Below are 112,047 nucleotides of genomic sequence, written 5' to 3' on the forward strand. Positions count from 1 at the left end.
CCAGTAGAAGGGGTTACGTTCGGCGATGGCCCGTTCGGTGTTCTCGCCGGGGGCGATCGTGAACATCCAGGCGTTCAGGCAAGGCTTCTTCGAGGAATTCAGGAAGAAGGCGTTGTCGTCCTGGAAGCCGGAGGCGGACTGGAAGGCGGCGATCCAGCTTTCGAAGCCGCGTTGTTTGGCGAGTTCGTCGGCCTTCGGATTATAGTCGATGTGGAACTGCTCGAGATAATGCTTGGGGCAGCGCGTCGTGTGGTCACTATTGGCCCAGGCGATCTGTAACGGGAACATACCGTTAGGTTTCGAGAAGATAACTTTAAACGTCTGTTCGTCGACGATTTCGAGCTTCGCGGGCTTGCCGGCGGTCTTCCAGTGGCCCTGGCCGGTGACGGCAACGCGCTTGTCGGTCAGGATAGTGTCGTACCAGAATTTTACGTCAGCTGTGGTATAGGGGTGGCCGTCCGACCACTTCATGCCCTTGCGCAGGCGGATGGTATATTCCGTGGAATCCGCATTGCCATCGAAGGCTTCGGCGACGTTCAGAGTCACGCCGGACCAGTCGGGCGTATAGCGCAGCAGCGGTTCATAGGCCTGGTAGCGGAACAGCATGGACAGCGAACCGCCGCCGACGAGCGCCATATTCCAGTCGCCGCCGTATTTGCCGACGCTTTCCACCGGTTTGATGACGAGCGGGTTTTCTGGCAGCCGGTCCTTCAGGGCCGGCAGCGCGCCGCTTGAAACTTTGTCTTTCAGGATGTCCGCTTCCTTGAAGTCGGCGGCGAAAACCGGCAGAGCCGGCAGGATCAGAACGGCCGAGGTTCCGGCCAGAAACGCGCGACGTTTCAGCTTGATCATAGGGTTCTCCTCCAAAAATCCAAAGCCCTTATCGTTTTTTTTGCTTTCAGGCTGGGATAACGAAGAGAATACATTTGGATATTGTTAGGTAAAGCGTTATGTTTTGTTAGTGCAAGAATTTGCAGTTCCGGTCGGAAAGGTGTAGCGAAGCGCACCGAATGCCGGACAAGATATTGAGGTGGAGAGTGGGAAGCAGGGGGCGAGTTACCTTACAGACGATCGCGCGAGAGGTCGGACTCTCGAAATATGCGGTTTCACGCTCGCTGGCAGGCAAGAGCGGCGTCAGTGAGGAGACGCGGGCGCTGATCCGCGCGACGGCCGAGCGGTTAGGCTATACGCGTCCCACCGGCCAATCGCAGACGAACGATATCGCCGTGGTCTTCCACGATCTCGACGCCGTCAATAGTGAGCTCTACATGCAGATCCAGAACGGCGTGCAGCGTGAGGCGCACAGGCTCGGCATGGCGCTGCGTATCCGCTGGACCCATAGTTCCGATCAGCTTGAGGAACTGGCGCGTTCCTGCGCCGGGCTGTTGTTGGTCGGCCCGCATGACCGGGAGGCGATCGTCGCGGCAACGGCGACCGGCGTGCCTATCGTTCGTTTCGGCTGGGTAGATCCTCTGGAACAGGCAGATCAGATTACCGGCACGGACCATGAGGCAGGCCAGGCGGTGCTTCAATATCTCATCGGGCTCGGCCACCGGTCGATCTGCTATGTCAACGGCACCCCAGGTTTCCGTGGCAGGCGTGAGCGCTTTTACGGGGCGCGGGAGATCGCCGAGCGCTGCGAGGACGTCTCGCTGCATGTGCTGCGGTTCGACGAGCAGATCGGATTCGGCGAGGCGTTTCGGGAGCTGAAGGAAAAGGGTATTCATCCGACGGCCTTCTTCTGCGCCCATGACGGACTGGCGCTCACGGTTGTTTCTGAATTGCTGGGGCAGGGCTATCGCATTCCCGATGATGTATCTGTCGTCGGCTTCGGCGACTTCTCGCCAGCTACGCAGATTTCGCCGCCGCTGACGACGGTGAAGATGGAAGGGCAGGAGGGCGGGGCCGTCGGCCTCCGGCTGCTGCTGGAGCGGATCGAAAATCCGCGTCTGCCTGGCATGCCCGCCCGGCGCGTGATGATCGCTTCGCGCATTGTCGAGCGTCGGTCGGCAGGCCCCTGCAAAGCGCCTGCGGCGATCGATCCAAGACAGGTCGAGGCGGAGCGCATTCAGCGCGGCACAGTGCCTGCCCGATAAGTGAGCCGGTCTCATCAGCGACCGGCTACGCTGATGTCAAGCCATCGTCGCTATTGCGGCCTTGACTGCGTCCGCACCCGGTCTGGTCGGCCTGTATTCCAGTCCGACGGCGCCGGCATAACCGTTGGTAAAAATCCAGTTCAGGCGGTGGGCGAGATCGATCGTTCCGGTGCCTGGCTCGTTGCGGCCCGGATGATCGGCGACGTGGACGTGGAAAACGCTATTGATGCGGCCGGCCAGAACATCTTCCGTGCGCTCGCCCATGACGGCAGAATGGTAGATATCATAGACAATGCCAATTTCCGGCCGGGCGACATCATCGACGATATCCAACCCCTCGCGGGTGGAATCCAAGAAATAGCCGATATGGTCGATGCGGATATTGAGCGGTTCGACGCCAAGGCGCACTCCGCTACCTTTGAGGATGTCGGCGCCAGCCCCTAGCGTTTCAGTCAGTGCCTTACGCTGTTCATCCCGCGTGAAGCCTGCGAGATCGTCGCCAGCCTGCGCGATCAGGATCGGTGCGCCGAGACGTTTCGCAACGGCGACGGAATCGGCAAGGCCCTTCAGCCAGGTCTCGCAATTGGCGGCGTTGGTCAGCGCGATCATCGGCTCGGCGACGAGGCTCGTCACCTTGAGGCCGGTTTCCTTCAATGCGGCTTCGATCGCGCCGAGGTCCTTATCCGTCCAGCGCCAGAATTCGATGGCCTTGAGGCCGGCGGCATGGGCGCGGTGGATGCGGTCGGCAAAGATGTCGCCTTCCTCGGCGAACAGCCATTCGATGCAAGCTGAATAAAGTCGCATGTAAAGCTCCCCACAATCTGCCTGCAGGCATGCGACAGAACGCAGCCTGCGGCAAGAGGGATCGGTTTCGATGCCGATGATTTTCTGTCACGACTTGACGGGCAGAACCAATGCCGGAAGAGTCGCGCATCGGCTGGGTCTGCCAGCCGCATTGGGAGGATTTCATGGATCTTGGATTGAAGGGAAAGACTGCCGTCATCACCGGTGGTTCCGTCGGCATTGGGCTTGCCATCGCCGAAGGGCTGGCGGCGGAGGGCGCTAATCTTGTGCTATCGGCACGCGGACGCGAGCGGTTGGACGCCGAGGCTGCGCGCATCGCCGGCAAATATGGCGTTAGCGCGGTTGCGGTCGAAAGTGATGTCGCGACCGTGGAGGGTACGGAGGCGATCATCGCGGCCGCCGCCGAACGCGGCGGAGCGGATATTCTCATCAACAATGCCGGCACCGGTTCCAATGAGACGGTCATGGAAGCGCCGGACGAGAAATGGCAGGCCTATTGGGATCTGCACGTCATGGCGGCCGTGCGTCTCGCTCGCGGAATCGCGCCACAGATGAAGAAACGCGGTGGCGGCGTCATCCTCCACAATGCCTCGATTTGCGCGGTGCAGCCACTCTGGTACGAGCCGATCTACAACGTTACCAAAGCGGCGCTGATGATGTTTTCCAAGGCGCTCTCCACCGAGCTGGTGAAGGACAAGATTCGCGTCAACTGCGTCAATGCCGGCCTCATTCTGACACCCGACTGGATCAAGACTGCCAAGCAGCTGACGGCTGAAACCGGCGGCGACTGGGAGGGTTACCTGCAAAGTGTGGCGGATGAGCATGCCTCTTCCAAGCGCTTCGGCACGCCCGAGGAACTCGCGAACTTCTTCGTTTTCCTCTGCTCCGACCGGTCGAGCTACAGCATCGGTTCGACCTATTTCGTCGACGGCGGCATGCTGAAGACGGTTTAGCTGCCGCGGTATCCGGTCTCGCATCGATCTGTCGGTGTGGGACCGGCATGCCGAAATTGCAAAACATAGGGAGACTTCAAAAGAGTGGTTAACGGCAACATAAATCGCCAAATAACCTATAAAAACGAGTTATTTTGTTGTCTCTTCATGGTTTTGACTCTATTTCCCTGTTATTACAGAAGCATAATGCCGCGAAGGGCAGGGCGACCGAGATGTTGACGAAAAAGGGAAAATACGGATTGAAGGCGCTGGTTGATCTGGCGCGGCTGGCGCCGGGCGAGACTGCCTTCATCAACGATATTGCTTCGCGCAACAACATCCCGAAGAAGTTCCTCGATACGATCCTGCTCGAACTGCGCAATGTCGGCATCCTGCGATCGAAGAAGGGGCCGGGCGGCGGTTATTCGCTCTCGCGGCCTGCATCGGAAATCCGTATCGGCCATGTTATCCGCACGCTGGACGGGCCGCTCGCGCCGATCCGCTGTGCCAGCCGTACGGCTTACGAGGCTTGCGACGATTGCGCCGATCCCGAGACCTGTCAGGTGCGGCGCTCGATGACCGAAGTCCGGGACGCGATCGCCGCCATTCTCGACAATATGTCGCTCGAACAGTTTGTTGCCGGCGGCGGCATCGAAACGGTCGAAGAGAAGCTGCCGGCTTCCGTTGCGAGCTGATCCGCACTCCCTTTGCTTCCCCAATTCCGGACGCAAGCCACTGCGCAGTTCTGCTGGAATTGCTTCAGCTTTCGCGGATTCTCAGAATATGCGCGCCAGCTGCCTTCAATAGCGGCTCGCGCTCTATCGTCATGTCGTGGATACGGGCATTGCGCCAGTGACGGTCGAGGTTGAGCGCTATGCTGCCCGTCGCGCCGCGTGCCAGTTCGAAAAGAGCATTTGCCGTGGCCAGTGCCACATCGGTTGCCGAAAGGCAGACGGATGCGGTGGAGAAATACGCTTCCGCCAAGGCTGCTTCGGCGGGGCTTACCTGGGCGATATCAAGCTTACGGCCTGCCTGTTCCAGCGCTCCGGTCGCGGTTTCGATGCTGACGGCGCGCCAGCCGATCTTGTCAAAGAGGGCCGCAGGGTCTTTCACCATCATGAGCAGGTCGGCAAAGGCGGCGCGGGCGATACCGAGGCCGACAGCCGCCTGTAACAGGAGGCCGAGGGATTTTTCCGTAGCATGATCGCTGGATAAGGCGGTGGTGACGGTATCGGCATTCACATGCAGCTTGCCTGCAATCAATGTTGCCGTGCCGTTGGTGCGCAGGCCAAAGGCATCCCAATCATCTACCGTCTGCAGTTCGTCGCTGTCACGCTGGAGATGGAGCGTCACCCTGCGGCCGCCGGGGTCGATCGCCGCTGCGGCGATCCAGTCGGAGAAAAGAATGGCTGCGGCTTGTTCCGACCGGCCCGTCAGGCGAAAGCCGGAGCCTTCGGTAACGAGGCTTGCCTGATCGGCAAAACGGGTCGCGGCGAAACGGTCGCCATCCAGGGCTCGAGTGAAGAGGTCGGTCTTCAGCTCTTCCGAAGACTGATTGCGCAGTCCCTCCAGGACGCGGAAATGGGCCGCCAGTACATTGCCGATGGAAGCATCGCTTTCGGTGATAATGGCGACGATCTCGGCGAGCAGGGCGTTGGAAATGTCGAGCCCCTGATATTCCGCGGGCACGGTGATCCCCGTCAGGCCGGATTGCGACAGCGTATCGAGTTCGGCGCTGGGCATAAGGCGGTTGATATCGCGCTCGCTTGCCTGTCGGCGAAAGGCGACCGCAAGCTCACGAGCCGTGGAAACCGCTTCTTCTTCGGTCTCGATGCGGTGCGCCGGAGGGCGTACATTGTCGTGCAACTGCGATACGGTGCCCATCTGCCACTCTTTCCCGATGTTAAAAAGTGCGTGATTGCATCGGCTTATGTAAGGCCGGTTTTTCCTCAAAAGCCCGACCGGCTGAATTTTCTTACCAGCTTGATCGCCTTGCCGTATGCTCTACGTATGGTTAAGGGACGCCCAATTGATCAGGAATGATGATGAGCGATTCGCTTGCACGAAGCCGCGAGGGTTCGAAGGCTGGACGTCAAACGCGTCCGCGCCTGAGCATGGATATAGCCGAAATCCCGACCTATGCCATCGGCGACGTACATGGGCGCCTCGATCTGCTGCAGAAAGCCGAAGAGGCGATTGTGCGCGATGCGGAGCGTCTGCCGGGTAGGAAGCTGATCGTCATGCTCGGTGACTATATCGACCGCGGCCCGCAATCGGCGCATGTCATCAGCCATCTCATGGACCCGACGCCGGAGGGCTTCGAGCGCATCTGCCTTGCGGGAAACCATGAGATCGTCATGCTGGACTATATCGACGGCTGGGCATCTTATGATGACTGGATGACCATGGGTGCCGCCGAGCTTTTGAGATCCTACGGTCTCGATCCCGATCATCTGCCGCTACTCTTCCGCTCCGGTGCGCAGCTCGACGCGTTCATCCGCCAGTCGCTGCCGCACACGCACATCGATTTCATCCGCGCCATGCCGATCATGCTCGATACGCCCGACATCGTCTTCGTGCATGCGGGCATCGACCCGCGCGTGCCACTTGAAGAGCAAGCGGATGATGACCTAGCCTTCATCCGCCAGCGTTTCCTGGAGAGCTCGCTGCCGTTGCCAAAACTCGTCGTGCACGGACACACACCGGGTGACCAGCCGGATGTGCAGCCGATGCGGCTGAATCTCGATACCCGCGCCTTCCGCAGTGGGAAGCTCTCCGTTGCCCGTTTCTGGCAGGGGCAGGTTCACCTCTTCTCCACCTGAGCCCAGAGCACTTCCGCCTTCTTCGAAACACGAAATACTCTATCTCTTTATTTTCACCCAATTCCGAACGCAGAACTATAACGCCGTTTGGCCGGGTTTGCCTCAGGCGGCATTTTCTTCAGCATCTGCTTGAGCTGGCGCCTCCGCCGGCTTTTTGCGCCAGCCGCGCAGCACGACGTAGAAGACCGGCGTCAGGAACAGGCCGAAGAATGTCACACCCAGCATGCCTGAGAAGACGGCTGTGCCGAGCGACTGGCGCATTTCAGCACCGGGACCGGTGGCGATGGCAAGCGGCAGAACGCCGAAGATGAAGGCGAAGGCCGTCATCAGGATCGGGCGCAGGCGAAGGTGACTTGCCTCGATTGCGGCATCCACGGCGCTCTTGCCCTCTTCTTCCGCCTGTCTTGCAAATTCGACGATCAGAATGGCGTTCTTGGCCGCAAGGCCGATGAGGACGATCAGACCGATCTGCGTCAGGACGTTGTTGTCCATTCCCCTCAGCGACACGCCGATCAGTGCGGCGAGCACTGCAAGCGGAACGATGAGGATGATGGCCAAAGGCAGGATCCAGCTTTCATATTGCGCTGCGAGCGCAAGGAAGACGAAGATCACCGACAGAGCGAAGATATAGACCGCCGTGTTGCCCGTGTGGGTTTCCTGATAGGCAAGTTCCGTCCATTCGAAGCTCGTGCCCGGCGGCAGGATCTGAGCCGCCAGCGTTTCCATCTTCTTGATGGCATCGCCGGTCGATGTGCCGGGTGTCGGATTGCCCTGAAGCGGTACCGAGACATACATGTTGTAGCGCTGGACGAGTGCCGGACCACTGGAGTCCTGGATATCCATCAGGGTGCCAAGCGGAACCAGCGCGCCCGTCGCCGATCGAACCTTCAGCGCGAGAATGTCGTCCCTGTCCATGCGATATTGCCGGTCAGCCTGGGCGCGAACCTGGTAGACGCGTCCGAATGCATTGAAATCGTTCACGTAGGCGACGCCGAGGTTGATGGACAATGCGTTGAAGATGTTGGGGATTGGCACGTTCAGGAAGCGTGCCTTGTCGCGGTCGATCGCAAGGAAATATTGCGGGCTCGCATCCGAGAATGTCGTAAAGACGCCTGTCAGCCCCGGGGTCGTTGCGGCAGCGCCCATCATCTGGCGGGCGAGACCGAGGACGCGCGTCATGTCGGAGTTCTCAAGGTCCAAAATCTGCATCTTGAAGCCGCCCGAATTGCCGACGCCGCGCACGGATGGCGGCGGGATGGCAATGATGAAGGCTTCCTGGATGCTTTGAAGCTTGCCGTAAAGCTCACCGATGATCTTGTTTGCAGTCTCTCCGCCTTCTTCGCGTTCGGCAAAGGATTTGAACGGGACAAAAACGACGCCGGCATTCGAGGCATTGGTGAAGGTCGCGCCGCTAAAGCCGGCAAATTGCACGGCATTGCCGACACCGGGCACCGTGCGGGCGATCTCGCCTACCTGTTTGACGACAGCGTCGGTACGCGCAAGGGAAGCTCCATCAGGAAGCTGGATGACGACGATTGCGTACCCCTGATCCATTGTCGGGATGAAGCCGGAGGGGACTCTCTGGCCCATATACCAGGTCGCCCCGAGCAGGCAGGCGAAGGCAATCAAAGAGCAGGTCAATCCCACCCAGCTGCTGACCAGGTGCCGGACGATCCAGGAATAGCCCGAGCTCAGCCGATCGAATCCGCGGTTGAAGCCGTTTGCGAGGCCGCTTCCGATCTGGGAGAAGATATTCTTGGGCCTGCTCTCATGATCATGAGTTTTCAGCAATATGCCCGCCAGCGCAGGTGACAGTGTGAGCGAATTCAAAGCCGAAATGGCTGTCGTGACCGAAATCGTGACCGCGAACTGTCTGTAGAACTGTCCGGAAATGCCTGGAATGAAGGCCGTCGGCACGAATACTGCGATCAGCACCAGTGAGATGGCGACGACGGCGGTGCCGACTTCGTCCATCGTGACATGCGCAGCCTCTTTCGGCGTCATGCCCTGCGCCAGGTTTCGTTCGACATTTTCCACCACCACGATCGCGTCGTCGACGACAATACCAATCGCCAACACAAGGCCGAACAAGGTCAGCATGTTGAGCGAGAAGCCGAAGGCGAGCAGAATTGCGAAGGTGCCGATCAGCGATACAGGGATGGCGATGATCGGGATGAGGGCTGTGCGCCAGGATTGCAGGAAGACGAGGACGACGATCGCCACGAGGATCGCAGCTTCAGCGATGGTCCTATAGACCTCATAGATCGAATCCGAGATGAATTCGGTCGTATCGTAAACGATACGGTACTCCAGACCCGGCGGGAAATTCTGTGAAAGATCCTTCATGATGCCCTGGATCTGATGGGCAGTATCCAGCGCGTTGGTTCCCGGGCGGGCGAAGATGCCGAGGGCAACTGCGGGGTCGTTGTTGAGATAGCTGTTGGTAACGTAGTCCTGAGCACCAAGTTCGATACGGGCGACATCCTGCAACGCCACAAGCCGACCAGTGGCTGTCGATTTTACAATGACATAGCGAAACTGCCGCACGTCCGAAAAGCGCCCGTCCGTTCGCACCGTATATTCGAAGGCATTCTTGCCGGTGACAGGCGGAGCGCCGATCTTGCCGCCTGACACCTGAACGTTCTGATCCCTCAACGCGGCGACGACATCATCGGATGTCATTCCGTAGGCGGAGAGCTTTTCAGGGTCGAGCCAGATACGCATCGAATACTGGCGCTCGCCGAACAGTTGCACGTCGCCGACGCCATCGAGACGCACGAGAACGTCGCGGATGCGGTTGCGGGCGTAATTTGAGACATAGAGCTGATCATAACGGTGCGACGGCGACAGCAGATGCACCACCATCATCAGGTCGGGCGAACTTTTGTCGGTCGTCACACCAAGGCGCTGGACTTCATCGGGAAGGCGGGGCAGGGCGATGGAGACGCGGTTCTGAACCAGAACCTGAACCTTGTCGAGATCGGTTCCGAGCTTGAAAGTGATCGTCAGCGACATGGCGCCGTCGGCGCTGGAATAGGAAGACATATAAAGCATGTCTTCGACGCCATTGATCTGCTGTTCGAGCGGCGTCGAAACCGTGTCGGCGATCGTCTGTGGATCGGCGCCCGGATAGGAGGTGCGCACGACAATGGTCGGCGGCGCGATCTCGGGATACTGGGAGACCGGCAATTGCGTATAGGCGATGCTGCCGACGACGAGAAGGACAATGGAGATGACGGCCGCAAAGATCGGCCGGTCTACGAAGAAGTGAGCAAACCTCATTGGCTGTTCTCCGCACCGGCGGTTTCCGGTGGAGCGTCCGTCCGCTCCTTCGGCAGTTCGGTCATCTGAGGCGTGACCTTTGCGCCAGGCCGGGCGCGGATCAGGCCGTTGACGATGATAGTCTCGGTGCCGTCGAGCCCCTCGCGAATGACGCGATAGCCATAGAGTCGCGGACCGGGCCGCACCGGCTTGGTAGAAACCGTGCCGTCTGCGGCGACGACATAAACGACGCGCTCATTCTGGTCAGAGCCGATAGCCTCATCGGGGACGAGAACGGCCTGATAGGTGTTGGAAGCCTCGACTTGAATGCGGCCGAAGAGGCCAGGCTGTAGGACGAGATCGGGGTTGGGGAAGCGGGCACGCAGACGAATCGTGCCGCTCTCATTGTCGATCCGGTTCTCGGCGAAATCGAGTTTTCCCTTGAATGGCTTGGCATTGGGATCCGAGATCGTGACCGTGACATCCAGTCCGCCGCCGCCCTGCTGGAGATCCTTGCCGAGTTTGCGCGCCGTGTCGGCGAAATTCAGCAGCCGGCGCTCGTCGACGTCGAAATAGAAATCGATGGGGTCGAGGGACACGATCGTTGTCAGTACGGTCTGATCGGTCTGCACGAGGTTACCGGCGGAGATCAGGCGGCGGTCGATGCGGCCGCCCAGCGGCGCAACGATCTCCGTATATTCCAAGTCGAGAGCTGCGCGATCGGCGGCAGCTTGCGCACCGCGGACATTGGCCTGGGCCGAATCGAATTCGCGGCGGCGGTCGTCCAGTGTCTGCGCCGACTGGCTGCCGCTCGAAGCAAGCGACTGCGCACGCTTATACTGCGCGTCGGCAAAGACTAGTGTCGATTTCGACGCTTCGAGTGCTGCATTGGCCTGATTGAGCGCGGTGACAAACGGTCGCTGATCGATGACGAATAGCCGGTCTCCTTTCTTCACCAGAGCACCGTCAGTGAAGTCGATTTCCTGCAAATAGCCGCCGACCCGCGATCGGACGGAGACTTCGTCGACCGGTTCGAAGCGACCGATGAATTCGTCATTATCGACCACGTCGCGCACGACGGGCTTGGCGACGGTAACGGGCGGGGGAGCAGGCGCCTGCTGCGCCTCGGCGATGAGCGGTAAAAAGGCCGCAAAGCAGCCGAGCACCAGTGTCTGTCGAAGCGAATAAGCCATTCCGGTCCCCCTTGCGGGCGGCCGAACGCAGCCGCCTGAACCTATGCCTGAGATAAGCTGTCCATGCCTGCTGGAACGAAAGCATGAGCCTTCGTCCTAAGTCCGAATTTACTCATGCGTGGCTGCCGGGAAGATGACAGATGCAATCCTGCATCTCGAAATCAACCGGAGGAGGAAAACCACGATCTCCGTAAGCCTCTGAAGACAGACTATAAACGGGAGAATCCAAAAATTGCAAATGCCAATTGAGTGCGCGGAATTGGAGTCCGGCAACCCCCAGCATTTTCGGCGGTATATCGGTTTATCACGTTGTCGAGAGGGCTTTTATCCGCCGCTTCAACTTATCAAAGGGCTGCATCTGGAGCTCCGCTTAACCGTGGGCTGCGGCATTTTAGCCGCAAGTGCGGAATCTTATGGTTGCATCCTTGTGCATTGCAGATGCTCAATATATCTATCAACATCATAAGGATGCTTATTACTAGCCGGCGAAGGTATATGACCAACAATCCAACACTCGGTTTTCTTCTGCACGACGTTGCCCGTCTGCTGCGCAAGCGGTTCGAGCAGCGCGCAAAAGACCTTGGGCTGACGCGGTCTCAGTGGCAGACGCTTGCCTATCTCGCCAATAACGAGGGCATTCATCAGAGCGGTCTTGCCGAAATCCTCGAAATCGAGCCGATCACGCTCGTCCGCATCCTCGACAAGCTCGCCGAACGTGGCCTGATCGAGCGCCGTCAGCATCCGACCGACCGGCGTATCTGGCTGCTTTACATGCGCGAGCAAGCCCATCCGATTCTTGCCGAAATGCGCAAGATCGGGGACGTGACCCGCGGCGAAGCGCTTGATGGTGTCACCCCCGAACAGCGCGACCAGCTTTTCCAAATCCTATTCATAATGAAGACGAACCTGGTTCAGGCGTGCCGGACTCCGGTCGCCGATAATGAGACGAAACATGGCTGATCAATCCTCCCTGCGTGTCGTGTCTGACGCGAATGCCAAAAATCCTGTCGAAGAGAAAGAAATTAGCCAACAACCGGAAACGGTGGCTGAGGCGCCTTCATCCAATTCAGCGCCTGCGGCTGCCGCGGTGGCTGCGCCTGGCGGCAACAAGGTCCGCCGCCGGCGCAGCTTCACCCGTCCTGTCCTGTTTGCCCTGTTACCCGTGGCGCTCGTCGTCGGCGGTTATTATTACGTCAATGGCGGTCAGATCATGTCGACCGACAATGCCTATATTCAGGCCGATATGGTGGGCATCACGACCGACGTTTCGGGCATCGTCGACAAGATCAACGTGCATGAGAACGAGCAGGTCAAGGCAGGGCAGGTGCTTTTCAGCCTGCAGTCGGATCCCTTCAAGATCGCGCTGGATGGCGCCAAGGCGCAGCTCGGCGCCCAGCGCAATCAGATCATGAACCTCAAGGCCAGCTACCAGCAGTCGCTTGCCGAGATCACGCAGGCCGAAGCCGATCTGCCCTATTATCAGGACCAGTTCGACCGTCAGCAGAATCTCGTCAACAACGGCAGCGCGACGCAGTCGGCCTATGACGAAGCCAAGCATAATCTCGAAGCGGCGCGGCAGAAGGTTTCCGTTGCCAAGGCGGAAGCCGCAACGACGCTTGCTCAACTCGGCGGCAGTGCCGACCAGCCGGTCGAAGAAAACCCACTCTACCTGCAGGCCAAGTCGCAGGTAGACAATGCTCAACGCGAGCTCGACCATAGCGTCGTCAAGGCGCCCTTCGACGGTATCGTCACCAACGTCAATGCGTTGCAGGTCGGCTCCTATCTGCAGGCATCACAACAGGCCTTCTCGCTGGTTTCGACCTCGCATCTGTGGATCGCAGCCAGCCCGAAGGAAACCGAGCTCACCTATGTGAAGCCCGGCCAGCCGGTCGATATCTATGTCGACACCTATCCGGGCGTCATGTGGAAGGGCAAGGTCGAGAGCATCAGCCCGGCTTCCGGTTCTTCCTTCTCGCTGCTGCCGGCACAGAACACCACCGGCAACTGGGTAAAGGTCGTGCAGCGTATTCCGATGCGCGTCAGCATCGATGCGACCGAAGGCAAGCCGCCGCTTCGCGTCGGCATGAGCACGGTTGTCGAGATCGACACCGGCCATGCGCGTGGCCTGCCTGACTTCGTCAACAACCTTCTGGGCCAGGCCAAGGGCCACGAGTAACGGCCATGAGCAATGCTCCTGCATCACCGGCAACCCCGGTTGCCAATCGCGGCGCGATCACGGCCTGCGTTATTCTGGCCGTCATCATGCAGGCACTGGATACGACGATCGCGAACGTGGCGCTGCCCTATATCCAGGGCAGCGTTTCGGCTTCCGCCGACCAGATCAACTGGGTCTTGACCTCCTACATCGTCGCAGCCGCGATTATGACGCCGCCATCGGGTTTCCTTGCTGCCAAATTTGGCCGCAAGCGGGTGCTTTTGACGGCGATCGTCGGCTTCGTCGTTGCCTCTGTGCTCTGCGGTCTGGCACAGTCGCTGCCGCAGATCGTCGCTTTTCGCCTGCTGCAGGGCCTCTTTGGCGCCTCGCTGGTTCCGCTTTCCCAAGGCATTCTCCTCGACATCTATACGGTTGAGGAGCGCGGCTCGGCCATGGCCCTATTCGGCGTCTCGGTCATGGTCGGGCCGGTTCTGGGTCCCGTTATCGGTGGCTGGCTGACGGACAATATCAGCTGGCGCTGGGTCTTCTATATCAACGTGCCGATCGGCGCGCTCGCCTTTGCCGGCATCGTCATCTTCGTTTCGGAGACGAAGCGGGATGCGCTTGCCAAACTGGACTGGTTCGGCTTCGGGATGATGAGCCTGTTCATCGCCTCGCTGCAGCTTTTCCTCGACCGCGGCGAGCAGCTCGACTGGTTTTCGTCCGGCGAAATCGTCATCGAAGCAATCGTCTGCGCCGCAGCCTTCTATCTGCTTCTGGTGCACACGCTGACGGCGGAGAAATCCTTCGTCAATCCGCGGCTGTTCCTCGACCAGAATTTCACAGTCAGCATGATCTTCATCTTCGTGATCGGCATCACCTATCTCGCCTCGCTGGCGCTGATGACACCGTATCTGCAGACATTGATGGGTTATCCGGTCATTACCGCGGGTATCGTCATGGGTCCGCGTGGTCTCGGAACCATGCTCTGCATGTTCATCGTCGGTCGGCTGATCGGTAAGGTGGATACGCGCTGGCTGCTGCTGCTCGGTCTCGGCCTGACCGCTTGGGCGATGTATGACATGACCGGCTGGACGCCTGACGTTTCGCAGTGGACGATCGTTTCGGTCGGCTTCATCCAAGGGGCAGGTCTCGGTTTCCTTTTTGTGCCGCTGACGACGATCGCCTTCGCGACGCTGCCGGCCCACATGCGCGGTGACGGGACCGGCCTTTACAACCTGTCCCGTAACATCGGCTCTTCGGTCGGCATTTCGATCGTCTCGGCGCTGATCGTCGAGAACACCCAGAGCAATCATGAGTCGATCGCGGCCTATGTGACGCCGTTCAACCACGCCTTCAATGCACCGGCGGCGCAGGGTCTCAGCCCGCTGACGGCGGTCGGCCGCGCGGCGTTGAACGAGGTCATCACACTGCAGTCGACCATCATCGCCTATATGGACGACTTCAAACTGCTGATGCTGATGTCGCTTGCCGTGATGCCGCTCGTTCTGATGCTTCGCAAGCCAAAGGTCGCGCCGGCCATGGACCACAGTGCCGTCGTGGAGTGAGGTTGCACATCCCGTTTTTCTGGAATTGCCCTAGCGAAACGGCTTGCTCAGATATCGCGATCCCTGAATGCCGAAGCGCCACGGTGCTTCGGCATTTTTCGTGATGCCTATGCGCTTGCCTGAGACGATTGGTACGGGCGCAGACGGCGAGATTGCATAGGGCCGCTGGTCGAGCCTCCGGTCATTGATGGAGATATCGATGCCGAGCGCCTGGCAGAGCTTGCCGGGGCCGCTGCAGAGCTGCGTCAGCGCATCAGTGCCGCGTCGTTCCATCATGCCCAGCAGACCGATTTCTGGCTCCAAGGCACGAATCAGCACCGCCGAACCCGGTGTGCAAACGAAATTCAGGCACCAGTACATGCCGTAGATGCGGTAGATATAGACATTGCCAGGGAGGCCATACATGGCGCCGTTGCGTTTTGTCGGGCCGCGGAAGCTGTGGGAGGCTTCGTCGTCAGGATAATAGGCTTCCGTCTCGGTGATCCGTCCGCCTGAACCGTTCACTGTGAGATGGCAGCCGAGCAGATCGCGGGCAACTTCAATTGCATCGCGTTCGAAGAAATGGCGCAGGCTTTCCCCGGCAAGCGGGCCGGCGCCGATCGCGCCGCTCATCATATCGGTCGTCATGGTGCGTGCCGATAACATCCTCTTTGCCCATCCGCCACCCGGAACAACGATTTGCCGGCCGGCGTTTGGAATGCAAGCACCGACACTATCATTTCAGCGCAGATTTAGTGGCCGGCATTCGGGTCGCGCATCGGAATGGAGGACACGGTGACGGAGACAGGATCGCTTGCGGGGAAGGAGTCTTCGAGACCTTCGTCCAGTTCCTCCTCCAGAAGAGCGGCATCCTTATTGCGCGCGCTGTCTCCATGAACGGGCTCTAGTGCGGTGGCCAGCAGCGCTCTGGCCTTGGCAATGGCATTGTCCTGGGTGAGGTCTGCAGCTTTGCGCAGCATGACTGCGATCCGGTCTTCCCCTTCGCCGCCGAATTCCACGACGAAGCCCTCATCGGTCTGGTAGACGATGATGTCGCTGAGTGCCATATCCGTTCCTCCGAAAGCGCTAATATGAGTGAACCGCGTTTTCGGCATTTTGTCGAGCAAAGACCTTCACCAGCCAGTCGATGAAGACACGCACGCGCGGCGAAAGCTGGCGGTTTCGCGGATAGAGCAGCGAGACCGGCGTCTGCGTAGGCGGGAAGTCGGCGAGCACCTTCAGGAGAGTACCGGCGACCAAATCCTGTTCGGCGTGGTAACGCGGGATCTGGATCATTCCGAGGCCCATGCGAGCAACGGAAATATAACTTTCGGCGGCATTAACGGTCACGGTCGCAGGGATGGTGATGTAGCGGACGCTGCCATCAACGATGAATTCCAACGGCAGCGGACCGGCGCCGCCGGTGGCGCGAAAGCCGACCATGCGGTGCGTGTCGAGCTTGTCAGGATGTTCGGGGTAGCCGAAAGCGGCGATATAGGAGGGCGAGGCGAGGGTGACTTCGTCCAGCATGGCGACGCGACGGGCAACCATGTCGCTGTCCTGCGGCACACCGACCCGCAACACGCAATCGATGCCTTCACGCACGAGATCCACCAGCCGGTCGCCCTCGCTCATATAGAATTCGATATCGGGATAGGTCTCCAGAAATGATGGCAGGCTCGGCAGCACGAAATGCCGGGCAAGCGTGCCGTGTACGTCGACCCGCAGCAGCCCCTTTGGCTTGGCGCCGGCAAAGGCGCCTTCGGCATCTTCGATGTCGGCAAGGATCGACAGGCAGCGCTGGTAGTAGGCTTCACCGTCGAGCGTCGGGCTGACATGGCGCGTCGTGCGCTGGAGCAGGCGCACGCCGAGGCGTGCCTCCAGCTGTTTGACCGCGTCCGTCACGGTCGAGCGCGGCAGGCCGGTATCTTCGGCGGCAAGTGTGAAGCTGCGGCGCTCCACGACGCGGGAAAAGACCCGCATGGCGTCAAATCTGTCCATTCTATTTGTTCGTGTTTACCGGATAGTGATGCCGAATAATGGTCGATTATCCGCAAAGTGAAAAGGGGCATCTTCTTCTCATCGAAAGGGCGCTGCGGCGCCGAACCAAAGGAGAAGAAAATGTCTGCCAATCAAAACAAGGTCGCTCTCGTTACCGGCGCTTCCCGCGGCATCGGTGCCTCGATCGCTGAACGTCTGGCAAAGGACGGCTTCACCGTCGTTATCAACTATGCCGGCAATGCCGCTCTTGCCGAAGAACTGGCGCAGAAAATCGAGAAAGCCGGCGGCAAGGCACTGACGGCACAGGCTGACGTCGCCGATGCTGACGCCGTGCGCCGCATGTTCGATGCTGCGGAAGCAGCATTCGGCGGCGTCGACGTCCTCGTCAACAATGCCGGCATCATGCTGCTCTCCCGTCTTGCCGATGTCGACGACGCAACCTTCGACCGCCAGATCAGCATCAACCTCAAGGGCACATTCAACACGCTGCGCGAAGCTGCCAAGCGTCTGCGCGACGGTGGCCGGGTCATCAACTTCTCGAGCTCGGTCGTCGGCCTGAAGCCCGAAACCTACAGCGTCTATGCCGCCACCAAGGCTGCCGTCGAGACGATGGGTGCTATCCTGTCCAAGGAAATGCGTGGCCGCCAGATCACCGTCAATACGGTCGCCCCCGGCCCGACAGGCACCGACCTATTCCTCAACGGAAAGTCGGATGAGCTGATCGACCGTCTTGCCAAAGCAAATCCGCTCGAACGCCTCGGCAGGCCCGAAGATATCGCAGGCGTCGTTGCCTTCCTCGCCGGCCCGGATGGCGCCTGGATCAACGGTCAGGTGCTGCGCGCCAATGGCGGCATGGTTTGACACAAAATTCGTGGCGGCGTGACGCGCCGTCACGCTCTTCCTTCGCATTCTTTCAACCAATTCACTCTGAAAGGAATAGGATCATGAGCAAGCAAGTTATCGTCATCACCGGCGCTTCCAGCGGCTTCGGCGCTCTTACTGCCCGCGCGCTCGCCAGGGCCGGCCACACCGTCTATGCCTCGATGCGAGAAACGGAAGGCCGCAACCACCCGCAGGTCGAGGCCGTCGAAGCCTTCTCCAAAGAAAACGGCGTCGAATTGAAGGCCGTCGAACTGGATGTCGCCTCCGATGCCTCCGTCGAAGCCGGCATTGCCAAGGTGATTGCCGCCGAGGGCCATATCGACACGATCGTCCACAATGCCGGTCATATGTCCTTCGGCCCGGCCGAGGCCTTTACGCCAGAGCAATATGCCGAGCTTTTCGATATCAACGTGCTTTCAACCCAGCGCGTGAACCGCGCGGTGCTTCCGCATCTGCGTAAGCAGGGCAGCGGCTTGGTCGTCTGGGTCTCCTCCTCGAGCACTCGTGGCGGCACGCCTCCCTTCCTCGCTCCCTATTTCGCCGCCAAAGCCGCGATGGACTCGGTTGCGGTCTCCTATGCCAGCGAACTGACGCGCTGGGGTATCGAAACGGCAATCATCGTTCCCGGCGCCTTCACCAAGGGTACAAACCACTTCGCTCATTCCGGTTCGCCTGCCGACACAGCCCGCGCCGCCGAATATAACGAAGGTCCCTACAAGGGCGTGCCGGAACAGGCGCTGAAGGGTCTCGCCGCGCTCGAGCCTGCTGATGCGGATGCCGCTACTGTTGCGACCGCCATCGTCGATGTGGTGAATATGCCTTTCGGCAAACGGCCGTTCCGCACCCATATTGATCCGTCGGAAGACGGCGCAGAAATCGTCAACGGTGTTGCCGATCGTGTCCGTGCCGAACTCTTCCGCCGCATCGGCATCGAGGATCTGCTGAAGCCCGTTGTCAGGAAATAACCGCCTGTCGCAAACTTGTGAACGGTCTCTTCGGTGCGACCCCTTATCATCCGGCTGAGCGCACCTATATCAGCATGGACGGGGCGGACGGCATACACCGCCGGCCCCTGACCTCCACTCCAGGGCCTGCCGCGCCTTTCCTGCGGTGCGACAGGCCTTCAAGTTTCAGACATCAGATCAAGGCTCGTGACGGTTATCCCTCCCATCACGGGCCGCTTTCTTTTGTAAGGGCGCTTGTCAGCGAGCGTTGAGTTTTGCGTCCGCCAGCAGCTTCACCAGCCAGTCGACGAAGACGCGGACCTTGTTACTGAGGTGCCGGTTCGGCGGATAGACGACGTAGAGCGGCAGTGACTCGCGCCTCCATTCCGTCAAGGTCTCCACCAGTTCACCCCTGGCCAGTGGCTCACGCGCCATGAAGATCGGAATCTGGGCGATGCCGAGGCCAGCCAGCGTCGCGGTCATATAGGTGCGGCTGTCGTTGACGGAGACGATATAGCGCGGATTGACCTCGATGATCTCATTGCCCTTGCGGAATTCGAACGGCACCGTGCGATTGTTCTGGGCACGAAAATAGTTGACGGAATAATGTTCCGTTTCCAGCTCTTCGGGCCGCTGGGGCAGGCCGAATTTTTCCACATAAAGCGGCGCGGCGCAGGTGATCATCTCGACCTCAGAGACGCGTCTGGCGATCAGCGACTGATCAGCCGGGGTGCCGGCGCGCAGCGCGCAGTCGACATTTTCGGCAAGGTAATCGACGGTGCGATCGCCGACGCCGAGGTCTATGCGGATATCGGGATAACGCTGGTAGAAATCGCAGAGCGCCGGCACGAGGATGGAGTCGGCGAAGGCGCCGGCCATCTCGACGCGCAGTCGTCCCGTTGGCAGGCTCTGGGAATTCGAAAGGCTGCCGTCCAGCTCTTCCAGTTCTGAAATGATCTGTGCCGCACGTTCGTAATAAAGGGCGCCGTCCGTCGTCACCATCACCCGGCGCGTCGTGCGGTTGAGAAGCTTGGTGCGCAGGTGCGCTTCCAGCCCCTGAATGAGATTGGTCACCGTTGCCTTGGGCATGGCGAGCATGTCGGCGGCGCGGGTGAAATTGCCCGTCTCCACCACGCGGATGAAGACTCGCATTGCCGAGAGCTGATCCATCGGTTCAATTCCGCAGTTTGCGTTGCAACATTGTTCGGGATTTGGAATAGTGTTATCGCGATATCGCTTCTTATTCCCCGATTTGAATAACAATATCTTTTTGGTGCAAAATGCAAGAGGCGGGCGTTGTCCCCTCATGTGCAAAGCAGCGAAGAGATAGAGATGATGGTGCCCGAAATCAAAGACATGGTGCTGGAAAAGGTGGCCGCCGGCCCCGTTTCCGCGCGTGTCTATATGGGCGCCGATTTCGGCAAAGGCCCGCCGATCGTGCTTTATCTGCACGGCGGGGCATTTCTTGATAGCGATCCCAACGGCCATCGCCCGATCGCAGAGAGCCTGGCAAAGGCGGGTGCGATCGTTGTTTCGGCTGACTACAGCACCCTTTCGGGCAATGTCTTTCCGAAGGCGCTCGAAGTTTCCTTCTCGATCCTGTCCTATTTAGCTCTCAAAAAAGCCGGCCTTGGTGACCGCAAGTCGCTGCTTTTCGTCGCCGGTGAAGAGGCGGGTGGCAATATCGCTGCCGGTGTGGCGCTGAAGGCGCGCGATCAGATTCCGGATGCGCTTGACGGCCAGATCCTGATTTCTCCGCTCCTCGATCCTTTCATGGGTACGTCCTCTATCCGCAAGGCGGACAAGATCGGCATGCGCCAGCGCTGGACGGAAGGCTGGAGCCATTATCTGAGCGGCGGCGGCTGCCATCCCTATGCGGCGCCTTGCCTCTGTTCGCGTATATCCGGCGTTGCGCCGGCCCTGATTTTTACGGCGGAGGACGATCCGCTGCATGACGAAACACTCGGTTACGCCGCGCGCCTGAAGAAGGCAGGCGTTGGCGTGCGCCAGCATGTTCTCCCCGCCGGGACAGGCTGGCCTTCCATTTATGGCGGAAAATCTGAGGGAACTTCGACCTGGCAGGACAACGTCAGCCGCCATTTCGGAGATTTCCTTCAGGACGTGAGCGTTCAGCCACAATTGCATTGACGACGAACTGATTTTTACGGCCGTTTGGGCCGCAAGGAGAGTACCAATGACGTCCAAAAATAAGCGCTGGGCCCTTGTGGGCGCCGGCCTCGGTCTTGCTGCGTCTGTTTCCGCCGCAGCCATCTTTTTCGAACTGCCGATGAGCGCAACCGCCACGGCTGCCTCCGAACCTGCGCAGCCGCCGGCCGTGCCGGTGACGGTTGCTGTCGTCGCCAGTCGCGACGTGACGAACTGGGAGAACTTCTCCGGGCGTCTCGAAGCCATAGATCGCGTGCAGATCCGTCCCCGCGTCGGGGGCGCCATCCAGTCCGTGCATTTTCGTGAAGGCGCTTTGGTGAAGCAGGGCGACCTGCTGTTCACCATCGATCCGGCTCCCTATCAGGCGGCTGTCTCGCAGGCGCAGGGTCAGGTCGCTTCGGCCGAAGCCAAGGTCAGCCTGGCACAGACCGAACTCGACCGCGGTCGCCGTCTCTCGGATAATAGAACGATCTCACAGAGCGATCTCGACCAGCGCCAGAGCACGCTGGCTGAAGCCCAGGCAAGCCTGCGTTCGGCGCAGGCAGCCCTCCAGTCGGCGCAGCTCGATCTCGACTACACGCAGGTGCGCGCTCCGGTTTCCGGCCGTATCGGCAAGATCGAGGTTACGGTCGGCAATATTGTCGCGGCTGGTTCGGCTTCGCCCGAGCTGACGACGCTCGTCTCCGTCGATCCGATCTATGCAAGCTTCAATGCGAGCGAAGAGATGGTCACAAAGGCGCTGTCGGAGCTTCCGGCGACGGACGCAGCACTGCCGGCTGTCGAGCAGATCCCGGTTGAAATCGGTACGCTTGCCGATGACGGCACGCCGATCAAGGGCAAGCTGCAGCTCGTCGACAACGAGGTCGATGCGGCCAGCGGCACCATTGCGGTGCGGGCCGTCTTCGACAATCCCGGTGGAAGGCTGATCCCCGGCCAGTTCGTGCGGGTGCGCATGGGCCAGCCGAAGGCCGAGAACAAGATTGTCATCAATGATCGCGCCGTTGGCACCGATCAGGACAAGAAGTTCGTCTTTGTGGTCGACGATCAGAACAAGGTCAATTACCGACAGGTCCGGCTCGGCTCGCTTTTCGATGGTCAGCGCGTGGTCGAAGGCGGCCTCGTGGCCGGCGACAAGATCGTCGTTAATGGGCTGCAGCGCATTCGTCCGGGCGCAGTCGTTGCGCCCCAGATGGAAGAGAAGGTCGCGACCGCTCAGTAAATATGCAGCCTCCTTCCTCTGGGGAGGAGGCAGCTAACCCAACATGAAATGACCTGCCGGCGAGCCCTTAAGCCACCGGAGAGGGACTTTGCATCCATGTTCACCCCGGAGAGGGCTCTAAAATGAACATATCCAGATTCTTTGTCGACCGCCCGGTGTTTGCCGGTGTTCTTTCGGTCCTCATTGTGGTCGCCGGCCTCATCGGCCTCCGGGCGCTGCCGATTTCGGAATATCCCGAGGTCGTGCCGCCGTCGATCGTCGTGCGCGCCACTTATCCCGGCGCAAACCCGTCCGTCATTGCCGAGACGGTGGCGACACCGCTCGAAGAGCAGATCAACGGCGTCGAAGGCATGCTTTACATGGCGAGCCAGGCGACATCGGACGGCGTTTTGAACGTCACAGTCACTTTCAAGCTCGGAACCGACCCGGATAAGGCGCAGCAACTCGTGCAGAACCGCGTGTCGCAGGCAGAACCCCGCCTGCCAGCGGAAGTGCGCGCGCTCGGCATTACCACGGTCAAGAGCTCGCCGGACTTCATCATGGTTGTCAACCTCGTCTCCGACGGAGACAGCCATGACATCACCTATCTGCGCAATTACGCGACGCTGAACGTCAAGGACAGGCTCGCCCGCATTGCCGGTGTCGGCCAGGTGCAGGTCTTCGGCGCCGGCGACTATTCGATGCGCGTGTGGATCGATCCGCAGAAGGCTGCCGAGCATAACCTTGCCGCAAGCGACATCAGCAACGCGATCAGTTCGCAGAACGTTCAGGCGGCGGCCGGCATTATCGGTGCCTCGCCAAGCCAACCGGGCGTCGATCTGCAGCTCAACGTGAACGCCCAGGGCCGTCTGCGTACGCCTGAGGAATTCGGCAACATCATCGTCAAGACGGGCGCCAATGGCGAGATCACCCGTCTGCGCGACGTTGCGCGGATCGAACTCGGTGCGGCCGACTATACGCTGCGCTCGCTGCTCGACGGCAAGCCGGCGGTCGCTGTCGCCGTTCTACAGGCGCCGGGCTCCAACGCCATCGAGATTGCCGACAATGTGCGCGCGACCATGGACGAGCTGCAGCAGGCCATGCCGACAGGCGTGAAATACGAGATCGTCTACGATACGACGAAGTTCGTTCGCGCCTCGATCGAGAAGGTCATCGACACGCTGCTCGAAGCCATCGCTCTCGTCGTTCTCGTCGTCATCCTGTTCCTGCAGACATGGCGTGCCTCGATCATTCCGCTGATCGCCGTTCCGGTATCGATCATCGGTACGTTCGCGGTCATGTATATGTTCGGCTTCTCGATCAACGCGCTCAGCCTGTTCGGCCTGGTGCTGGCGATCGGTATCGTCGTGGACGACGCGATCGTCGTCGTCGAAAACGTCGAACGCAACATCGAGGCGGGACTCAATCCGCGTCAGGCGACCTACAAGGCCATGAAGGAAGTGTCAGGTCCGATCATCGCGATCGCGCTGGTGCTTGTCGCGGTCTTCGTGCCGCTCGCCTTCATCTCCGGCCTGTCGGGTCAGTTCTATCGGCAGTTCGCGCTGACGATCGCGATCTCGACCGTCATCTCGGCCTTCAACTCGCTGACGCTGTCTCCGGCACTTGCCGCCCTTCTTCTAAAGGGCCATCACGCTCCGAAGGACTGGCTGACGCGGTTCATGGATGCGATCTTCGGTTGGTTCTTCCGTGGTTTCAACCGCGCCTTCGGTGCCGGTTCGAACGCCTACGGAAAGGGCGTCGGCGGTCTCGTCTCGCGCAAGAGCATCGTCATGGTGATCTATCTTGCGCTTGTCGGTGCGACCTACAGCATCTTCAATACGGTTCCCGGCGGTTTCGTGCCGTCGCAGGACAAGCAGTATCTGATCGGCTTCGCCCAGCTGCCGGATGCCGCAAGTCTCGACCGTACGGAAGACGTCATCAAGCGCATGACCGATATCGCCCTAAAGCAGCCGGGCGTTGCCAACGCGATTGCCTTCCCGGGCCTGTCGATCAACGGCTTCACCAACTCGTCGAATGCCGGCATCGTCTTTGTGACGCTGAAGGATTTCGAGGAGCGCAAGACGCCTGATCTTTCGGGCGGGGCGATTGCCATGGCCCTGAACCAGAAGTTCGGTGCCATTCAGGATGCCTTCATCGCCATGTTCCCGCCGCCGCCGGTCAATGGTCTCGGCACGACGGGTGGTTTCAAGCTGCAGATCGAGGACCGTGCGGGCCTCGGTAACCAGGCGCTCGACGAAGCCACCAAGGCGGTGCTTGCCAAGGCCTATCAGACGCCTGAACTTGCCGGGCTGTTCTCCAGCTTCCAGATCAACGTGCCGCAGCTTTATGCCGACCTCGACCGTGCCAAGGCCGAGCAGCTTGGAGTCTCCGTCACCGACGTCTTCCAGACGCTGCAGATCTACCTCGGTTCGCTTTATGTGAACGACTTCAACGCCTTCGGCCGCACGTACAGCGTCCGTGTGCAAGCCGATGCCAAGTTCCGTGCCCAGCCGGAAGATATCGGCCAGTTGAAGGTTCGCTCGGCATCGGGCCAGATGATCCCGCTTGCGGCTCTCCTGAAGGTGGATGCCAGCACCGGTCCGGAACGTGCTAACCGTTATAACGGCTTCCTCGCTGCCGATATCAACGGCGGTCCAGCACCGGGTTTCTCGTCCGGCCAGGCTCAGGCTGCGATCGAGAAGATCCTGCACGAGACGCTGCCAGCTGGTATCGACTTCGAGTGGACGGACCTGACCTACCAGCAGATCCTTGCCGGTAACTCCAGCGTCGTCGTCTTCCCGCTGGCGCTGTTGCTGGTCTTCCTGGTGCTCGCTGCGCAGTACGAAAGTCTGACGTTGCCGCTGGCGATCATCATGATCGTGCCAATGGGTGTTCTGGCCGCCTTGACCGGCGTCTGGCTCACCGGTGGCGACAATAACATCTTCACGCAGATCGGCCTCGTCGTCCTTGTCGGTCTATCGGCCAAGAACGCGATCCTGATCGTGGAATTTGCCCGCGAACTGGAGTTCGAAGGCAGGACGCCGCGTGAAGCCGCGATCGAGGCCAGCCGCCTGCGTCTGCGTCCGATCCTGATGACGTCGATGGCCTTCATCATGGGCGTCGTGCCGCTCGTCACCTCGACTGGTGCCGGTTCGGAAATGCGTGCGGCGATGGGTGTCGCAGTGTTCTCGGGCATGATTGGCGTCACCTTCTTCGGTATCTTCATGACGCCGGTATTCTACGTGCTCCTGCGCCGGATGACGGGCAATCGTCCGCTCATCCAGCACAACGACAATCATCCGCAGGACGAAGACGACCATATGAAGGTCGCTGCGGAGTAACCTCTCCTTTGTCGGGTAAATCGGGCGGGAACCTCGGTTCTCGCCCGTTTCGTTTTGGGCATGCCACAAAATTGCGTTACGTCCATCAAAATAGTTGCATGCTGAGGTGAGGGGGGTATCAAGGGCAGGCAACACAGTTCGGGAGGGCTGGGTGACACACGCATCAAAAGATAACGGGAAGCGCAGGATCGCTTTCCTCGGCACCGGCCTCATGGGAGCGCCGATGGTGCGGCGTCTGCTTACCGCAGGCTTTTCCGTCACCGTCTGGAACCGTGATCGCACCAAGGCCGAAGCTCTTTCGGGTGAGGGCGCCAAGGTCGCTTCTTCGCCCGCCGAAGCCGCTGCTGCAGCCGACATTGTCATCTCCATGCTGACCAATGCTCAGGCCGTAGGTCAGGTGCTGTTCGACATGGGCACCGTCGAGGCCATGAGACCGGGCGCTGTCGTCATAGACATGAGCTCTATCGCGCCGCCTTTTGCGCGCGAGCATGCCGAGAAACTGGCTGAGCGCGACATACGTCATATCGATGCGCCGGTTTCCGGTGGCGTGGTCGGTGCTTCGGCCGGGACGCTTGCCATCATGGCAGGCGGGGACGCTGGCGCTATCGCCGAACTGGCCGATGTCTTCGCGCCTATGGGGCGTGTTACCCATGTCGGACCGAGCGGGTCGGGGCAGCTTGCCAAGCTCGCCAACCAGCAGATCGTTGCCGTGACGATCGGTGCCGTCGCCGAAGCGATGATGTTGATCGAGGCGGGCGGCGGTTCCCCTGCCGCCTTCCGGGATGCCGTGCGTGGCGGCTTTGCCGATAGCCGCATTCTGGAGATTCACGGCAAGCGCATGATCGACCGGCAGTTCGCACCGGGTGGTTCCTCTGCTAACCAACTGAAGGACCTCGACGCCGTCATGGCGACGGCGAAGGCTTTGTCCCTCACGCTGCCGCTGACGGAAGCGGTGCACGCGGAGTTCACGGAATTTGTTGCCAAAGGCAATGGCGAGACGGATCACAGCGCCTTACTGCTCCATCTCGAAGACAGGAATGCCCGACCGGGAGGAAAGAAATGACTGACAGCAAGACCGCCAAGCGCCGCCTGCGTTCGCAGGACTGGTTCGATAACCCCGACCATATCGACATGACGGCGCTCTATCTGGAGCGCTTCATGAACTATGGGGTGACGCCGGAGGAGTTGCGGTCCGGTAAGCCGATCATCGGCATCGCCCAGAGCGGCAGCGACCTGACGCCCTGCAACCGTGTCCACCTCGAGCTGGCCAAGCGTGTTCGTGACGGCATCCGCGATGCGGGCGGCATTGCGATCGAATTTCCGACCCATCCGATCTTCGAAAATTGCAAACGTCCGACGGCTGCACTCGACCGCAATCTTGCCTATCTCGGCCTCGTCGAAATCCTCTACGGCTATCCGCTCGACGGCGTCGTGCTGACGACGGGCTGCGACAAGACCACGCCTTCGGCGATCATGGCAGCGTCGACGGTTGATATTCCCGCGATTGTTCTCTCGGGCGGGCCTATGCTCGACGGCTGGCACGAGGGCAAGCTCGCCGGCTCCGGCATGGCGATCTGGCAGTCGCGCCGCAAGCTGGCGGCTGGCGAGATAGATGAAGAGGAGTTCCTACAGACGGCGATGGATTCGGCACCTTCCGTCGGCCATTGCAACACGATGGGTACGGCCTCGACCATGAATGCTCTCGCCGAGGCGCTGGGTCTGTCGCTGACGGGCTGCGGCAATATCCCGGCTGCCTATCGCGAGCGCGGCCAGATGGCTTATCGGACAGGTCGCCGCGCCGTCGAGATCGTATTCGAAGACCTCAAGCCGTCTGATATCCTGACGCGCGAAGCCTTCCTCAATGCCATCAAGACCAATTCTGCCATCGGCGGATCGACCAACGCCCAGCCGCACCTCGCCGCCATGGCGAAACATGCGGGTGTCGAGCTCTATCCTGAAGACTGGCAGGTGCATGGGTTCGACATTCCGCTGCTGGCAAACGTACAGCCGGCGGGTGCCTATCTCGGCGAGAAGTTTCATCGTGCCGGGGGCACGCCTGCTGTCATGTGGGAATTGCTGCAGGCCGGCAAGCTCGACGGTGACTGTCGCACCGTCACGGGCAAGAGCATGGCCGAGAATCTCAAAGGACGCGAGGCGCGCGATCGCGATGTCATCAAGCCCTATAACGAGCCTTTGAAGGAACGCGCCGGCTTCCTCGTTCTCAAGGGCAATCTCTTCGATTTCGCCATTATGAAGATGAGCGTCGTATCTGAAGATTTCCGCAAGCGTTACCTGCAGGAGCCCGGCCGCGAGGGCGTGTTCGAAGGCAAGGCTGTCGTCTTCGATGGCTCCGAAGATTACCATAGGCGCATCAACGATCCGGAGCTTGGTATCGACGAAAACACGATCCTCGCCATCCGCGGCGCCGGTCCGCTTGGCTGGCCGGGCTCGGCGGAAGTCGTCAACATGCAGCCGCCGGATCATATTCTGAAGCGCGGCATCAAGAGCTTGCCGACGATCGGTGACGGGCGGCAGTCCGGCACTTCCGACAGTCCCTCGATCCTCAACGCCTCGCCGGAAAGTGCAGCAGGCGGTGGCTTGGCCTGGCTCAGGACCGGTGACATCATTCGCATCGATTTCAACGAGGGTCGTTGCGATATGCTGGTCGATGAGGCCGAAATCGCCCGGCGCAAGAGCGACGGAATCCCGCCGGTGCCAGCCGATGCGACGCCGTGGCAGCGCATCTACCGCAATACGGTGACGCAGCTTTCGGACGGGGCGGTCATTGAGGGCGCGATTGACTTCCGGCAGATTGCTAAGAATCCGCCACGACACAATCACTGATTGAAATAATTCTCCGGCTAAAACGATGCTGGTCAAAAAGGAGGCGGTCGTAACGAACAGTTCACCTAGTAACTAGTTCGATACTTACGAAAAGGCTTCATTAATGAGGGCTTGCGACTATATTGTCAATTTCTGCAGGTTTCGAAGGCTGAGACCAATTGCCCGAGAATAAACCAACGCGATCAGAGCGAGAGTTCCAGGATCTTCTACGGCGACTGGAATTGGCGCTTGATGCTTCGCAAATTGGTGTGTGGGAGCACAGCATCAACAAAGATGCTATTCTCTGGGATGCGCAAATGCACCGCCTCTATTGTACAGGCCTGGTAGACAGAGCTGTGCCGACGTGGGTCTGGACGAATGCCTTACATCCCGAGGACAGGGAACGGGCCGAGCAGGACTTCGAGCGAGCGGTCGCCACCCGCGGTGCCTATAATTCCCAGTTTCGCATCATCCTGCCGAGTGGAGAGATCCGGCATTTAAGGTCGCGAGCGCATTTCTATGTCAATGAGGAGGGCGCTCCGTCCTTCATTGGTGCCGAATGGGACGTGACGTCCGATGTGCTGCTCAATGCCGAGCTCGGCAAGCAGAAGATGATGGCCGAGGCCCGGGCGCTGGCGCTCGAGGAAAGCAATGCCCGGATCGAGCATGTAGCCGACCATGACTATCTGACCGGCATGCCGAACCGACGTTTGCTGGATAAGCGGCTTGTCGAGCTGTCAATGGACAAAAGCGTGTCCACGCTTGCTGTACTGCATCTCGATCTCGACCAGTTCAAACAGATCAATGACCGCCATGGTCACGCGGCTGGTGATGCCGTGTTGCGCGTGGCATCACTGAGAATTGCTGCCGCCGTTCCTGCAAATGGCATGGCTGCGCGTGTCGGCGGCGACGAATTCGTCATCGTGCTGATCAACTTCGCCGGCCTCGGCGAGCTGCAGGCGATCGTCGAGGATGTTCAGCGTCGATTGCGGAAGAAAATCCGTTTCGGACAGGAGATGCTGCAGTCTGGTGCGTCGATCGGCGTATCCTGGAGCAGCGACAGGCGGGCGCGCAATCTGCTCGCCGAATCCGATTTGGCGCTCTATCAGGCGAAAAAGCTCGGCCGTAACCGCATCGAATTCTTCAGCCGGCAGCTGCAGGAAGACCTGCGCGGCAAGCGCCGCCTCGCCGAGGAACTCGCCCAAGCCTTGGAGCAGGGTCAGGTTGTTCCCTACTATCAGGTTCAGCTCGATGCGCGCACCCGAGAGATTACGGGACTGGAAGCGCTGGCACGCTGGAACCATCCGGAAAAGGGTGTACTTACGCCGGGTGTCTTCCTACGCATTGCCGACGAGTACGGGCTTTCTGCGGAGATCGATGCCGTGGTTCTGCAGCGCGCGCTCGAAGATCGCCTCGCCTGGCAGGCGATGGGGTGCAGCGTGCCGCGTATCGCTGTTAATATCTCGCCTGCGCGTCTTGCCGATCCAGCTTTGCTGGACAAACTTCGTCGGCTTGCCATTCCGCCGAGAGCCATCGTCTTCGAGCTGGTGGAAACGATCTTTCTCGACGACTGCGATGAGAAGTTCCTCGCCAATATCGACCTTATCAAGCAGATGGGCATCGATATCGAGATCGATGATTTCGGTTCCGGTCATGCCTCGCTCATTGGTCTCGTGCGACTGAAACCGAAGCGGTTGAAGATCGACCGTCAGCTCGTCACCGATGTTGTGGAATCGGCAGAGCAGAGACGTGTGGTCGGATCGATCGTTGAGATCGCCAAGGCTCTTGGTGTGGAAGTGATTGCCGAAGGAGTGGAGACCGAAGCCCACGCCGTAACGCTCACATGGCTGGGCTGCGACAGTTTGCAGGGCTTTGCGCTTGGCTATCCTTCTAGCGCTGCCGATATTGGACGCCTTCTTGCATCAACTGGCCACGGCAAATCGCGAAGTGTGGCCGGCTGATGTTGAGCCGATGCGGGGATTTCGATCAGTCCAATGAGTAATTATTTTGGGCTAGCATTGGCGCACTGAGACGGCACGCCTTGGGTGCGTGCCGTATTTTTCAGGCAGTGCGGAAGCGGCCCCGAATCTGGCTCATGTAGAAGTCACCAGGAGACGCTGCTGCGGTTAATCCGACGACGATGCCCTCAGGGACATCTTCGTAATGACGGCGTTGGCCGTTGGTCAAATAGAGCGTGAGGTGTCGAGTCTCGCGCTTGTAATCAATCGCCTCGATAAGTTTGGACTGCAGTCTAGTTTCCATGCGGTGCTCCCCGATGTGTTTCGCGCGAGAGAGGTGGCTGCTGGATCCGACGAGCGGCTCAAGACAGCGTCAAAGCTAATCCCTGGCCGATTCAAGTCAAGGATCGAAAGAGCTTGGCCGTAGCTATTTTGAGTTAAATGCGTCTGAAGTTTGACGCGCTAAATTAGGCCGGGCCTATCGTGAAGATGAGGTGCCTCAACTCGTTGCCGGCGACAGATCATAAGGCGCGGCGCCAGAAGATGAGTTCAGGCACTTGCCAGGAGGGGTCTGGCGCGGGCAGCCAGGTCTTTGGCGAAAAATAATCCTTCGTGCGACGCTGCTGGGCAGACGTTTCTTGCAGCAGCAATGTGAAGTTGAAGCTGCCGCGACGCGAGTATTCCTGGCTGAAATTGATGAGGGCCCCGAAACCTTCTTCCTTCATGTCCTTGAGATTGCGGATTGCCGAGAGCGCTTCATGGAAATCCAGCCACGCCGGTTGTGTCAGCATGGTCTCGAAAATGCGCAACACACTGGGATCAAGCTGCCCGTTGCTGTCGGTCGCAGGATCGACCAGCTTCACGCGCATGCTTGTAATTGCGCCTCTGCCATTGCCGCGCACGACGAGGAAGAGCGAGCTGACGATATGCTCTTTCTCCTTCTTGTAGATATGTTCGAAGGAGCACTCGAACGTGTCGGAATTGAAGGCAGTTTCTGCCCATTCGCTCATTTCGACGCCGGCAGAGCGCAGCGCTTCGCACATGGCTGGGCCGGAAATGCGCCAGGTGCGCAAGAAGACGCTCGCGAGAGCCGGTTGCGGCTGCGCGAACATGCGCGGCGGGATCCTGATACTCAAGGGCTCGGTGCGCCGGAAGATTTTAGGCGGTGGCGGCGGTGGCGGCGCCGGTGCTGGAAAAAGCTCTACGCCAAAGTAATGGGCCAGCGATTTCAGGTGGCGCATATCATTCGACAGCAGCACTGTAGCGGCGACGATCGAAAAGGACAGAATGATCAGCAACCACATGACGGCGCGGCCCTTTCGCGGCTGCGGCGCCAGTTTCATGTTCTGATCGGACGATTGCATCGTCAGTTCGCGAGACCTCCGACAGTAGAAGTCATCATTTATAAGGCTCGCACCGATGTGGCAATCGATCTCGGCCGAAGCATGGCATGATCGATTTAGGGTCGCTTCGACGAGGATATCGCGGCGCGTTTAAGCCGCGATACGGCGATACTGTTTTCTTATCCGGTCGATATAGTACTGGCCTGGTGAAGGTGCGGTCACCATGGTCTCGACATCGGCGGCCGGCACGCCTTCGAACAGCCGCTCTTCGCCGTTGCGGAAGCAGATGCGCAACCGCCCGTCTTCCTGGCTGAAATAAACGTTCTGGATGATCCGGGATTTGACTGGAACTTCGTGCATTATTTTCTGGCCCTGTTTTGTTTTGGGGCACCTTAGAAGTAAGGATGCGAAGATACCGTCAAGACGTATGGTAAAGATTGTTTTCTACCCGAATAGCGACAGTCTAAAATATCGGCTTTCAATAAAATTGTACGGATCGGCTTAAAAGGCCTGCAAATAACCGGCGTGTAGAGTGCCCTCATGAAAGCGGCCGGGCATGGACAGATGCGACCGGCGCTGCGGCCAGGCAGAAATCGCCGGCCGACTGGAAAATGGGGACTTCAGGATGAGCAGACTTCTTCTCGCCGCCACGCTCGCAATCACTGTATCGGCTGCAAGCCAGCCGGCTTTTGCCTTCGGTCCGGGCGGCTTTGGCCGTGACCTCATGTACACGTCGGCCATCGGCCATCTGCCCGAGGAGCCGCTGACGACGAGCGCCGGCTTCGTCCGCCCGAACGTGCCCTTTGCCTTGCGCGCTCCGGCACAGGTCGGAAGCGATGGATATGCGCTGAAGGCCTATTCGCACCAGCTGACCATCGCCGTCGGGTTCGTTTTTGGCAGCGTTCTCAACCAAGCTGTCCAGACCTTCGGGACTGCCGAAGCGTTGGGTCCGTTTCTGCGCTAACGGCCAGATATTATGCTGCCGTCTTTCCACCTGCGCTCGCCGGAAGCATCTTGCGGGCGCAGTAATTTTCTTGAGATTGCAATTACATTGTTTCATGGTAGTGCGAGGTCGAAGTTCTTTTGCATTGCATTTCAAAACGACGACACACATCGTTCAAGCCGTGAACGCGAGTTCATCATGACCGGTCTGAGCGCACGAGCAATCGACTTGACGATTGCTTTGCGCATCGCGGAATGGACTTGCGGATTTCAATCTGGGAAGGTTGTATGAATTCGGAATTTGCCGTTCGTTCCATGCGGCCCGGTGAACTGGAGCTTGCACTGGAATGGGCACGTCAAGAGGGCTGGAACCCCGGCCTCGACGATGCGATCGCATTCCACGAAGCCGATCCTTCCGGATTTTTCGTTGGCGTCATCGGTGAGGTGCCGGTCGGCTCGATTTCGGTCGTCAAATATGGCGACACCTTTGCGTTCCTCGGTCTTTACATCGTGCACCCCGATTTCCGTGGCCAGGGTTTTGGCAAGGCGATCTGGAACGCCGGCATCGCGTCGGCGGGAGACCGTACGATCGGTCTCGATGGTGTTGCCGCTCAGCAGGAAGCCTATCGCAAAGCCGGCTTCGAGGTGGCTTATAAGACGATCCGTTATGGTGGTGTGCCGACATCGGTGCCGCAATCGTCGCTCGTCGCGCAGCCGGTTCTGGATACGCGTCTCGAAGGCCTGCTCCGATACGATAGCGGAATTTTCCCAGAGCCCCGTGCGGCTTTCCTTGCCGCCTGGTGTACCGGCCGCAAGGGGCGCAGTTCGGTCGTCGTGCGCAAGAGCGGCAAGATTCGCGGTTACGGCACGATCCGCCGCTGTTACGAGGGCTACAAGATCGGCCCGCTTTTCGCTGGGGACGCGGACAGCGCTGCCGCCCTTCTGGCTGGCCTCATTCCTCAGGCACACGGCGCGTCGATCTATATCGATATCCCCGCCGCCAATGCCGAGGCGATTGCGCTGGCAGAAAGTGTGGGGCTCGAGCCGGTCATGGAGACCGCGCGCATGTATCGCGGTCCGGCGCCGGAAATCCCGCTGAAGAGCGTCTATGGCGTGACGACGCTGGAGCTTGGTTAGTCGACAGGTGACGCCGGCACGGTGAGCGCGGCAGTCTTCGGGCGTCCCCTTTCTGCGATGGCGATGCCACCGAGCGCGAGCACCAGCGCAATCATATGGAAAAGCTGCAGCCTTTCACCGAGCAGTGCGACGGAAAGCAGCGTGCCGAAAACCGGTACGAGGTTGATGAACAGGCCGGCGCGATTGGCACCGATTTCTTCGACGCCTTTGATATAGAGTATCTGCGCCAACAGCGAGGCGAAGATAGCCGTGTAGAAGGCAATCAGCCAGCCTTCTTGATCAGGCCATCGGGCCGCGCCGCTAGAGGCTTCCCACAACAAAAGGGGCAGGGCGGTGAGGGCAGCGCCGAGGGCGGGGATCGCCATTAAAGTGCGCCAGTCGACGACGGGCTTCCAACGTAGGAAGATCGTATAGACGGCATAGGCTGCGACAGCGATCAGCATCAGCGCATCGCCGCGGTTGAGGCTCAGTTGCAGCAGGGTGGCGAGATCGCCATGGGCCGCCGTCAGTGCAACACCGACAAGCGTCATGCCAAAACCGACGACCTGGGCCAGCGAAACGCCGGTTCGGAAAAAGAGGAAATTCAGCAGGAAGATCAGCATGGGGATGCCGGCTTGCTCGATCGCGACATTGATCGCTGTCGTGTACTGCACGGCTGAATAGAGCATGGCGTTGAAGGTGGTGTAGCCGATCACGCCATAGAAGAGGAGAAGGGGCAGGTTCTTGCGCGCCACCGGCCAGTCTTTCTTCAGTTGCGGCAGCGAGACGGCGGCGATCAGCACGATGGCCAGGAACCAGCGCAGGAAGGTCAGCATCATCGGGCTGACATGGCCAAGCGCAAGCTTGCCCGCGACGGCATTGCCGCCCCAGCAGAGAGTAGCAATGACAAGGCAGATATAGGCTGTGGCTTGCAAGGGCGATCTTCCCGTCTTTGTCATCTCTGGCAGGCTTTATGGTCGGGCTTAGCCTGCCGGCGGCTGATTTGTCACGTAAAAAGCCGAATCTGCTGTGACAACAGGGTCGCTTTCCCGAAAACAAAGCTTTATAGATGCGCGGGTTTGAGCAGGTGTGCGGTTCTCCGCCGGTAACAGGAAGAGTTTGATGACGAACGTAGTCGTGGTCGGTTCGCAATGGGGTGACGAAGGCAAGGGCAAGATTGTCGATTGGCTTTCGGAGCGTGCGGATATCGTCGTGCGCTATCAGGGCGGACACAATGCCGGCCATACGCTCGTCATCGACGGTACGAGCTATAAGCTCTCGCTGCTGCCATCAGGCGTGGTCCGCCCCGGCAAGATGGCCGTCATCGGCAATGGTGTCGTCGTCGATCCGCATGCGCTGATCGCCGAGATCGGCCGGCTGGAAGCACAAGGCGTGAAGGTCACACCTGAGAACCTGCGCATCGCCGACAATGCCACCCTCATCCTCTCCCTGCACCGCGAGCTCGATGCCTATCGCGAGGACGCAGCCTCCAACAGCGGCACCAAGATCGGCACGACGCGGCGCGGCATCGGCCCGGCCTATGAAGACAAGGTCGGCCGCCGCGCCATCCGCGTCATGGACCTCGCAGACCTCGAAGCCCTGCCGGGCAAGGTCGATCGTATCCTGACCCATCACAACGCACTTCGCCGCGGTCTCGGCGTTGCCGAAGTCAGCCATCAGACGATCATGGACGAACTGACCTCGATCGCTGACCGCGTGCTGCCCTTCCGCGATACCGTGTGGCTTTTCCTCGACAAGCAGCGCCGCAAGGGCGCCCGCATCCTTTTCGAAGGGGCGCAGGGCAGCCTCCTCGATATCGATCACGGCACCTATCCCTTCGTGACTTCCTCCAACACGGTGGCCGGTCAGGCCGCCGCGGGTTCGGGCATGGGTCCGGGTTCGCTCGGCTATATTCTCGGCATCACCAAGGCCTATACGACGCGCGTCGGCGAAGGTCCGTTCCCGACCGAACTGACGGATGAGATCGGCCAGTTCCTCGGTGAAAAGGGACACGAATTCGGTACCGTCACGGGCCGTAAGCGCCGCTGCGGCTGGTTTGACGCTGCACTCGTGCGCCAGTCGGTCGCCACCAATGGCATCAGCGGCATTGCGCTCACCAAGCTCGACGTGCTCGACGGTCTCGATGAACTGAAAATCTGCGTCGGCTACATGCTCGACGGCGAGCAGATCGACCATCTTCCGGCAAGCCAGGCGGCGCAGGCTCGTGTCGAGCCGCTCTACGTCACGCTGGAAGGTTGGAAGGAATCGACGGTTGGCGCCCGCAGCTGGGCAGATCTGCCGGCCCAGGCGATTAAATATGTTCGTCAGGTCGAAGAGCTGATCGGCGCGCCTGTCGCGCTTCTCTCGACGAGCCCTGAGCGTGACGACACCATACTTGTGACTGATCCGTTTGAGGATTAATGTCGCGGGTCACCTAGCGTGAGTGTTCGGGAGTGAGCCGGACTTCTTGAGAAAGTACTGATGGCGGATTTTATTGCAGTTATTCGGCGGGCAGTCGACGGCCTGTCTGAAAATACCCCTGAGATGCGGGTGAAGGTCTACGAGCGTGCGCGAGGCGCTGTGCAGCGGCAGCTCGAGAACATGAAACCGCGTCCGCCGGAAGCTATGCTGCAACGCCAGCTTGATAAGCTTGAAGCCGCAATCCGTGAAGTCGAGGGCGAACATGCCGAGGCCATCGTTGTCGAGGAGTCGGCCGCAGCCGCCCCGGAGTCCGAGGTCCATCAAGAGGCCCCTCTAGAGCACGAGCCGATAGCCGAGGCAACGCCTGTCGCAGAGGCTCCCATCTACGAGAGCCGCGAGCAGCAAGAAACGGAACAGCCAGCCCGCGAGGAGCCTGCCGAGCCGGAAGAGGTCGCTCATGCGGCCGCTTCAGCCGAAGAGGTGGTGCCCGAGCATGCCGAGTGGCATCCGCCTCATGAGGAAGAGGCGCCTGCAGAGGAGTGGCATGCGCCGGAGCAGGCAGACGTTCATGCCGAGCCCGGGCGTTTTGCTGAGCCTCTGGAAGAGCATTATCCGGAAGAACGGCAGCCTGAAGAGGTTGCAGCCGAGCCGGTAGCCGAAACCATTCATGAAGTGGAAGAAGTGCTTCAGCACGAAGAGGCTCACCAGCCGGTTTCGCGCGGCATGGAGCATGCGTCGAACCGACTCGTGGAGCCGATGGCTGATTTCGCGCCGCAGCCGCAAGTCGAAGAATTCGTCGAGCACGCACGCGAAGAACCGCTTGCTGCGGATGCGGCGGCGCACTTCGATCGCATGTGGTCCGAGCCAGCGACCGAAACGCCGGCCCCTGCACCGCAGGAAGCCGAGACCGAATGGGCACGCGAAGAGCTTCACTCGTACGCCGAGGCTACGCCAGTCGTTCCCGCCGATGCTTCGGCGCGCGCATTCGAAGAGGTCATCTCGACACTCGGAAACAGCGCTTCGCCGGTCGTCATGCCGACTGCCAAGGAGAATTTCTCGTGGGAAGCGGCAGCTTTCGATGACCTGCCGCCGATCGAAGCGGGCACCGGCAAGAAGACGCCTGCTTCCGCACATTTCGACGACGTCGATATCTTTGCGGAAGTGCACGGCGGCAATGGTTCCGGCTCTGCGACCCCCGCACCGGCCGCTCCAAGCGAAGGCTGGCGCGAGGCGCGTGCGCTGCGCGGCTATGACCGCCGTAATGCCGTCACCGCTGACGATGACGACGGCAACCCGCCGATGGATCTGGACCAGATCGTCGCTTCCAAGCTGCATGGCAAGAGCTTCCGCATGGAACCGAAGCGCCGCCGCTTCGGCATCGGCACGATTCTGGCGATCCTCGTCACGCTGGGCATTATCACCGGCGGCGCCTACGCCGGCTGGATGAACCGCGAGGCGGTGAAGGAGATGGTCGACGGCCTCGTCAGTTCCGCACCGTCACAGGCTGCGCGCAGTGAGACAGCGGTCACACCGGCGACAACCCCGTCGACGCAGCAGAGCAGTACGCCGGCCACGACACCGCCGGCAAATCAGAATGCTGGAGCGCAGCCGGCGCGACCCAACCAGGAGGTTGCGTCACTAGACGGCTCGGCCGCCAATACCAAGTTCACCCAGCGGTTGCTCGCCGATGGGACAGAAGTCGATAACGGCGCGGCGCCAGTGCCGGGCACGCCCACGGCGGAAGGCAAGTCGGTTGCCGAGCAGAATGTCGCTGCAGCCGATACAAGCGCGCCGACTGTCCAGTCCGATGCCGCGCCTGCCGAAAATCTGACGCCGAACGGTCCGGCGGCCGCACCGGCGCAGGTTCCGCCCGTCGGCGCCACGGAAAAGATGTTCCTCTACGAAGAGCGGATCGGCGAAAGCTCGCCAACGGCAATCGAGGGATCGGTCGTCTGGACCGTACAGCATGAGGCCGGACAGGGCGGTCGCCAGGAAGCCACCGTGCAGGGTAACGTTACTGTACCGGAGCGCAATCTTTCGGCTCTCCTGACCTTCAAGCGCAATTCTGATCCATCGCTGCCGGCAAGCCATCTGGTCGAAATCGTCTTCTCCGTTCCGCCGAATTTCGAGGGCGGCAGCATCGACAGCGTTCAGCGCATCTCGATGAAGCGTACGGAGCAGGATCGCGGTGATCCGCTGATTGCGGTACCGGCCAAGATTACCGACGATTTCCACATGATCGCGCTCAACGATTATCCGGATGCGCGCAAGGCCAATCTGGACCTGCTTGGCAATCGCGATTGGATCGACATTCCGATCACCTACCGCAACGGGCGACGGGCGCTCCTGACCCTGCAGAAGGGCGCCACGGGAAGCAATGCCTTCAATACGGCGATCAAGGAATGGACTGCGCTCGGGGACCTTTCGACCAGCCAGTAATGCCGGTGCTTCCGGAAACGTATAAAACAAAAAGGCGGGCCACAAGAACCCGCCTTTTTCATATCATCTAGACATAACCGTCTTACGCGGTCGCTTCGACCACGCGCACGGCCTTGGCACGCTCCAGCGCCTCCTTGCGGACCGCATCCTGCACCTTTTCAAAGGCGCGGACTTCGATCTGGCGGACACGCTCACGGCTGATGTCGAACTCGGCCGAAAGGTCTTCAAGCGTTACCGGATCTTCAGCAAGGCGGCGAGCCTCGAAGATGCGGCGTTCGCGATCATTCAGCACACTCATGGCCTTGGCCAACATACGGCGGCGGGTATCGAGCTCGTCCTGCTCGATCAGCACATCTTCCTGGCTGTCGTGGTCGTCCACCAGCCAATCCTGCCACTGGCCGCTGTCGCCCTCGGAAGCCTTGATAGGAGCGTTCAGCGAAGCGTCGCCAGAGAGGCGGCGGTTCATCGAAACGACTTCTTCCTCTGAGACGTTTAACTTGGTGGCGATCTCGGTCACATGCTCGGGCTTCAGATCGCCGTCATCAATGGCCTGGATGCGGCCCTTCAGGCGACGCAGGTTGAAGAACAGGCGCTTCTGGTTGGCGGTCGTACCCATCTTCACGAGAGACCACGAGCGCAGGATGTATTCCTGGATCGAGGCCTTGATCCACCACATTGCATAGGTGGCGAGGCGGAAACCACGTTCCGGATCGAACTTCTTGACAGCCTGCATGAGGCCGACATTGCCTTCAGACACGACTTCGCCGATCGGCAGGCCGTAGCCGCGATAGCCCATTGCGATCTTCGCAACGAGGCGAAGATGGCTGGTGACGAGCCTGTGTGCGGCATCGCGGTCGCCGTGCTCGGAGTAACGCTTGGCGAGCATGTACTCTTCCTGCGGCTCCAGCATCGGGAATTTACGAATTTCGTCGAGGTAACGATTGAGACCGGCTTCGCCGGCGGTTATGGACGGCAAGGTATTTCGGGCCATAATGCACCCTCCTTATCTGGATTCCGGTTCCCGATGGAACGCGCCCTCGCGTTAAAGGCAAACCGGGACATGCGGCTCTCTCCAAGCCCGCACTAAGTCCATATACAGATAAGTGTGGCGAAACAGGGATTCAAGGTCATCAGGGCTATCACGAGGGCGTTATCCCGCCGCCATCGGAGCCGACCTGAGCCATTGATTTTATAGGCGGCTGCCGCATTTTTCCAGTGGTGGGCATTCTTGCCTAGCCGCGCTTTTATGGGGAACCAGATGATCAGACCAGTCCTTGCCGCCATCCTGCTGCTCACGCTTTCGGCCGCTCTTTCATCTTGCGGAAATACCGCAAGGGGACTGGCGCAGGACGGGCGCGACACGAGCCACGCTCTCGACAATGCCACGCATCGGGTTCTGAGTGCCGGCTCGAAGAAATAGCAGCCGGCATGTCTCATCCGCGCAGTGCGTCAGTGAGTTCCACCATGTCATCGGGCAGCGGCACCTCGAAATGCATCACCTCGCCCGTGCGCGGATGCTCGAATTGCAGCATGAAGGCGTGCAGTGCCTGGCGGTCGAACGCCTTGACGACCCTGCGGGCCTCGTCAGGCAGAAGATTGGCCTTTGTCTTGAAGCCCGCGCCATAGACGGCATCACCCAGCAGCGGATGGCCGATATGGGCCATGTGGACCCGGATCTGGTGCGTGCGGCCCGTTTCCAGATGGCATTCGACGAGCGAGGCAAGCGCAGTCGCGTCCGGGCTCTCATGGAAGCGCTCGAGCACTTCGTAATGGGTGATCGCTTCGTCGGCACTTTCGCTGTCCGCGCGCTTGACGGCGCGGCGGGTGCGGTCGCCGGTCGCGCGGCCGAGCGGCGCGTCGATCGTTCCTGAAAGCGCGCGCGGACGACCCCAGACGATTGCTCGGTAGGCGCGTTCCAGCGGCATGGTGCGGCCGTGGTCGGCGAACTGCAGCGAAAGGTGGCGATGGGCCATATCGTTCTTGGCGACGACCATGACGCCTGTCGTATCCTTGTCGAGGCGGTGAACGATGCCGGGGCGGCGTACGCCGCCAATGCCGGAAAGGGTGTTGCCGCAATGGTGGATCAGCGCGTTGACGAGCGTACCTGTCCAATTGCCGGGACCGGGATGCACGACGAGGCCGGCAGGCTTGGAGATGACGACAACGTCTTCATCCTCGTAGAGGATATCGAGCGGAATGTTCTCGCCCTTCGGGGCCGGATCTTCCGGCTCAGGCAAAGTGATCTCGTAGCCATCACCGGCTCGCACCTTGCGTTGCGGATCGGTAACCGGTTCACCCTTCAAAAGGACTTGCCCGTCCTTGATCAGTGCCTTGATGCGGCTGCGGGAAAACTCCTCGCCGAGCTGCGCGGTCAGCCATGCGTCAAGGCGACCTTCAGCCGTCTCATCGGCAGTCAGGACTTTTCTATTGTCATCTGCTTGTTTAAAGGGGTCGCTCAAGACGCTTCTTCTCCGACGTATTTTTAGAATGGAACGCCATAGATGACGAAATTCGAGCTGGCCGATGACGAGCTGGAAGAAAAGCCCCTCGACCCGGCTATGGAAAATGTCCGGCGCAAAATGATCCGCCTGCAGATCGTCTCGGGCGCCATCATGTTCGTGAGCCTTATGGCGGTCTTCGGCGCGGTTGTCTACAAGGTGACGCGCCCCGAGCCTTCGCAGGCCACAACATCAGCTGGTTCTTTCGGCGTTCCCTCTGACGCGCCGGTGAGCTCGACGGCATCGCTGCCGCTCGGCTTCAAGATCGAGCAGACGTCGCTTTCGGGCGGGCAAATCCTGTTTTACGGCACAGCTGTGGACGGCAAGCGCAAGGCGCTGGTTCTCGACATCAAGGCCAGCCGTATCGTGGCCGACATCACGCTGTCGGGAAATTGAGGCCGACATGGCCGGACAGATCCTGACGATCGAACGTGCCGACGATCCACGGATTGCCGAGTTTCGGGATATTCGCGAGCGTGATCTGACGGGCCGGCAAAACCGCTTTATTGCCGAAGGCACGGTCGTATTGCGCATGCTTGCCGAAGCGCATGCAGCGGGCAGGGGATTTTCTGCCCAGAAGATCCTGCTGCTTCGCAATCGGCTGGGCGGCGTAACCGAAATCCTCAGCCGCTTTCCCGAAGACGTGCCCGTCTATGTGGCCGACGCAGATGTTCTTGATGGTATCGTCGGCTTCAATATGCATCGCGGCGTGCTGGCGCTCGGCCGGAGAGAGCAAGTGGCGGAAGCCGCGCTTCTCGACGCATTGCCCGAGCAGGCGCTGGTCCTCGTCGGCTGCGGCATTTCCAATCACGACAATGCCGGGTCGATGTTTCGCAATGCCGCGGCGTTCAAGGCGGATGCCATCCTCCTCGACGAGACCTGCTGTGACCCGCTCTATCGCAAGGCGCTGCGCGTTTCCGTCGGCTCTGTCTTGAGCATGCCGTATCACCGCGGCGGCGACGCACTCGCTCTTCTCCTGAGCCTTGCCGAGCGCGGTTTTACGATCTGGACGCTTTCACCACGTGGCGAGACGGATATCCGGCAGATACCGGCTTCCGATCGCATGGCGCTCGTTGTCGGCACGGAGGGGGAGGGCCTGCCAGAGAAGGTGCTTTCCCGTTTCCGCAGTGCGCGCATTCCGCAATCTGAAGGGCTCGACAGTCTCAACGTGGCGACGGCTACGGGAATTGCGCTCTTTGTGATATCTTCGACGATGACCCGAATCTGAGCAAGTTCAGCGCTGCGGATCGGCAATAATAGCCGCTGCGCGGTCGGCGAGATTTACGCGGTCGTTCGATCCCGTTTTCGGCTTATCGGGCATCAGGGATAGGATGGGAGAGGAGGGGCCTTCCTTGAGCGCGGTGAGCGCCACCACACTCGCGGCAATCGAGGTAATTTCCTCGCGAAGGGCGCTGTCACGACCGGTATTGTTTCTTGCCTTTTGCAAATGCTCGGCAAGTGCTGCGCTGCGCCTGCGCACGTTGTCGCCCATTTGCGCGGTGACGGCTGCGACATCGAGTGCAGAAGGCTCGGGTTCGCCGTCAGCGACTTCGGCCGGCAGATCGCCAACTGCTTTGGAAAGGCCGGCATCGCGCAATATTTTGGCGGCCTTGCGGATTTCGGCATTGGCCGCCTTCAACTGCTCCTTCAGCTTGGTGATCTCCTGTTGGCGGCGGCCGAGCAGCGCTTCCTTGTCTGCGGCAGAGGCGGCCTCACGGGCAGCCTTGTCTTCCAGGCGGATGACCATGTGCTGTTGTTGGCTGAGCTTCTGCTCGGCCTCTTTGGCGCGCTTCTGCAGGATCGTGAAGTCCTGGCGCATCCGATCACGTTCTTCTCGCATCGCATTCGTGCGGAACTTGAGGCTCTCGGCTTCGGTATCGCGCGCGGCCAGGTCGATCTTCAGATTATCAGTCTGTTCCTGCAGCTTGGAAAGTCGGGCGCGCAGCGTTTCCAGTTCGCTGTCCTTGTTGGAATTGGCCTGTTCGGCAATATGCAGGCTTGTCTTCAACTGGCTGATATAGTTCTCGTCCTTGCGCAAGTGCGAGCGCTGTTCGGCGGCTTCCACCTGCATTTCGCCGATCTGCGCGCGCGCCTCGTTGAGTTCCGAGGCAAGCCTGCCGGCATCGACAGCGAGTGAATCATGGCGAAGTTGGAGAGAAAGCGATTTTTCGCGTTCGCGGTGCAGATCCTGCGCGGTGCGGGCGTTTTCGGCAGCGTAAAGCGCGCGCACCATGTCCTTCTGCGCCCGTACTTCCTGTGGACTCAGGGGCATCGTCGCCTTGAGGCGGTTTTCGGTATACCAGACAATTCGGCGGTGGACGGCAGGCGAGACCAAAAAGACGAGAAAGGCCGCGGTCAGGAAGCCCAATCCGAACAAAAGAGCGTATTCGATCACGGCGCGGCCATCGATTCGAAGGTTGATACGGGTCAGCTCAGATGATTAAGCACGCAGTGCGCATATCGGCAAGGCTGCAGACACCGGCAAGACCACATTCCCTATGACAATACCGCAGGTTTGCGCTTTTCAGAAGGGATTCCAGGTCGGGTTCGGAGTGACCTTCAAATATCCGACATTGATACCGAGGCGGGCGCCGACGCCGGTGCGGATCGGCACGACCAGAACATTGTTGTTCTTAAGAAGCGTCATGCCGAAGCCGGCTATGACATAGGCCGAGCCGCTGACGCCACCGAAGCGCGCGTAGATGGAGTCGATTGATGGCAGGTCGTAGACCAGCATCATGACGCGGGAGCCCTGGCCACCGTAATCAAGACCGAGAGACGGACCTTGCCAGTAAAGCGGATGCTCGCCGGCATTCTTGGTATTGAGCTGACCTTCGCCGTAGGTGAGACCGGCGATGAAGGCGCCGCCGCCCTCTTGGCCGAGAATATAGCCGTTCGGCAGGCCGTATTTCTGGAAGGCATTTTCGACAACCTTGGCCAGACCGCCGCTTGTGGAGCCGAAGAAGGAGTGGCCGGCATCGACGATCTCCTGCATCGTGTACTGGCCATTCTCCTGAGCCGCAGCCTGCTCTGTCAGAACAAGCGACGATACTGTAAGCACCGTCAGCAGCCTGCAGAAGCCGATGAATCTTCCGAGAATTTGGAGCCGCATGATGTCATCCATTCGTCATTGTCGGGGACAGTGGCATTTGATGCATTTTGCGCCGATCGTCTTAACAATCGGTTTACCAAATATGGTGTCATTATGGCGGCGAGTACGGTCGCAAACTTCGCGCAATTTTGATCAAGCACACTACCGGGTGGAATGACACTGCCGCCCTCAGGAGACGATGATGTCCAAGAACCCGAATCTCACTTTGTCCGGCCCGGACCTCGCTGCGCTCCTGTGCAGCCGCGTATGCCATGACGTGATCTCGCCCGTTGGCGCGATCAACAACGGTCTGGAGCTTTTAGACGAAGGCGGGGCAGATTCGGACGCGATGGATCTCATCCGCACCAGCGCGCTCAATGCTTCAGTCCGTCTCAAATTCGCACGCCTTGCCTTCGGTGCGTCCGGCTCCGTCGGCGCTTCGATCGATACGGGTGAGGCAGAGCGCGCAGCCAAGGATTTTGCCGCGGCGGAGAAGAAGACCGAAGTGAGCTGGAACGGCCCGCGCGCGATTGTCGCCAAGAACAGAGTCAAGCTGCTCCTCAACCTCTTCCTAGTCGCCTATTCTTCCATTCCGCGCGGCGGCAATCTGGAGATCACGCTGGAAAATCCGGAATTCGACGCCACCTTCAAGCTCGTTGCCAAGGGCAAGCTGATGCGCATGCCGCCGAAATTCGTCGAGATCGCCACGGGCACCGTCGAGGAAGCGATCGACGCGCATTCGATCCAGCCTTATTACACTGTGCTGTTGGCTGAGGAATGCAGCATGGTTCTGGATCACGCGGTCAGTGCCGAAGAGATCGTCTTTACCGCCAGGACCGCTGCAGCCTAGTTCATCGATCGCTGGTCGAAGCGGGTACGGTAACGATTCGTTAGCCTGATGAACCTATCTTCGAAGGTTAGGAAGGCCTCGACGGAGACAGCGCGAGGGGTAAGGAACCGTCATGCAGAGATTCATGATCACCGACAGTTCGGACATCGTTCGCAAAGTCGGCAAGCGAATCCTTTCCGAACTCGATTTTCTGGTCAGCGAAGCTTCGAATGCCGAAGAGGCGCTGCAGCGCTGCCAAGCCGAGCTTCCCGAATATCTCATCGTCGATTCGGGCATGGAAGGCGCGCTCGATCTCATTGCAAGCATTCGCGCCATGGACGGCGGCAAAGAGGTGAAAATCTATTATTGCGTCATCGAGGCCGACCTGAAGAAGCTCATGGCCGGCAAACGGGCAGGGGCGACCGATTTCCTGCTCAAGCCTTTTGACCGCAAGATCCTGACCGCCGTGTTCGGAAATCGTGCAATCGCGGCTTAATCAGCGCGCACGTCGTTAACAAGAGCCGCCCGAAAGTGCGGCTTTTCCATTTCAGGACATTGATGACCAATAAAAAATCCCGCCAGATGAGGCGGGATTTTCATTCGATAAAGGGATTCGGCGGATCAGGCGGTTTCGGCGTATTCGGCACCATCGGGCTCGCGCAGCACATAGCCGCGGCCCCAGACAGTTTCGATGTAATTGGCGCCGCCTGCAGCATTTGCGAGCTTCTTGCGCAGCTTGCAGATGAAGACGTCGATGATCTTCAGTTCCGGCTCGTCCATACCGCCATAGAGGTGGTTCAGGAACATTTCCTTGGTGAGCGTGGTGCCCTTGCGGAGCGAAAGAAGCTCCAGCATCTGGTATTCCTTACCCGTCAGGTGAACGCGCTGGCCGCCGACTTCGACGGTCTTGGCGTCGAGGTTGACGATGAGTTCGCCCGTGACGATGACCGACTGGGCATGGCCCTTGGAGCGGCGAACGATTGCGTGGATACGGGCGACCAGCTCGTCCTTGTGGAACGGCTTGGTCATGTAATCGTCGGCGCCGAAACCGAGACCGCGAACCTTGTCTTCGATGCCGGCCATGCCCGAAAGGATCAGGATCGGCGTCTTGACCTTCGACAGGCGGAGAGTGCGAAGCACTTCATATCCGGACATGTCGGGAAGGTTCAGATCGAGAAGGATGATGTCATAATCATACAACTTGCCCAGATCCACGCCTTCTTCGCCGAGATCTGTCGTATAAACATTGAAACTCTCAGATTTGAGCATCAGTTCGATGCTCTGCGCTGTAGCGCTGTCATCCTCGATGAGAAGTACCCGCATAATTATCCCCTTTACCGCCGCCGAAAGGTGGCATGGCCCCCTACGCGATACCGAATAAGCTACGTGATTTGGAAGCTGCCACGAAATGGTTAACAAATTCTAATTCACTCTGGCAAGGAGTATCGAATTTATTAAATAATTTTTCCATTTCTCTGTTTTCCAATGGAAATCTCATAACGCAGTTCTCAACTTCGACATTAAGAAATCGCGCTAAGTGATTCATCCGACTCGCTAATGAAAAGGTTCGGCTTTCCTGTCCTGGTGTTTACCGAGCCTTAAATCATCGGGCCTATCATTAACGATGCCCGTAAACGAAAGGTTACCAGCGGTAGGTTTTTGTTAATATCGCAGGAATTTTTTCGGCAAACCGTGTCAAAGCGGCGCGCAAGGGCGGTTTCAAGTTGAGCCGGGGTCTCGCATCACGGGAGTAATGCGTATGAAGTCGCGAGAGAGCCTCGTTCGTCTGAAAGAGTTTCAGGTGAACGAAAAACGTCGTCAGCTGCAGCAGTTGCAGATGATGATGTCCGAATTTGAACGGATGACGAAGGATCTGGAAAGCCAGATCGTCGTCGAAGAAAAGAAGTCCGGTATTTCCGACCCGAATCACTTCGCATATCCGACCTTTGCAAAGGCCGCACGTCAGCGCGCCGACAATCTTCAGGTTTCGATCAAGGAACTGAAGGTTCAGGAGGAGGCACTGGAACTGGTGCTCGAGGAAATGCAGGCGGAATATGCCAGGGCAACGGCGCTCGAAGAGCGCGACGGCGCAGTTCGCGCCCGGGCCTGACGAATATTGCAGGCGCCGGTCCCGGCGCCTTGGGGGGTAAGCACAGAAGCCATGCATGACGGATACTGCGCCCGTCATGCATGGCTTTTGGTGTTTCTATCCTATGGCAGATGCGTTCTCAACTGACCACGTCGTTCCATTCAGGGTGACGCTGGGCCTGTGATTTGAAGAAGGGACAGAGCGGGATAATCTTCCAGCCACCCTTTCGGGCTGCCTCGACCGCATGAAGTGCCAGTGCCTGGCCGACACCCTTGCCGCGCAAAGCGTCCGGCACGCCGGTATGATCGATGATTATGAGTTTCGGCGATGTGCGGGAATAGGTCATTTCCGCATCATGACCTTCCACAGTCGCGACGTAGCGACCGCCCGACGTGTTTTCCTCAATCCTGATATCCATTTCTGTCTCCTGATGAATTATGTGATCGGGAACGTGACATGGCGATCTCGGCATGCCAAGCCGGCGGCAGGAAACAGTGTGTTCAAAGGGGGGCGGAAAATTGAACAGGCTTTCGGTAGTCCGGCCCGTATTGCTGGTTGCAGCACCGTTTCTTCTGGCGCTTGGCCTTGTCCTGCCGCTTGTCCGCTTCGAGAAGCTCTGGTTCTTCGATGAGACGCCGTCGCTGCTGGAAATCGTGGCTTCACTCTGGAGTGGTGGTGATGTGGCGCTCGCAGCACTCGTTGCGTTCGTCTCGATCGTGCTGCCGGTTCTGAAGATGATCGGGATTGCTGCGGAATCCATGGCTGCCGGCGGCGCCGGCAGCCTGTTTTATCGCAACGTCGTGCCGCATCTGTCCAAGTGGTCCATGATGGACGTGCTGCTCGTTGCGATCGTGATTGCGGCTGCGAAGACGACGGGGCTTGCGAATGCGTTTACGCAGCCCGGTCTCTGGTGTTACGCGGCCTCGGCAATGATTTCGGGCCTTCTTCATTCCCTCGACGGAAATGTGCCCGGCCCGAAATAATCAACTCGAATGGAACGTAATCAGTGGCGATACTGCTGGATGCGTGTGGTACGCAGGCCGGCGAGGCCATGGCTGTTGATGGAGGACTGCCAGGAAAGGAATTCTTCGACAGTGAGCGTGTAACGCTCGCAGGCTTCTTCCAAGCTCAACAGGCCACCGCGAACAGCCGCGACAACCTCTGCCTTCCGGCGGATAACCCAGCGCCGCGTATTTGGCGGCGGAAGATCCGCAATCGTCAGGGGGCTGCCATCGGGGCCGATGACATATTTTACTCGGGGACGTATCATTTCGGTCATTGGACTCTCTACACAACGCAAGACCACGGACGCCACTCTAACTTGCCACATTTAAAAATTGCCTAAACCCATCGTAAGACTTTGATAATAATTTTAGACGCTGGGTTGCAGGGTGATTTGCTGGCCGTCTGCCGCTACGTCAATTTGAGGCGGCTGCATGGGAGCCATGCGGAATAAATGTTACATATTTTTCTCGGACGCTTTTATAAGCGCTGCAACATAAGCATGAGCGCAAAGACTTCGTCTCCGTTCTCCTCGTAGTATCAATAAAGATTGCCATTTTGAATGCTTCGTATCTTTCTGATGCGGGGCAAATGCCGTCTTTCCTGATCGTCCGGCGCGTTTAATCCGCAGTCGGTTGCGAGCCGAGCCGAAGCCAGGTCCGTGAAGGAACAAGAGAATGAAGAGACGTGAACGCGCCGTCCGCGACTGCGCCGATGATACTGCATTTTCGCCTTTCGGAGCCCGTCCTGCGGGCATTTCGGCCATCAACGGTGCAAGCCGCCTGGACGAGCTGACGAAGGCTGCCGGGTTCGAATTCTACCTGTTTTCCGTGTTCCCGCGCGGGGACCGGACGGCCTTTCTCGAAAACAAGCTGATCAGCAACTGGCCGCAGAGCCTCGTCAATTTTTACGAGGAGGCGGACCTCTTCCATTGCAGCAAGCTGGTCGCTGTCATGAAGCGCACCATCATGCCTGTCTTCTGCGACGAAGGGCCTTTTGGGGGCAATGCAGCAAATCAGGAAAACCGTCGCTTGAACACGATGTTTCAGATGCACGGGCTGAAACATACCTTCGGATTCGCGTTGCACGATGCTGACCTGAAACAATACATATTCGCTTTTTCGGGCGCGCGCGCCATGCCTTCCCGCGAAGAAGCGACGGCGCTGCTTTTTGGCTGTATGGAACTTCTGGACTCGCTCTCGAGCGACGAGAAGCCGAAAGATCGGCCATCGGAGAGTCTCACCCCGCGGGAAATCGAATGCCTGCGCTGGTCGGCTGCTGGCAAAAGCAGCGACGAGATTGCGATCATTCTCGATCTCTCATCGCATACTGTGGTGGGATATCTGAAGAGTGCTATGCGTAAGCTGGATTCGGTCAACCGCATGCAGGCCGTGGCTCGAGCCTTCCGGTATCGGCTGCTGTAGCAGCCGATACGCTTTCTTTTCCAATCGGATCAGAAGCCTTTGCCGCCGTTCAGCTCGGAAATCAGCGTTCCGAAGATGATGCGAATGTCCATCAGCAGCGAGAAATTCTCGACATAGTAGAGATCGCTGGCGATACGGGCGCGCGCCTTGGCGGGGCGGTCCGTCGGGCCACGAAGGCCGCGCATCTGCGCCAGACCGGTGATACCCGGACGCATGGCGTGGCGATGATGGTATTGCGGAACCAGCTCTTCGTACAGCATACCGCCGGCACGCATGCCGATTGCATGGCAGCGCGGCCCGACAACCGACATGTCACCCTTCAGAACGTTGAGCAATTGTGGCAGTTCGTCAATGTTCGAGCGACGCAGGAAAGCGCCGACACGGGTGACGCGCGGATCGTTCTTGACGGTTTGGGCAACGCCAGTGACGTCTTGCATATCCGTGCGCATGGAGCGGAACTTGTAGACCTTGATGGCGCGGCAATTCTTGCCCCACCGGGTCTGCTTGAAAAGCACCGGGCCGGGGCTGTCCACCTTAATCAGGGCGGCGACGACCAAAAGAAGCGGAGCGAGCACGATGAGTGCGCTGATCGACGCAAAAATATCGAATGCTCGCTTCAGCGCGAACTGCACGGAGGCAGGTGGCGGAACGATGGTGTCGAGTGCGGCAACTGGGAACCTCGCATTTACCTGGCGAACAGGCGCAACGCGAAAGCTCTCTTCAGAAATACTTTTGTTAAGGTCCATGACGCTCAAGGATCTACCCTTTGTATTTTGAAGCTTTCGGTGATGTCGTTCAATGGCTTGGTAGCGCCAGAATAAGGCGCCACAATGTTAGGCGACGTTTAACCCTACTACATCCTAAATTTGCGACATTTGTTTAACCGAGTCCAGAGAAATTTCGCATCGCAACAAATTTCGCACCTGCGTTAAGTTAATGCAAAATCAGGGGTTTTATTTTTCAACCAGCGTTTTATTAGGAATTTTAGGAGCTTGGCAGATTCGGGACGATAAACGGAGGGTTGTGGTGGTTGCGGTCTACACCGTGCCGAAACGGGCCATCCGCTGCAAGATCAGCGCGATCCCGGTCCTGTCGCGATCGAATTCAGGTTGTATTGTCCCATAACGAGAATGGCCGACAGAGGGCAGGGCGAGACCGCCTGAGCTGCGGCTAAGCTGCCATAATTATAGAAGTGTCTTCCTGCCGTGTTGCCGAAATAACATGGCGAAACCGACGGTAATTGTGGCTAGATTGTGTCCTCAACTGGGTAAAGCCGAGGAGCAATTGCCACCTCCGAATCAACAACGATGGAGGTGGCGAATCGCCCGTCCCTGGCAGCCATAGAGGCACAACTTTCCGGCAGCGGTATCGCTCCGGCCGAAGGACGCATGCCGAACTTCGTGGGCTATGCCCGCTCAAGTGAAGGCCTGATGCTGCCCCAGGAGACGAAGTTCGGGTTTGCGAAGTCGACATCACCAGCCACGCCGGTTTTGCCGTAAATGAGCGGCTGGCCGTCCATCGTGACGGTCGATCCACCGGCTGCGCGCAAAACGGCGTCACCGGCGGCCGTATCCCACTCCATGGTTCGGGTGAAGCGCGGGTAGACATCCGCCTTGCCTTCGGCCAGCAGGCAGAATTTCAGGGACGAGCCCATATTGGTGCATTTTGAGATCGCATGGCGCGCGAGAAAGAGACCAGTCTCGGGGCTGTCGTGGCGAAAGCTTGCGAGCGCAACACTCTCGGTCGGCTGCTTGCGGACTCTGATCGGTTTTCTCTCGACGACTGCGAAATTCTCGTTGATCATCAGTTTCTCCGCGCTTCCGCGTTCGCCGGAAAAAGCCGTACAGAGCGCCGGGGCATAGACGATTCCGGCAATGGGGATACCGTTTTCCACATAAGCGATATTGACGGTGAACTCATTGCGCTTGTCGAGGAATTCACGGGTGCCGTCGAGCGGATCGACGAGGAAGAAGGACTTTCCGGCGATATCAGGAATCTTGCCGGCGGCCACGGATTCCTCGGCAATAACCGGAATATCAGGGAAGTCGCGCTCCAGATAGGCGAGTATTATGCGCTCGGCCTCCTGATCAGCGATCGTGACCGGGCTTGCATCAGCCTTCATTTCTACCGGACAACCGTTGCAGAAGACCTTTATGATGGCCTTGCCGGCTTCGAGCGCTGCCCGTTCAAATGTCTTCAGCATTTTCCTGCCGTTCGTCTGCGAATTCGCCCGTGATCGTCATTTGATATAGTGTTGGAAGAGTGCCGCCGCATCCCTTGCCGCGCTGGATAAATACTATCAATCTTATGCGCGTCCACAAAGTACGTTATGAGCATTTGCCTGTGAAATGGCGTTCCGCAAATAATGAGATCTTCGAGTTTGAAATTTCGTTATCTTCCTTACTTGTGGAACAGTTTACGCGCAAAGTGACGGTTCCAGTCCCATTTGAGGGCTAGAAGATCAATTACCGAATCTCGTTCTGGCTAAAAAAATGCCAGCCAGTGCCGTTTTTGTGTGGATTTTGGTCTGAATTGCGCCATTTACAGCTGTTTGCCCAAGATTCTGGCGAAGTAACCCCTTTTTGTCTTCACATTTTCGACGAAACCGCTATGCAATGCGAGCCAGTGGCTCATGTGAAAGCATGAGCGATAAAACCAATAAGAGATGCAACTTAAATTTGGTTCGCATCCAGGGGAAATGACATATGGAGTATTTCGTCCAGCAGCTCTTCAACGGGCTGACTCTCGGATCCATCTATGGTCTTGTGGCTATTGGCTATACGATGGTTTACGGCATTATCGGCATGATCAACTTCGCCCATGGCGACATTTTCATGCTTGGTGGTTTCGCTGCTCTTATCGTCTTTCTCGTTCTCACATCCATCTTTGCAGGTCTTCCGGTAGCGGTGTTGCTGCTGGCGATGCTTGTGATCGCGATGCTGATGACGAGTTTGTGGAATTGGACGATCGAGCGCGTCGCCTACCGCCCGCTGCGCGGTTCATTCCGCCTGGCGCCGCTGATTACCGCGATCGGCATGTCTATTACGCTGTCGAACTTCATCCAGGTCACGCAGGGCCCGCGCAACAAGCCTATCCCGCCGCTCGTCGGCACGGTTTATAATATTGGCGGCCTGTCGATCTCGCTGAAGCAGATCATCATCATCGTCGTCACCGTCGTCCTGCTTGCGGCTTTCTGGTTCATCGTCAACAAGACGGCTCTCGGGCGCGCCCAGCGCGCGACGGAACAGGACCGCAAGATGGCGGCTCTGCTCGGCGTCAATGTCGACCAGACGATCTCCATCACTTTCATCATGGGTGCGGCACTCGCTGCCGTCGCCGGGACCATGTACCTGATGTACTATGGTGTTGCTTCCTTCACGGACGGCTTCATTCCGGGGGTCAAGGCTTTTACCGCGGCCGTTCTCGGGGGCATCGGTTCATTGCCCGGCGCCGTTCTCGGCGGGCTGATGATTGGTCTGATCGAATCTCTTTGGTCGGCCTATTTCACTATTGCGTACAAGGATGTCGCCACCTTCGCCATCCTCGCTTTCGTGCTGATCTTCAAGCCGACAGGTATTCTCGGGCGACCGGAAGTCGAGAAGGTATAAGTCATGGCAAACATCGACACTTCCTCTGGCAAGCTCGACGCCGCGCTTGTCCAGAAGGGGCTTAAGGAAGCCTTCTTTACCGGCCTCATCGCGCTCGGCATGTTCGTTCTCTACGTCGGCCTCGGCACGCAGCAGAACATCAACAACGAGCTGATCATCGTTCAGCGCTGGGGTCTGCTTGCAGTTTTCGTGCTGATCGCTGCCATCGGCCGATTCATCATGGTCGTTTTCGTCAGGCCGCATCTTGATCAGCGCAAGCTCTCGAAGGCTCGTCACGGCGAACTCGAGATTTCGACGGAAAAGGGCTTCTTGCGGACCCATTTCCTGAAGATCGCCCTCGCATTCCTTCTGGTCTATCCGCTTGCGACGGCCTATTTCCTTGGCCCACAGGGTGCGCTGAAATGGGTGGACAATTTCGGCATCCAGATCCTGATTTACGTCATGCTCGCATGGGGCCTGAACATCGTCGTGGGTCTCGCCGGCCTGCTCGACCTCGGCTATGTCGCCTTCTATGCGGTCGGCGCCTATTCATACGCGCTGTTGTCGGCCCATTTCGGCCTGTCCTTCTGGGTGCTGCTGCCGCTCGCCGGCATCTTCGCAGCTCTCTGGGGTGTCATCCTCGGCTTTCCGGTGCTGCGCCTGCGCGGCGACTATCTGGCGATCGTGACGCTTGCCTTCGGTGAAATCATCCGTCTCGTCATCGTCAACTGGACTGAGGTAACCAAGGGCACCTTCGGCATCTCCGGCATCGCCAAGGCTTCGATCTTCGGCATCTGGACTTTTGATGTCGGCAAGGCGAACAATTTCACCAAGGCCTTCGGCCTGCCGTCGTCATCGGCCTATTACAAGATCTTCCTGTTCTACGTTATTCTGGCGCTCTGCATGCTGACCGCCTATGTGACGATCCGGCTGCGCCGCATGCCGATCGGCCGTGCGTGGGAAGCGCTTCGCGAAGATGAAATCGCTTGCCGTTCGCTTGGCATCAATACGGTGACGACGAAGCTGACGGCTTTCGCCACTGGCGCGATGTTCGGCGGCTTCGCCGGCTCCTTCTTCGCTGCCCGCCAGGGCTTCGTGTCGCCGGAGTCCTTCGTGTTCCTGGAATCGGCGGTCATTCTCGCCATCGTCGTTCTCGGCGGCATGGGCTCGCTGACAGGTATAGCGATCGCCGCCGTCGTCATGGTCGGCGGTACGGAAGTGCTACGTGAAATGGACTTCCTCAAGGTCGTCTTCGGACCGGAGTTCACGCCTGAACTCTACCGTATGCTGCTCTTCGGCCTCGCCATGGTCGTCGTCATGTTGTTCAAGCCGCGCGGTTTTGTCGGCTCGCGTGAACCGACTGCCTTCCTCAAAGAGCGCAAGGCCGTATCCGGAAGCTTTACCAAGGAGGGCCATGGTTGATGAGCCCTGTAGAGAACACGATGTCGAATGACACTTTGCTCAAGGTCGAGCACCTGTCGATGAAGTTCGGCGGCCTGATGGCCATCAATGACTTCTCCTTCGAGGCCAAGCGTGGCGAAATCACCGCGCTGATCGGTCCGAACGGCGCAGGCAAAACGACTGTCTTCAACTGCATTACCGGCTTCTACAAGCCGACGATGGGTATGATCACGCTGACGCAGAACAGCGGTAAGCAATACCTGCTCGAGCGCCTGCCGGACTTCCGCATCACCAAGGAAGCAAAGGTCGCACGTACTTTCCAGAACATCCGCCTGTTTTCGGGCCTCACTGTTCTGGAAAACCTGCTCGTCGCACAGCACAACAAGCTGATGAGGGCTTCGGGTTTCACCGTGCTTGGTCTGCTTGGGATCGGTCCCTACAAGCGGGAAGCTGCCGCTGCCATCGAGCTTGCGCGCCATTGGCTTGAGAAGGCAGACCTGATCGACCGCGCCGACGATCCGGCCGGCGATCTGCCGTATGGCGCTCAACGCCGCCTGGAAATTGCCCGTGCCATGTGTACCGGTCCGGAGCTGCTTTGCCTCGACGAGCCAGCGGCAGGCCTCAATCCGCGTGAATCGGCAGCGCTCAACGCGCTGCTGAAGGGTATCCGCACCGAAACCGGTACCTCTATCCTGCTCATTGAACACGACATGTCGGTGGTCATGGAAATCTCCGACCACGTCATTGTTCTGGAATATGGCCAGAAGATTTCCGACGGCACGCCCGACGATGTGAGGAACGACCCGAGGGTTATTGCGGCCTATCTGGGTGTCGAGGATGAAGAAGTCGAAGAGGTCATTGCGACCGTAGAAGGGGGCGCAATCTGATGGCGGCCGGCGAACAGCTTCTCAGGGTTCAGGGCGTCGAAACCTATTACGGCAACATCCGCGCCCTTGCCGGGATCGATGTCGAAGTGAAAAAGGGCGAGATCGTCAGCCTCATCGGCGCCAACGGCGCCGGCAAGTCCACGCTGATGATGACGATCTGTGGCAGCCCGCAGGCCCGCACCGGCTCGATCATCTTCGACGGCCAGGACATTACCAAGCTGCCGACGCATGAGATTGCGCGGCTGCGTATTGCACAATCGCCGGAAGGTCGCCGCATCTTCCCGCGCATGACCGTGCTGGAAAACCTCCAGATGGGAGCCGGCCTCGACAACCTCAAATATTTCAATGAGGACGTGGAGAAGATCTTCGTGATGTTCCCGCGCCTCAAGGAGCGCCAGTCGCAGCGCGGCGGCACCCTTTCGGGCGGTGAGCAGCAGATGCTGTCGATCGGTCGCGCGCTGATGGCACGTCCAAAGCTCCTTCTGCTCGACGAGCCTTCGCTCGGCCTCGCGCCGCTGATCGTCAAGGGCATTTTCGAAGCGATCAAACAGCTGAACGAGAAGGAGGGGCTAACCGTCTTCTTGGTGGAGCAGAATGCATTCGCAGCGCTCAAACTGTCGCACCGGGCCTATGTGCTCGTCAACGGCAAGGTGACGATGAGCGGCAGTGGCAAGGAATTGCTTGCCAATCCGGAAGTTCGCGCCGCCTATCTCGAAGGCGGACGGCATTGAGCGCCGCGGAAGGGAGAGTTTGACTATGCAGGGACTTTTCTTCGAAAGCGATAACGGCGTAAAGCTCGTCATCCGTGCGTTTGTGGTGCTGATCGGTTTCTGGACGGCGTGGCGCGCTGGCAGGGCGGTTGCGGACGGTTGGAACACCTACCCGCTGGTCGTCGTCTACACTTTCCTGCTCGCCTGGGCGATGCAATTTCTGCACCATGCGCTGTTCAATGGACCAATGCTCAGCGCCTTCTTCTACATCATCGATTTCGTAACTTTGCTGATCTTCTCGACGGCCGGGTTCCGCTATCGCCGCACCCAACAAATGGTCAACAACTATTACTGGCTGTACGAAAAAACTTCCGCGTTTTCGTGGAAGGAGAAACATTGACAGCCCGTTGAAACTAGGCATGAATTGCCTTCAGAGTGGAACAGCTTTCCCGGCGTAGTCAATGGTGGGTAGTGCGCCGGGTCGTGGAACAAAACCCGCCCAAAAATTGGGAGTAACAATATGAAGAAGTCTCTCTTGTCAGCGGTGGCACTGACGGCGATCGTCGCGTTCGGCGGCATTGCACGAGCTGACATCGTGATCGGCGTTGGCGGCCCGCTGACGGGTCCAAACGCTGCATTCGGCGCCCAGCTTCAGAAGGGTGCGGAGCAGGCAGCCGCCGACATCAACGCTGCTGGCGGCATCAACGGCGAGAAGATCAAGATCGAGCTCGGCGACGACGTTTCCGACCCGAAGCAGGGTATCTCCGTCGCCAACAAGTTCGTTGCTGACGGCGTGAAGTTCGTTATCGGCCACTTCAACTCGGGCGTTTCGATCCCGGCTTCCGAAGTTTACGCCGAGAACGGCATTCTCGAGATCACCCCGGCTGCTACGAACCCGGTTTTCACTGAGCGTGGGCTGTGGAACACCTTCCGCACTTGCGGCCGTGACGACCAGCAGGGTGCGATCGCCGGCAAATATCTGGCCGATCACTTCAAGGACGCCAAGATCGCCGTCATTCACGACAAGACCCCCTATGGCCAGGGCCTCGCTGACGAAACCAAGAAGGCTCTGAATGCCGCTGGCGTCACCGAAGTCATGTACGAAGGCGTCAACGTCGGCGACAAGGACTTCTCGGCTCTCATCGCAAAGATGAAGGAAGCCGGCGTTTCGATCATCTATTGGGGTGGCCTGCACACCGAAGCCGGTCTCATCATCCGTCAGTCGGCCGACCAGGGCCTGAAGGCAGCGCTCGTTTCGGGTGACGGTATCGTCTCGAACGAACTCGCTTCCATCGCGGGTGACGCCGTCGCCGGCACGCTGAACACCTTCGGCCCGGATCCGACGCTGAACCCGGCCAACAAGGACCTCGTCGCGAAGTTCAAGGCTGCCGGCTTCAATCCGGAAGCTTACACGCTCTATTCCTACGCTGCTCTGCAGACAATCGCTGCTGCTGCCAAGGCTGCCGGTTCCACGGACGCTGAAGCCGTCGCCGCTGCGATGAAGGAAAAGGGTCCGTTCCCGACCGTTCTCGGCAACATTTCCTTCGACGAAAAGGGCGACCCGAAGCTTCCGGGCTACGTCATGTACGAATGGAAGAAGGGCGAAGACGGCAAGTACAGCTACTTCCCGAAGGCCGATTAATTTCGGCCTCTGGCAGATATGCCTTTTATGGAAGCCCGGTCATCGACCGGGCTTCTTTCGTTTCGCGCTTGTGGCATTCAAAGATCATTCCATTCCCGGCTCGTATGTCCTAAGCAGAGGCAAAGGACGGAGGAACCAGATTCATGCCAAGACCCCGCATTCTCGTCACCCGGCGTTGGCCCGCCGCCGTCGAAGCTGTGCTCACCGAGCGCTTCGAGGCGACGCTCAGCAAGGATGATATCCCCCTCGGTGAAAACGAACTGCGCCAGGCGCTGGCGGAATACGATGCGGTTCTGCCGACGGTTTCCGACAAGCTGCCGGCTGCGGTCTTTGCGGGTGATGTCCGCACGAAAATCCTCGGCAATTTCGGGGTCGGCTTCAATCATATCGATATCGCGACCGCCAAAGCGAAAGGCATCACGGTCACGAATACGCCGGGTGTGCTCACCGATTGCACCGCCGATATTGCCATGTTGCTCCTGCTGTCAGTTGCGCGTCGTGGTGGGGAGGGTGAGCGGCAGCTGCGGGCGGGAGAATGGAAGGGCTGGTGCCCGACTCATATGATCGGCACGAAGGTTACCGGCAAGACCGTCGGCATCATCGGTTTCGGGCGGATCGGCAAGGCTTTTGCGCAACGCTGCCATTTCGGCTTCGGCATGGATGTCGTGTTCTACAATCGCTCACAGGTCGATCCGGCGGAATCCGCACGCTATGGCGCGCGTCAGCTTGCTTCGGTGGAGGACGTGCTTGAGACTTCCGATTTCGTCTCCCTGCATTGCCCTGGCGGGGCAGAGAATCGGCACTTGATGAACGCGGCGCGGTTTGCAGCGATGAAGTCAGGCGCCTTCCTCATCAATACGGCGCGTGGCGACGTGGTCGATGAGGCGGCGCTGATTGCGGCGCTCGCGAACGGCACCATCCGTGGCGCAGGGCTCGATGTCTATGAGGCAGAGCCGCATGTGCCCGAAGCGTTGCGCCGGATGGAGAATGTCATTTTGTTGCCGCATCTCGGCAGTGCCACCGAGGAGACGCGCACGGCGATGGGAATGAAGGTCGTGGACAATCTGACGGCGTTTTTCGAGGGGCGGGACGTTCCGGACAGAGTCGTTTAAGGCCGCTCGCTATCGTCACATCTCGTGTAGTACATGCGCCGCCTTCACGGCGGCGGATGCCCTGTTTTCCACGCCAAGCTTCACGTAGATCTGCTCCAGGTGCTTGTTCACCGTGCGAGCGGAAAGGCCGAGAATTTCACCGATATCGCGGTTGGCCTTGCCCTTGGCGATCCACATCAGCACCTCGGATTCGCGTTGCGTCAACGCGAAATGCTGGCGCAGCACTTCGTCGTCGCTGCGCTGGTTGGCGGCGGTCAGGCGGAATAGATATTCGTCCGGGCCAATGGCGCCGAGGAAGGCTAGCTGCAGGGCTGCCTGGCCGGCATGAGCGATCGAAATCAGGGCATCGCGGGCGGCAGCGGCGCGCTCCGTCATCCAGTTGCCGATCGTGCGGGAAATGACGTCCATGCCGTCGTCGCTGCCCATGGCGGCATTGACGAGGCGGGTTGCCTGCGGTGTGGACCAATGGATCGCGCCATTACCCTTGACCGCCAGCAGATGCCGGCCGGCGGCATCGAGCGCCACGCGTGCGCTCTGCGCCGAGCGGGCATTGCGCAGGTGAACGCGGATGCGGGCGCGCAACTCGTCGATGTTGATCGGCTTCGACAGATAGTCGACACCGCCGGATTCCAGCGCGTGGACAACATGTTCGGTTTCGGTGAGCCCGGTCATGAAGATGACGGGCACTTGCGCGACGGCCGCATTGGCCTTCAGTCTGCGGCAGGTTTCGAAACCGTCCATCGACGGCATGACGGCATCGAGCAGGATGAGATCGGGCGTGATGCGCTCTACGATATTGAGCGCGGCCGAGCCCGATGTGGCGATCAGCACGGAAAAGCCGGATTGTTCCAGCGCATCTGTCAGGAAGCCGAGCGCCTCGGGCGAATCGTCGACCAGGAGAACGATGTCGCGGGGGAGCTCAGCCAACGGTTTCACCTTTTTCTTCGAATTTGTGCAGGAAATCCATGAAGCCGGCGAGATTGAAGGCGGCGACATAGGATCGGAGTTCCTCGGTGAATGGCTGATTTGCCTCCACTTTGGCAAGGTCGGCGAGTTTGGCTTCTATGCCCCTGATGTAGCCGATCTCTCCGAGGCGCAGCAGCTCCTGCACATGCGCGGTTCCGGGGCCTGTAAGCGGCATGGCTGCGGTTGCCGGCGCCGGGATCTGGTCGTCGGCATAGAGCCATTTCAATCCAAGTTGCAGCGCGAGCTTGTCGCGCAGCTGCCTGATATCGACAGGCTTGCCGATAGCGTCGTTGTGGCTGTCGTCGCTGTCGCTGTGGGCGGCGGCGTCGCCGATATTGGCTGACAGCATCACGATTGGCGCTGTGCATCCCGCCTCGCGCAGCCGGGAGACCAGCTGCCAGCCATTCATGCCGGGCATGGAGATATCGACGAGGAAGAGATCCGGCTCGATGCCTTCGATCAGCGTCAGGCAGTCAGGTCCGCTTGCTGCTGTCAGCACGATGAAATCGAGAGGCGCTAATATCTCGCGCATCATCTCGCGATGGTCCTCATTGTCATCAACGACGACAATGGTCCGGCGCGGGCCGTCATAGCTGATGATCTTTTTCTCCTGCGGCGGAGCTGCAGGGCGAAGCACCGCCGACAGCATGAGCCGGATGCGGAAGGTTGACCCCCTGTCTTTTTCGCTTGCGACGGAGATTTCGCCGCCGAGCGTGTTGGTGAGCAGCCGGGTGATGGTGAGACCGAGGCCGAGGCCGGGCATCGGCCGCACGGTTTCGGCTTCACCGCGCTGGAAGGGTTCGTAGATGCGCGTCAGATCTTTCTCCGCAATGCCGCGTCCCGTGTCGGAGACGGTGAAGGTTGCAACCTGGCTGCGGTAGCCGACATCGAAGGTGACGCTGCCTTCGTCGGTAAACTTGATCGCATTGGAAAGCAGATTGACGAGGATTTGTCTCAGTCGCTTCTCGTCGGTACGCACAAATTGCGGCAGAGCCTGAGAACGTTCGTGGATGAAGGACAGGCCCTTTGCCTGCGCCTGCGGACGGAACATATCGACGATCTGGTCGAGGAAATCCTGAATATTGATTTCGTTCGAATAGACCTGCAGGCGGCCGGCTTCGATCTTCGAGATATCGAGCAGGCCGTCGATCAGGCCGGAGAGATGTTCGGCGCTGCGGCGAATGACCTTGATGGAGGACTGACGCGGCGGGGGGATCGTCTCGTCGCGCTCAAGGATCTGCGCATAGCCGAGAACGGCATTGAGAGGCGTGCGCAATTCGTGGCTCAGTCCGACGACATAACGGCTCTTGGCGCGGTTGGCGGCTTCGGCGGTTTCCTTGGCGGTCTGCAGGGCGGCGTCGGTCTTCTTGTGGGCTGCGATTTCCTTGAGGAGCAGCGTGTTCTGGCGGGAAGATTCCTCCTCGGCGACGACACGGCTGTCATGGGCGAGCACATAAAACCAGCAGGCAATGCCGGCGATGACCGAGAAGACGAAGAAGACGATCAGGATGGTGCGATTGACGACTTCGGCCGTCTCCGGCGAGGCCGAGCCGACCTGATGGGCGATCATGGCAAGGATTGCACCGACGGCCGTCAATGCCAGCGCCACAGCGATGCCGTAACGGCCGAGGCGGGTGGTCAGCTTCTGGACGATAGTTTCCGGCAACAGAGTCTTGGCGACAGCGCCGACCTGCGCATTGAAGCGGGCATTCGGCTTGCACATGTCGTGGCAGCGGCTGTCGAGAGAGCAGCAGAGCGAGCAGATCGGTGCGGCATAGGCAGGGCACCAGGCCATGTCTTCGGGCTCGAATGGATGTTCGCAGACGGAGCAGGTGATGGTGGTCAGGTTCTTCCAGGCATGGCGCGGCTTGCGGGCGAGATAGAACTTACCCTTCGTTATCAAGGCGATGGCGGGCGAGGCGATCAGTGCAATCACCAGCGTGATGTAGGGGGCAAGTGAGGCGGCGAGCGAGCCGAAGATGCCGAAATGGGCGATCAACGCAATGCCGGCCGACAGTGTCATGGCGCCGAGGCCGACCGGATTGATATCGTAAAGATGGGCGCGTTTGAATTCTATGCCGGGAGGAGCTAGGCCGAGCGGCTTGTTGATGAAGAGGTCGGCCGAGATGGTGCAGAGCCACGCCATGGCGATGATCGAGAAGATGCCGAGCGTTTCCTCGAGCAGCCGGTAGATGCCGAGCTCCATCAGGAGCAGCGCGATCGCCACGTTGAAGACAAGCCAGATGACGCGGCCGGGATGGCTGTGGGTCAGGCGAGAGAAGAAGTTCGACCAGGCAAGCGACCCGGCATAGGCATTCATGACGTTGATCTTCAACTGCGAGACCACCACGAAGGCGGCCATCAGCAGCAGGGCGGCATTGTGCCAGGGAATCATGTAGCCGAAGGCGGTCAGATACATCTGCGCTGGGTCGGCGGCGCGGTCGACAGGCACGCCCGAGGTGAAGGTCAGCACCACGAGGAAGGAACCGGCGAGCAGCTTCGGCGCGCCGATGACGACCCAGCCGGGGCCGGCGAGGAAGACGGCAAGGCGGTGACGCCACTTGCGCTGTGGATCAGGCGGCAGGAAGCGCAGGAAGTCCGCCTGTTCGCCGATCTGCGACATCAGCGCCAGAATGACGGCCGAGGCCGCGCCGAATTCCACGAGGCTGAAATCGGCGACTGTGCCGGGCGGGCCGGAGGCATGGCGTATGCCGGCAAAGGCGCGCCAGACATCGAATTGCTGCCAGTCCATCAGCGCGATAAAGATGAAGGGCAGAATGTTGAGGACGATCCAGAAAGGCTGGGTCATCAGCTGGAACTTGCTGATCAACCGCACGCCATGGGTGACGAGCGGGATCACCATGACGGCACTGATGATGTAGCCGATCCACAAGGGTATGCCGAGCGTCAGCTCCAGCGCGCCCGACATGATCGAGGCCTCGATTGCGAACAGCATGAAGGTGAAGCTCGCATAGATCAGCGAGGTGATGGTCGAGCCGATATAACCGAAGCTCGCGCCGCGCGTCAGAAGGTCGATATCGACGCCGTGACGGATGGCATAGCGGCTGATCGGCAGACCAATCGCCAGCATGGCGATGGAGGCGACGACGATGGCGAAAAAGGCATTGGTCGTGCCGTAGGACAATGTGATCGCGCCGCCGATCGCCTCCAACGCCAGAAAGGAGATGGCGCCGATCGCGGTCTGCGAGATCCGCTGGGAGGAGAAGCGTCGGGCGCTCTTGGCGGTGAAACGCAGTGCGTAGTCTTCAAGCGTCTGGTTGGCGACCCAGCGATTATATTCGCGTCGCACTGGAATGATGCGTTGGCGCGCTGCCATACGGTTCCTTCAGGCCTTTTGTTCCCCTCATGACGCTTTCGTAACACGGATCATCCCGGGGCTTAAGAGTGCGGTGCTGCGCAAACCTGCACATTTAGCCCCGTCGGCTACGTCAATCGACGTATACGGTTTTGCGATGCAGCACCCGATAGTTCTTTAAGCAACAGTTAATCACCGTTTCCGGCCTGTTGCGGAACAAGAAGAGGGGAGTTCAACCAGATGAATCTCAGATCCACACTTACGGGCGCGGCGCTCGGCGCGGTCATGGCCGCATCGGCCGCCTTACACGGCGCGGTTGCTGCCGACGACACGATCAAAGTCGGCGTTTTGCACTCGCTTTCCGGCACGATGGCGATTTCCGAAACGACGCTGAAAGACGCCATGCTGATGCTCATCGACGAGCAGAACAAGAAGGGTGGCCTTCTCGGCAAGAAGCTTGAAGCCGTCGTCGTCGACCCGGCGTCCGACTGGCCGCTCTTTGCCGAAAAGGCGCGTGAGCTGATCGAGAAGGACAAGGTTGCGGCCGTCTTCGGTTGCTGGACCTCCTCTTCGCGCAAGTCCGTCCTGCCTGTATTCGAAGAGCTGAACTCGCTGCTCTTCTACCCGGTCCAGTATGAGGGTGAAGAATCCTCGCGCAACATCTTCTACACGGGTGCTGCTCCGAATCAGCAGGCGATCCCGGCCGTCGACTACCTGATGAACACCGAAGGCGTGAAGCGCTTCGTGCTCGAAGGCACCGACTACGTCTATCCGCGCACGACCAACAAGATCTTGGAAGCCTATCTCGAATCCAAGGGTATTCCGAAGGAAGACATCCTGATCAACTACACGCCGTTCGGCTTCTCCGACTGGCAGACGGAAGTTTCCAAGATCAAGGAATTCGGTTCGGCCGGCAAGAAGACCGCTGTCGTCTCCACCATCAACGGTGATGCCAACGTTCCTTTCTACAAGGAACTCGGCAACCAGGGCGTCAAGGCAACCGATATTCCTGTTGTCGCCTTCTCGGTCGGCGAAGAAGAGCTTGCCGGTCTCGACACCAAGCCGCTCGTCGGCCACCTGGCAGCCTGGAACTACTTCGAATCGGTCGATACGCCGATCAACAAGAAGTTCATCAAGGAATGGCACGCCTTCACCAAGAACGACAAGCGCGTGACCAACGACCCGATGGAAGCCGCCTATATCGGCTTCAACGCCTGGGTTAAGGCCGTCCAGGCCGCCGGTACCACCGATACCGACGCGGTTCTCGACCACATTATTGGCGTCTCCGTCCCGAACCTCTCCGGCGGTACCGCAACTGTCATGCCGAACCACCACATCACCAAGCCGGTGCTGATCGGTGAAATCCAGGCCAACGGCCAGTTCGAAATCGTCCAGCAGACCCCCGAGGTTGTCGGCGACGAATGGTCCGACTTCCTGCCGGACTCCAAGGACCTGATTTCCGATTGGCGCAAGCCGATGAACTGCGGCAACTTCAACGTTGCCACCGGCAAATGCGGCGGCAAGGGTTCCTGAGTTAGCCCGTCCGGCATGAGCCACAAGACTTCCGTCCGGGTTTCAGATCCGGACGGAAGCTTCGTCCCCAGCGGTTGCTGCTACGACAATTTAGGCGGGAAAGCCGATGTATCGCGCCATCAAGATCTTTCTTTTGACCATCTGCCTAGCATTCATGGGGCTGACGACTGCCCTAAAGGCTCAGGACGACGTTCACGCTCTTGTCGATGCGCTCGGCGTCGGCGGTTTTCCGGAGCGTGAAGCGGCCATCAAGGCACTTGTCGCTTCCAAGGATGCGCATGTCAGCCAGATATTGCAGCAACTGAGCGACGGCCTTCTCTACGTCAACGCCGACGAGGGCGGCCCTGTCCTTGTGCAGGGTGGCACGGACGACGAGCCGACCTATTCCGATCCGCTGACCGGTGAAGCCGTTGCCGACATCGATCCGGATACGATGTCGAAGGTGAAGATCAATAATTCAGTGCGTACGCTCATCGGGACGATGATGAGCCAGATGACGCTTCTGAGCCCTGATCGCGGCGCCCGTCTTGCGGCAGCCCAGGGGCTTTTGAAGGATGCCGATCCTGCCAACCTCGATCTGCTCACCTCGGCTTTGGCGGATGAGAAGGACGCCGAGATCAAGAGCACGATGGAGACTGCTCGCGCGGTGATGGTGCTAAAGAGCAATGTGAGCGCCGATAAAAAGCGGCAGGCGATCGATACGGTAGCTGCCCGCGGCGGCCGCGATGCGCTGACCATTCTGACCACGGCGCTGGCAACCGCGCCTGACGATCTCAAGCCTGCCATCCAGGCGCATATTTCCACCATCAACCGCAGCCTGGCCCTCTGGAACATCGTCCAGAACGTCTGGTACGGCTTCTCACTCGGCTCGGTGCTGCTGCTTGCCGCCATCGGCCTCGCCATCACATTCGGCGTCATGGGCGTCATCAACATGGCACATGGCGAAATGGTGATGATCGGCGCTTACACGACCTATGTCGTGCAGGAATACATCGCCTCGGCCTTCCCCGGCATGGCGGATTACTCGCTGGCCTTCTCGGTGCCGGCCGCTTTCATCTTCACGGGCTTCGTCGGTCTCATCATCGAACGAACCGTCATACGCTATCTCTACGGCCGGCCGTTGGAAACGCTGCTGGCCACCTGGGGCGTGTCGCTGATCCTGCAGCAAGCTGTGCGCACGGTCTTCGGCCCCACTAACCGTGAGGTTCGCAATCCAAGCTGGATGTCGGGCGCTTTCGATTTCGGTGGTCTGTCGATCACCTGGAACCGCTTGTGGATCATCGTCTTTTCGATGGCGGTGTTCGTGGCGCTGCTGATGCTGCTGAAGCGCTCTGCCTTTGGCCTGCAGATGCGCGCCGTCACGCAGAACCGACGCATGGCATCGTCCATGGGTATCCGCACCGGCTGGGTCGACGCCTTCACCTTCGCGCTCGGATCCGGCATTGCCGGCATGGCGGGTGTGGCGCTCTCGCAGATCGACAACGTCTCGCCGAACCTCGGTCAGAGCTACATCATCGACAGTTTCATGGTCGTCGTCTTCGGCGGCGTCGGCAATCTCTGGGGCACTCTGGTCGGCGCGCTGTCGCTCGGTGTCGTCAACAAGTTCCTCGAGCCCTTCGCCGGCGCCGTGCTTGGCAAGATCCTGGTGCTCGTCCTGATCATTCTCTTCATCCAGAAGCGTCCGCGCGGGCTCTTCGCACTCAAAGGAAGGGCGGTGGAAGCATGATTACGGCCTTCCTTCTCCGGTCTCTCGATCGCCGAATCTCCATTGCCATCGCTATCCTGCTGGTCGTCGCGGTTCTGGTGCCGGTGCTCAATCTGGCGACGTCGGCGGACAATCCATTGCATGTGCCGACCTATATCATGGCACTGTTCGGCAAGTATCTGACCTATGCGCTGCTGGCGCTGGCGCTTGATCTCGTCTGGGGCTTCTGCGGCATTCTCTCGCTCGGTCACGGCGCCTTCTTCGCGCTCGGCGGTTATGCGATGGGCATGTATCTGATGCGTCAGATCGGTTCTCGCGGCGTCTATGGAGATCCCATCCTGCCCGACTTCATGGTCTTCCTGAACTGGAAGGAGTTGCCATGGTTCTGGTACGGCTTCGACCAGTTCTGGTTTGCAGCGCTGATGGTGCTCGTCGTGCCCGGTCTGCTCGCCTTCGTCTTCGGCTGGTTCGCCTTCCGCTCTCGCGTCAACGGCGTGTACCTCTCGATCATCACGCAGGCCATGACCTATGCGCTGCTGCTCGCCTTCTTCCGCAACGACATGGGTTTCGGCGGCAATAACGGCATGACGGACTTCAAGGATATCCTCGGCTTCAGCGTGCAGGCCGATGGCACGCGTGCGACGCTCTTTGCGGCAACCGCGCTCCTCCTGGCATTGTCGCTGATGATCGCCTCGGCGATCGTGCGCTCGAAATTCGGCAAGGTGCTGGTCGGTGTGCGTGACGCGGAAAGTCGCACGCGCTTCCTCGGCTACCGGGTCGAGCATTTCAAGCTCTTCACCTTTGTCGTCTCGGCGATGATGGCAGGCATTGCAGGCGCACTCTACGTGCCGCAGGTCGGCATCATCAATCCCGGCGAATTCGCACCAGCCAACTCCATCGAAGTTGTCATCTGGACGGCCGTCGGGGGGCGCGCGACGCTGATCGGGCCGATCATCGGCGCCATCCTCGTCAATGGCGGCAAGACGATCTTCACCGGCCTCTTCCCCGATTACTGGCTGTTTGCGCTTGGCGGCCTCTTCGTGCTCGTCACGCTGTTCCTGCCGAAAGGCATCGTCGGCACGATCGCCCGGTATCTTGGCAAGCGGAAGCCGGTCGTAAACGGTGTGACGCCTGTCGCCGCCGAAGAGGGTGTCGAAGCAAAAATCCAGGCTGCGGAGTAGACCATGATCCCCGACGTCAAACCCAACAGCGTGCTCTATCTCAGCGGTGTCTCGGTCTCCTTCGACGGGTTCAAGGCGCTGAACTCGCTCTCCATCGTCATCGAACCCGGCGAACTCCGGGCGATTATCGGACCAAACGGTGCCGGCAAGACGACGATGATGGATATCATCACCGGCAAGACCCGTCCGGATGAGGGCGAGGTCTTCTTCAACGGCAATATCGATCTCACCAAGAAGGACGAGGCCGATATTGCCCAGCTTGGCATCGGCCGGAAGTTTCAGAAGCCGACGGTCTTCGAAGGCCATACGGTCTGGGACAATCTGGAACTGGCGCTCAACCGTCGGCGCACGGTGTTTTCGACCCTGTTCTATCGTCTCTCAGGAGAGGACAAGGACCGTATCGAGGAAATCCTGGAGACGGTGCGGCTGACGCATCGCCGCGATGAGCTCGCGGCCAATCTGTCGCATGGCCAGAAGCAGTGGCTGGAGATCGGCATGCTTCTGGCGCAGGAGCCGAAGCTCTTGCTCGTCGACGAACCGGTGGCCGGCATGACCGATGCCGAGACGGCGGAAACGGCGATCCTGCTCAAGGACATCGCCAAAACGCGGTCTGTCGTCGTCGTTGAGCACGACATGGGCTTCATTCGCGATCTCGGTGTGAAGGTTACCTGTCTTGCCGAAGGTTCAGTGCTGGCCGAAGGATCCATTGATTTCGTCAGTAACGATCCGAAGGTAATCGAGAACTATCTGGGACGCTGAGATGCTGACAGTCGAAAACGCAAATCTTCACTATGGTGCTGCCCAGGCGCTGCGGGGCATCTCGATCAAGGCTGAGATGGGAAAGATCACCTGTGTGCTTGGGCGCAACGGTGTGGGCAAGAGTTCACTGTTGCGCGCAGTCACCGGCCAGCATCCGATATCGGCGGGAACCATCACCTTCAACGATGCGAAGCTCAATGGCTTGCCGCCTTTTGCCCGCGCCAAGCAGGGTATCGGCTATGTGCCGCAGGGGCGTGAAATCTTTCCGCTGCTGACCGTCAAAGAAAACCTCGAAACTGGCTTTGCTCCGCTTGGCCGCCGCGACCGCAACATCCCGGATGATATCTTCAGTCTTTTCCCGGTACTGAAGTCGATGTTGTCGCGTCGCGGCGGCGATCTTTCGGGCGGACAGCAGCAGCAGCTGGCGATTGGCCGGGCGATGGTCACGCGACCGAAAATCCTTGTGCTCGACGAGCCGACCGAGGGTATCCAGCCTTCTATCATCAAGGATATCGGCCGAGCGATCCGTTACCTGCGCGATTCCACCGGAATGGCAATCCTGCTGGTCGAACAGTATCTCGATTTCTGCCGCGAGCTTGCCGACTATGTCTACATCATGGATCGCGGCGAGATCGTTCACGAAGGTCGTGCCGAGACGCTGGACACGCCGGAAGCGCGCCGCCATCTAACCGTATGATCTTTCTGACCAACGCGCCGGCAGATGCCGCATTTTGTGGCAGATGTGCTTCCGCGCCATCCTACAGCCCGTGGGGCATGGACTTTCGGAAAGCGGCACGGGACTTGCTTTGTTGCGGTCAACAGACACATTCAACGCGAGACGCCAGACAGGATGGCATCTGCACGGGGGTGGCATGACAGGCGCGGCGGCGGGCATCACGAGACCGCAGAGAGCGGAAGGACGAGGGCATCTTGCTGCCAAGGTGCAGGGCGGGCGTACGCGGATTCAGGAGCTTTATCAGGAAGGTGCGGCAAAGATCCGCCTGCCGGATACGTTCGATGCCTCGATGGAGGCTGTCATCATCAATACGGCCGGCGGGCTGACCGGCGGTGACAGGATGAACTGGAGCATATCGGCTGGAGCGGGTACGCGCATCAATGTGACGACGCAGGCCTGCGAGAAGATCTACAAGGCATCGGCCGGTACGGCCGAGGTGACGACGCAGATCGAGGTCGGGCCGGGTGCTCGCGTCGACTGGCTGCCGCAGGAGACCATTCTTTTCGATCGCGCTTCGCTGTTTCGTCGTCTGGATGTCGATCTCGACGACAGCGCGGAGTTCCTCGCGGTCGAAGCCATCCTGCTCGGCCGCACCGCCATGGGCGAGACGATGGAGACGGGCCTGTTTCGCGATCGCTGGCGCATTCGCCGCTCGGGCCAACTTGTTCATGCCGAGGAACTGCGCCTTTCCGATGCAGTGGCGCTGCTTGCGGCAGAGCAGGCTGTGCTTGGCGGGCAGGTGGCCTTTGCGACGGTGCTTTATGCGGGGGCGATGTCGGAAGCCTATCTCGCCAGGGTGCGGCCGCTGATGGACGGACATATGGGCGGAGCAAGCGCCTGGAATGACAAGCTCATCGTGCGTCTTGCCGCGCCCGATGGTTTTGCGCTGAGAAAAATCCTGATCCCGATCATTTCCGCCTTGCGCAACGGAGCGCCTGTGCCGAAAGTCTGGAATCTATGAGTTCAATAAGCGGGTAGACGATGAACCTCACTCCGAGAGAAAAAGACAAGCTGTTGATTTCCATGGCGGCCATGGTGGCGCGGCGGCGGCTGGAGCGCGGCGTCAAGCTGAACCATCCGGAAGCGATCGCCCTCATCACCGATTTCGTCGTCGAAGGCGCCCGTGACGGCCGCCCGGTCGCAGAACTGATGGAGGCCGGTGCCCATGTCATCAGCCGGGATCAGGTGATGGAAGGCATTGCCGAGATGATCCATGACGTGCAGGTCGAGGCGACATTCCCTGACGGCACGAAGCTTGTGACCGTGCACGAACCGATTCGCTGAGGAGCGCAACATGCTGGACCTTCGACCCAATTGCGAATGCTGCGACAAGGACCTGCCGCCTGACAGCGCGGAGGCGATGATCTGCACCTTCGAATGCACCTTCTGTGCCGATTGTGTCGCCGATGTGCTCAAGGGGGAGTGCCCGAATTGCGGCGGCAATTTTGCGGCGCGGCCGATCCGGCCTGCGTCGAAGCTGGAAAAATATCCGGCTTCCACGAAGCGTGTTCTGAAGGCCGAGGGCTGCGCGCCCAAGGTGGCTTAAGGAGAGATAGATGATCCCTGGCGAAATCATTGCCGCTGATGGCGAGATCGAGCTCAACGCCGGTGCGCCGACCCTGACGATCGAGGTGTCCAATACGGGTGACCGTCCGGTGCAGGTCGGCAGCCATTATCATTTTGCCGAGACCAATGCCGGCCTGTCCTTCGATCGCGACAAGGCGCGCGGCATGCGGCTCGATATTCCCGCCGGTACGGCCGTGCGCTTCGAGCCCGGCCAGACCCGGTCAGTGACGCTGATACCGCTCTCCGGCAAACGCGAGGTCTACGGCTTCCGTCAGCTCGTCATGGGCCGGCTCTAAACACAAGAAAAAATGACGGAGGAAATACATGCCCTTGAAGACGGGACTCATCGGTGCAGCCATGATGCTGCTTGCCGCCAGCGCTGCTCATGCCGAAGACGCGGACTGCGAGAATGCGCAGACGCAGGCAGACATGACCAGTTGCGCACAGGCGCGTTATGACAAGGCCGACAAGGGGCTTAATGCCCAATACAAGCTTACGCGCACCGCTATGGTAGCGATCGACAAGGATCTCGACGGTGACATGAAGGGTGCCGAACAGGCGCTCCTCAAGGCACAGCGCGCCTGGATTACCTATCGCGACGCCCAATGTGAAAATTATGGTTTCCAGGCCCGTGGCGGCACGATGGAGCCGATGCTGGTTGCAGGCTGCCTTGCTGACCTGACCGACCTCAGGACCAAGGAGCTCAAGGAACTCGCGGACGGGATGGGCCAGTAAGGTGGGCAGGACAATCATGATTGTTGGCAACGGCGAAGTGGGAGAGGGAGGGGCAGAGACCATCAATGCTGCCGACTTCGTCATCCGCTTCAACGAATGCCGCTCCTATGGCGCCGGTGGCACGCGTACCGATGTGGTCGCCGTGTGCAATACCGGCCGGCCGGGCAGAGCGATGATCGGCTCCGAGAGCTGGCGCACCCATCCAGGTACTGTCGACGCATCGGAAGTCTGGAGCGTGCGGGACCCCGAGAAATTCGCGGCTATGCGTGCTCCGCTTGCCGTCTCGCATCCGGAGCTCGATGACTTCTGCGATGACTATACGAGTCAATTCAACGACTTCTGCATGCAAACTGGCAAGTTACATCGGGTCGTTGACAAACAGATTCATGAAGGCGTCGACAGGGCGCTTTCTGCGTTCTCACCAGCGCCCTACGTCGTGCCGAGCAGCGGTATGATCGTGATCGGCGAGGTGCTCGACAGATTTCCCGATGACGAGGTGACGCTTGCAGGCTTCGGCCATGTGGGCTGGGAATGGCATCCCTTCGCCGCCGAGAAGCAGCTCGTCGACTCCTATATTGCAGCCGGCCGTCTGAGGCGGCTTGCCGGAAAACCGCTCGTCTCTTCCTCCCAAGGAGCCTGATAGATGCCCTACAAGATCTCGCGCGCGGCTTACGCCGGCATGTTCGGTCCGACCACCGGCGACAAGGTCCGCCTTGCCGATACGGAGCTTATCATCGAGATCGAAAAAGACTTCACCACCTATGGCGAAGAGGTGAAGTTCGGCGGCGGGAAGGTCATTCGCGACGGTATGGGCCAGAGCCAGATGACGCGGGCTGGCGGGGCGGTCGATACCGTCATCACCAATGCCGTCATCATCGACCATACGGGTATCTACAAGGCCGATATCGGCCTGAAGGACGGGCGTATTGCGGCGATCGGCAAGGCCGGCAATCCGGACATGCAGCCAGGAGTCAACATTATCGTCGGTCCGGGCACCGAGGCTATTGCCGGCGAGGGCAAGATCCTGACCGCCGGCGGCATGGACAGCCACATCCATTTCATCGCGCCGCAGCAAATCGAGGAAGCGCTGATGAGCGGCCTGACCTGCATGCTCGGCGGCGGCACCGGGCCGGCGCATGGCACGCTTGCGACCACCTGCACGCCCGGCCCCTGGCATATAGCGCGCATGATCGAGGCTGCCGATGCCTTCTCGATGAATCTTGCCTTTGCCGGCAAGGGCAATGCCTCGCTGCCAGGCGCGCTGCAGGAAATGGTGCTTGCCGGCGCCACTTCGCTGAAGCTGCACGAGGACTGGGGCACGACACCAGGCGCCATCGACTGCTGCCTGTCGGTTGCCGACGAATATGATGTGCAGGTGATGATCCATACGGATACGCTGAACGAGAGCGGTTTCGTGGAAGACACGATCGGCGCGATCAAAGGCCGTACCATCCATGCGTTCCATACCGAAGGCGCCGGCGGCGGCCACGCGCCTGACATCATCAAGATCTGCGGCCAGCCGAACGTCATTCCCTCGTCCACCAATCCGACGCGGCCCTATACAGTCAACACGATCGCCGAGCATCTGGACATGCTGATGGTCTGCCATCACCTGTCGCCGTCGATCCCCGAGGATATCGCCTTCGCCGAGAGCCGTATCCGCAAGGAGACGATCGCAGCCGAAGACATCCTGCACGATATCGGCGCTTTCTCGATTATCTCGTCGGATAGCCAGGCTATGGGCCGTGTCGGCGAAGTGCTGATCCGCACCTGGCAGACGGCCGACAAGATGAAACGCCAGCGTGGTCGTCTGAAAGAGGAAAAGGGCGACAACGACAATTTTCGCGTTCGCCGTTACGTCGCCAAATACACGATCAATCCGGCGATCGCGCACGGCCTGTCGCATGAGATCGGCTCCATCGAAGTCGGCAAGCGCGCCGACCTCGTCCTCTGGAACCCGGCCTTTTTCGGCGTGAAGCCGGATATGGTCCTGCTCGGCGGCTCGATCGCCGCTGCACCGATGGGTGATCCGAATGCCTCGATCCCCACACCGCAGCCGGTGCATTATCGGCCGATGTTTGCCTCCTTCGGCAAGAGCCTAACGAATTCTTCGGTCACGTTCGTTTCGCAGGCCTCGCTCGATGCCGGCATCAAGGGGCGCCTCGGCGTCGCCAAGGATCTTGTTGCTGTCAAGAACACGCGTGGCGGCATCTCCAAGGCATCGATGGTTCACAATGATCTGACGCCCGAAATCGAGGTCGATCCCGAAACTTATGAAGTGCGGGCAAATGGCGAGTTGTTAACCTGCGAACCGGCAACGGTGCTGCCAATGGCGCAGCGTTATTTCCTGTTCTGAGAGGCCGTTTCGTCTATGGACGGTATGAAGCTGGCGGTGCGGTGGCTGATACGGGCACTCGCACTGCTTGGCCGGCGGCACGTTCATTCGGAGGCCGCTGTTCGTCGCGGCCGAAGCCTCTTCCGGTTTGACGCCCTCGCAACGTATTCTGATGCTTTCAGGGCCGATCCACACGGATATTGCGATCCCGCTCGATGACCGGCTTCGGATGTCGTTTGCGTTCCTGGAAGATGCCGGTATTCCGGTGAGTGATCCAGCCGCGCATTGGCTGATCTTCGGATGGGGCGGCCGGTCCTTTTATTTGGAGACACCGACCTGGGCTGATCTGAAGCCAATGCCGGTGTTTCGCGCTCTGACGATCGACCGGTCGGTGATGCATGTCGATGTTGCCGGCGACATCTCCGAAACCCACCCCGCGGTGACTGTTCTCATTGTCGATGGTGAGCGGTTCGAGCAGTTGCTCGGATTCGTCGACGATAGTTTCATCCGGGAGAACGGGACGGTGCTGCCGATCGGGGACCGGGGATACGGAGACTACGACAGATTTTTCGAGGCGAAGGGATATTTCAATGCGCTGTTTGGCTGCAACACGTGGACCGCATCTGCATTGCGGACAGGCGGCTTACGGACAGGTTCCTGGAATCCTCTGCCGCAGACGCTGATACTTTCGCTTCGGCTTTATAACTGAAGTATAATAGTAGTCCTGTAAATTTGGCGCCGCTGAGACTGCTGCGTTATTTTCCGTTTTGACCCTTGTCTTTTTGAAACGCCGCTCCCCGTCGCGGTCCTTAAAGTGAAATCCGAGCATTGCACTCCATTGGGTTGTATAAATCAGAAAATGGACTATGATTTTTCGGCCATAGACCATTCTGAAACAGGCCTTGAACACGCTCTATGAAGTCGTTTTAAAATCAATTGCTTAGTTCTGTTTCTCATTATGGTAATTCCTGTCTCGAAAAGCTGCACCTCCTGCTAGAAAAAACAGATTGCCCGAATCCCCTGGAATCACTCGAATTTTAGCGATTGGATTAAGAACCCCGCAGCAATTGCGACCCTATCAATGCCCAGGAAACGCTGGGCAGGAAGGTCGATTCTCATGGAAAACTGGATATCGCTTCAGGCTGAACTTGGTAGTTTCGAACATCGCAGAACCGTTTATGCTTTTGCGCTGAAGATGAGTTTTCTGGCGGTCATTATGTCCGGCTTTATCATCCTGGTTATACTGCCTCCGCTCAACTTCATGGGATTGCTGCCGACCACCCTCGGCCATGCCATGATCTTTGCCATCGTCCTCTCCTGGCTTATCGGCGGAATGGTGTCGGGCGTGTTGTCGCTCGTCGCAGGCTTCGCCATCCATGACCTGACCATTTCGCGTGCCGAGTTCGAAAAGCTCAGCCGTACCGATACACTGTCCGGACTGTTGAACCGGCGCGCTTTCACTGACGCTTTGGATAAGGTGGAAGGGGACGCTTGTCTCGCCATTTTCGACGTCGATCGTTTCAAGACGATCAATGACCGCTTCGGCCACGGCTGCGGGGACGCTGTCATTACTGCCGTCTCGGCCATGCTTTCCGCAGCCTTTGACGGCACGTCGGTTGTCGCGCGGCTCGGCGGTGAGGAATTCGGCGTCGTCGTTCAAGGCGGGACGCCAGAAGAGCGTGTGGCACGCCTCGAAGGCGTGCGGGCACAGATTGCCGCGCGACCGATCCCGGCGGATGGGCATGATGTCACCATCACGATCTCAGGTGGTATTGCCGATCTTCATGAGGGACGCGACAAGGAGGCGGTCTATGCCTCTGCCGACAAGGCGCTCTATCTCGCCAAGGCGCTCGGCCGTAATCGTGTCGTTCATGAGCGGGAAGGGCTGAACCATGCCTGGCATGGGCTCGTCGAAAATGGTCTCGGCGTACAGGGTGTCGGGCCTGACGAGGTGAGCTTGTTGCAGGCATCCGGAATCTAGGCCAGCCGTTTACGAAACGTGCATTGGTGCTTGCATCGCGAAGGGCTATTTTGCATGGTCTAGGTCCCAGTTTAACGGATATGTCATGCAGCGCGTCACATCTTATCTTCCCGCCGGTACCCCTTCCTCCCATCCGACTGCACAGGTCAAGCTGCCGCACGATCTGCGGCACCTGCGTCGCAAGCTCCTGCATCTGGAGAACGGCGAGATGGTCATGCTCGATCTCAAAGAGCCGGTGCTTTTTGCCAATGGCGATATGCTGGTGCGCGATGACGGCGAGCTGATCGAGATTCTTGCCGCCGACGAGAAGCTGTTCGAAATTCGCGGCCGCGACCGCGCGCATCTGATCGAACTCGCCTGGCATCTCGGCAACCGCCATCTCGCTGCGCAGATCGAAGAGGATCGCATTCTCATCCTGCGCGATCATGTCATCCGCACCATGCTGCAGGGACTGGGTGCGATGGTGCTCGATATCAACGAGCCCTTCCAGCCGGCCCGCGGCGCCTATCATTCCCATGGCGGGCATTCGCACGGGCATGACCATCATGATCACGACCACGATCACCATGATCACGGGCGTGATCATGAACATGGGCACGATCATCATGATCACGGCCATCATCACCACAAGCACGATTGACGCCCGATGGATCGGGGTGGCGAGCTGCAGGCTCTGCTGCGCCTGACGGCGTGGCTATCGCCGGCTTTTCCTGTCGGTTCCTTCGCCTATTCCGGCGGCCTGGAGCGGGCGGTGGCGGATGGGCTTGTCGGGGATGCGGACATGTTGCGGCGCTGGCTGCAGACGATGATTGGTAATGGCTCCGTTTGGAACGATGCAGTGCTCTTTGCCGAGAGCCATCGGAGCCATGGTGACGCAACCCGCCTTGCGGAACTCGCCGACCTTGCGGCGGCGCTGGCCGGTTCGCGAGAGCGACATCAAGAAACGATGCTGCTTGGCGAGGCCTTTCTCACAGCTGCGCAAGCCTGGCCGGACGATGTGTTCGAGCGGCTGCCGAAGAAGGCCGCCTATCCGATTGCTGTCGGTGTGGTAACAGGGGCGCATGGCATAGCGCTGGAGAAGGCTCTCGCCGGGTTTCTGCATGCCTATCTCTCCCAGTCCGTCTCTGCCGGCATCCGACTCGGAGTCGCAGGGCAGAAGGACGGCCTCGCCATTCTCTCCCGACTGGAAGAGCATGTGATCGATATAGCCGCGCGTGCAGCCCGCTCCAGCCTTGACGACCTTGGTTCGGCGAGTGTTCAGGCGGATATCGCCGGGCTTCGCCACGAGACGCAACAGACGAGACTATTCCGTTCGTAAGCAACGCTTATCCGCGCACCTGCGTCATTTGACGGTGGCGCGAAACTGACGCTTCGTTATCATCTGACTTCGATTGGAGTGAGACATATGAAATCAAGAAACGGACCCTTGCGTGTTGGCATCGGCGGGCCAGTAGGCTCGGGCAAGACGGCGCTCACCGAAAAGCTCTGCAAGGCGATGCGCGACGATTATTCCGTCGCGGTCGTGACCAATGATATCTACACGACCGAGGATGCAGAGGCGCTGGTGCGCATGCAGGCGCTGCCGTCCGAGCGCATTGTCGGCGTCGAGACTGGTGGTTGCCCACATACGGCGATCCGTGAGGATGCGACGATCAACCTGCAGGCCATTGCCAACCTCAACGAGCGTATTCCGGATCTCGATGTGGTCTTCATCGAATCGGGTGGCGACAATCTGGCCGCGACCTTCTCGCCGGATCTGGCCGATATCACCATCTACGTGATCTCCGTCTGCCAGGGTGAGGAGATTCCGCGCAAGGGCGGGCCGGGGATTACCCGATCCGACCTTCTCGTCATCAACAAGAAGGATCTGGCGCCCTATGTTGGTGCTGACCTTGAAGTCATGGAGCGGGACGCGACGCGCATGCGGGCGACCCGCCCCTTCGTCTTCTCCGATATGAAGCGTGGCGACGGGATCAATTCGATCGTCGATTTCCTAAGGGTGCAGGGCGGGCTCTAAAGGCTCAAATCTTTCTCAACGCGTTGACATCGTTGATGGCGATGAAGCGACCGCGTACCGTCACGCCAGTCGATTTCAGCGTCGAGAATGCACGTGAGAGCGCCTCCGGCGCTAGCCCGAGTTTGCGGGCTAGCAGGTTCTTCGGGAAGGGCAGCCGCAGCGAGGCCGTTGCCGGTCCTTCCTCTACGCAATGGGAGAGAAGGTAGTGCGCCACGCGCTGCGGCGCCGTCTGCATGCGGTCGTTGGCGAGGCATTCCATCGTCGACAGCAGGTGCAGCGACAGGCTGCGCATGATTGCGGTCCCAATCCGGGGGTGTTCCGCCAGGAGCGCGCGTACCTTGCCGATGTGGAAGCGGGCAAGCATCGTGTTGTCCATCGACTGGGCTCCATAACGATAGGTGCCACCGGCCTGGATAAGACATTCTGCGAAAGTGTCGCCAGGCTCGCAGATACGCATATCCGCCTCGCGACCCTCTCCGTTCAGACGAAAGAGTCGGACGTACCCCTCCAGCACGCTATAGAAATAGATGCCAGGTTCGCCTTCCTGGAAGAGAATGTCGTGGGAAGCAGACGTCACCACCGTGGAACAGGCGCGCAGCGCCTCCGTTTCCTCGCTATCCAACTCGGCGAATATTCCGGCTCTGGAAAGCAGCGCGCGCTCGCGGTTGCTCGGCATCAGCATCCTGTTCATGTTCCGGCCTCAGGCGGCGGTCAAAGCCGCAGATATCCCTCTTGATGCCAGAATAGGGGAAGCGAAGCGCGGGGGAATTGATTTTGATCAAACGCTGCAGTTGTGCGCACTTTATCGAGGGGTCTGGTCGGTCGGAATGGTGAACGACCAGGCATCCGGGCGTTTGCGGCCGCCAATGAATCGGGGCGCGAAAGGCAGGAAGACAAAGAGGCGCTTGCCACGCTCGGTCTCCACAACGGGCCTGACGTAACTCGGGTTCCCCCAGCGGTCCTCATAGAGATCCTTGAATAGCGAACTGATCGGGATCATTGTTTCATTCTCCGTTTATTGAATCGATTCAACATGTGAATAGAGTTATTGAACCGATTCAATTTTTCTCCTGTCGCTGAGAAATGTCAAGTTTCTTTTGAATCGATACAATCGTTTGCTAGAGTGCGGAATAGATACCTGCAAGGAGCTGTCTTGGCTAAAGGGCATGTAAGGTTGGCTGACGTCGCCAGGGCGGCGGGTGTATCGCAGGGCACGGCGTCGAATGTTTTCAGCCGTCCAGACGTGGTCCGGGAAGAAGTGCGGGAGCGGGTGCTCAATGTCGCTCGCGAACTCGGTTACCGCGGTCCTGATATCAAGGGCAGGTTGCTGAGGGCAGGGCGGGTGAACGCGATCGGCGTCGCGGCTGTCGAACCGCTCACCTATTTCTTCGACGATCCCTGGGCGCGGTCGTTAATGACGGCGATCGGCGAGGTTTGCGATGCCAGCGGCACCGGCATTGCCGTCGTATCGGCGATGAACGAGGAGCGGCTTGCCTGGAACATCAACAGCGCGCTCGTCGATGGCTTCATCCTGCTCTGTGTGGAAGGGGGAGAGAGGCTGGTCGAGCTCACCCGTCAGCGGCAACTGCCGTTCATCGCGCTCGCGCTCGGCATAGAGGATGCGACCATCCCGGCAATCGGCATCGACAATGTCTCCGGAGCCGCCGCGGCCGCGCGGCATCTGCTGGAGCTCGGGCACCGGAACATTGCGATCCTATCAATCGGCGATGTGGATGGCCTCGTTGGCCCGATTGCGCCGGAGCGGGTGGACCCTGAAATGGAAGCGACGCCGCGCGACCGCATGCATGGCTACTGGCAGGCGTTGGCGGAATACGGCATCTCCCGCGAGGCGGTTCCGATACAGGGGACGTTGCATGACAGACCGAGCACGCTGACGGCAATGGCGGCGCTGTTCTCGTCCGACACTCCGCCGACGGCTATTCTGGCGATGTCGGACAAGGTTGCACTCTATGCCATACAGTGGCTGGCCGAACGCGGGCTCAAAGTACCCGAGGACGTTTCAATCGTCGGCTTCGATGGCGTGCCGGAAGCTGCGACCTCCTTGCCGCGGCTGACCACGGTCGCGCAGCCCTTTGCCGAGATTGCACGACGTTCGGTAACGGCAATCCTCGAAAATGCGCTGCCCAAAGACCATGAGGCGCTCGATCTCGAACTTGTCGTAAGGGACAGTACGGCGCCGCCACGCTCGCGCTAGACATGGAAAACAAAAAGGCCGGGTCGATGCCCGGCCTTTTCTCTCGTGGTATTCGGTTTACTCGGCCGCGAAAGGCGGCAGGCGCAGCACGTTAGTTTCGTTGGCAGTCTTGCGCTTGCTTTCCGGCTTCTCGATGGCGTCCAGGCGTTCTTCGAGGGTTTCGATCGTATTCCGGCTGGTCTTGAGTTCGCGTGTCAGTTCCTCGCGCGACATGGCCAGTTCTTCCTCTTCCTTTTTACCAACGAGGCGGCCGAACAGCCAGCCAAGCAGTCGGGACAGGTCGTCCATGATCAGGAAGAAGGAGGGGACGACAACGAGCGAGAGCACCGTCGAGACGATGATGCCGCCGATCACGGCAATCGCCATCGGCGCGCGGAAGGAGCCGCCTTCGCCGACGCCGAGCGCAGACGGCAGCATGCCCGCCGACATGGCGATCGAGGTCATGATGATCGGGCGGGCGCGCTTGCGGCCGGCTTCCACCATGGCATGAACGCGTTCTAGGCCGTGCCGCTTCATTTCGATGGCGAAATCCACCAGCAGGATGGCGTTCTTCGTCACGATGCCCATCAGCATCAGGATACCGATCAGAACCGGCATCGACAGTGCGTTCTGAGTGACGATCAGCGCCGCGGCCACGCCGCCGATGGCAAGCGGTAGCGAGAACAGGATGGTGAAGGGTTGGATCACGTCCTTGAAGAGCAGGATCAGCACGACGAGAACCAGCAGCAGGCCCATCAGCATGGCGTTGCCGAAATTGCCGACCAATTCGGCCTGCACCTTGGCGTCACCGCTTTCGGCCAGATGCACCGTTTTCGGCAGGTTCGTCTCCGAGACAATGCGTTTGAACTCGCCCGACGCTGTATCGAGCGCCGTGCCGAAGGGCACGTCGGAGCCGATGGCGACGACGCGGTTGCGGTTGTTGCGCTTGATCGAGCTGGGGCCTTCCGAATAATCGATGTCGGCGACGCTGTAGAGCGGCACGGAGGCGCCGCTTGAGGTCTTGATCTTCAGCGCCCGAATGGAGGCCAGATCGCGGCGGACATCGAGCGAGGTCTGGACGCGGATCGGAATCCGCCGGTCATCGAGCGAGATCTTGGCAAGGTTTGCGTCGATATCGCCGATCGTGGCAACACGAACCGTCTCCGAAATCTGCTGCGGCGTGATGCCGAGCCGCGATGCCTCGGCCATGCGCGGACGGATCTGCAGTTCCGGTCGTGGCAGGGCGCCTTCCGAAGAGACGTTGGCGAGGATCGGCGAAGCGCGCAGCTTGGATTCAAGCAGGCTCACCGCATCGTTCAGATCCTGTTCGTTGGACGAAAGGAAATTGAAGGTAAGATCCCGTTCTGCGCGGTCGTTGACCTTGGAGATGCGCGCATCCGGGATGGAACGCACCGCGGCGAAGATATCCTTCTCCACATCCCACTGCGGACGCGTGCGGCCGTGCTCTTCCATCTTCGGGACGTACTGACCAACGAAGGGCAATGAACCGAGGCCCTTGTTCACGAGGGTCTTGACCAGCGAATGGTCGATATTGCCAAGGATGACGCGTATGGTGGCGCGACGCAACTCGAGATCGCCCTTCGGCGATGCGCCGCCAAGGACGAAGACGCTCTCGACGCCATCGATGCCGCGGACCGCATCATAGATCTTGTCGGTCGTTGCCGCTGTTTCATCGAGTGTCGCGTTCGGCGGCAGTTCGACTGACAGGACGACGCGCGAAGAGTCGTCCGGCGGCATGAAACTGCCCGGCACCTGGCTCAGAAGCATCATCGAGCCGATCAGGAAGCCGATGGCGGCAAGCAGCGTCGTGTAACGCCAGTACCATTTGCGGGTCGTACCGGTGACGAGGCGGGTATAGCCCTTCATCAGCAGGCCGTCATTATCCTGATGGTCTTCCATCCCGTCTTCGGCGCGCATCAGATAGGCGGCCATCAAAGGCGTGACGAGACGCGCTACCATCAGCGAGAAGAAGACGGAGAAGGCGACGGTTAGGCCGAACTGGATGAAATACTGGCCGGCAATGCCCGGCATGAAGGAAACCGGCACAAAGACGGCGATGATGGTGAAGCTGGTGGCGATAACGGCAAGGCCGATTTCGTCAGCAGCTTCGAGCGCCGCTCGATAGGGCGTTTTGCCCATCTTGATATGACGGGCGATGTTCTCGATCTCGACGATTGCGTCGTCGACCAGAATACCGGTCGCCAGCGTCAGCGCCAGGAAGCTCACGAGGTTCAGCGAGAAGCCCATGAGATCCATGATCCAGAAGGTCGGGATCGCAGACAGCGGTAAAGCGACGGCAGCAATCAGCGTCGCTCGCCAGTTGCGCAGGAAGAGGAACACCACGATAACGGCGAGGATCGAGCCTTCCATCAGCGTGTGGAGGGCTGCCTCATAGTTGCCGTAGGTGAAGTAGACGGAATCGTCGACCATCTGGATGGCGACATTGGGGTTTGCTTTGCGCACCTCGTCGAGGCTCGACGCCACGGTTTCGGCCACCGAGACCTCGCTGGCGCCCTTGGCGCGGAAGACAGCGAAGGTGACCGACGGCGTGCCGTTGAAGCGCGAGAAGGACTTCGGTTCTTCATAGGTGTCGGTGATGGTGCCAAGTTCGGAGAGCTTCACGAAACGACCGTTCGGGAGCGTGATCGAAGTCTCGGTCAGCTGCGCGACGCTGCGGGCGTCGCCGAGCGTGCGGATGGTTTGCTCATTGCCCGCCACCTGGCCACGGCCGGAACCAAGGTCAACGTTGGTACCGCGCAGCTGCTGGTTCACGTCGGCGGCATTGATGCCGTAGGCGTTCAGCTTGTCCTGATTGAGCGAGACGCGGATTTCGCGGTCCGAGCCGCCGTAACGGTCGATACGGCCGATGCCGGGCTGGCCCTGCAGGGCGCGCTTGACCGTGTCATCCACGAACCAGGAGAGTTCTTCGAGCGTCATGTTCGGGGAGGAGACGGCAAAGGTCTGAATCGCCTGGCCCTCGACATCGACCTTCGAAACGATCGGCTCTTCGATGCCAGCCGGCAGGTCGGAGCGGATCTTGTCGATCGCGTCTTTGGTGTCCTGCACGGCTTCGGCCGTCGGCTTCTCGATGCGGAAGACGACGACGGTCTGCGATTGGCCGTCGGTCACGGTCGATTGAATTTCATCGATGCCGCTGATCGAGGCAACGGCATCTTCGACTTCCTTCGTCACCTGCATTTCGAGCTCGGAGGGCGAGGCGCCGCTCTGTGTCACTGTGATGGAGACGACGGGAACGTCGATGTTCGGGAAACGGGTGATCGGCAGTGCGTAAAAGGCTTGGATGCCGACAAAGAGCAGCAACGCGAAGCCGAGCAGCGGCGCAATCGGATTGCGGATCGACCAGGCGGAGAAGTTCATGGAGCTAACCTCAGTCAGTTCGACGCAGCGGATTCTTCCGCCACCGGAGCGATCTTGTCACCGTCACGCACGAAGGCGCCGGCCTTGGCTACGACCACATCACCGTCCTTCAGGCCGCTGGTGATCTCCACAAAGCCGCTATCCTGGATGCCGGTTCCGATATCCACCTGCTTGACCACGTTATTCTCTACCTTGCGGGTGAAGGAGCCATTGCGGCTGGTATTAACGGCAGAAAGCGGCAGGGCGAGGGCATTGGTTTCAGCAATGATAATCTCGGCGCTGCCATACATGCCGGCCCGGGCGCCACTATCATCGTCGATGGCAATGTGAACCGCGCCGAGGCGCGTGGTCTGATCGACGATCGGGGCGACGAGCCGAACCTTGCCTTCGATCTTGGTGTTGCCGCCGGCGACGGTGACGATCGCCTTCTGGCCGACCTTGATCTTCTGGATGTCGGTTTCGGAGAGGTCGGCGACGAGTTCGATCGCGCCGTCCTTGATGACGGTGAACAAGGGATCGCCGTTCCCAGCAGCGATCGCGCCGATCTTGGCATTCTTGGCGGAAACCACACCGGCAACGGGTGTCTTCACATCCGTGCGGGCAAGCTTCAGATCGGCATCGGCGATCTGGCTGTCGACCACCTTGAGATCGGCCTCGGCAACCTGGATTGCCTGTTCGGCGGAGTTGACGCGGGCATTGGCAGCCGTGGCTGCGGCATCGGCCTGTTCGACCGTTGCGGTGGAGACGGTACCCTTCTTGCCCATTTCCTGGGCGCGGGCCTGCTGCTGGCGTGCCTGCTCGGCATTGGCCTGCGCTTCGACGAGTTGGGCGCGGAGCTGGGCAAGGGTCGCTTCACCCTTAGCCTTGGTTGCCATCATCTGGCTCTTCTGCAGCACCAGGGCATCGTCATTCAGGGTTGCAAGCGTGCTGTCGGCAGCAACTTCATCGCCGACATCGACGTTCAGCGCGCGGATGGAGAGGCCATCGACCTGAGGCTGGATATAGACCTCCTCGATCGGCCGGACCGTTCCGGTGCCGATCACCCGATCGACCAGCGGGCGCTCGGTCGCTTTGGTGACGACGATCGCCGGAAGGTTCTGCGGGGCCTGGGCCTGCGGCTGGGAGGCTTTGGGTTCCTGTGCGAATGCAGCCGGGACTGCAAAAGCAGCTGCAAGAAAGGTCGAGGCCGCAAAAGCGGCGACAAGAAAAGTGGAGGCGCGTAGTGATGCGTGCGGCTTGAGTGCCATGCGTCGTGGTCCAATCTCTTGACGGGATCGGCCGGACTCACGCGTCCTCAAACAGGTTCGCGGTCGGGCGAATGCCGTCTTCCAAATCTCAGAGGTATTTACCCGCATCCCGTTTGCCGGAACTCATCGTCCCTATCCAGCAAATTCGGCTAGTACGTGGTATCGATTTGCTCCACATGCAAGCCCGGCAGAAAATAATTCCCCGTGAGACACTATTAATTACCATTGCGGGGCTCATCAATCACCTCAGGGTTATGTGAACATGACGAAGATTGATCGGCCTGAACATCTTAAAGCGTGTCACGGTCATTCGTATCCGTTCTCACGCTTCAAGTTTCTGTTTTACGCATGTCGTTATCGCAATATCGGTGTCCGGTTTTGCGCGACATTCTATAGACGTTTGACGCCTGACAAATGCGACAGTTGCAAGGAGTTTTTTTCATTGGGTGCAAAAAAATAACAACGCGCGGGAAAATCTCCCCCGCGCGTTGTATTTCAGTATCGAGACGCTCTTACTTTGCGGCAGCGTCGGTGATGTCGTGAGTCCAGGCGCCCGACGGCTCCTTGTTGATGATCTTCTGGTCGAGCAGGGCCTTTGCCGTGCGATCGTAGAGCGTTGTGTCGAGCTTGCCGGTGCCGTCGCCAATCAGCTTGGCAACCTCGCCCATCATGCGCTTCTGGTGGTTTTCGTCCTGGCCCCCGGCATCGACAACGATTTCAGCCGCATCGTCCGGATTCTCCACGGCGTATTTCCAGCCCTTCATGGAAGCGCGGACGAACTTGACCATTTTCTCCTTGAAAGCCGGATCCTTCAGCTTGTCTTCCATCGCATAGAGGCCATCCTCCAGGAGGTCGTTGCCCATAGCGGTATAGTTGAAGACAGTGAGGTCTTCCGGCTTGAAGCCTGCATCGATCGCTTGCCAGTATTCGTTATAGGTCATGACCGAAATGCAGTCGGCCTGCTTCTGCAGGAGCGGCTGTACGTCAAAGCTCTGCTTCAGCACGGTGACGCCGTTAGCGCCGCCATCGGTCTTGAGGCCGAGCTTGTTCATCCAGGCGAAGAAGGGATATTCATTGCCGAAGAACCAGACGCCGAGCGTGTGACCCTTGAAGTCGGCTTCGGTCTTAACCGGACCGTCCTTGCGGCAGATCATTTCCATGCCGGACTTCTGGAAGGGCTGGGCGATGTTGACGAGCGGAACGCCCTTTTCGCGGGCAACCAGCGCGCCGCCCATCCAGTCGACGATCACATCGGCGCCGCCGCCGGCAATCACCTGCTCGGGAGCGATGTCAGGGCCGCCCGGCTTGATATCGACGTCAAGGCCTTCCTCTTCGTAATAGCCCTTGTCCTTGGCGACATAATAGCCGGCGAACTGAGACTGGGTGACCCATTTCAGCTGCAGCGTGACTTTGTCGGCGGCCATCGCGTGCGCCGCAGCAAGCGACATAGCGCTCGCCATCATTGCAACCATCAACTTTTTCATTTTCTTTTTTCCCTCTGAAGTTATGCCCAGGCCACTTGCGTGGCCAAGGCGCGCCTAACCACCACGGATAGACGGATGCCAGAAAGTCACCGCCCTTTCGGCAAGGGCGACGACACCATAGAAGATCGAGCCTGCGAGCGCCGCGACGGCGATCTCGGCCCAGACCATGTCGACATTCATGCGGCCGATCTCGGTGGAGATCCGGAAGCCCATGCCGACGATCGGCGTTCCGAAGAATTCCGCAACGATGGCACCAATCAGCGCCAGCGTCGAGTTGATCTTCAGTGCGTTGAAAATGAAGGGCATTGCGGCCGGAAGCCGAAGCTTTAGGAGCGTCTGCCAGTAATTCGATGCATAGGTGCGCATCAGGTCACGCTCCATGTTGCCAGAGGCGGCAAGTCCGGCGACCGTGTTCACCAGCATCGGGAAGAAGGTCATGATGATGACGACGGCAGCTTTCGACTGCCAGTCGAAGCCGAACCACATGACCATGATCGGAGCAACGCCGATCATCGGCAAGGCCGAAACCAGATTGCCGATCGGCAGCAGGCCACGACGCAGGAAGTCGAAGCGGTCCGCGAGGATGGCAAAGATGAAGCCGCTGATGCAGCCGACCGCATAGCCGATCAGCACCGCCTTGAAGATTGTCTGCCTGACATCTTCGCCGAGGATCGGCAGCGAACCTGCGATACGGGCCCAGATCGCGCTCGGTGGCGGCAGCAGCACGAAGGGAATGCCGGCACCACGGGTGATCGCTTCCCAGATGACGAGGATCCAAGCACCGAAGATTGCTGGGATCAAGAGGCGCAGCAGCCATTGGCCCGATGGTGTCTGAGGCTTCAGGTCCGAAAGCTCTGTCACGCAGCGCCAAGCGAGCAGCCAGCAGGCGGCGAGCAGCAGGAAGAAGGAAGTTCCAGCGAAACCTTCATTGCCCGCGAGCGTGCCGAGCAGCAGCCAGGTGGAGCCGTGGGCGCCGATGAAGAGGGCGGCTGCGACTGATATTGTCGACAGAGGCGCGAAGGAGATCAGTGCTGCGGCGCCGGCTAGAAGAGCGATCACAGCGACCGTGCCCGAGGATGGAGGCTGGGTGCCGCCCGCTGCAAAGAGCGGCAGCATGATCATGGCCCCGGCGACGAAGAGGAGGGCGACCAGACCCTGCCAAGACATGACGACCGGTTTCTGTTTCATGCCGGCCTCCTGCCCATGGCGCGGTCGACGATCCTGGCGGCAAGGCCGACGATGGCGACAAGGATCGCCGCAAGCACCGAGCCCGCCACTAGGGCCGCCCAGATATCGATTGTCTGGCTGTAATAGGAGCCGGCAAGCAGCTTCGAGCCAATACCGGCGACAGCACCGGTCGGCAGTTCGCCGACGATTGCGCCGACAAGGCTTGCGGCGATCGCCACCTTCATCGAGGTGAAAAGGAAGGGAATGGAGGCGGGTACGCGCAGTTTCCAGAAGGTTTGGGCGGCCGTGGCATTATAGGTGCGCATCAAGTCGAGATGCATGACCTCCGGCGATCGCAGCCCCTTCACCATGCCGACGGCGACCGGGAAGAAGGAGAGATAGGTCGATATCAGCGCCTTCGGGATCAGACCTGTGATGTTGATCGAGCCGAGAACGACGATGACCATCGGTGCGATTGCCAGGATCGGCACCGTCTGCGAGGCGATGATCCAGGGCATCAGGCTGCGGTCGAGCGCCTTGATATGGACGATGCCGACGGCAATGATGATGCCGAGCAGCGTACCGAGCGCAAAGCCGAGCACGGTCGAGGAGAGGGTGACGCCGGCGTGATAGACGAGGCTGCGGTTGCTCGAGAACTTTCTCAGAAAGGTATTTTCGAACACGTTCTGCGCCACCTGATGCGGCGCCGGTAGCAAGGGCTTCGGCTGGGACAGCGTCTTGCCGATGAATTCCATAGGCGTCGAGGTGACGTTGTTGCGCGTATCCATATCGCGCTGGAAGGGCGCGTTCATGAAGACGGCGGCGACGTACCATATCGCAACCAGCACCAGCAGTATGGTGAGGACGGGAACGATCTTGTCTTTGAGGCTGTCGGGTTTCATGCCGCCTCCCTCCCTGTGTGGAGGATGAGGTTACCCCCCTCTCCGCCCTCGTGGGGGAGATATCCGGCAGGACAGAAGGGGGTAACACCTGAACGCCAAGCCTTACTGCTCATAGCTATGCCCCGCCCTCAGCCCTTCGCGGACGCGATGGGCGATTTCCAGGAACTCCGGAGTCTCGCGAATATCGAGCGGGCGCTCGTTTGGCAGCGTCGAGTCGATCACGTCTGTCACGCGACCGGGGCGAGGCGACATGACGACGATCTTGGTGGAGAGGTAGACGGCTTCGGGAATGGAATGGGTGACGAAGCAGATCGTCTTATTGGTGCGCGCCCAAAGTTTCAGGAGCGCGGCATTGAGGTGATCGCGGACGATTTCGTCGAGCGCGCCGAAAGGTTCGTCCATTAAGAGCAGGTCGGCATCAAAGGCTAGGGCGCGGGCGATCGAGGCGCGCTGCTGCATGCCGCCGGAGAGCTGCCAGGGGAATTTCTTGTTGAAGCCTGAAAGTTCGACGAGATCGAGCGCATCGGCGATACGCTTTTTCTGATCAGGTCTCGAATAGCCCATGATCTCCAGCGGCAGGGCGATGTTCCTCTCGATCGTGCGCCAGGGATAGAGCGCCGGCGCCTGGAAGACATAGCCAAAGGCGCGTGCCTTGCGTGCCTCTTCCGGCGACATGCCATTGATGGCGATATCGCCCGACGTCGTACGCTCGAGATCGGCAATCACGCGCAGGAAAGTCGTCTTTCCGCAGCCGGATGGGCCAATGAAGGAGACGAATTCGCCCTTGCAGATATCGAGAGTAACATCGCTCAGCGCATGCACTGGCCCGTCATTCGTCTGGTAGGTGAGACAGAGATCCTTGGCGGATACGACGGAGGGTGCTTGCATTAATCAACCAGTCTTGTTTTCGCCGCGCGGGCGCAGTTTTCCATGATATTATTGCCGCCGGCCTTTCCGGCAGCATAGTCCTTGGAGGATGAGGATGGACATAAAATCAAAGCCCACCTGCCATATTGTTCGCCCCGACCACACCTATGACGGCAAGCAGGGGCTTAGCTATTTCCAGGGTATTGCCGCCGAGACTGTCGGTGCGAAGGGCATCTGCATGCATCTTCTCACCATTCCGCCTGGTGTGCGGGCCAAGGCGCATCTGCATGAGGCGCATGAGACGGCGATCTACATGCTCTCCGGCGAGGCGCACACCTGGTATGGCGACGAGCTGGAAAACCACGTGATCGTGAGAGCGGGTGAGCTCTTTTACATTCCGGCTGGGGTGCCGCACCTTCCGGCGAACCTCAGCAGCACACCCTGCACGGCGATCATTGCGCGCACCGACCCGAACGAGCAGGAGAGCGTCATCCTGTTGCCCGAGTTGGATGCGCTGGTGCCTGCGTGAAGCTATCGGCATAGCGGCAGCGGCCCCCACTTGATTGCAGCATCCGAGGTGAGGCCGATCGTATAGCCCTTCGGTCCTGAGGTGATCCGAGCGGTATCGTCGGCGCTGTTCTCTTCGCCTTCTGCGTGGCAGGAGACCGTTGCAGTGAAGTTCTTGCCCTCGGTCTTCAGAACCTTCTTGATTTCGCAATAGGAGACGGCGGTCGTGATGCCCTCTGATGTCAGCAGAAAGAAATTGTCCGAGCCCGTGCTTTCGCCGCTCTTGGCGTAGGCGCAGCCATCCTTGTTACCGTAGCTGCCTTTGATCGGCAGCGTGTCGGCCTGAGCCATATTAAAGAGGGCCGCACTGGAGAGCGCGGCCAGGGAGACGATGATCGGAAGCAGATGGCCGCGCATTTGTATCACACCCCGCTTGCCGGGATGCCCGTACGTTCAACCTTCCGGGGGGCGGTGATCTCCTTCCAGGTCGAAAGCGCCTTGCTGACGGCGGTGACCGGCTCGCGCCTGACGAATTCGCCATGGCCTGAGCGGGTCTTGACCGTGTCCTCCTCGATCGCCACGACGCCGCGCGTCAGCGTGTAGCGCGGCAGGCCGGTGACTTCCTTGCCTTCGAAGACGTTGTAGTCGATCGCCGACTGCTGGCTCTTCGACGAAATGGTCTTGGAGCGCTTCGGATCCCAAACAACGATATCGGCATCGGCGCCGACGAGGATCGCGCCCTTCCTGGGGTAGATGTTGAGGATCTTGGCGATGTTGGTGGAGGTGACGGCGACAAATTCGTTCATCGTCAGGCGGCCGGTATTGACGCCATAGGTCCAGAGCATCGGCATGCGGTCTTCCAGACCGCCGGTGCCATTCGGGATCTTGGTGAAGTCGCCGACGCCGAAGCGCTTCTGCGCCGTCGTGAAGGCGCAGTGATCGGTCGCCACCACCTGCAGTGAGCCGGAGGCGAGGCCGGCCCAAAGGCTGTCCTGATGCTGCTTGTTGCGGAAGGGAGGGGACATGACACGGCGGGCGGCGTGATCCCAGTCCTTGTTGAAATATTCGGTCTCATCGAGCGTCAGGTGCTGGATCAGCGGCTCGCCATAGGCGCGGATGCCCTTGCTGCGCGCCCGACGGATCGCTTCATGGGCCTGTTCGCAGGAGGTGTGGACAATGTAGACAGGGCAGCCGGCCATGTCAGCGATCATGATGGCGCGGTTGGTCGCCTCGCCCTCGACTTCGGCCGGGCGCGAATAGGCATGCGCTTCGGGACCATTATTGCCTTCCGAGAGCAGCTTGGCGGACAGCGAGGCGACGACATCGCCGTTTTCCGCATGGACGAGCGGCAGGGCGCCGAGCTCGGCGCAGCGCTGGAAGGAGGCGAACATCTCGTCATCGTTCACCATCAGCGCGCCCTTGTAGGCCATGAAGTGCTTGAAGGTGTTGATGCCCTTATCCTGGACAATCGTCTTCATCTCGTTGAAGACCTGTTCGCCCCACCAGGTAATCGCCATGTGGAAGGAATAGTCACAATTGGCCCGCGTGGACTTGTTGTCCCACATGGTCAGCGCTTCGAGCAGCGACTGGCCCGGAGAGGGTAGAGCGAAATCGACGACCATGGTCGTACCGCCGGCAAGCGCCGCCCGTGTGCCGCTTTCGAAATCGTCGGAGGAATAGGTGCCCATGAAGGGCATTTCGAGATGGGTATGCGGATCGATGCCGCCTGGGATGATGTAACAGCCTGTGGCATCCAGCTCCTCGTTGCCGGAGAGGTTCGGCCCAATCTCGACGATCTTGCCGCCGTCGATCTTCACATCCGCCTTATAGGTGAGGTCGGCCGTGACGATGGTGCCGTTCTTGATGACTGTGGTCATGATCGTTCCCTATTCTTTATCGTTGTTTGGCAGGCGAATAAAAATCCGGCAGTTTGGCGCTGAACTCGAGGCGGCCCTCTATTGCAGCCAGGATTGTTTCGAGGACCGAGCGTGGTTCGCGCAAGATTTCCTGATTCTAGAAGCGTAGGACGGAATAGCCATTGGCGTTGAGCCAAAAGGGTCGGATGAGGGGGCTCCGGGCGCGATAGTAGACATCACACTACAATCTCCGCCGTCTCGACCACCGCATGGAACAGCACATCGGCGCCCGCCGTCGCCCATTCTTTGGAAATCTCTTCCGCCTCGTTGTGGCTGAGCCCACCCACACATGGGCACATCACCATCGTCGCGGGCGCGACCTTGGCGGCCCAGCAGGCGTCGTGGCCGGCGCCGGAGATGATGTTCATGTGGCTGTAGCCAAGGCGTTCGGCGGCGGAGCGGACGGAGGTGACGAGCTTTTCGTCAAAGGTGACAGGCTCGAAATGGCCGATCGCCTCGATGGAACAGCCGACACCCAATGCATCGCAGATCTTTGGCGCTTCGGCCTCAATCTTTGCCCGCATGCGGTCGAGCTTGGCCTTGTCGGGCGAGCGGATATCGACGGTGAAGACGACCTTGCCCGGCAGCACGTTGCGGGAGTTCGGCGAGAAGAAGACTTGACCGACACCGCCGACGGCGCCCGGCTGTTCGCCCATGGCGACGCCCTGGACCATTTCCAGGATACGCGACATGGCAAGGCCGGCATTGACGCGCATGTTCATCGGCGTCGAGCCCGTGTGGGCCTCCTTGCCGGTCAGCGTGAACTCCAGCCACCACAGACCCTGACAGTGGGTGACGACGCCGATCTGCTTGTTCTCGGCTTCGAGAATCGGCCCCTGCTCGATGTGATATTCGAAATAGGCGTGCATCTTGCGCGCGCCGACCTCTTCGTCGCCGACCCAGCCGATGCGCTTCAGCTCGTCGCCGAAGAGATTGCCATCAGGATCTCTACGGTTATAGGCGAAGTCCAGGCTGTGCGCGCCCGCAAAGACCCCTGATGCCAGCATGGCTGGGGCAAAGCGTGCGCCTTCCTCATTGGTCCAGTTGGTGACGACGATGGGATGCTTCGTCCTGATGCCGAGGTCATTCATCGTCCTGACGACTTCGAGGGCGCCGAGCACGCCGAGCACACCATCATACTTGCCGCCGGTTGGCTGGGTGTCGAGATGCGAGCCGACATAGACGGGAAGGGCATCGGGATCGGTACCGGGACGCGTTGCAAACATCGTGCCCATCTTGTCGACGCCGAGAGTCATGCCGGCCTCTTCGCACCATGTCTTGAAAAGGCTGCGGCCTTCAGCGTCCGCATCCGTCAGCGTCTGGCGGTTGTTGCCGCCGGCAATTCCCGGGCCGATCTTCGCCATGTCCATGAGACTGTCCCAGAGACGGTCTCCGTTGACACGCATGTTTTCGCCTGGCGCTGCCACCATACTGAAAGTCCTCACCTGTTTTGCGGCAGTCATGCAATGTGCCTGCCTGCCTGTTCCCGTGGTCAAGTTCCGCTGCTGGCTTGTTGTTCTGTCAGCGTCGGAAAATCGCCAGTTGCCTTTGTTTTTTATCTGGCAGATAATTTGACCGATTGGTAAACATTACAACTTCCATCGCTGCGCTCAAGACGAAAATCACGAAAAATACAGACAAAAATGCGGGCAATTGCCTATTAAAGCGGCAGGAGAGGCTGCTCTTCCAATCTTGAGCGAAGGAGTTGAATTTCAAGGGGAAAAGAGCGAATGGCCATACCGAGAGCGGCGAAGACACTTCGGCGAACGCGAATCCAGGAAGAGAAGGAAGAGCAGATCCTGGAAGCGGCGCTGGACGTGTTTTCGGTCAGTGGCTTTCGCGGCTCGACCATTGACCAGATCGCCGAGGTGGCGGGCATGTCGAAGCCGAACCTGCTTTATTATTTCCGCACAAAGGAGGCCATGCACCGGGCGCTGATCGACCGGGTACTCTTCAACTGGCTGGAGCCGTTGAGGGCTTTCGATGCGGAAGGCAATCCGGAATCGGAGATTCGCAGCTATATCAGGCGCAAGCTCGAGATGGCGCGCGATTTCCCTCGCGAGAGCCGGCTCTTTGCCAACGAGATGCTGCAGGGCGCGCCGCATGTTCTCGATATGCTGAAAGGACCGCTGAAAGAGCTGGTCGATGAAAAGGCGGCCGTCATCCGCACCTGGATCAAAAGTGGCAAGATCGTCCGCTGCGATCCCTACCACCTCATTTTTTCGATCTGGTCGACAACGCAGCACTATGCCGATTTCGATGTACAGGTTCGCGCCGTGCTCGGCGAAGAGCATTCCGGCGACGGGCGCTTCGAGGACGCGGCGCGTTTTCTGGAGCAACTTTTCATCGGTGGCTTGCGGCCTGATTGAAAGGCTGTCCGGAGCGCACGCGGAGAAGAATCTCCGTGATCCTTTCAATTACAGCGTTTCTGCTCAGCCCATCATTGCCGGAAGCCGGGCCGCCAGCGTGTCGATCGCCAGTCTTACCTTCGGCAGCATAATCGGCGAGCGCAGCCAAAGGGCATGTGCATCGAAGATATTAGGCTCTTCGTGTTTCAGCACCTGGACGAGATGACCGGAGGCCACGCTTTCGCGTACCAGCCAACAAGGCAGCCAGGCAAGGCCGCGTCCTGCGACCGCCGCATCCGAGATGGCTGCGAGATCGTCGAGCCGCAGCCGTGTCTTCGGCTGGACCTCCCGCCACCGATCATCGGGCGTCGGGAAAATCCAGGTCCTTTCATAGTCGCCACGTCTGTAGACGATGCCTTGATGGCGGGGAATATCGGCAATCGTTTGCGGTATGCCATGTCTTTCCAGATAGGCAGGCGATGCGCAGACGGTCATTCGCTGGCGAGCGACGGCGCGGGCCATCAGATCGGGATGGTCTTTCAGCGGGCCGTTGCGGATGACAAGATCGAATCCATCCTCCATGAGATCGACGATGCGGTCGTTGAAGGAAAGGTCGAGTTCGAGCTCGGGATGTTCATCGAGCAGATCCTCCAGAACAGGTGCGATACAGAGGCGACCGAAGAGCACCGGCATCGAGATGCGCAACCGGCCGCGCACGCTGCGGCGGCCTGATTCCAGCATTGCCTCGCCAAGGCGGATTTCCTCGACCGCGCGCAGGCAGCGCTCATAGAAAAAGCGGCCTTCCTCCGTCAGGCTTTGCATGCGTGTCGTGCGATTGAAGAGGCGCACGCCGAGCCGTTGCTCCAGGCGTGCAATGGTCTTGCCGACGGCTGAGCGCGTGAGATGAAGCCGCTCCGCCGCTGCCGAAAAACCGCCAGCCTCGACGGCTTCGACGAAAATCGAAATGCCTTTCAGATGCTCCATATTGTTTCCTCATGGGAACCAGTCTGGCGAATTAATATCGCAACTGGAGAGAAAACTTCAACGATATGTTTCGCTTCCTGCAATCGGACAAGGAGCGAGACAATGCAGACGACACGGCAATGGCAGATCGACATGGTTGGACCGGAGCGAAAACTTGCGATCGGCGAGCGGAGACTGGAGCCGGTTTCGAGCAATAGGATTCTCGTGCGGACGGAGGCGGTTTCGCTGAATTTTCGCGACAGGCTGGTGATGGAAACCGGCATGGGATTGCCGCTGCAATTTCCCTTCGTGCCGGCTTCCGACATGGCCGGAGTCGTGGAAGCCGTCGGTCCCGATGTTACCCGTTTCAAGCCGGGAGATCGCGTGATCTCGACTTTCTCGCCCGACTGGATCGACGGACGCGGCTTGGGCGATGCCCGCACGCCGCCTTACAAAACGCGCGGTGGCTTCTATCCCGGCGTTCTTTCGCAATACACGGTGCTCTCCGAGGAATGGTATTCGCACGCACCTGCCACGGTGGATGCGGCTGAGGCGAGTACTTTGCCCTGTGCTGGACTGACGGCGTGGTTCGCGCTGATCGAGCGCGGCGGCTTGAAGGCCGGCGACAAGGTACTGATACAGGGCACGGGCGGCGTTGCGCTCTTCGGACTGCAGATCGCCAAGGCGCATGGGGCGGAGGTCTTCATCACATCAGGCAGCGCGGAAAAACTGGAACGCGCCGTTGCCCTTGGCGCCGATCATGCGCTCAGTCGCAACGACGGTGACTGGGTGGAGCGGCTCTATTCGCTGACCGACGGCTACGGCGCCGACCATGTCCTGGAGATTGTCGGCGGTGCGCATCTCGGTCAGGCGTTGAAAGCCGTGGCGGTCAATGGCCGCATCTCGGTCATCGGCGTTCTCGAAGGTTTCGAAGTGTCCGGTCCGGCTGCCCAGCTCTTGCTCAAGGCGCCCGTGGTGCAGGGTATTTCCGTCGGTCATCGTCGGGCGTTGGAGGGTCTCGTCCGGGCGGTTGACCAGACTGGACTGAAGCCCGTCATCGACAAGCGTTGTGCTTTCGAGGAATTCCCCGCAGCGCTCGAGCATCTCTATCGCGGCCCCTTCGGGAAGGTCGTGATTGAGTTCTAAGCGGCGGTTTCCCTTCCCCTCAATGAGAAGGGAGCCTGGATGAGGCGGCAGCGCTTGCTTCGCCTTCGAAAGCAAGACCCTCATCCGCCCAGCCGGTCAAACCGCCGATCATCAGTTTGACGGACAGGCCGAGGCGGGAGAGGCGCAGTGCCGCCTTATCCGCGCCGTTGCAGTGCGGCCCGGCGCAATAGACAACAAACAGCGTGTCCGAAGGCCATTCCGACATGCGATGCGCGGTCATCTTGCCGTGCGGCAGGTTGAGGGCGCCGGGGATATGCGAAAGGGCGAAGAGCGCCGGCGAGCGGACGTCGAGCAATACGAAATCGACCTTGCCCGAAGTAAGGGCGGCGTTCACATCCGAGCAATCCGTCTCGAAGGCGAGCTTGCGGGAAAAATGTTCGGCGGCGGCTTCAGGGGCTGCTGCGGGGATGTCGGAAACGGGGCTCGGCATGATCTTGTCCTTTCTTGCCTTTGGTTGCCGCCGATTATTGCCGATGCTAGTGATGGACGAAATTGGCCATCACGACGGATAGCGTAAAGATCATGCCAAAATCGGATGTTGACCCGACCCACGGACCGCATGTGGTGGCGCTTGCCTATGACGGGCTCTGCACCTTCGAATTCGGCATTGCCTATGAGGTCTTCGGCCTGTCGCGGCCGGAGATGGGGGCGAACTGGTATCGCTTCTCTGTGGCCGGCATCGAACCCGGTCCATTGCGCGCGGCAGGCGGCCTGACCGTTGCCGTCGATAAGGGACTGGAACTGCTTGGCGAGGCGGACCTCATTATCGCGCCGGGCTGGCGGGCAATCGATGCACCGGTGCCGAAGCCTTTGATCGCTGCCTTGCGGGTTGCGCATGAACGGGGAGCGCGGGTGATGTCGCTCTGTTCGGGTGTCGCCGTGCTTGCGGCTGCCGGCCTGCTCGCCGGGCGGCGGGCGACGACCCACTGGCGCTATGTCGCTTCGATTGCTGCGCGGTACCCAGACATCGCGCTCGATGCCGATGTGCTCTACATGGATGAGGGCAGCATTCTGACGGCAGCGGGTAGTGCCGCCGGTATCGACCTCTGCCTGCATGTGGTACGCGGGGATTTCGGCCCCGATGCCGCCAACAGCGTGGCGCGCCGACTCGTCGTTCCGCCGCATCGCGAAGGCGGGCAGGCGCAATTCATCGCGGCTCCCGTGCCGGAGGAAAGAGAAGGCATTCGTCTTGGACCGCTGATCGAATGGATGCGCGAGCGGCTATCGGAGGAGCAGCCGATCAACCTGCTCGCCGGCAAGGCCGGGATGAGCATGCGCACCTTCCAGCGCCGCTTCGAGGCGGCGACGGGCGACAGTGTCGGCGAATGGCTGCTGAAGGAGCGGCTGCGGCATGCGCGCGACCTTCTGGAGAAGGAGCTTGCCGTATCGCTCGACGATATTGCCGCCGCCAGTGGCTTCGGCACGCTCGCGACCATGCGCCACCATTTCCGCCGGCGGCTCGGCACGAGCCCGAGCGCTTACAGGAAGTCGTTCGGGCTTTGAGGGCCGACGGATAAAGAAAAAGCCGCCGTAGATGGGTGGCTTTTTCATCAGGCTTTTCGGAGGACTTACTCCGCGGCCTGGCGCGCCATCGGATTGTTCGGGTGCGTCGTCCAGTTGGCGTAGTTCGGGTCGACGACCTTGCCGGTGCGCTTGTCAAGGGTGCCAGCGGGAAGCTGCTCCATGGTGATGCAGTTTTCGACAGGGCAGACGCTGACGCAGAGATTGCAGCCGACGCATTCCTCTTCCATCACCTCGAAATGGCGGGCGCCATCGACGAAATTGGTGATCGCCTGGTGCGAGGTGTCCTCGCAGGCAATGTAGCAGCGGCCGCATTTGATGCAGGCGTCCTGATCGATCTTCGCCTTGGCGATGTAGTTGAGGTTGAGATATTGCCAGTCGGTGACGTTTTGCACGGCGCGGCCGGTGATGTCGTCGAGGGTCCTGTGGCCCTTTTCGTCCATCCAGTCCGAGAGGCCCGTGATCATCTCCTGTACGATCTTGAAGCCATAGGTCATGGCGGCGGTGCAGACCTGCACGTTGCCGGCGCCGAGCACCAGGAATTCGGCCGCATCGCGCCAGGTGGTGATGCCACCGATGCCGGAGATCGGCAGGCCGTAGGTTTCCGGATCGCGGGCAATCTCGGCGACCATGTTCAGCGCGATCGGCTTGACGGCCGGACCGCAATAACCGCCGTGGCTGCCCTTGCCGCCGACGGTCGGGTTCGGGGCAAAATTGTCAAGATCGACCGAGACGATCGAATTGATCGTATTGATGAGCGAGACGGCATCCGTGCCGCCGGCCTTGGCGGCCCGCGCCGGCCGGCGGATATCGGTGATATTGGGAGTCAGTTTGGTGATGACAGGCATGCGCGTGTACTGCTTGCACCAGCGCACGACCATTTCGATATATTCCGGCACCTGGCCGACGGCCGAGCCCATGCCGCGCTCGGACATGCCGTGCGGACAGCCGAAGTTCAGTTCGATCCCGTCGGCGCCGGTCTCTTCCACCAGCGGCAGGATCGCCTTCCAGGCCTGTTCCTCGCAGGGAACCATGATCGAGGCAACAAGCGCCCGGTCCGGCCAGTTCATCTTGACCTGCTTCATTTCCCGTAGGTTGGTCTGCAGGTCGCGGTCGGTGATGAGCTCGATATTGTTCAGGCCGAGCAGACGGCGATCGGCACCCCAGATCGCCCCGTAGCGCGGGCCGTTGACGTTGACGACCGGCGGGCCTTCTTCGCCCAGCGTCTTCCAGACGACGCCGCCCCAGCCCGCCTTGAAGGCACGCTCGACATTATAAGCCTTGTCCGTCGGCGGTGCGGAGGCGAGCCAGAAGGGGTTCGGAGACTTGATGCCGACGAAATTATTGCGGAGATCAGCCATTGGTCATTCTCCCCTTCAGGCGACCGCGACAGCCGGAGCGGCTGCGGCAGTGAGGGCGCGGTGAATGGATTCGGCCGCATCGCGGCCATGGGCGACGGCAGATACGGTGAGATCCTCACCGCCGAAGACGCAGTCGCCGCCGGCCCACACACCTTCGATCGATGTGCGGCCTTCGGCATCCACGGCGATACGGCCGGATTCCATGCGCAGCGCGCCGAGGCCGGAAGCCTCAAAGGTCTGGCCGATCGCCTTGAATATCTGGTCGGCGGCAATCACGCCGGTCTCGCCGGTGCTAGTGAGGCGGCCATCAACGAGAGCCGTATATTCCACCTCGATCGCGGCCACCTTACCATCCTGCGAGATGATCGATTTCGGGGCCAGCCAATGGCGAATGATGACGCCCTTTGACGTTGCGAGATCCTGCTCGAATTCCGAAGCGTTCATATGTTCCTTGCCGCGGCGGTAGCAGATCGTCACTTCCTCGGCGCCGAGCAGCTTTGCCTGCACGGCGGCGTCGATTGCCGTCATGCCGCCACCCAAGACGACGACGCGGCGGCCGATGGCGATGTCGCCCTTGTTGCCGGCCTGGCGGAGGGCGGCGATGAAATCGACGGCATCAACGACACCGGGCAGATTTTCGTTGTCGACGCGCAGCGCATTGACGCCGGCAAGGCCGAGGCCGAGGAAGACGGCGTCATACCGGCTCTGCAGATCGGCGAGGGAGAAATCGCGGCCGAGCTGCTCACCGTGCTTCACTTCGATGCCGCCGATGGAAAGGACGTAATCGACCTCTTTCTGCGCGAAATCGTCGACCGTTTTGTAGGTGGCGATACCATATTCGTTCAGGCCGCCGGATTTCGGCCTGGCATCATAGATGACGACCTCATTGCCCTTGACGGCGAGGCGATGGGCTGCAGCAAGGCCGGCGGGGCCGGCGCCGACGACGGCGATCTTCTTGCCGGTCGGTTCGGCGCGCCGGTAGAACTGCTTGCCAGCAGCCATTGCCGCATCGGTCGCGTAGCGCTGCAAGCGACCGATCTCCACCGGCCGTTCCTCGGCCGTGTTGCGCACGCAGGCCTGCTCGCAGAGCTCTTCGGTGGGACAGACGCGGGCGCACATGCCGCCAAGGATGTTCTGGTCGAAAATGGTCTTCGCCGAACCCAGGGGATTGCCGGTCGATATCTGGCGGATGAAGAGCGGAATGTCGATCGAGGTGGGACAGGCCGTCATGCACGGCGCGTCATAACAGAAATAGCACCGGTCAGCTGCGACCAGCGCTTCGTGATTGTCGAGGCGCGGATGAAGATCGGAAAAATTAGCCTCGTACTCGGCGGACGAAAGCCGGCCGGCACGAATCCCAGTTTCCAGACGTTCCATTGAAGTTCCCTCTTTATTGGTAACGACTAGTGAGGGAATCGTAACTCAGGTTCAAAAATTTATCAAACGGTAAAATTTCCGCAATTTCCTTTCGTTCCTGCCTTTTAACTCATTGATTTTATTTAGTTACATGATTCTTCGAGCAATCCTCGCCCAGCTATTAGGGGTACCGGAGCAGCAACCGGGGTTTCGGGCCGCGAAAAAAATAACAAAAGTCCAATTTTTTTCCGAACAGGCGGAACCAAAGTTAACGCCCGTAGTTAATGCGGTATCCGAATGATGACCGCATCGACCCAACATGCGCGCCCCCAACCCATCATTCGGACGTACTCACGGTCCCCTCCCGGTGAGTGAAGACAGCTGGTGCGCCGCCCTCGCACCGGCTGTTTTTCGTTTGGGCCGGAGCAATTCCAGCGAAGTGGTTTTGCGACCGCAATTGCGTGGAAAGCAAACATCTCAGGAGCGCTTGAGGATTTCGAATTCCGTTTCCGGGACCGTCAAGTGATATTCAATGCGGCCGGGTGCGAGTGTCAGTTCGGCCTTGCCATTGACGGAGGAGGGCACCACACGCTCCAGCACTGTGCGGCCGAAGCTGTTTTCACTGAACTCATGCACATCGTCCCTGTTTGGAAGGACTTCCACCCAGGCGAGCTCGATTGCCCGGCGGCCGGTGATCTTTGCCTCGCGGCAGTTCAGGGTGACCGACGTCGCCCCGCTGGCAATTGCGCCATAGGAGGCAGAATTGACGATCAGTTCATGCAGAGCTAGGCCAAGATGCACGGCGGCGTTCGGTGTCAGATGGGCATTGATGCCAAAAATCGGCATGGAGCCCGATGTTTCCGGCCAATAGGGCGCGAACTGTTTTTCGGCGAGCTCGAACAGGAAGGCGCCGCGCCAGCTGGAATCGGTGACCAGATCCTGAGAGTTGGATAGTGACTGAAGTCGCCCGCGGAATTTCACCAGGAAAGCATCGAGAGAAATGGTATTGCGCGCGGTCTGCGTGGCAATGCCCTGAATGATGGCAAGCAGATTCTTGGAGCGGTGGGAAAGTTCGCGCAGCAGCGATTTTAGCACCTTTTCGCGATGCCGGCTTTCGGTGACTTCCGAGATAACGGAAAGCAGGCCGTAATTGCTGCGATCGCCGGTGCGTTGAACTTTCAGTTCGAACGTCCTGACTTCGCCGTCGATTGTAATATCGACTTCGGCATTGCTGGAAGCGCCGGTCTCAAGCACTCTCTGTTTCATCGCGACAAGGGACTTGCCGTGTGTTTCGCCAAACAGCGAGCCGTCATCGCCACCGGCGACAAAACGTTTCTCAAAATGGGGAGGGAGGTTTTCGGCATAGATTATGGCAAGGCTCGCGTCCTGATACAGGATCGAGATAGCGGCACTGGCGAGCGCGCGCTCCATAATGACCGCCTTGCCTTCGGTGGTGAAAGGCGTTCCGGACAATGGTCCAGTCGTATTCACTCGGCCGCCTTTCCTCAGTCCCTTAGACATATGGAGGGATTGTCCCTCCCGACAAAACTGCCGGTCATTCTAAAAGCAAGCGCCGCAAAAAACCGTTAAAGCCTCCAATGCGCTCCGGCAGAGCCGGAACGCATCGTTACCGGAATGGTTCCGGAGCGGTCAAAATTCACGCTTCAGGCCGCCACACGGGTCGTTTCATTGAAGAAAAGCGCCTGACTGATCAGGGCCTTGACCATGTCGGGATTGAAGGGCTTGGTCACGAGGAAGGTGGGCTCCGGACGCTCTCCAGTCAGCAATCTCTCCGGAAAAGCGGTGATGAAGATCACCGGAACACTCGAGGTCTTCAGAATATCGTTGACGGCATCGATGCCTGAGCTGCCGTCGGCAAGCTGGATATCGGCCAGTACCATGCTCGGTTTCGTCTTGTTGTAGAGCGCGACCGCTTCGCTGTGGGTGCGGGCGATGCCGGTGACGCGATGGCCGAGGCTTTCGACCATCTGCTCGATATCCATGGCGATCAGCGGCTCGTCCTCGATGATCATGATATCGGTCGCCACCTGACGCGAGATCTCGTGCGAAGCCTTGTCGAGGAGCTGCACGGTTTCTTCCTCGCTTGTTTCGAGAATGTCGGCGATTTCCGAGATGCGGAAATTCTCGACCGAAGCAAGCAGGAACGCCTGCCGGGCGAGCGGCGAGACCTTCGAAAGGTTCAGCGTGGCGCGCTGTTCCCACGCATAGGGAGAGGAGGGCTCCGGAATCTCGACCGCAGTGGAACCAAACAATTGCGTGAAGAGTTTGTAGAGTGCAACGCGGTCGTTCGCGGTATCCGGGAAAATGGTGAGATCGGCGATGATCGCTTCCAGGACGGCGGCGACGTAGGCATCGCCCGAGGTCTGAGTACCGGTGAGAGCGCGAGAATAACGACGCAGATAAGGAAGGTGCGGCGCAATTCGAGTGGAAAGGGTCATTAAAAACTCCCGTATGCAGGCAGATAAATTGCTACAATGACCTGACAACGCGATCTTCATAAAAAAGTTCCTGAGGTGAGGAACTATTTTTGCCGCGTCGCATTATTCTAGCCGACAAAGAAGGGCGTCACGTTTTGACTTATGTGAGCGGATTGAATCTACGGCATCAACGGTTCGGAAGAATTGGCTTGATCGATCGGATATCCGTTCCATTTGGCTTTCACAGCAGACTTTGCCTTTCATCCCAAGACAACAGGCAAGAAGTGATCAATTAATGACGACACAAAAGACAGAGGCAGCAGACGAACGCCAGCTGGAAGTGCGGGCGAGCGACATACTGGATCCGAACAATCAAATCGGTGTCAGGTTGCGGTCGCTCTATGCTGCCGCGCAGGAGGAAGCTATTCCCGATCGCTTCCTCGACCTGCTCGAGAAGCTCGACCAGGCCGAAATGATGGCCTCCGCAAAAATGGCCGAATAGGAATCCGCATGGAAAAAGCGCAACCGAGCTTCAAGCGCGAACTCCTGGCGGCCCTGCCGAGCCTTCGTGCTTTTGCCATATCGCTGATCGGCCGGCACGACCGTGCCGACGACCTGGTTCAGGATACGATCATGAAGGCCTGGGCCAAGCAGGACCATTTCGAGATGGGCACCAACATGAAGGCCTGGCTCTTCACGATCCTGCGCAACGAGCTTTACAGCCAGATGCGCAAGAGCGGCCGCGAAGTGCAGGACAGCGATGGTTTGTTTACCGAATCGATGGCAACGCACCCATCCCAATACGGCGCGCTTGATTTGCAGGACTTCAAGAAGGCGCTGAACCAGCTGCCGCCGGATCAACGCGAAGCGATCATTCTCGTCGGCGCTTCGGGCTTCTCTTACGAGGAAGCGGCGGAAATCTGCGGTTGCGCCGTCGGTACCATCAAGAGCCGCGTGAACCGTGCGCGACAGCGTCTGCAGGAACTCCTGCAGATTTCCGGCGAGGCGGATTTCGGCCCGGATGCGACGTCGGCGCCCTTGACCTCGAAGGCCTTTGCCTTCTGACCAGCTCGTTTCTTGAGTTGAAACATAGCCGGCTGCCTACGGGCGCCGGCTTTCTGTTTTGTGCCGAGGAGCTGTTTTCCGGCATCGCTTTCCGAAAGCCTCGTCACCGCATCAGTGCGATCATTCGCTTGGGTGGTCAGTCCTCCCGCTTCGAACCGACCAGATTGGCAGCAACGAGCGCGGCCACGATGCCTGCGGTCAATAGCGGCTGGGCGCGGACAAGGCCGACGCCGATGGTTGCCAGAGATTCAAGTGTCGCCCGGCGTTCGCGGGCGCGGCGGGCCTCTCGGGCATTGATGATCGCCATGACAACGAAGACGATGATCGCGATCAGCAGCGCACACGCTGCCAGGAAAACCGAAGCACCGATCGGCCCATAGATGCCGGCGAGCCAGATGGCCCCGGCGGTGACGGCAAGCGCATAGGCAGTCAGCAGAAAAAGCAACGCAACGGCGATGAAGATGCCATTGCGCTTGGTGCGTTCTACCGTGCGGTGGACGCTCGTGCCTACGAGCAGGCTCAGGATCTGGAAGAGCATCGAGCCTCCTAGCGGCGGGCGAGCATGGCGACGAGCACGCCGAAGGCAGCAGCGGCGCCGATCGTTGCCAGCGGATGACGGCGGACCGTCTTGCGCATTTCGCCGGCGCTGCGCAGGTAACGCTGCTGCAACTCGTTCAACAGATCTTCGCTCCGGCCAAGGATATCCTCATAGCTTGCGGATGCCTGCGAACGCAGTTTCTCGCCCTGCCGGCGCGAGGTCTTGCCGAGAACATGGGTCAGTTCCGCGATCTCTTCGCGCAGGGTTTCGATCTGGTCTTCGATACTGGCTTCGAGATTTTGGAGAGCGCCGTTGCGGCGGCTGCGGCTGGACGGGAAGAGGGAGTAGGCCATGATTGTCTCCATAGCTTGGCGCGGATAGGCGCCGCCCGGTTTTATCCGGGTCAGCACCGTCAATGGCATGAACGAGAGCGCCCGGCTTTGACCCAAATCATTGCCGACAACGCATTTGCGCCGGAAAGGTTCCTCAGTCGGCGGCAAGCGCACTTTGGGCGAGCACGAAGGGCGTGCCGTGTGGTGGCACCTTGTTAACGCGCAACGGACAGGCGAAAACGGACTGTATGATCTCGTCTGTCAGCACTTCGCGGATATTGCCGGAAGCAGCCAACCGGCCCGATTTCATCAGCACGATCCTGTCGGCAAAATAGGCTGTCAGGTTGAGGTCGTGCATGATGGCGATCACCCCGCCACCGCGCTCGCAGAAACCGCGGGCGAGCCTCATGATCGTCAGTTGATGGCTGATATCGAGGCTGGAAACCGGCTCGTCCAGCAGCAGCCAGCAGGGCTTGCCGTCCACGACCGGTTCGGCGATCTGGCAGAGGACGCGAGCCAGCTGCACGCGCTGCTGCTCGCCGCCGGACAGTTCCTGATAAAAGCGCGCCTCGAAGCCGCTGAGATCGACTGATGCAAGCGCCCTTGCAGCGATCTCGTCAGGCTGATCCGGATGAAGGTTGAGGCCGGAGGTCAGACCCATGCGAACGATCTCGCGCACCGTGAAGGGGAAGGAGATGGCGCTTGACTGGGGCAGGACGCCACGGACGGAGGCAAGCTGCCATGGTTTCAGCCTGCGCACCTCTTCGCCGTTCAGCCGCACCGAACCGTCATAGGCAAGCTCGCCGGAAACGGCTTTCATCGTCGTCGTCTTTCCGGAGCCATTAGGACCGACGATGGCGGTCAGCTGACCCGCCCTTGCGGTGAAGGCGACATCCTGGACGATGGTCTTGCCGGAAAGGCGCACGCTGACGCCGGAAAGTTCGATCATTGATAGAAACTCAAAGGGCAAGGCGCGAGCGCTGCCGCACCAGGATCCACAGGAAGAAGGGGCCGCCAACGGCCGCGGTGATGATGCCGATCGGCAGTTCGGCGGGTGCGACGATGGTGCGGGCGAGCACATCGCCAAAGATCAGCAATGAGCCGCCGAGCAAAGCAGAGGCTGGCAGCAGGAAGCGATGGTCGGGGCCGATTACCATGCGCAGGATGTGAGGCACGACGATGCCGACAAAGCCGATGCCCCCGCTGACGGCAACCGAGGCTCCGGTTGCGGCTGCGACGGTGACGATGGTGATATTCTTCAGCCGCTGGACAGGCACACCCATGTGGAAGGCGGCTGCTTCGCCGAGTGTGATGGCGTTCAGGCCGCGCGCCGTGAAGGGCAGGGCGATGAACGATAGGAGGATGATGGGACCGGCTGCTGATATCTTGATCCAGGTAGCGCCGGCAAGCGAGCCCATGCCCCAGAAGGTGAGATCGCGCAGCTGCTGGTCGTTCGCCATATAGATCAGCACGCCGGTCAGCGCGCCGGCAAGAGCGCCGAGGGCGATGCCGGCAAGCAGCATCGTGGCGACGGAGGTCTGGCCGTTCCTGGTGGCGACCCGGTAGAGCAGCAATGTCGTGGCAAGGCCGCCGCCGAAGGCTGCAAGCGGTAGGGCATAGATGCCGAGCGCCAGGTAAAGAGGCGCGGCGACGGTGCTCCCGAGTACGATCATCACGACAGCGCCGAGGCCGGCGCCGGAGGAGACGCCGACGAGGCCGGGGTCGGCCAGCGGATTGCGGAACAGGCCCTGCATGACGGCGCCGGAGACGGCAAGCGATCCGCCGATCAGAAAGCCGAGGATGGCGCGCGGCAGGCGGATGTCGAAGATGATGATCCGGTCACGGGCGCTGAGCGTTTCGTTGCCCGCCATGTTTCTCACCACGTCGAGAATGGAAGCGTCCGATGCGCCTGTGGTGATGGAGAAGAGCAGGGCGAAGACGAAAGCCACGATGAGCAAGGCAATTGCCAGCAGGGCGAGTTCGGTTCTGTCGCCCGGTTGCCGGCTTCGGTGGAAGACCGCCGAAAGGAATCGTCTGTTTTCCATCATGGCTTCCGGAACGGCCATATCAGCCCCCGTAGATTGCCGCGTTGAGTTCGCGGACAGCACTTGCCGTGCGCGGGCCGAAGCCGAGGAGGTGCAACCCATCCATGCGGATGATCGCCTTCTTCTCGCCGGCCGGGGTAAGCGCGATCGAGGGCTGAGCAAGCAGATCCTCGTTCTTCGTGCCTGCGCCATCGCCGCGGTCCATCATCAGGATCACGTCAGGTTTGGCGTTGATGATCGCCTCGTCGGTCAGCGGCTTGTAGCCCGGAAATTCGCCAATCGCATTGATGGCGCCTGCGAGCTTGATGACGCCGTCGGCAGCGGTGCCGGTGCCCGAAGCCATAATGCGGCCGTTCTGGGCGCTGAGGATGAAGAGGACGCGCTTACGCTCGGACTCCGGGCGTTTCGCGGCGTCGGTAACGGCGGCATCGAGATCGGCGCCGACCTTTTCCTCAAGTGCCTTCGCCTTCTCCGGCACATTCAGCAGCGTGCCGACGCGATCGATCTTCGCGATGATACCGTCGCGCGTATAGGCATTCGGAACGGTCTCGAAGGGCACGCTGGCATTCTTCAAAACGTTCAGCGCCTCCTGCGGGCCGGAGCCCTCGACAGCGATGATTGCCGTCGGGTTCATGGCAAGGATGCCTTCTGGCGAAAGGGCGCGCATATAGCCGACGTCAGGCAGCTTCAATGCCGCCTCCGGATACATGCTCGTCGTATCGCGGGCGATCAGCCTGTTTTCCTCGCCGAGTGCATAGATGATCTCGGTGACGTCGCCGCCGACCGAAACCAGACGCGATGTGTCGAGCTTTATTTCCTCAGCATGGGCGGCACGGACGAAAGCATAGGTTTCGCCCGCCGGTGTTGTCGGGATCAGCGGCAGCGCCATCACAGCTGCCGTCAAGACAAGTTCCCAGAGGTGGATCCGGCGCAGGTGTTGAAGCATCTTCATCGCTCTGATCCTTATGCGGCCACACTTGCTGCCCGCGGCAGGCTTTCCATGATGCCGCGCCATTCAGCCCGCTCGTCGGAGCCTTCCTTCCGCTTGCCAAAAAACTGGATGATCATGTTGCCATCAGCATCATAGGCTTCGAGCGAGGTGACATGGCCATCTTTGGTCGGCTTGCGTACGGCCCAGGTCTCGGCAACGCGGTCTCTCCGCAGATGCAGATGGAAAGTCTCGTCGAGGATATTGAGCCACGGACCGATCGGCTGGATGTTGAAGATCGGGCCGGAATGGATCTGCACGATGCCGCTATTGGCAACGAAGCACATGATCGGCAGGCCTGATTTGACGGAAGCCTGCATCATCTCGGCCGTCGCCGTGTTGTCGAGCTTCCAGGCATAGTCGTCGCCAACGGAGCGCACGGCGGCCTGACGGCCGATCTTCAGGCGCTTCAGCATGCCGAAGAATTCATGCGTGTCGGTGAGCCTGCTCCAGTTGTCGCGCAGTTCTTCCTGCGTGACGTTGCCGCCCTCGTTGGAGGAGAAGGAGGCTTCGGCTTCAGCGAATTCCTGACTCTGATCGGCGAGCTTCAGCTCCGCGACGATGCGGTGATAGGCCTCAACATTGGATGCCGGGCGCAGATGGATCTTGTGAACAGCGCTGCCGGTTTTGTCGAAATACTGGAGGCTCAGACGCTCGGTATCGCCGTCCTTTTTGGTGACGGCGAAGGCGTGCGCCCAGCGGCTCGGAAAGATGCGCAGATCGATGTTTTCGCCGAGCACGATCGCATTGTGCATGTCGGTCGAGATGTTCTCGTAAACGCCGATCTTCTCGTGCACGGCGTTTTCATTGCGCGACAGAGCCATGACTTCCCCGAGATCCGCCACACGCTCCAAAAGCTTGACGGCGCTAGCATCGATCCTGATAGCGCTGATACCGACTTCGGCCGCAACGAGGGCGGCTTCGGAAATCTTCAGCTGCGCGGCAACGTCGCGTTCCCGCATCTTCGGGTTTTCAGCGCGGAACGCGCGGATTTCTGCTGGTGCCGGTCTGGTCTGCTCGGTCATGTTCTACCCTGCTATGAAGGTTACTTGTTGAGAATGAGTTTGCCCTGACGGGTGATCTTCAGGCGGTAGATCACGCCGTCGTGCCGGATCATGATCTCGTTTGTGCCGGCAAAAAGATCGCCGCTTTCGAGAACGCGAATTTCGGCCACCGCAGGTTCGTTCCGCAGTGTTGCGAGCTTAAAGGTATCTGGCTTTTCAACCATCATTTCTGTTGGCTTATTCCGTGATGCGGGGGAAGAGCCCCGGCCTGCCTACAATTATCTTGACTCTGATACTCATAATTTTTTAAAGACGCAATAATTGAAGACAGAAACAGTCAAGTTTTTGATCGCGCTGTTTTGAAGCCGCTTTGGCGGTGGTCGATTAGCTTTTGGAGAGGCGATAATGACAGGTCGGTTTGCTGCGTTTGCGGTTGGTGTGCTGTTTTCGATTTCGGGCGTTGCACAGGCTTATGCGCAGGATGCGGCAGCCAAGCTCGATGTCGAGCTCAATGCGCTGGCGCCCTCGCAGAAGGGCTGCATGATGACCTTTGTTGCCGAGAACAATCTGGCGACGCCGATCAACAAGGTCTCCTTCGAGCTCGCCTTCTTCAATGAGAAGAATGCCGTCGACCGCATCACCGTGCTTGATTTTCGCGATCTGCCGCAGGGCAAGAAGCGGGTACGCCAGTTCGATATGCCTGGTGTCAAGTGCGAGACGGTCACGCGCGTTCTGATCAACGACACGCCGGTCTGCGACGGGCCGGCCACCGGTGAATGCATGAAGGGTCTGGTGACCCGTTCGCAGACAACTGTTCCCTTCGAAGGCTAAGGTCCAGGCCGGATGAAACCCGGCACGCATGTTTCAGGCTGTCCGAGGCGCAAAATGGCGATTTCAGCGAAGTCCAGATCGAGACACGTGCTCATCGAGGAGGCGGGTGCTGACGATAGCCTGAACGACAACAATCCCGGGCACGAGCTGTCCGACCTGCGCAATGCGCAGCGGCAGCCAGCCGGCGAGCAGGTTATTCATTATGCGCGTTTCGCGCAGATCTCTTCCTTCCCTGATCATCCGGAAGCCGCGCCGGCCTCTTCTCTCGCTCCGCCACCGATGGATGCGGCGGCGGAGAAACAGGAAGGCGAGAAGGCGCCGGTGCGGCGCCGGCTGACGGTCATCTGCATTTGCTCGCTGATCTTCCATGCGGCATTGGCGACTGTGCTGATTGTCGCTTTCCCGAAGGCGCCCGAGGAGGCGATTGACGAGGCGGGACAGGCCGTCAGTGTCGTGATGTATGGCGACTCCGATGTCGATCAGACGGCGGCCGGCGAAACGGAAACGACCGTTCAGGAAGAGATCGTAGCAGAGGCCGTTGAGCCCGATACGATCCGGCCGACAGAAACGGCGACGGCGGAAGTCCAGCCGGAAACAGTACAGCCAACCGAAGCTGTGCCGGTCGAGACACAGGACCCCGACCAGCGGGCGCCGGCTGCGGAAATAACACGCGTTTCGCCGGAGACTTCTGCGGCTGTCGAACCTGAAATTCTGGTTTCCGAGGTGCCAGCCGAAGAATCCGTCGTGCAGCCGATGTCGACGATCGTGCCGGAGCAGACGGCGCCTGTCGATACGGTCATGTCGGAGCTGCAGCCTTCCGAAGTGCCGCCCACCGACGTACAGCCGGCTGCGGTCCAGCCGACCGAGGTGCGGCCTGCTGAGACCCAGCCCGAGGTCGTAGAGACTCCACAGGAGGTGAAGCCTGTCGAAACGGCCGAAGTCCAGCCTGAGCCGGAGCAGCCGCAGAAGGCGGTAACGCGGATGCCGAAGCCAAAGGTGAGGACGCAGGAAAAGCCGAAACCGGTTGAGAAGAAGGTTCCGCCGAAGAAGACCGCGGGTGCGAACGGTGAGGGGCAGCAGGACTCCCAACGGGGTATCGCGGAGGGTGATCGCTCAGCTCAATCGGACCGCAATTCACACGCTGCCGGCAACAACAATGGGGTCGGCACCGCAGCTTACGCCAACTACGACGGGAAGGTCCGTAGCCGCATCCGCCGCGCGATCAGAAAACCCCGTGGTGTCGAAGGTACCGTTGTTGTTGCCTTTTCGGTGAATGGCGTCGGCGGGCTGACTTCTGTTCGCGTCGTCAACGGATCCGGCGTTGCCGAAATCGATCAGCTTGCTGTCGATGCCATCAGACGCGCTGCACCATTTGGTCCTACTCCCGGCGGAGGCGCAAGGAGTTTTACCGCATTGCCAATCACGATTGAATAATATGATAAAAACAATCAACTTTATACTTTACTCTAAAAATCAAGTTTAATAGAGTCCATCCGCGCACGCAGGAATCGTGTGACGATCAACGAGCGAACGGGTGGTAAATGGCTCGCAAGGGGAAGAAGGGGGCGAACCGGGAGATCCGCGTTCAGGCCGACCAGGGAGCGCAGGAGACCGTATCGGGGCACTCCAAGCTGGATGGCCGCAGTTTCCTCTATGTTGGCGGCCGCGATTGCCAGGTGGCGCATCTTCGCCAGATCGCCAGCAGCTTCGGCGCCGAACTCATCCATCACGACGGCGGGCTTCGCGAAGCCGTCTCCCGCATCGATACGGTGCTTCCCTCCGTCGACTGCGTGTTCTGCCCCATCGACTGTATCAGCCACGATGCCTGCCTGCGTGTGAAGACCGGCTGCAAGAAGTTCGGCAAGGCCTTCATTCCGCTGCGCAACGGCAGCAAGTCCAGTCTTGAACGTGCGCTGCAGACGATGAACGAACGAGACAATTCCCGATGAATGATGGGCGCCTAGACGGATTCACGATGATCGGCCTGCACAAGCTTGCCGCTCGCAGTGGCGATGGCCTTGTACCGGAGCTTTACGAAGTTTTCCTGCAAAATGCGGCGCGTCGGCGCAGTTACCCCAATGTGGTGCTGTTTCCAGCCTGGGAGGCGCGCATGCCCGGCGAAGCGGCTGCAAGACCCATTGGCGAGGATGCTGCCGATGGCAATAATATCGTCGACTTTCCGCTTTATGCGGGACGGACGAACAGGAAAAAGGCGTGAGGAACTTTCCATGTATATCGCGATGAACCGCTTCAAGGTTGCCGCCGGTGCCGAGGGCGATTTCGAGACCGTCTGGCGCAATCGCGATTCCAGCCTCTCGCAGGTTCCGGGATTCGTCGAATTCCGTCTGCTGCGCGGCAAGGCCAATGCGGAGGAAGGCTATACGCTTTATTCCTCCCACACGCTCTGGCGCAGCGAAGAGGATTTTCAGAACTGGACGAAGTCTGAGAATTTTCGCGCCGCCCATCGCACTGCGGGGGAGCGCAGGGAGATGTACAAGGGGCCGCCGGTCTTCGAAGGCTTCAATGTCGTGGATGGTATGTAAGTGCTAAAGTCCGCCCTGCGCCAGCGGCCCCTAAGGTTATCCACGTATGTAGCCGGTTCAAGCCGCGGTATTGATTGATCATCAGGCTCACCGAGTGGCTATTTTCCCGGCTGGCGAGAAGGGGAAGATTTAAGTCCGCGCCCGCCAGAACGCGCTTGCTGAGACGACCAGCCAGCCCAGCATCATCGCCCATCCGCCGGTCGGCGCTGCGTACGGGAAGAGGCCGGAGCCGGTGAAGCGCAGGGTGACGAGATCGCCCGCAAAGAGCAAAGTGCCGACGATCATCAGCAAACCGGCCAGCCAGGCGGTTTTGATTTTGCCGGAGCTCAACGCCAATGCCAGAAGGGCAGGGGCGTGGGCAAGGCACATGGCGGATGC

Annotated in this window: 109 protein-coding genes and 4 pseudogenes (2 of these 113 only partly in view); 63 read left to right on the forward strand and 50 right to left on the reverse strand. The window is 59.7% G+C overall.

The window, feature by feature from the left end:
• Positions 1-852: the 5' end (the start) of an ABC transporter substrate-binding protein gene (locus FHX08_RS00545; protein ID WP_132653341.1), read on the reverse strand. Its footprint begins 1,074 nt before the window's first position; the window shows 852 of its 1,926 coding nt (coding positions 1-852); it begins with the start codon at positions 850-852; its stop codon lies off the left edge, out of view.
• Between the two features lie 185 nt (positions 853-1,037).
• Here FHX08_RS00545 and FHX08_RS00550 point away from each other — a divergent pair, with 185 nt between their 5' ends.
• Positions 1,038-2,096: a LacI family DNA-binding transcriptional regulator gene (locus tag FHX08_RS00550; protein WP_132653342.1), complete on the forward strand. Its 1,059-nt coding sequence runs from the start codon at positions 1,038-1,040 to the stop codon at positions 2,094-2,096.
• Positions 2,097-2,132: 36 nt separating this feature from the next.
• On the opposite strand, the gene FHX08_RS00555 is transcribed toward FHX08_RS00550, so the two are convergent.
• The gene (locus FHX08_RS00555) at positions 2,133-2,900 is read right to left on the reverse strand and encodes a TIM barrel protein (protein ID WP_132653343.1); all 768 of its coding nucleotides are present in this window, start codon (positions 2,898-2,900) and stop codon (positions 2,133-2,135) included.
• Between the two features lie 164 nt (positions 2,901-3,064).
• On the opposite strand from FHX08_RS00555, the gene FHX08_RS00560 reads away from it, so the two are divergent.
• A complete protein-coding gene (locus FHX08_RS00560) occupies positions 3,065-3,853 on the forward strand; it encodes an SDR family NAD(P)-dependent oxidoreductase (RefSeq protein ID WP_132654266.1) in 789 nt (262 codons plus the stop codon).
• 212 nt (positions 3,854-4,065) lie between these two features.
• Positions 4,066-4,527, forward strand: a complete 462-nt coding sequence (locus FHX08_RS00565) for an RrF2 family transcriptional regulator (RefSeq protein ID WP_132653344.1) — start codon at positions 4,066-4,068, stop codon at positions 4,525-4,527.
• A gap of 64 nt (positions 4,528-4,591) precedes the next feature.
• Here the strand turns inward: FHX08_RS00565 and FHX08_RS00570 are convergent, their stop codons facing one another.
• Positions 4,592-5,716: an acyl-CoA dehydrogenase family protein gene (locus FHX08_RS00570; RefSeq protein ID WP_132653345.1), complete on the reverse strand. Its 1,125-nt coding sequence runs from the start codon at positions 5,714-5,716 to the stop codon at positions 4,592-4,594.
• A 161-nt stretch (positions 5,717-5,877) separates the two neighbouring features.
• Here FHX08_RS00570 and FHX08_RS00575 point away from each other — a divergent pair, with 161 nt between their 5' ends.
• Positions 5,878-6,654 carry a metallophosphoesterase gene (locus tag FHX08_RS00575; protein ID WP_184326767.1) on the forward strand — a complete coding sequence of 259 codons (777 nt, stop codon included), beginning with the start codon at positions 5,878-5,880 and terminating at the stop codon, positions 6,652-6,654.
• 102 nt (positions 6,655-6,756) lie between these two features.
• Here FHX08_RS00575 and FHX08_RS00580 read toward each other — a convergent pair whose 3' ends face one another.
• Complete coding sequence (locus FHX08_RS00580; protein WP_132653347.1) at positions 6,757-9,936, reverse strand: efflux RND transporter permease subunit; 3,180 nt, start codon at positions 9,934-9,936, stop codon at positions 6,757-6,759.
• Positions 9,933-11,108 (reverse strand): efflux RND transporter periplasmic adaptor subunit, encoded by a 1,176-nt coding sequence (locus tag FHX08_RS00585; protein ID WP_132653348.1) that lies wholly within the window; start codon positions 11,106-11,108, stop codon positions 9,933-9,935. Before FHX08_RS00585 ends, FHX08_RS00580 begins: the two co-directional genes overlap by 4 nt.
• 495 nt (positions 11,109-11,603) lie before the next feature.
• On the opposite strand from FHX08_RS00585, the gene FHX08_RS00590 reads away from it, so the two are divergent.
• From FHX08_RS00590 to FHX08_RS00600, 3 genes are read left to right on the forward strand one after another with little or no spacing between them, the layout of a single operon-like run.
• Complete coding sequence (locus FHX08_RS00590; protein ID WP_132653349.1) at positions 11,604-12,068, forward strand: MarR family winged helix-turn-helix transcriptional regulator; 465 nt, start codon at positions 11,604-11,606, stop codon at positions 12,066-12,068.
• Positions 12,061-13,284 (forward strand): HlyD family secretion protein, encoded by a 1,224-nt coding sequence (locus FHX08_RS00595; protein WP_132653350.1) that lies wholly within the window; start codon positions 12,061-12,063, stop codon positions 13,282-13,284. The genes FHX08_RS00590 and FHX08_RS00595 overlap by 8 nt, the downstream gene beginning before the upstream one ends.
• Positions 13,285-13,289: 5 nt before the next feature.
• Entirely contained in the window at positions 13,290-14,831 is a 1,542-nt protein-coding gene (locus FHX08_RS00600; RefSeq protein ID WP_132653351.1) for a DHA2 family efflux MFS transporter permease subunit, read from the forward strand.
• 30 nt (positions 14,832-14,861) lie between these two features.
• Here FHX08_RS00600 and FHX08_RS00605 read toward each other — a convergent pair whose 3' ends face one another.
• The 3 genes from FHX08_RS00605 to FHX08_RS00615 form a co-directional block, all read right to left on the reverse strand.
• Entirely contained in the window at positions 14,862-15,476 is a 615-nt protein-coding gene (locus tag FHX08_RS00605; protein WP_132653352.1) for a DNA-3-methyladenine glycosylase, read from the reverse strand.
• A gap of 86 nt (positions 15,477-15,562) precedes the next feature.
• Positions 15,563-15,877, reverse strand: coding sequence for a hypothetical protein (locus FHX08_RS00610; protein ID WP_184326768.1), 315 nt, complete (start codon positions 15,875-15,877; stop codon positions 15,563-15,565).
• A 19-nt stretch (positions 15,878-15,896) separates the two neighbouring features.
• Positions 15,897-16,811: a LysR family transcriptional regulator gene (locus tag FHX08_RS00615; RefSeq protein ID WP_132653354.1), complete on the reverse strand. Its 915-nt coding sequence runs from the start codon at positions 16,809-16,811 to the stop codon at positions 15,897-15,899.
• Positions 16,812-16,931: 120 nt separating this feature from the next.
• Here FHX08_RS00615 and FHX08_RS00620 point away from each other — a divergent pair, with 120 nt between their 5' ends.
• Both FHX08_RS00620 and FHX08_RS00625 read left to right on the forward strand, forming a co-directional pair.
• Positions 16,932-17,672 (forward strand): SDR family oxidoreductase, encoded by a 741-nt coding sequence (locus FHX08_RS00620; RefSeq protein ID WP_132653355.1) that lies wholly within the window; start codon positions 16,932-16,934, stop codon positions 17,670-17,672.
• 83 nt (positions 17,673-17,755) lie between these two features.
• Positions 17,756-18,658, forward strand: a complete 903-nt coding sequence (locus tag FHX08_RS00625; protein WP_132653356.1) for an SDR family oxidoreductase — start codon at positions 17,756-17,758, stop codon at positions 18,656-18,658.
• A 237-nt stretch (positions 18,659-18,895) separates the two neighbouring features.
• Here FHX08_RS00625 and FHX08_RS00630 read toward each other — a convergent pair whose 3' ends face one another.
• Positions 18,896-19,807, reverse strand: coding sequence for a LysR family transcriptional regulator (locus tag FHX08_RS00630; protein WP_132653357.1), 912 nt, complete (start codon positions 19,805-19,807; stop codon positions 18,896-18,898).
• 165 nt (positions 19,808-19,972) lie between these two features.
• Here FHX08_RS00630 and FHX08_RS00635 point away from each other — a divergent pair, with 165 nt between their 5' ends.
• From FHX08_RS00635 to FHX08_RS00660, 6 genes and pseudogenes are all read left to right on the forward strand, one after another.
• Positions 19,973-20,785, forward strand: a complete 813-nt coding sequence (locus FHX08_RS00635; protein WP_132654268.1) for an alpha/beta hydrolase — start codon at positions 19,973-19,975, stop codon at positions 20,783-20,785.
• Between the two features lie 46 nt (positions 20,786-20,831).
• On the forward strand, positions 20,832-22,022 hold the full coding sequence (locus FHX08_RS00640) for an efflux RND transporter periplasmic adaptor subunit (RefSeq protein ID WP_132653358.1): 1,191 nt from the start codon (positions 20,832-20,834) through the stop codon (positions 22,020-22,022).
• 122 nt (positions 22,023-22,144) lie between these two features.
• Positions 22,145-25,342 (forward strand): efflux RND transporter permease subunit, encoded by a 3,198-nt coding sequence (locus tag FHX08_RS00645; RefSeq protein WP_132653359.1) that lies wholly within the window; start codon positions 22,145-22,147, stop codon positions 25,340-25,342.
• A 106-nt stretch (positions 25,343-25,448) separates the two neighbouring features.
• Positions 25,449-26,405, forward strand: a complete 957-nt coding sequence (locus FHX08_RS00650) for an NAD(P)-dependent oxidoreductase (protein ID WP_281026258.1) — start codon at positions 25,449-25,451, stop codon at positions 26,403-26,405.
• Positions 26,402-28,186 carry an IlvD/Edd family dehydratase gene (locus FHX08_RS00655; protein ID WP_132653361.1) on the forward strand — a complete coding sequence of 595 codons (1,785 nt, stop codon included), beginning with the start codon at positions 26,402-26,404 and terminating at the stop codon, positions 28,184-28,186. The genes FHX08_RS00650 and FHX08_RS00655 overlap by 4 nt, the downstream gene beginning before the upstream one ends.
• 132 nt (positions 28,187-28,318) lie before the next feature.
• Positions 28,319-30,126, forward strand: a pseudogene (locus tag FHX08_RS00660) (putative bifunctional diguanylate cyclase/phosphodiesterase).
• A gap of 100 nt (positions 30,127-30,226) precedes the next feature.
• On the opposite strand, the gene FHX08_RS00665 reads toward FHX08_RS00660, so the two are convergent.
• The 3 genes from FHX08_RS00665 to FHX08_RS00675 form a co-directional block, all read right to left on the reverse strand.
• Positions 30,227-30,427, reverse strand: a complete 201-nt coding sequence (locus FHX08_RS00665) for a KTSC domain-containing protein (protein ID WP_132653363.1) — start codon at positions 30,425-30,427, stop codon at positions 30,227-30,229.
• Positions 30,428-30,644: 217 nt separating this feature from the next.
• The gene (locus FHX08_RS00670; protein ID WP_132653364.1) at positions 30,645-31,487 is read right to left on the reverse strand and encodes a DUF6030 family protein; all 843 of its coding nucleotides are present in this window, start codon (positions 31,485-31,487) and stop codon (positions 30,645-30,647) included.
• 129 nt (positions 31,488-31,616) lie between these two features.
• Positions 31,617-31,826 (reverse strand): KTSC domain-containing protein, encoded by a 210-nt coding sequence (locus FHX08_RS00675; RefSeq protein WP_132653365.1) that lies wholly within the window; start codon positions 31,824-31,826, stop codon positions 31,617-31,619.
• Positions 31,827-32,091: 265 nt separating this feature from the next.
• Here FHX08_RS00675 and FHX08_RS00680 point away from each other — a divergent pair, with 265 nt between their 5' ends.
• Positions 32,092-32,430: a hypothetical protein gene (locus FHX08_RS00680; RefSeq protein WP_132653366.1), complete on the forward strand. Its 339-nt coding sequence runs from the start codon at positions 32,092-32,094 to the stop codon at positions 32,428-32,430.
• 266 nt (positions 32,431-32,696) lie between these two features.
• Complete coding sequence (locus FHX08_RS00685) at positions 32,697-33,545, forward strand: GNAT family N-acetyltransferase (RefSeq protein WP_132653367.1); 849 nt, start codon at positions 32,697-32,699, stop codon at positions 33,543-33,545.
• Here the strand turns inward: FHX08_RS00685 and FHX08_RS00690 are convergent.
• A complete protein-coding gene (locus tag FHX08_RS00690) occupies positions 33,542-34,459 on the reverse strand; it encodes a DMT family transporter (protein WP_132653368.1) in 918 nt (305 codons plus the stop codon). The two genes, FHX08_RS00685 and FHX08_RS00690, sit on opposite strands and share 4 nt — an antisense overlap.
• A gap of 187 nt (positions 34,460-34,646) precedes the next feature.
• Between FHX08_RS00690 and FHX08_RS00695 the strand changes: the two genes are divergently transcribed.
• On the forward strand, positions 34,647-35,945 hold the full coding sequence (locus tag FHX08_RS00695) for an adenylosuccinate synthase (RefSeq protein ID WP_132653369.1): 1,299 nt from the start codon (positions 34,647-34,649) through the stop codon (positions 35,943-35,945).
• A 60-nt stretch (positions 35,946-36,005) separates the two neighbouring features.
• Positions 36,006-38,384 carry a hypothetical protein gene (locus tag FHX08_RS00700; protein ID WP_184326769.1) on the forward strand — a complete coding sequence of 793 codons (2,379 nt, stop codon included), beginning with the start codon at positions 36,006-36,008 and terminating at the stop codon, positions 38,382-38,384.
• 82 nt (positions 38,385-38,466) lie between these two features.
• Here FHX08_RS00700 and rpoH read toward each other — a convergent pair whose 3' ends face one another.
• On the reverse strand, positions 38,467-39,375 hold the full coding sequence (gene rpoH, locus FHX08_RS00705; RefSeq protein WP_132653371.1) for an RNA polymerase sigma factor RpoH: 909 nt from the start codon (positions 39,373-39,375) through the stop codon (positions 38,467-38,469).
• Between the two features lie 267 nt (positions 39,376-39,642).
• Here rpoH and FHX08_RS00710 point away from each other — a divergent pair, with 267 nt between their 5' ends.
• Complete coding sequence (locus FHX08_RS00710; RefSeq protein ID WP_132653372.1) at positions 39,643-39,804, forward strand: entericidin; 162 nt, start codon at positions 39,643-39,645, stop codon at positions 39,802-39,804.
• A gap of 13 nt (positions 39,805-39,817) precedes the next feature.
• Here the strand turns inward: FHX08_RS00710 and FHX08_RS00715 are convergent, their stop codons facing one another.
• Entirely contained in the window at positions 39,818-40,843 is a 1,026-nt protein-coding gene (locus tag FHX08_RS00715) for an RluA family pseudouridine synthase (RefSeq protein ID WP_132653373.1), read from the reverse strand.
• Between the two features lie 42 nt (positions 40,844-40,885).
• Here FHX08_RS00715 and FHX08_RS00720 point away from each other — a divergent pair, with 42 nt between their 5' ends.
• Positions 40,886-41,278, forward strand: a complete 393-nt coding sequence (locus FHX08_RS00720) for a hypothetical protein (protein WP_184326770.1) — start codon at positions 40,886-40,888, stop codon at positions 41,276-41,278.
• A gap of 7 nt (positions 41,279-41,285) precedes the next feature.
• Positions 41,286-42,110 carry a TrmH family RNA methyltransferase gene (locus FHX08_RS00725; protein WP_132653375.1) on the forward strand — a complete coding sequence of 275 codons (825 nt, stop codon included), beginning with the start codon at positions 41,286-41,288 and terminating at the stop codon, positions 42,108-42,110.
• Between the two features lie 6 nt (positions 42,111-42,116).
• On the opposite strand, the gene FHX08_RS00730 is transcribed toward FHX08_RS00725, so the two are convergent.
• Both FHX08_RS00730 and FHX08_RS00735 read right to left on the reverse strand, forming a co-directional pair.
• Entirely contained in the window at positions 42,117-43,277 is a 1,161-nt protein-coding gene (locus FHX08_RS00730; RefSeq protein ID WP_184326771.1) for a hypothetical protein, read from the reverse strand.
• Between the two features lie 129 nt (positions 43,278-43,406).
• Entirely contained in the window at positions 43,407-43,994 is a 588-nt protein-coding gene (locus FHX08_RS00735; RefSeq protein WP_132653377.1) for a DUF1134 domain-containing protein, read from the reverse strand.
• Positions 43,995-44,175: 181 nt separating this feature from the next.
• On the opposite strand from FHX08_RS00735, the gene chpT reads away from it, so the two are divergent.
• Positions 44,176-44,823: a histidine phosphotransferase ChpT gene (chpT, locus tag FHX08_RS00740; protein ID WP_132653378.1), complete on the forward strand. Its 648-nt coding sequence runs from the start codon at positions 44,176-44,178 to the stop codon at positions 44,821-44,823.
• 112 nt (positions 44,824-44,935) lie between these two features.
• A complete protein-coding gene (locus FHX08_RS00745; protein WP_132653379.1) occupies positions 44,936-45,298 on the forward strand; it encodes a response regulator in 363 nt (120 codons plus the stop codon).
• 125 nt (positions 45,299-45,423) lie between these two features.
• Here the strand turns inward: FHX08_RS00745 and ctrA are convergent, their stop codons facing one another.
• Positions 45,424-46,125, reverse strand: coding sequence for a response regulator transcription factor CtrA (gene ctrA, locus FHX08_RS00750; RefSeq protein ID WP_112562832.1), 702 nt, complete (start codon positions 46,123-46,125; stop codon positions 45,424-45,426).
• Between the two features lie 436 nt (positions 46,126-46,561).
• Between ctrA and FHX08_RS00755 the strand changes: the two genes are divergently transcribed.
• Positions 46,562-46,912, forward strand: a complete 351-nt coding sequence (locus FHX08_RS00755; protein WP_132653380.1) for a flagellar export protein FliJ — start codon at positions 46,562-46,564, stop codon at positions 46,910-46,912.
• Positions 46,913-47,030: 118 nt separating this feature from the next.
• Here the strand turns inward: FHX08_RS00755 and FHX08_RS00760 are convergent, their stop codons facing one another.
• Complete coding sequence (locus FHX08_RS00760; protein ID WP_132653381.1) at positions 47,031-47,309, reverse strand: GNAT family N-acetyltransferase; 279 nt, start codon at positions 47,307-47,309, stop codon at positions 47,031-47,033.
• Between the two features lie 52 nt (positions 47,310-47,361).
• Here FHX08_RS00760 and FHX08_RS00765 point away from each other — a divergent pair, with 52 nt between their 5' ends.
• Entirely contained in the window at positions 47,362-47,874 is a 513-nt protein-coding gene (locus FHX08_RS00765) for a paraquat-inducible protein A (protein WP_184326772.1), read from the forward strand.
• 20 nt (positions 47,875-47,894) lie between these two features.
• Here the strand turns inward: FHX08_RS00765 and FHX08_RS00770 are convergent, their stop codons facing one another.
• Positions 47,895-48,170: a DUF1153 domain-containing protein gene (locus FHX08_RS00770; RefSeq protein ID WP_007533628.1), complete on the reverse strand. Its 276-nt coding sequence runs from the start codon at positions 48,168-48,170 to the stop codon at positions 47,895-47,897.
• Positions 48,171-48,570: 400 nt separating this feature from the next.
• Here FHX08_RS00770 and FHX08_RS00775 point away from each other — a divergent pair, with 400 nt between their 5' ends.
• Positions 48,571-49,317 (forward strand): LuxR C-terminal-related transcriptional regulator, encoded by a 747-nt coding sequence (locus FHX08_RS00775; protein ID WP_132653383.1) that lies wholly within the window; start codon positions 48,571-48,573, stop codon positions 49,315-49,317.
• A 29-nt stretch (positions 49,318-49,346) separates the two neighbouring features.
• On the opposite strand, the gene FHX08_RS00780 is transcribed toward FHX08_RS00775, so the two are convergent.
• Complete coding sequence (locus FHX08_RS00780) at positions 49,347-50,063, reverse strand: sugar transferase (RefSeq protein WP_409527400.1); 717 nt, start codon at positions 50,061-50,063, stop codon at positions 49,347-49,349.
• Between the two features lie 659 nt (positions 50,064-50,722).
• A complete protein-coding gene (gene cysQ, locus FHX08_RS00785; RefSeq protein WP_132653384.1) occupies positions 50,723-51,520 on the reverse strand; it encodes a 3'(2'),5'-bisphosphate nucleotidase CysQ in 798 nt (265 codons plus the stop codon).
• Positions 51,521-52,022: 502 nt separating this feature from the next.
• Here cysQ and FHX08_RS00790 point away from each other — a divergent pair.
• The 7 genes from FHX08_RS00790 to FHX08_RS00820 all read left to right on the forward strand — a co-directional run bounded on the left by FHX08_RS00790 (position 52,023) and on the right by FHX08_RS00820 (position 58,656).
• The gene (locus tag FHX08_RS00790) at positions 52,023-52,925 is read left to right on the forward strand and encodes a branched-chain amino acid ABC transporter permease (protein ID WP_132653385.1); all 903 of its coding nucleotides are present in this window, start codon (positions 52,023-52,025) and stop codon (positions 52,923-52,925) included.
• A gap of 3 nt (positions 52,926-52,928) precedes the next feature.
• Positions 52,929-54,326, forward strand: a complete 1,398-nt coding sequence (gene livM / locus FHX08_RS00795) for a high-affinity branched-chain amino acid ABC transporter permease LivM (RefSeq protein ID WP_132653386.1) — start codon at positions 52,929-52,931, stop codon at positions 54,324-54,326.
• On the forward strand, positions 54,326-55,192 hold the full coding sequence (locus tag FHX08_RS00800) for an ABC transporter ATP-binding protein (RefSeq protein ID WP_132653387.1): 867 nt from the start codon (positions 54,326-54,328) through the stop codon (positions 55,190-55,192). Before livM ends, FHX08_RS00800 begins: the two co-directional genes overlap by 1 nt.
• Positions 55,192-55,923, forward strand: coding sequence for an ABC transporter ATP-binding protein (locus tag FHX08_RS00805; RefSeq protein ID WP_132653388.1), 732 nt, complete (start codon positions 55,192-55,194; stop codon positions 55,921-55,923). The genes FHX08_RS00800 and FHX08_RS00805 overlap by 1 nt, the downstream gene beginning before the upstream one ends.
• A 25-nt stretch (positions 55,924-55,948) precedes the next feature.
• The gene (locus FHX08_RS00810) at positions 55,949-56,302 is read left to right on the forward strand and encodes a DUF6867 family protein (protein ID WP_132653389.1); all 354 of its coding nucleotides are present in this window, start codon (positions 55,949-55,951) and stop codon (positions 56,300-56,302) included.
• A 120-nt stretch (positions 56,303-56,422) separates the two neighbouring features.
• Positions 56,423-57,544, forward strand: a complete 1,122-nt coding sequence (locus FHX08_RS00815) for a branched-chain amino acid ABC transporter substrate-binding protein (protein ID WP_132653390.1) — start codon at positions 56,423-56,425, stop codon at positions 57,542-57,544.
• A gap of 143 nt (positions 57,545-57,687) precedes the next feature.
• Complete coding sequence (locus FHX08_RS00820) at positions 57,688-58,656, forward strand: 2-hydroxyacid dehydrogenase (protein WP_132653391.1); 969 nt, start codon at positions 57,688-57,690, stop codon at positions 58,654-58,656.
• 15 nt (positions 58,657-58,671) lie between these two features.
• On the opposite strand, the gene FHX08_RS00825 is transcribed toward FHX08_RS00820, so the two are convergent.
• The gene (locus FHX08_RS00825; RefSeq protein WP_132653392.1) at positions 58,672-59,583 is read right to left on the reverse strand and encodes a response regulator transcription factor; all 912 of its coding nucleotides are present in this window, start codon (positions 59,581-59,583) and stop codon (positions 58,672-58,674) included.
• A complete protein-coding gene (locus FHX08_RS00830; protein WP_132653393.1) occupies positions 59,576-62,959 on the reverse strand; it encodes an ATP-binding protein in 3,384 nt (1,127 codons plus the stop codon). The genes FHX08_RS00825 and FHX08_RS00830 overlap by 8 nt, the downstream gene beginning before the upstream one ends.
• A 219-nt stretch (positions 62,960-63,178) precedes the next feature.
• Between FHX08_RS00830 and urtA the strand changes: the two genes are divergently transcribed.
• The 17 genes and pseudogenes from urtA (at position 63,179) to ureG (ending at position 77,486) form a co-directional block, all read left to right on the forward strand.
• Positions 63,179-64,471 (forward strand): urea ABC transporter substrate-binding protein, encoded by a 1,293-nt coding sequence (gene urtA / locus FHX08_RS00835; RefSeq protein WP_184326773.1) that lies wholly within the window; start codon positions 63,179-63,181, stop codon positions 64,469-64,471.
• A 106-nt stretch (positions 64,472-64,577) separates the two neighbouring features.
• Positions 64,578-66,197: an urea ABC transporter permease subunit UrtB gene (urtB, locus tag FHX08_RS00840; protein WP_132653395.1), complete on the forward strand. Its 1,620-nt coding sequence runs from the start codon at positions 64,578-64,580 to the stop codon at positions 66,195-66,197.
• A pseudogene (urtC, locus tag FHX08_RS00845) lies at positions 66,194-67,285 on the forward strand (urea ABC transporter permease subunit UrtC); the annotation flags it as partial. The gene urtB and the pseudogene urtC, both read left to right, overlap by 4 nt.
• A gap of 75 nt (positions 67,286-67,360) precedes the next feature.
• A complete protein-coding gene (gene urtD, locus FHX08_RS00850) occupies positions 67,361-68,116 on the forward strand; it encodes an urea ABC transporter ATP-binding protein UrtD (RefSeq protein WP_132653397.1) in 756 nt (251 codons plus the stop codon).
• Position 68,117: 1 nt separating this feature from the next.
• The gene (urtE, locus tag FHX08_RS00855) at positions 68,118-68,813 is read left to right on the forward strand and encodes an urea ABC transporter ATP-binding subunit UrtE (protein ID WP_132653398.1); all 696 of its coding nucleotides are present in this window, start codon (positions 68,118-68,120) and stop codon (positions 68,811-68,813) included.
• 175 nt (positions 68,814-68,988) lie between these two features.
• Positions 68,989-69,813, forward strand: coding sequence for an urease accessory protein UreD (locus FHX08_RS00860; RefSeq protein ID WP_132653399.1), 825 nt, complete (start codon positions 68,989-68,991; stop codon positions 69,811-69,813).
• 20 nt (positions 69,814-69,833) lie between these two features.
• Positions 69,834-70,136 (forward strand): urease subunit gamma, encoded by a 303-nt coding sequence (locus tag FHX08_RS00865; protein ID WP_028751899.1) that lies wholly within the window; start codon positions 69,834-69,836, stop codon positions 70,134-70,136.
• Between the two features lie 10 nt (positions 70,137-70,146).
• The gene (locus tag FHX08_RS00870; protein ID WP_132653400.1) at positions 70,147-70,398 is read left to right on the forward strand and encodes a DUF1272 domain-containing protein; all 252 of its coding nucleotides are present in this window, start codon (positions 70,147-70,149) and stop codon (positions 70,396-70,398) included.
• 10 nt (positions 70,399-70,408) lie between these two features.
• Positions 70,409-70,714 carry an urease subunit beta gene (locus FHX08_RS00875; protein ID WP_132653401.1) on the forward strand — a complete coding sequence of 102 codons (306 nt, stop codon included), beginning with the start codon at positions 70,409-70,411 and terminating at the stop codon, positions 70,712-70,714.
• Positions 70,715-70,742: 28 nt separating this feature from the next.
• Complete coding sequence (locus tag FHX08_RS00880; RefSeq protein ID WP_132653402.1) at positions 70,743-71,153, forward strand: lysozyme inhibitor LprI family protein; 411 nt, start codon at positions 70,743-70,745, stop codon at positions 71,151-71,153.
• 16 nt (positions 71,154-71,169) lie between these two features.
• Positions 71,170-71,793 carry a Urease operon accessory protein gene (locus FHX08_RS00885; RefSeq protein ID WP_132653403.1) on the forward strand — a complete coding sequence of 208 codons (624 nt, stop codon included), beginning with the start codon at positions 71,170-71,172 and terminating at the stop codon, positions 71,791-71,793.
• Positions 71,794-71,796: 3 nt separating this feature from the next.
• Positions 71,797-73,509: an urease subunit alpha gene (ureC, locus tag FHX08_RS00890; protein ID WP_132653404.1), complete on the forward strand. Its 1,713-nt coding sequence runs from the start codon at positions 71,797-71,799 to the stop codon at positions 73,507-73,509.
• A gap of 24 nt (positions 73,510-73,533) precedes the next feature.
• A pseudogene (locus tag FHX08_RS00895) lies at positions 73,534-74,197 on the forward strand (TIGR02117 family protein).
• Positions 74,198-74,605: 408 nt separating this feature from the next.
• Positions 74,606-75,469 carry a GGDEF domain-containing protein gene (locus FHX08_RS00900; RefSeq protein ID WP_132653406.1) on the forward strand — a complete coding sequence of 288 codons (864 nt, stop codon included), beginning with the start codon at positions 74,606-74,608 and terminating at the stop codon, positions 75,467-75,469.
• 85 nt (positions 75,470-75,554) lie between these two features.
• Entirely contained in the window at positions 75,555-76,109 is a 555-nt protein-coding gene (gene ureE / locus FHX08_RS00905) for an urease accessory protein UreE (protein ID WP_132653407.1), read from the forward strand.
• A gap of 6 nt (positions 76,110-76,115) precedes the next feature.
• Positions 76,116-76,787, forward strand: a complete 672-nt coding sequence (locus FHX08_RS00910) for an urease accessory protein UreF (RefSeq protein ID WP_132653408.1) — start codon at positions 76,116-76,118, stop codon at positions 76,785-76,787.
• A gap of 87 nt (positions 76,788-76,874) precedes the next feature.
• A complete protein-coding gene (ureG, locus tag FHX08_RS00915; RefSeq protein WP_132653409.1) occupies positions 76,875-77,486 on the forward strand; it encodes an urease accessory protein UreG in 612 nt (203 codons plus the stop codon).
• 4 nt (positions 77,487-77,490) lie between these two features.
• Here the strand turns inward: ureG and FHX08_RS00920 are convergent, their stop codons facing one another.
• Positions 77,491-78,177 carry a Crp/Fnr family transcriptional regulator gene (locus FHX08_RS00920; protein WP_132653410.1) on the reverse strand — a complete coding sequence of 229 codons (687 nt, stop codon included), beginning with the start codon at positions 78,175-78,177 and terminating at the stop codon, positions 77,491-77,493.
• Between the two features lie 111 nt (positions 78,178-78,288).
• Positions 78,289-78,486 (reverse strand): hypothetical protein, encoded by a 198-nt coding sequence (locus FHX08_RS00925; RefSeq protein WP_132653411.1) that lies wholly within the window; start codon positions 78,484-78,486, stop codon positions 78,289-78,291.
• A gap of 153 nt (positions 78,487-78,639) precedes the next feature.
• Here FHX08_RS00925 and FHX08_RS00930 point away from each other — a divergent pair, with 153 nt between their 5' ends.
• Positions 78,640-79,701 (forward strand): LacI family DNA-binding transcriptional regulator, encoded by a 1,062-nt coding sequence (locus FHX08_RS00930; protein WP_132653412.1) that lies wholly within the window; start codon positions 78,640-78,642, stop codon positions 79,699-79,701.
• A gap of 57 nt (positions 79,702-79,758) precedes the next feature.
• Here the strand turns inward: FHX08_RS00930 and FHX08_RS00935 are convergent, their stop codons facing one another.
• The 6 genes from FHX08_RS00935 to FHX08_RS00960 all read right to left on the reverse strand — a co-directional run bounded on the left by FHX08_RS00935 (position 79,759) and on the right by FHX08_RS00960 (position 88,767).
• Positions 79,759-83,079, reverse strand: a complete 3,321-nt coding sequence (locus FHX08_RS00935) for an efflux RND transporter permease subunit (RefSeq protein ID WP_132653413.1) — start codon at positions 83,077-83,079, stop codon at positions 79,759-79,761.
• 14 nt (positions 83,080-83,093) lie between these two features.
• Entirely contained in the window at positions 83,094-84,326 is a 1,233-nt protein-coding gene (locus FHX08_RS00940; RefSeq protein ID WP_132653414.1) for an efflux RND transporter periplasmic adaptor subunit, read from the reverse strand.
• Between the two features lie 512 nt (positions 84,327-84,838).
• Positions 84,839-85,810, reverse strand: coding sequence for an ABC transporter substrate-binding protein (locus FHX08_RS00945; protein WP_132653415.1), 972 nt, complete (start codon positions 85,808-85,810; stop codon positions 84,839-84,841).
• A gap of 54 nt (positions 85,811-85,864) precedes the next feature.
• Entirely contained in the window at positions 85,865-86,998 is a 1,134-nt protein-coding gene (locus tag FHX08_RS00950) for an ABC transporter permease (protein WP_132653416.1), read from the reverse strand.
• Positions 86,995-87,879 (reverse strand): ABC transporter permease, encoded by an 885-nt coding sequence (locus tag FHX08_RS00955; RefSeq protein WP_132653417.1) that lies wholly within the window; start codon positions 87,877-87,879, stop codon positions 86,995-86,997. Before FHX08_RS00955 ends, FHX08_RS00950 begins: the two co-directional genes overlap by 4 nt.
• Positions 87,880-87,981: 102 nt before the next feature.
• Positions 87,982-88,767 (reverse strand): ABC transporter ATP-binding protein, encoded by a 786-nt coding sequence (locus tag FHX08_RS00960; protein ID WP_184326774.1) that lies wholly within the window; start codon positions 88,765-88,767, stop codon positions 87,982-87,984.
• Between the two features lie 94 nt (positions 88,768-88,861).
• Here FHX08_RS00960 and FHX08_RS00965 point away from each other — a divergent pair, with 94 nt between their 5' ends.
• Entirely contained in the window at positions 88,862-89,275 is a 414-nt protein-coding gene (locus FHX08_RS00965) for a cupin domain-containing protein (RefSeq protein WP_132653419.1), read from the forward strand.
• A 2-nt stretch (positions 89,276-89,277) separates the two neighbouring features.
• Here FHX08_RS00965 and FHX08_RS00970 read toward each other — a convergent pair whose 3' ends face one another.
• The 4 genes and pseudogenes from FHX08_RS00970 to FHX08_RS00980 form a co-directional block, all read right to left on the reverse strand.
• Entirely contained in the window at positions 89,278-89,670 is a 393-nt protein-coding gene (locus FHX08_RS00970; RefSeq protein ID WP_165911883.1) for a hypothetical protein, read from the reverse strand.
• A 5-nt stretch (positions 89,671-89,675) separates the two neighbouring features.
• Complete coding sequence (gene hydA, locus FHX08_RS00975; protein ID WP_132653421.1) at positions 89,676-91,130, reverse strand: dihydropyrimidinase; 1,455 nt, start codon at positions 91,128-91,130, stop codon at positions 89,676-89,678.
• A pseudogene (locus tag FHX08_RS31300) lies at positions 91,127-91,314 on the reverse strand (DUF559 domain-containing protein); the annotation flags it as partial. The gene hydA and the pseudogene FHX08_RS31300, both read right to left, overlap by 4 nt.
• Before the next feature lie 31 nt (positions 91,315-91,345).
• Complete coding sequence (locus FHX08_RS00980; protein WP_132654272.1) at positions 91,346-92,599, reverse strand: Zn-dependent hydrolase; 1,254 nt, start codon at positions 92,597-92,599, stop codon at positions 91,346-91,348.
• 300 nt (positions 92,600-92,899) lie between these two features.
• On the opposite strand from FHX08_RS00980, the gene FHX08_RS00985 reads away from it, so the two are divergent.
• Positions 92,900-93,538, forward strand: a complete 639-nt coding sequence (locus FHX08_RS00985; RefSeq protein WP_132653422.1) for a TetR family transcriptional regulator C-terminal domain-containing protein — start codon at positions 92,900-92,902, stop codon at positions 93,536-93,538.
• Between the two features lie 63 nt (positions 93,539-93,601).
• Here the strand turns inward: FHX08_RS00985 and FHX08_RS00990 are convergent, their stop codons facing one another.
• Entirely contained in the window at positions 93,602-94,501 is a 900-nt protein-coding gene (locus FHX08_RS00990) for a LysR family transcriptional regulator (RefSeq protein WP_132653423.1), read from the reverse strand.
• Between the two features lie 102 nt (positions 94,502-94,603).
• Here FHX08_RS00990 and FHX08_RS00995 point away from each other — a divergent pair, with 102 nt between their 5' ends.
• Positions 94,604-95,626, forward strand: a complete 1,023-nt coding sequence (locus tag FHX08_RS00995) for a zinc-dependent alcohol dehydrogenase family protein (protein ID WP_132653424.1) — start codon at positions 94,604-94,606, stop codon at positions 95,624-95,626.
• 19 nt (positions 95,627-95,645) lie between these two features.
• On the opposite strand, the gene FHX08_RS01000 is transcribed toward FHX08_RS00995, so the two are convergent.
• Positions 95,646-96,077, reverse strand: a complete 432-nt coding sequence (locus FHX08_RS01000; RefSeq protein ID WP_132653425.1) for a rhodanese-like domain-containing protein — start codon at positions 96,075-96,077, stop codon at positions 95,646-95,648.
• Between the two features lie 92 nt (positions 96,078-96,169).
• Here FHX08_RS01000 and ftrA point away from each other — a divergent pair, with 92 nt between their 5' ends.
• Positions 96,170-97,150 (forward strand): transcriptional regulator FtrA, encoded by a 981-nt coding sequence (gene ftrA / locus FHX08_RS01005; RefSeq protein WP_132653426.1) that lies wholly within the window; start codon positions 96,170-96,172, stop codon positions 97,148-97,150.
• 65 nt (positions 97,151-97,215) lie between these two features.
• Here the strand turns inward: ftrA and preA are convergent, their stop codons facing one another.
• The 4 genes from preA to FHX08_RS01025 form a co-directional block, all read right to left on the reverse strand.
• Positions 97,216-98,529, reverse strand: coding sequence for an NAD-dependent dihydropyrimidine dehydrogenase subunit PreA (gene preA / locus FHX08_RS01010; protein WP_184326775.1), 1,314 nt, complete (start codon positions 98,527-98,529; stop codon positions 97,216-97,218).
• Positions 98,530-98,544: 15 nt separating this feature from the next.
• Complete coding sequence (locus tag FHX08_RS01015; protein ID WP_184326776.1) at positions 98,545-99,906, reverse strand: NAD(P)-dependent oxidoreductase; 1,362 nt, start codon at positions 99,904-99,906, stop codon at positions 98,545-98,547.
• Positions 99,907-100,362: 456 nt separating this feature from the next.
• On the reverse strand, positions 100,363-101,358 hold the full coding sequence (locus FHX08_RS01020) for a sensor histidine kinase (protein WP_184327343.1): 996 nt from the start codon (positions 101,356-101,358) through the stop codon (positions 100,363-100,365).
• A gap of 191 nt (positions 101,359-101,549) precedes the next feature.
• Entirely contained in the window at positions 101,550-102,344 is a 795-nt protein-coding gene (locus FHX08_RS01025) for a response regulator (RefSeq protein WP_132653429.1), read from the reverse strand.
• 274 nt (positions 102,345-102,618) lie between these two features.
• Between FHX08_RS01025 and FHX08_RS01030 the strand changes: the two genes are divergently transcribed.
• Positions 102,619-102,825: a NepR family anti-sigma factor gene (locus tag FHX08_RS01030; protein ID WP_132653430.1), complete on the forward strand. Its 207-nt coding sequence runs from the start codon at positions 102,619-102,621 to the stop codon at positions 102,823-102,825.
• 8 nt (positions 102,826-102,833) lie between these two features.
• The gene (locus FHX08_RS01035) at positions 102,834-103,388 is read left to right on the forward strand and encodes an RNA polymerase sigma factor (protein WP_132653431.1); all 555 of its coding nucleotides are present in this window, start codon (positions 102,834-102,836) and stop codon (positions 103,386-103,388) included.
• A gap of 136 nt (positions 103,389-103,524) precedes the next feature.
• Here the strand turns inward: FHX08_RS01035 and FHX08_RS01040 are convergent, their stop codons facing one another.
• From FHX08_RS01040 to hemP, 7 genes are all read right to left on the reverse strand, one after another.
• Complete coding sequence (locus FHX08_RS01040; RefSeq protein ID WP_132653432.1) at positions 103,525-103,926, reverse strand: hypothetical protein; 402 nt, start codon at positions 103,924-103,926, stop codon at positions 103,525-103,527.
• Positions 103,927-103,934: 8 nt separating this feature from the next.
• Positions 103,935-104,279, reverse strand: coding sequence for a YqjD family protein (locus FHX08_RS01045; protein WP_184326777.1), 345 nt, complete (start codon positions 104,277-104,279; stop codon positions 103,935-103,937).
• A gap of 133 nt (positions 104,280-104,412) precedes the next feature.
• A complete protein-coding gene (locus FHX08_RS01050) occupies positions 104,413-105,207 on the reverse strand; it encodes a heme ABC transporter ATP-binding protein (RefSeq protein WP_184326778.1) in 795 nt (264 codons plus the stop codon).
• Between the two features lie 10 nt (positions 105,208-105,217).
• Positions 105,218-106,324, reverse strand: a complete 1,107-nt coding sequence (locus tag FHX08_RS01055) for a FecCD family ABC transporter permease (RefSeq protein WP_184326779.1) — start codon at positions 106,322-106,324, stop codon at positions 105,218-105,220.
• A 1-nt stretch (position 106,325) separates the two neighbouring features.
• The gene (locus tag FHX08_RS01060; RefSeq protein WP_184326780.1) at positions 106,326-107,255 is read right to left on the reverse strand and encodes a hemin ABC transporter substrate-binding protein; all 930 of its coding nucleotides are present in this window, start codon (positions 107,253-107,255) and stop codon (positions 106,326-106,328) included.
• Positions 107,256-107,266: 11 nt separating this feature from the next.
• Positions 107,267-108,316: a hemin-degrading factor gene (locus FHX08_RS01065; RefSeq protein ID WP_184326781.1), complete on the reverse strand. Its 1,050-nt coding sequence runs from the start codon at positions 108,314-108,316 to the stop codon at positions 107,267-107,269.
• 20 nt (positions 108,317-108,336) lie between these two features.
• On the reverse strand, positions 108,337-108,522 hold the full coding sequence (gene hemP, locus FHX08_RS31915) for a hemin uptake protein HemP (protein WP_132653438.1): 186 nt from the start codon (positions 108,520-108,522) through the stop codon (positions 108,337-108,339).
• A 178-nt stretch (positions 108,523-108,700) separates the two neighbouring features.
• Here hemP and FHX08_RS01075 point away from each other — a divergent pair, with 178 nt between their 5' ends.
• From FHX08_RS01075 to FHX08_RS01095, 5 genes are all read left to right on the forward strand, one after another.
• Positions 108,701-109,126, forward strand: coding sequence for a hypothetical protein (locus FHX08_RS01075; RefSeq protein ID WP_184326782.1), 426 nt, complete (start codon positions 108,701-108,703; stop codon positions 109,124-109,126).
• Positions 109,127-109,180: 54 nt separating this feature from the next.
• On the forward strand, positions 109,181-110,560 hold the full coding sequence (locus FHX08_RS01080; protein ID WP_184326783.1) for an energy transducer TonB: 1,380 nt from the start codon (positions 109,181-109,183) through the stop codon (positions 110,558-110,560).
• Between the two features lie 107 nt (positions 110,561-110,667).
• A complete protein-coding gene (locus FHX08_RS01085) occupies positions 110,668-111,075 on the forward strand; it encodes a DUF2325 domain-containing protein (protein ID WP_132653441.1) in 408 nt (135 codons plus the stop codon).
• Positions 111,072-111,344 (forward strand): hypothetical protein, encoded by a 273-nt coding sequence (locus tag FHX08_RS01090; protein WP_184326784.1) that lies wholly within the window; start codon positions 111,072-111,074, stop codon positions 111,342-111,344. Before FHX08_RS01085 ends, FHX08_RS01090 begins: the two co-directional genes overlap by 4 nt.
• Positions 111,345-111,354: 10 nt before the next feature.
• Positions 111,355-111,669, forward strand: coding sequence for an antibiotic biosynthesis monooxygenase family protein (locus FHX08_RS01095; protein WP_184326785.1), 315 nt, complete (start codon positions 111,355-111,357; stop codon positions 111,667-111,669).
• A gap of 129 nt (positions 111,670-111,798) precedes the next feature.
• On the opposite strand, the gene FHX08_RS01100 is transcribed toward FHX08_RS01095, so the two are convergent.
• Positions 111,799-112,047: the 3' portion of a DUF423 domain-containing protein gene (locus FHX08_RS01100; RefSeq protein ID WP_184326786.1), read on the reverse strand. 123 nt of this gene lie beyond the right edge of the window; only the last 249 of its 372 coding nucleotides appear in the window; its start codon lies off the right edge, out of view — the gene reads right to left on this strand; the stop codon is at positions 111,799-111,801.

It is taken from the genome of Rhizobium sp. BK529 (genome assembly GCF_014194105.1).
Classification (GTDB): Bacteria; Pseudomonadota; Alphaproteobacteria; order Rhizobiales; family Rhizobiaceae; genus Rhizobium.

Excerpts from the sequence above, each read along its gene's own strand:
- FHX08_RS00555 (WP_132653343.1), bottom strand. The coding sequence starts at position 2,900 with ATGCGACTTTATTCAGCTTGCATCGAATGGCTGTTCGCCGAGGAAGGC.
- FHX08_RS00560 (WP_132654266.1), top strand. The coding sequence starts at position 3,065 with ATGGATCTTGGATTGAAGGGAAAGACTGCCGTCATCACCGGTGGTTCC.
- FHX08_RS00565 (WP_132653344.1), top strand. The coding sequence starts at position 4,066 with ATGTTGACGAAAAAGGGAAAATACGGATTGAAGGCGCTGGTTGATCTG.
- FHX08_RS00570 (WP_132653345.1), bottom strand. The coding sequence starts at position 5,716 with ATGGGCACCGTATCGCAGTTGCACGACAATGTACGCCCTCCGGCGCAC.
- FHX08_RS00575 (WP_184326767.1), top strand. The coding sequence starts at position 5,878 with ATGAGCGATTCGCTTGCACGAAGCCGCGAGGGTTCGAAGGCTGGACGT.
- FHX08_RS00580 (WP_132653347.1), bottom strand. The coding sequence starts at position 9,936 with ATGAGGTTTGCTCACTTCTTCGTAGACCGGCCGATCTTTGCGGCCGTC.
- FHX08_RS00585 (WP_132653348.1), bottom strand. The coding sequence starts at position 11,108 with ATGGCTTATTCGCTTCGACAGACACTGGTGCTCGGCTGCTTTGCGGCC.
- FHX08_RS00590 (WP_132653349.1), top strand. The coding sequence starts at position 11,604 with ATGACCAACAATCCAACACTCGGTTTTCTTCTGCACGACGTTGCCCGT.
- FHX08_RS00595 (WP_132653350.1), top strand. The coding sequence starts at position 12,061 with ATGGCTGATCAATCCTCCCTGCGTGTCGTGTCTGACGCGAATGCCAAA.
- FHX08_RS00600 (WP_132653351.1), top strand. The coding sequence starts at position 13,290 with ATGAGCAATGCTCCTGCATCACCGGCAACCCCGGTTGCCAATCGCGGC.
- FHX08_RS00605 (WP_132653352.1), bottom strand. The coding sequence starts at position 15,476 with ATGTTATCGGCACGCACCATGACGACCGATATGATGAGCGGCGCGATC.
- FHX08_RS00610 (WP_184326768.1), bottom strand. The coding sequence starts at position 15,877 with ATGGCACTCAGCGACATCATCGTCTACCAGACCGATGAGGGCTTCGTC.
- FHX08_RS00615 (WP_132653354.1), bottom strand. The coding sequence starts at position 16,811 with ATGGACAGATTTGACGCCATGCGGGTCTTTTCCCGCGTCGTGGAGCGC.
- FHX08_RS00620 (WP_132653355.1), top strand. The coding sequence starts at position 16,932 with ATGTCTGCCAATCAAAACAAGGTCGCTCTCGTTACCGGCGCTTCCCGC.
- FHX08_RS00625 (WP_132653356.1), top strand. The coding sequence starts at position 17,756 with ATGAGCAAGCAAGTTATCGTCATCACCGGCGCTTCCAGCGGCTTCGGC.
- FHX08_RS00630 (WP_132653357.1), bottom strand. The coding sequence starts at position 19,807 with ATGGATCAGCTCTCGGCAATGCGAGTCTTCATCCGCGTGGTGGAGACG.
- FHX08_RS00635 (WP_132654268.1), top strand. The coding sequence starts at position 19,973 with ATGGTGCCCGAAATCAAAGACATGGTGCTGGAAAAGGTGGCCGCCGGC.
- FHX08_RS00640 (WP_132653358.1), top strand. The coding sequence starts at position 20,832 with ATGACGTCCAAAAATAAGCGCTGGGCCCTTGTGGGCGCCGGCCTCGGT.
- FHX08_RS00645 (WP_132653359.1), top strand. The coding sequence starts at position 22,145 with ATGAACATATCCAGATTCTTTGTCGACCGCCCGGTGTTTGCCGGTGTT.
- FHX08_RS00655 (WP_132653361.1), top strand. The coding sequence starts at position 26,402 with ATGACTGACAGCAAGACCGCCAAGCGCCGCCTGCGTTCGCAGGACTGG.
- FHX08_RS00665 (WP_132653363.1), bottom strand. The coding sequence starts at position 30,427 with ATGGAAACTAGACTGCAGTCCAAACTTATCGAGGCGATTGATTACAAG.
- FHX08_RS00670 (WP_132653364.1), bottom strand. The coding sequence starts at position 31,487 with ATGCAATCGTCCGATCAGAACATGAAACTGGCGCCGCAGCCGCGAAAG.
- FHX08_RS00675 (WP_132653365.1), bottom strand. The coding sequence starts at position 31,826 with ATGCACGAAGTTCCAGTCAAATCCCGGATCATCCAGAACGTTTATTTC.
- FHX08_RS00680 (WP_132653366.1), top strand. The coding sequence starts at position 32,092 with ATGAGCAGACTTCTTCTCGCCGCCACGCTCGCAATCACTGTATCGGCT.
- FHX08_RS00685 (WP_132653367.1), top strand. The coding sequence starts at position 32,697 with ATGAATTCGGAATTTGCCGTTCGTTCCATGCGGCCCGGTGAACTGGAG.
- FHX08_RS00695 (WP_132653369.1), top strand. The coding sequence starts at position 34,647 with ATGACGAACGTAGTCGTGGTCGGTTCGCAATGGGGTGACGAAGGCAAG.
- FHX08_RS00700 (WP_184326769.1), top strand. The coding sequence starts at position 36,006 with ATGGCGGATTTTATTGCAGTTATTCGGCGGGCAGTCGACGGCCTGTCT.
- rpoH (WP_132653371.1), bottom strand. The coding sequence starts at position 39,375 with ATGGCCCGAAATACCTTGCCGTCCATAACCGCCGGCGAAGCCGGTCTC.
- FHX08_RS00710 (WP_132653372.1), top strand. The coding sequence starts at position 39,643 with ATGATCAGACCAGTCCTTGCCGCCATCCTGCTGCTCACGCTTTCGGCC.
- FHX08_RS00720 (WP_184326770.1), top strand. The coding sequence starts at position 40,886 with ATGACGAAATTCGAGCTGGCCGATGACGAGCTGGAAGAAAAGCCCCTC.
- FHX08_RS00725 (WP_132653375.1), top strand. The coding sequence starts at position 41,286 with ATGGCCGGACAGATCCTGACGATCGAACGTGCCGACGATCCACGGATT.
- FHX08_RS00735 (WP_132653377.1), bottom strand. The coding sequence starts at position 43,994 with ATGCGGCTCCAAATTCTCGGAAGATTCATCGGCTTCTGCAGGCTGCTG.
- chpT (WP_132653378.1), top strand. The coding sequence starts at position 44,176 with ATGTCCAAGAACCCGAATCTCACTTTGTCCGGCCCGGACCTCGCTGCG.
- FHX08_RS00745 (WP_132653379.1), top strand. The coding sequence starts at position 44,936 with ATGCAGAGATTCATGATCACCGACAGTTCGGACATCGTTCGCAAAGTC.
- ctrA (WP_112562832.1), bottom strand. The coding sequence starts at position 46,125 with ATGCGGGTACTTCTCATCGAGGATGACAGCGCTACAGCGCAGAGCATC.
- FHX08_RS00755 (WP_132653380.1), top strand. The coding sequence starts at position 46,562 with ATGAAGTCGCGAGAGAGCCTCGTTCGTCTGAAAGAGTTTCAGGTGAAC.
- FHX08_RS00760 (WP_132653381.1), bottom strand. The coding sequence starts at position 47,309 with ATGGATATCAGGATTGAGGAAAACACGTCGGGCGGTCGCTACGTCGCG.
- FHX08_RS00765 (WP_184326772.1), top strand. The coding sequence starts at position 47,362 with ATGCCAAGCCGGCGGCAGGAAACAGTGTGTTCAAAGGGGGGCGGAAAA.
- FHX08_RS00770 (WP_007533628.1), bottom strand. The coding sequence starts at position 48,170 with ATGACCGAAATGATACGTCCCCGAGTAAAATATGTCATCGGCCCCGAT.
- FHX08_RS00775 (WP_132653383.1), top strand. The coding sequence starts at position 48,571 with ATGAAGAGACGTGAACGCGCCGTCCGCGACTGCGCCGATGATACTGCA.
- FHX08_RS00780 (WP_409527400.1), bottom strand. The coding sequence starts at position 50,063 with ATGGACCTTAACAAAAGTATTTCTGAAGAGAGCTTTCGCGTTGCGCCT.
- cysQ (WP_132653384.1), bottom strand. The coding sequence starts at position 51,520 with ATGCTGAAGACATTTGAACGGGCAGCGCTCGAAGCCGGCAAGGCCATC.
- FHX08_RS00790 (WP_132653385.1), top strand. The coding sequence starts at position 52,023 with ATGGAGTATTTCGTCCAGCAGCTCTTCAACGGGCTGACTCTCGGATCC.
- livM (WP_132653386.1), top strand. The coding sequence starts at position 52,929 with ATGGCAAACATCGACACTTCCTCTGGCAAGCTCGACGCCGCGCTTGTC.
- FHX08_RS00800 (WP_132653387.1), top strand. The coding sequence starts at position 54,326 with ATGAGCCCTGTAGAGAACACGATGTCGAATGACACTTTGCTCAAGGTC.
- FHX08_RS00805 (WP_132653388.1), top strand. The coding sequence starts at position 55,192 with ATGGCGGCCGGCGAACAGCTTCTCAGGGTTCAGGGCGTCGAAACCTAT.
- FHX08_RS00810 (WP_132653389.1), top strand. The coding sequence starts at position 55,949 with ATGCAGGGACTTTTCTTCGAAAGCGATAACGGCGTAAAGCTCGTCATC.
- FHX08_RS00815 (WP_132653390.1), top strand. The coding sequence starts at position 56,423 with ATGAAGAAGTCTCTCTTGTCAGCGGTGGCACTGACGGCGATCGTCGCG.
- FHX08_RS00820 (WP_132653391.1), top strand. The coding sequence starts at position 57,688 with ATGCCAAGACCCCGCATTCTCGTCACCCGGCGTTGGCCCGCCGCCGTC.
- FHX08_RS00830 (WP_132653393.1), bottom strand. The coding sequence starts at position 62,959 with ATGGCAGCGCGCCAACGCATCATTCCAGTGCGACGCGAATATAATCGC.
- urtA (WP_184326773.1), top strand. The coding sequence starts at position 63,179 with ATGAATCTCAGATCCACACTTACGGGCGCGGCGCTCGGCGCGGTCATG.
- urtB (WP_132653395.1), top strand. The coding sequence starts at position 64,578 with ATGTATCGCGCCATCAAGATCTTTCTTTTGACCATCTGCCTAGCATTC.
- urtD (WP_132653397.1), top strand. The coding sequence starts at position 67,361 with ATGATCCCCGACGTCAAACCCAACAGCGTGCTCTATCTCAGCGGTGTC.
- urtE (WP_132653398.1), top strand. The coding sequence starts at position 68,118 with ATGCTGACAGTCGAAAACGCAAATCTTCACTATGGTGCTGCCCAGGCG.
- FHX08_RS00860 (WP_132653399.1), top strand. The coding sequence starts at position 68,989 with ATGACAGGCGCGGCGGCGGGCATCACGAGACCGCAGAGAGCGGAAGGA.
- FHX08_RS00865 (WP_028751899.1), top strand. The coding sequence starts at position 69,834 with ATGAACCTCACTCCGAGAGAAAAAGACAAGCTGTTGATTTCCATGGCG.
- FHX08_RS00870 (WP_132653400.1), top strand. The coding sequence starts at position 70,147 with ATGCTGGACCTTCGACCCAATTGCGAATGCTGCGACAAGGACCTGCCG.
- FHX08_RS00875 (WP_132653401.1), top strand. The coding sequence starts at position 70,409 with ATGATCCCTGGCGAAATCATTGCCGCTGATGGCGAGATCGAGCTCAAC.
- FHX08_RS00880 (WP_132653402.1), top strand. The coding sequence starts at position 70,743 with ATGCCCTTGAAGACGGGACTCATCGGTGCAGCCATGATGCTGCTTGCC.
- FHX08_RS00885 (WP_132653403.1), top strand. The coding sequence starts at position 71,170 with ATGATTGTTGGCAACGGCGAAGTGGGAGAGGGAGGGGCAGAGACCATC.
- ureC (WP_132653404.1), top strand. The coding sequence starts at position 71,797 with ATGCCCTACAAGATCTCGCGCGCGGCTTACGCCGGCATGTTCGGTCCG.
- FHX08_RS00900 (WP_132653406.1), top strand. The coding sequence starts at position 74,606 with ATGGAAAACTGGATATCGCTTCAGGCTGAACTTGGTAGTTTCGAACAT.
- ureE (WP_132653407.1), top strand. The coding sequence starts at position 75,555 with ATGCAGCGCGTCACATCTTATCTTCCCGCCGGTACCCCTTCCTCCCAT.
- FHX08_RS00910 (WP_132653408.1), top strand. The coding sequence starts at position 76,116 with ATGGATCGGGGTGGCGAGCTGCAGGCTCTGCTGCGCCTGACGGCGTGG.
- ureG (WP_132653409.1), top strand. The coding sequence starts at position 76,875 with ATGAAATCAAGAAACGGACCCTTGCGTGTTGGCATCGGCGGGCCAGTA.
- FHX08_RS00920 (WP_132653410.1), bottom strand. The coding sequence starts at position 78,177 with ATGAACAGGATGCTGATGCCGAGCAACCGCGAGCGCGCGCTGCTTTCC.
- FHX08_RS00925 (WP_132653411.1), bottom strand. The coding sequence starts at position 78,486 with ATGATCCCGATCAGTTCGCTATTCAAGGATCTCTATGAGGACCGCTGG.
- FHX08_RS00935 (WP_132653413.1), bottom strand. The coding sequence starts at position 83,079 with ATGAACTTCTCCGCCTGGTCGATCCGCAATCCGATTGCGCCGCTGCTC.
- FHX08_RS00940 (WP_132653414.1), bottom strand. The coding sequence starts at position 84,326 with ATGGCACTCAAGCCGCACGCATCACTACGCGCCTCCACTTTTCTTGTC.
- FHX08_RS00945 (WP_132653415.1), bottom strand. The coding sequence starts at position 85,810 with ATGAAAAAGTTGATGGTTGCAATGATGGCGAGCGCTATGTCGCTTGCT.
- FHX08_RS00950 (WP_132653416.1), bottom strand. The coding sequence starts at position 86,998 with ATGAAACAGAAACCGGTCGTCATGTCTTGGCAGGGTCTGGTCGCCCTC.
- FHX08_RS00955 (WP_132653417.1), bottom strand. The coding sequence starts at position 87,879 with ATGAAACCCGACAGCCTCAAAGACAAGATCGTTCCCGTCCTCACCATA.
- FHX08_RS00960 (WP_184326774.1), bottom strand. The coding sequence starts at position 88,767 with ATGCAAGCACCCTCCGTCGTATCCGCCAAGGATCTCTGTCTCACCTAC.
- FHX08_RS00965 (WP_132653419.1), top strand. The coding sequence starts at position 88,862 with ATGGACATAAAATCAAAGCCCACCTGCCATATTGTTCGCCCCGACCAC.
- FHX08_RS00970 (WP_165911883.1), bottom strand. The coding sequence starts at position 89,670 with ATGCGCGGCCATCTGCTTCCGATCATCGTCTCCCTGGCCGCGCTCTCC.
- hydA (WP_132653421.1), bottom strand. The coding sequence starts at position 91,130 with ATGACCACAGTCATCAAGAACGGCACCATCGTCACGGCCGACCTCACC.
- FHX08_RS00980 (WP_132654272.1), bottom strand. The coding sequence starts at position 92,599 with ATGGTGGCAGCGCCAGGCGAAAACATGCGTGTCAACGGAGACCGTCTC.
- FHX08_RS00985 (WP_132653422.1), top strand. The coding sequence starts at position 92,900 with ATGGCCATACCGAGAGCGGCGAAGACACTTCGGCGAACGCGAATCCAG.
- FHX08_RS00990 (WP_132653423.1), bottom strand. The coding sequence starts at position 94,501 with ATGGAGCATCTGAAAGGCATTTCGATTTTCGTCGAAGCCGTCGAGGCT.
- FHX08_RS00995 (WP_132653424.1), top strand. The coding sequence starts at position 94,604 with ATGCAGACGACACGGCAATGGCAGATCGACATGGTTGGACCGGAGCGA.
- FHX08_RS01000 (WP_132653425.1), bottom strand. The coding sequence starts at position 96,077 with ATGCCGAGCCCCGTTTCCGACATCCCCGCAGCAGCCCCTGAAGCCGCC.
- ftrA (WP_132653426.1), top strand. The coding sequence starts at position 96,170 with ATGCCAAAATCGGATGTTGACCCGACCCACGGACCGCATGTGGTGGCG.
- preA (WP_184326775.1), bottom strand. The coding sequence starts at position 98,529 with ATGGCTGATCTCCGCAATAATTTCGTCGGCATCAAGTCTCCGAACCCC.
- FHX08_RS01015 (WP_184326776.1), bottom strand. The coding sequence starts at position 99,906 with ATGGAACGTCTGGAAACTGGGATTCGTGCCGGCCGGCTTTCGTCCGCC.
- FHX08_RS01025 (WP_132653429.1), bottom strand. The coding sequence starts at position 102,344 with ATGACCCTTTCCACTCGAATTGCGCCGCACCTTCCTTATCTGCGTCGT.
- FHX08_RS01030 (WP_132653430.1), top strand. The coding sequence starts at position 102,619 with ATGACGACACAAAAGACAGAGGCAGCAGACGAACGCCAGCTGGAAGTG.
- FHX08_RS01035 (WP_132653431.1), top strand. The coding sequence starts at position 102,834 with ATGGAAAAAGCGCAACCGAGCTTCAAGCGCGAACTCCTGGCGGCCCTG.
- FHX08_RS01040 (WP_132653432.1), bottom strand. The coding sequence starts at position 103,926 with ATGCTCTTCCAGATCCTGAGCCTGCTCGTAGGCACGAGCGTCCACCGC.
- FHX08_RS01045 (WP_184326777.1), bottom strand. The coding sequence starts at position 104,279 with ATGGCCTACTCCCTCTTCCCGTCCAGCCGCAGCCGCCGCAACGGCGCT.
- FHX08_RS01050 (WP_184326778.1), bottom strand. The coding sequence starts at position 105,207 with ATGATCGAACTTTCCGGCGTCAGCGTGCGCCTTTCCGGCAAGACCATC.
- FHX08_RS01055 (WP_184326779.1), bottom strand. The coding sequence starts at position 106,324 with ATGGCCGTTCCGGAAGCCATGATGGAAAACAGACGATTCCTTTCGGCG.
- FHX08_RS01060 (WP_184326780.1), bottom strand. The coding sequence starts at position 107,255 with ATGAAGATGCTTCAACACCTGCGCCGGATCCACCTCTGGGAACTTGTC.
- FHX08_RS01065 (WP_184326781.1), bottom strand. The coding sequence starts at position 108,316 with ATGACCGAGCAGACCAGACCGGCACCAGCAGAAATCCGCGCGTTCCGC.
- hemP (WP_132653438.1), bottom strand. The coding sequence starts at position 108,522 with ATGATGGTTGAAAAGCCAGATACCTTTAAGCTCGCAACACTGCGGAAC.
- FHX08_RS01075 (WP_184326782.1), top strand. The coding sequence starts at position 108,701 with ATGACAGGTCGGTTTGCTGCGTTTGCGGTTGGTGTGCTGTTTTCGATT.
- FHX08_RS01080 (WP_184326783.1), top strand. The coding sequence starts at position 109,181 with ATGGCGATTTCAGCGAAGTCCAGATCGAGACACGTGCTCATCGAGGAG.
- FHX08_RS01085 (WP_132653441.1), top strand. The coding sequence starts at position 110,668 with ATGGCTCGCAAGGGGAAGAAGGGGGCGAACCGGGAGATCCGCGTTCAG.
- FHX08_RS01090 (WP_184326784.1), top strand. The coding sequence starts at position 111,072 with ATGAATGATGGGCGCCTAGACGGATTCACGATGATCGGCCTGCACAAG.
- FHX08_RS01095 (WP_184326785.1), top strand. The coding sequence starts at position 111,355 with ATGTATATCGCGATGAACCGCTTCAAGGTTGCCGCCGGTGCCGAGGGC.